The sequence below is a fragment of the Sphingobium salicis subsp. salicis genome (genome assembly GCF_049472635.1).
Classification (GTDB): Bacteria; Pseudomonadota; Alphaproteobacteria; order Sphingomonadales; family Sphingomonadaceae; genus Sphingobium; species Sphingobium yanoikuyae_A.
Map to the genome: position 1 here is coordinate 4,112,501 of NZ_JAYRCS010000001.1, position 112,004 is coordinate 4,224,504.

The following is a 112,004-nucleotide window of genomic DNA, read 5'->3' on the forward strand; positions in this document are numbered from 1 at the left end:
CTGGTCCTTCTGCAAGGCGGTGCGGCTGCTGATGCTGATCTCCTGCCCCATCTATCTGGGCATGGCCGTCACCGCAGAACCGCTGGTCGAGACCTTGTTCGGCCAGAAATGGCTGGAGATGGCGCCGTTCGTCTCGATTCTGGCGCTCGCCATGCCGTTCATGACGCTGCAGGTGATGTTCGCGCCGGTCAGCAATGCGCTGGGTCGCCCCGGCACCACCGCCCGAATCGCCGCGATCGGGGCGATATTGATGGCCACCGCTTTCCTGATCGGTATCCAGTGGGGGGCGATCGGCCTGGCCTGGGCATGGCTGGGCGCCTTCCCGATCCTGACCATCGTCACCGCACGGCTCGCAGGCGGGCCGATGGGGCTGCGTGCGATCGACCTGATTCGTGCCGCCGCGCCGGGGCTGGGCTGTGCCATCCTGATGGCTGGCGTGGTGCTGGTGATCGACCGCCTGCTGCCGCCGCTCGCCGCGCCGATCCGGCTGGCGATCCTGGTGCCGGCCGGCGGCATCGCCTTCCTGGCGGCGCTGATGCTGTGCGCGCGCGGCACGTTGATGGAACTGGTACGCCTGATCGTGCGCCGCGCACCGCCGGTGCAGGCGCCCGCCTGATCCGCAGCGCGAATCGGCGGACTGCCGCGGTTCGTCAGGCGGTCTGGATATAGTCGCGCAGGGCGGCGGCTTCCGATTCGATATTGTCGATGCGGAACTTCACCAGATCGCCGATCGAGACTAGGCCGATCAGGTCGCTGCCCTTCACCACCGGCAGATGGCGGATGCGCCGCTTGGTCATCAGCGACAGGGCGTGGATCACCGGCATCTGGTCGTCGATGGTGATCGCGGGCCGGGTCATCACATCGGCGACCGTGTGGTTCAGGGCCTCTGCCCCTTGCTGGGCCAGACGATAGACGACATCGCGTTCGGAAAAGATGCCGACCACCTGACCGCCATCGACCACCGGCACGCAGCCGATCCGCCGATCCGCCAGCAAGGTCACCACCGACAAGACGCTGTCGGTCGACTGGACCTGGACGACGTCGCGCCCCTTGCCCTGCAAGATTGCCGCGATGGTCATGGCCGCTCTCCTTTTGTGGACTTACTGTCTCTGCGCTTGATGATCCCACTTTCGCGGCGCAAAGAAAAGGGAGGAGAGCAAGAGAATGACAGAGAAAAAGGGCCTGGACGATCCCCGGATCGCCGCAATCGCCTGGTCGCGATTCCGCCGGATCATGCTCTGGATGGCGCTGATCGGCGCATTATGCGTCGGCGCGGCCCTGCTGTTCCTGCGGCTATGGACCGGGCCGATGCCGGTTCACATGATCATCGCCACCATATTGGGCGTCTGGTTGACCTTCATGCTGGGAACGGGCTTGATGGCGCTCGTCTTCCTCTCCGCCGGGACGGGGCATGACGACCAGGTAATGGACCGGCTGAAGGACGAGGTGCCGCTTGACGATTGATCCCCATCGCGAAGTGATATTGCGGGTCGTGCCGCGTCCGGCCGACATCAACAGCAATGGCCATATTTTCGGCGGCTGGGTGCTGAGCCAGATGGATATTGCCGGCGGCATCGTCGCGGGCCGAATCGCCCAGGGCGCGGTGGCCACGGTCGCGATCGAAAGCATGAAGTTCATCTCGCCGATCCTGATGGGCGACCTGGTGTCGGTCTATGCCAAGGAAGAGAAGCGCGGCCGCACATCGGTGGCGATCCGCATCGACGTGGTGGCGACTCGCGGCGGCGGCGCGGAAACGGTGGCGCTGACCAGCGGCGTCTTCACCTTCGTCGCGCTGGACGAGACCCACCGGCCCCGCCCCATTCCGGGCGACTGAGGGGGTCAGCGCAGTTTCTGGTCGTAGCTATAGCTGACCTGCCCATTGGCAGGGATGATGGCGCGCCACACCCAGCTATTGCCGCGGCGCTCCATCTGGGTCGGACGCGGCGCGATGTCGTGGGGAATGAGGATTTCCGCCGTCGCGTCGAACGGCCGCGCATTGGTGAGGGTCAGCGTCCAGCGTCGCGCCTTGGTCGACTGGCCGCCAATGACCGCCATGATGCGAACATCGGCGCTCTGGGCGATGTCATAATCGACCCGCTCGCCTTCCGCCTTGTCGCCAATGTCGGTTTCGCCCGCGAGCAGGCGCTGGCCATCGACGGTTTCGAACAGGGCGACGCGTCCCGAAGGCATGGCGAGCCCCAGGCCGTCGGCCTTGCGATTCTGGAGCCGCAGGCGGAGCGTCATCGGGCGTGAGCGGCCATTGCCGTCGCTATAGTCGAGGGTCGCGGCATAGAGGCGCTCGACCAGCACGTCGGGCTGGCGCAGCAGGGCGACCTGTTTCTGGCCTTTCGCCGCGACATCGACCGTCACCGGGACGCGATAGAGTTTGAGGTCGCCGACATCCTCCGGCGGTGGAGGAGGTGGAGGCGGCGGCGGGGGTGGCGGCGCGGCCATCATAGGCGCGGGAACGCGACGCGCGGTCAGCACGATTTCCTGCGCCGAATCCATCATCGCCTCGGCCTGTGGCATGTCGATCGGGAACAGTTCCCACTGCGGATGAGTGCTGGTGATGTCCATCGGCCAGCAGCGCAGCGACAGCGGGCCACCGGTCGAGCGCGGTTGCGCCTTGCGCCCCTGTTTGTTGGGCTGGCCGGCGATGACGCTGAGCCGGGCGTCGGCAAAGCCGGTGACGCCGCCATTGGCCACGGTCAGCCAGGCCATGAGATCGAGATGGCGGCCATCATCCTGCATGTCGGCGACATAATTGGCGGCCCAGTCGAAGCCCTCGGCCAGATAGGTGAGTTGCAGCGTGACGCGGGTCGGCCGGGCGCTGGTGGCGATCACCGATAGCGTCGGGCGCGGCGACAGGTCGGTCGGCACGCGCGGATAGAGCATGCGTTCGGGCAGGCCGCTGCACCCCAGCGCCTCATAGCCCTGCGCCGTCTGGACGATGACGCCGCCCATCGGCCCGGCGCTGATGATCGCGTCCTGCTCGCTGACCTTGCCGGTCTTGCGATCGGTGCGGCGCAGGATAACGCTGCGCTTGAGATAGGCGTCGACCAGACCGGCCGGCGAGAGCAGCCGGGCATCGCGATTCTTCTCCCGCACGCCCTGCGGCATGCCGGAGAGGATCGCGGTTTCGGGCATCAGCCCCTCTGCCACGCCCTCGAACCGCACCACCGAGTCGCCCCGCGGTAGATCGATGATGCGAGTCTCATTGATCAGCGCATAGCCGCCGGGCCATTTGGGATCGATCGCCCCCCTGACACGATCGGGCTGGCGATAGACGGTGACCGAGACCGAATCGGCCTTGGCCGAAACCACCGTCCCCGCCCGCGCTGGCGCGATGCCGAGGCAGAGCATAAGAAGGACAAGGACGCGCAGCAGCACGGCGCCGGCCCGGTCAGTAGCGCGAATCGAAGGTGACGCTGAGATCGACCGAGCCATTGGCCGGCACCGGCACGCTCCATTCCATCCGGTCGGCGGAGACGCGCTTGCCTTCGAGGCTTTGTGCGGTAACGCGGGTGTCACCCCACAGCCCCTGCTGGGCCAGGTCGACCGTCACCGCTTCGGGCCGGGCGTTGGTAAGCGTGTAGCGCATCCGCGTTTCCCAGCGCTGGCTGCCCTTTTTCGTGCGCTGCTCGACGGTCGGGCGCACCTTGACGTCGAATGCCTCGCCGGTACGCAGCGCCATCGAGGAACCCATCGGCGTATGGTCGATGCTGTTCTCGCCGATGAACTGCGGATCACCGCGCGCGTCGCGCATATAGACGCGGATCGTGCCGGCCGGCAGTTGATCGCCGAGGCCGCCCTGTTTCGAGGTCGAGAATTTGAGCACGCTCGACGCGCTCATCGGTTCGGTCGAACTGCCCATCCAGCTATTGAGATATTCATAGGTGGCCCGCGCCGGCGCGCCCTTCACGTCGAGGAAGCTGACCTGCTTCTGCTGGGCATTGGCGATGGTCGTGCGATCGGCCAGCGGATAGAGATAATAGTCGCCCAGCCGCTCGCGCGGGCCGCTTTCGGTGCCGGCCTGGTCGATCGCGCCGCTAGACGACTGCCACCAGTTATGCCTTCCGCCACCATTGGCCGGATTGCCGGCGATCAGGATGGTCTTCGCATTGGTGAAGCTTGTGCCGGTATTGTTGGTGAGCGTCACCCAGCCCTGCATGTCCATCGCGCCCTTGGCCGCGTCGAACAGCGCGACATAGTCGGCGGTCCAGCCCAGATTGGGGGTCAGATAGGATAGCCGGGCCGGCACGGTGCCGCCGCGCGCGGCCTCGATCGTCACCGACAGGGTCGGGCGGGCGCGCAGATTGGGCGGCACCCGGTCGAAGATCACCCGCACCGGCAGACCATCGTCGCGCAGCACCTCGATCCGCGAACCGATCTGCATGACGATGCCGCCATTGGCGGCCAGGATCTTCGCACGCTCGCGCGTCTCGGCGCCGGTCGCGGGGTTGGTGCGGACCAGGGTCACTTCCTGCCCCACCGCCTTGTCCATCAGCTTGTCGGGCGAGAGCAGGTCGAAATCGAAATTCTGCTCGACGATCGAGAAGCCGGGGCCGGACAGGTTCACCGTCTCGGGCCGGATGCGGGCGGACACGTCGGGAAATTCGATGCGGTTGCGGCCGGCATTGACGCTCAATTGCCGGTCATCCTGCACCAGCGACGGACCGCCATTATAGATGGTGACGGCGACATCGCCCTGGGCAGTGGCGCCGGTGGGATCGACAGCAGCGGTCTGGGCAAAGGCGGCGGCCGGCAGCATCAGCGCCAGACCGGTCAACAGGCGGACAGTCGTCATCAGGTCTGCACTCCCAAGACCTTGAAGAGAGCCTGATTCACGTCATCGGTGAAAGCGCAAAGCGCTTCCGCCTCAAACGATCAGGCTCTCATGCGACGATCTTCTGCCCCAAGCGGCTATATTTGCAAACAAAAAGGGCGGCGCCGGGATGGCACCGCCCTTTTTGTTCTAGGGGTTGCTCGAAAGCCGCGCTTATTCGGCGGCTTCGGTCGCCGGACGGGCGCGACGGGTGCGCTTGCGGGGGGCTTCCTCGGTCACGTCGGTGTCGCTGTCATTATCAGCGCGGGCGATCGAGGGCGGCAGGATGCTGACATCCAGGCCTTCATTCGCTTCGGTCGGCGCGGCATCGGCCTTGCGCGGGCGACCGCGACGCGGCTTGGGCGCTTCGGCAGCCGGTTCGGCTGCGAGTTCTGCGGGCTGTTCGGCTGCCACCGGCTGCTGCTCGACGCCTTCCTCGGCCACCGGACGATCACGACGATTGCGGTCACGACGATTGCGGTCGCCCCGGTCGCCCCGATCATTGCGGTCACCACGATCCTGGCGCTCGCCGCGCGGTTCGCGGCGGTCATAATCGCGCTCGGCGCGCTCGGGCTGTTCGGTGCGGCCCTCTTCGGCGCCGTCCTCATTGCCCTCGAACTCTTCGCCTTCGTCGTCGAAATTCTCGTCATTCCGGCGGAAGCGCTGCTGCTGCTCCTCCTGGCGCGAACGATTGTCGGCCAGCACGCGGAAATAATGATCGGCGAACTGCAGATAATATTCGGCGTTCACACGGTCGCCGGCCATCTGGGCATCGCGCGCCATATTCTTGTATTTCTCAAGAAGCTGGGCCGCATTGCCGCGGGCGCGGTTGTCGATACGGTTGCCGTTGTCGCCACCACCCCGGTTACCGCCATTGGGACGACCGTTGTTGTTATTATTCCGGCCGCGATTGCGGCGACCGGCCTGCCGGTTGTTGATCAAGACATGATCCTTGCGTTCGCTATGATAATATTCACTGAAAACACTGTTCAGCTGCTATCCCCAAGCACCGCCCCTTCCGTGGGGCCGGATGTGGCTCCGCCAGACATGATCCGGTGCGGATCACGCCCTCAGCCACCAGAGGCGCTTGCGCAGCAGCGCCATCTTGACTTTCAGGAGCAGGAAAATGCCTTATCCATCAATGGCCTGATAAGGCCATGTCGCCGGAATAGCGGTTTTCCTGATCCCGATGTAATGGCATTCACGCGATAAACCAAGCAATTTTCGCTGTGGTGGCGTGAAATCCCGCCTTCTTATTCACCCGGCGTGGCGACGAGGCAGCGATCATGCCCCGCAAGGTCGCGGCGCAGCGACACGCCCAGCCCCTGTGCCCGCAGCAGTGCCGACACGCTTTCCCCCTGATCATAGCCGATCTCGATCGCGGCCATGCCACCCGGCGCGATCAGCGCAGGCAGTTGCGGCACGATGCGGCGATAATCGTCCAGCCCGTCGGCGCCAGCAAACAGCGCGCTGGCCGGATCATGCAGCACATCGCCGGCGAGTGGCGCGTCGGTCGCGATATAGGGCGGGTTGATCAGCAGCAGGTCGAATGGCCCGGTCACGCCGGCCGCCCAATCGCCCAGCTGGAAGCACGCGCGCGTCCCCATGCCCAGCCGATCGGCATTGCCCTGCGCCACCGCCAGCGCGGCGGCCGAGGCGTCGATGCCCAGCCCTGTCGCATCGGGCCACTGGTCGAGCGCGGCGAGCAGCAGCGCGCCCGATCCGGTGCCCAGATCCAATATGGTCGTGGGCAACCGGTCACGGAAATGATCGACCGCCGCCTCGATCAGCGTCTCGCTGTCGGGGCGCGGGATCAATACGTCGGGCGTGACGGCCAGGCTGATCGTCCAGAAATCCCGGCTGCCCAGAATATGGGCGATCGGCGCGCCGGCCAGCCGCTGCTGCAAATGGACAGCGAAAGTGACAGGGACAGACAGGTCGCGCTGGCGCAGCAACAGGTCGTTGCGACCGATGCCCAGCGCATGGGCCATCAGCAGTTCGGCGTCGAGCCGGGGGGTGTCGCTGATCGTGCTTAAGCTGACAGTGGCGTCGCGCAGCGCATCGGCGACGCTCACGCCACCCCGTCCAGCTGGGCGAGGCGCGCGGCCTCATCCTCGGCCACCAGCGCGTCGATCACTTCGGCAAGGCCCGGCCCTTCGAGAATCTCGGGCAGGCGGTGCAGGGTCAGGTTGATGCGGTGGTCGGTCACGCGCCCCTGCGGGAAATTATAGGTGCGAATGCGCTCCGACCGGTCGCCCGATCCGACCATCGCCTTGCGCGCGCCGGCCTGTTCGCTCTGGGTGCGCTCCCGCTCCGCCTCATAGATGCGGGCGCGCAGCACCTGCATCGCCTTGGCCTTGTTCTTGTGCTGCGAACGCTCATCCTGCTGGGTCACGACGATGCCGGTCGGCAAATGGGTGATGCGCACGGCGGAATCGGTGGTGTTGACGTGCTGGCCGCCCGCGCCCGAGGCGCGGTAGATGTCGATCTTGAGGTCGCTATCGGCGATCTGGACGTCGACTTCTTCCGGCTCGGGCAGGATCGCAACGGTCGCGGCGCTGGTATGAATGCGACCGCCGCTTTCGGTGACCGGCACGCGCTGGACGCGATGGACGCCGCTCTCGAACTTCAGCTTGGCGAAGACGCCGGTGCCGTTGATGCTGGCGACCACTTCCTTGAAACCGCCCTGTTCCGAGGCGTTGGCGGAGAGCATCTCCATCTTCCAGCCCTGGGTATCGGCATAGCGCTGATACATGCGGAACAGGTCGCCGGCGAACAAAGCCGCCTCATCCCCGCCGGTGCCGGCGCGGATTTCCAGCATCGCCGGGCGGGCATCGGCCGAATCCTTGGGCAGCAGCTGCAGCGCCAGCGCGCGTTCGGCATCGGGCAACTGCCCCTTGAGCAGCTGCATTTCCTCCTGCGCCATTTCGCGCATCAGCGGATCGGCATCGCTGTCCTCGCCGCCGGCCATCTGTTCGAGCGCGCGCAGTTCCTGGCGCAGCCGGCGCACTTCATGCGCGGCCCGCGCCACCGGCTCGATCTCGGCATATTCCTTGGACAGTTTCACGAACGCATCGGGCGCGAGATCGGCGCGCGTCATCGACGCCTGCACCTCGTCCCGGCGCGCCTCGATCTGCGCGATGCGTTCGGCGGAAATGTGCATCAGAGTGCCGTCACCGTGCCAATCAGGGCATCAAGCGCAACCGCCTGCTGCTCGCCAGTGCCAAGGTTGCGGACCGCCGCCTCACCGCGCATCAGTTCGTCGTCGCCCAGGATGATCGCCCAGGCGGCACCCGACGCGTTGGCGCGCTGCATCCGCTTCTTCATATTGCCGCGATAGCCCATGTCGCAGGCGATGCCGCCGCGGCGCAGATCGGCGATGATGCCGGTCGCCTTCGCTTCGGCCGCCTCGCCCATCGGGATCAACACGACCTGCGGCTTGTCGATCGCCGGCTGGTCGATCAGCATCGCCAGCCGCTCGATCCCCGCCGCCCAGCCGACCGCCGGGGTCGACGGACCGCCCAGATTTTCGATCAGGCCGTCATAGCGGCCGCCGCCCAGCACCGTGCCCTGCGCGCCGAGCCGGTCGGTGATGAACTCGAACGCGGTGTGGCGATAATAATCGAGGCCGCGCACCAGCCGCGAATTGCGTTCCCAGGCGACACCGGCGGCGTCGAGGCCGCTGGTCACCTTGTCGAAGAAGCTGCGCGCCTCGTCCGTCAGATAGGCGTCGATGTCCGGTGCGCTGTCGGCGATCGGGCGGTCGCGCGGATCCTTGGAGTCGAGAATGCGCAGCGGATTCTTCGCCAGCCGGTCGATGCTTTCTTCCGACAGCTCGCCCCGATGCGCCTCGAAATGGGCGATCAGCGCGGCGCGCCAGGCTTCGCGGCTTTCCGCGTCGCCCAGCGTGTTGAGGTTCAGGGTCACGCCTTCCGACACGCCCAGTTCGCGCAGTAGCTGGTCGGCCAACACCAGCAGTTCGACATCGGCCGCCGGCTCGCCCGCGCCCAGGATTTCGGCGTCGAGCTGGTGGAACTGGCGGAAGCGGCCCTTTTGCGGGCGCTCATAGCGGAACAGCGGACCATGGGTCGCGACCTTGAGCGGCGCATATTGCTGCCAGCCCTCGGTAATATAGGCGCGCGAAATGCCGGCGGTGAATTCGGGGCGCAGGGTGATGCTGTCACCGCCGCGATCCTCGAACGTGTACATTTCCTTCGACACGACGTCGGTGCTTTCGCCCAGCGAACGGGCGAACACCGCGGTCGATTCAAAGACGGGCACTTCAACCCGCTGGAATCCATAGAGTTTGCGCACCCGGTCAAAGGTGGCGACGACATGGGCGAAGCGTTCCTGAAACGCCTCCGCCGTGCCGCCCAACATGTCCTGCGTTCCGCGCACCGGGCGCGGCGTTTCGATCTTCGCCATGGGGCAGCGCCTTTAACGATAATCGCGGCCCAAGGAAACGCGCTTTTTATGGCGGCATAAGGGGTGGACGCGGGCGATTCGCCCCGCCATGCTTGGGGCAGACGGGCCGTCCGGCCCCCGTTCCTTTTCTGGAGACCGTCATGATCCGCAGCCTTGCTGCCGCCCTTTGCCTTTCGACCGCGATTGCCAGCCCGTTGCTGGCGCAGGATGTCATCCGTTCCAAGCCGACCGCCATGCCCGTCGACAGCGCCAAGCCGATGCCCAAGGATGTCCCCTATCCGGGCGGCACGATCCGCCTTGACGTCGACGCCACCGACACGGTGCAGCGCATCTTCCGCGTGAAGGAAACCATTCCCGTCGCGGCGAGCGGCCCGATGACCCTGCTGATGCCCGAATGGCTGCCCGGCAACCATGCCCCGCGCGGCCCGATCGAAAAGCTGACCGGCCTGACCTTCACCGCAGACGGCAAGCCGATCAGCTGGAAGCGCAATCCGCTCAACGTCTACGCGTTCGAGATCGACGTGCCGGCCGGCACCAAGCAGGTCGTGGCGCAGTTCCAGTTTCTGTCGGCAACCGCGACCAACCAGGGCCGCGTCGTCGTGACGCCCAAGATGCAGAATATCCAGTGGGAAGATGTCTCGCTCTACCCGGCGGGCTATTATACCCGCCAGATCCCGGTGCAGGCCAATGTCACCTATCCCGCCGGCTGGCAGGCGGCGACCGCGCTGCGCGGCAAGCGCAGCGGCGACACCATCGCCTATGACGTGATCGACTATGAAGCGCTGCAGGACTCGCCGGTCTTTGCCGGCACCCATTTCAAGGCGGTGGACCTGGGCCACAACGTCACGCTGAACATCGTTGCCGACGATGCCGACGAACTGGTGTTCAACAATGACCAGATCGCCAGGCACAAGAAGCTGGTGGCCGAAGCCGGCGCCGCGTTCGGCACCTATCATTTCGACCATTATGATTTCCTGCTGTCGATCACCGACGAAATGGGCGGCATTGGCCTGGAGCATCATCGCTCGTCCGAGAATCAGGTCGAGCCGGGCTATTTCAAGAAATGGGATTCGGGCGAGGCACTGCTCGACCGCAACCTGCTGCCGCATGAATTCACCCATAGCTGGGACGGCAAGTTCCGTCGCCCCGACCTGCTGTGGACGCCCAATTTCGACGTGCCGATGCAGGACAGCCTGCTGTGGGTCTATGAAGGCCAGACCCAGTTCTGGGGCTATGTGCTGGGCGCCCGTTCGGGCATGTTCTCCAAGCAGGAGACGCTGGACGCCTATGCCCAGATCGCAGCGAAGCTGGACACCACGCGCGGCCGCGAATGGCGCCCGATGGTGGACACCACCAATGATCCGATCATCTCCGCCCGCCGTCCCAAGGGCTGGGCCAACTGGCAGCGGTCGGAGGATTATTATAATGAAGGCCTGATGATCTGGCTGGAGGTCGACGGCATCCTGCGCCAGCAGACCAAGGGCGCCAAGGGCATCGACGATTTCGCCAAGGCCTTTTTCGGCATCAAGCCGGGTGACTGGGGCCAGGTCGTCTATAATCGCCAGGACGTGATCGACACGCTGAACGGCGTCGCCCCCTATGACTGGGCCGGCCTGTTCCACAAATATGTCGACAGCCCCACCACGGAAACACCCAAGGGCGGCTTCACCCTGGGCGGCTACAAGCTGGTCTATACCGATACGCCCAATGCCATCACCAAGGCGGCCGAAGGCGCGCAGAAGACGGTCGACCAGAGCTTTGGCGTGGGCCTGACGGTCAAGAATGACGGCGATATCGCGGCGGTGATCTGGAACAGCGCAGCATTCAAGGCCGGCCTTGCGGTAGGATCGAAGATTATTGCGGTGAACGGCAATGAATATTCGAGCGACGCATTCAAGACGGCGCTGACCGAGGCTAAGGACGCGAAGAAGCCGATCCAGCTTATCCTAAAGCAGGACAAATATTATCGTACCCTGACCCTCGCTTATTCGGATGGCCTGCGCTATCCGCACCTCGAAAAGACCGGCACCGGCGAAGGCAGCCTCGACAAGCTGCTGCAGCCGCGCACCTGAAGATTTCCAAGCAACCGCATGTAAAAGGCGAAGATGCATGAATATTGACCTGATCCCCGTCGGCGAAGATCCGCCAAACAGCCTGAACGTCATCATCGAGGTGCCGGTTGGCGGCGAACCCGTGAAGTACGAGTTCGACAAGGCCTCGGGCGCGCTGTTCGTCGATCGCATCCTGCACACGCCGATGCGCTATCCGGCGAATTACGGCTTCGTGCCGCACACCCTGTCGCCCGATGGCGATCCGCTCGACGCGCTGGTCATCGCCCGCTCGCCGTTCGTGCCCGGCTCGGTCGTGCGCGCACGCCCGATCGCCGTGCTGAACCTGGAAGACGAAGCCGGCGGCGACGAGAAGCTGGTCTGCGTGCCGGACAACAAGACCTTCCCCTATTATAATAATGTCGGCGAGAAGGACGATCTGCCCACCATCGTGATGGAGCAGATCGAGCATTTCTTCACCCACTATAAGGATCTGGAAAAGACCAAGTGGGTGCGCATCGGCACCTGGGGTGGCGCGGAAGACGCCAAGCGGATCACGCTGGAAGCGATCGAACGCTATCAGGCCGAGAAGAAGAAGGGCTGAGCCCTTCTCGGTATAGCCGATTGAAAAGGGCCGTGCGGAACATCTCCGCGCGGCCCTTTTCTTATGGGTCAGATCAATCGGTCAGCCTCCAGGGCGAGGGCCAGCGGATCGCGGCCGCGCGGGGTGCGGGCGTGGAGCCGCGCATCCGCCTCCACCAGCCGGGCCACGCCCATGTCGAGCTGCGCTTGCGGCAGGGTGAAGGGCAGGCGAAGGAACCGTTCGAACGCGCCATTGACGCCGAAGCGCGGCCCAGCCGCGATGCGCACGCCATGATTGCCGGCCAATGCCGCCAGCGCGCTCGCTTCCGCGCGGGGCAGTTCGGCCCAGAGCGACAGGCCGCCAGCCGGCGATTCCACCCGCCAGTGCGGCAGATGTTGTTCCAGTTGCGCCAGCAGATGGTCGCGCCGGTCGCGCAGCATCGCCGCGCGCGGCCCCAGCCCCTCGTCCGCGTCCATCAGCTGGGCGACGGCAAGCTGCTCGACCACGGGACTGGCCATGTCCATCGTCGTGCGGATGCGGCCGAGCGCTGCCACGGTCTGCGGATCGGCGCGGATCCAGCCGACGCGCAGCCCGCCCCAGAAGATCTTGCTGGCCGACCCCAAGGTGATGACATGGCGGCCGGACGGATCATGGCAGGCGACCGGCGGCGGCGGCGATCCGTCGAGGCCCATCGCCACCATCGTCTCGTCGATCACCAACGGCGTGTGGGTGCGCATCGCCACCGCAACCAGCGCGCGGCGGGTCGCCGGGTCCATGCTGCGCCCGGTGGGATTGTGGAAATCGGCGATGATATAGGCGAAGCGCGGCGCGGTCTGGCGGAAGGCCGCGTCCATCGCGTCGATATCCCAGCCATGGACCGGCAGGCCAACCGGCACCGGCACGACATTGGCCCGCTGCAACGCCTGGATCGCATTATGATAGGTGGGATGGTCGATCACCGCCCGGTCGCCCGGCCCCGCCAGCCATTGCAGCAGCAGCGAGAAACCCTGCTGCGCGCCGTTGGTGATCATGATCTGGTCGGGATCGGTCGGGCAGCCACGCCGCTCATAATGGCCGGCGATCGCCCGGCGTAGCACCGGCAGGCCGAGCGGATCATAGCCCAGGTCGCCCAGATAGGCGGGCAGCGCCTCGACCGCATGGGCATAGGCCAGGCCCACGCCGGGCGCCGCCGGCAGCGCGGCATGGGTCCAGTTGAGCAGATTGTCGCCGGTCACCCCATCGATGTCTGGCGTCGGCGTCTCGACCCGGCCGGGCGGCAGGCGCGTGACGCTCCCCGATCCCTGCCGGCTTTCCAGATAGCCCTCGTCGCGCAGCCGGTCGAAGGCAGCGGCGATCGTCGTGCGGCTGAGCCCGAGCGCGGCGGCCAGTTCCCGCTCGCCCGGCAACCGGACATTGAGGCCGATCCGCCCGTCCAGCACCAGCATCCGCAGCGCCTGCGCCAATTGGCGATAGGCCGGCTCGGCGCTGTCCTGCGCGCGCCAGGCGCCCAGCAGCCGCAGCAGCGAGGGAGGCCGAAGGAAGGAAGTGGACATGACGATCAATCCAATCAGAGAGATTTGAAGGCCACTTACGCGCCATTGGTCCTTTTGTAAAAGGCCAATTTGGCTAGGTCTGATGCCCATGATGATGACCCGCCGCCTCTTCCAGCTCTTCTGGGGCCTTGTGCTCTACGGCTTTGCCATGGCGCTGATGCTGCGCGCCAATCTGGGGCTCGATCCCTGGGATGTGCTGCATCAGGGACTGGCGCCCAAGCTCGGCCTCAGCTTCGGCATGACGGTCAACCTGGTCGGTGCGGTCGTGCTGCTGCTCTGGTGGCCATTGCGGCAGCGACCGGGGATCGGCACGGTCTGCAACATAGTGGTGATCGGCACGGCGGTGGACATCAGCCTCCATTATCTGCCGACGCCGGATGGCTATGCGATGCGCGCCGCCTGGCTGGGCGCGGGGATCCTGCTGAATGGCATTGCTGGTGGCGCCTATATCGGCGCCGGGCTGGGGCCGGGTCCGCGCGACGGATTGATGACGGGCCTGTGCCGCCGCAATGGCTGGCCGGTCAAATGGGTGCGCACCGGCATCGAGATCGCGGTGCTGGCGACCGGCTGGATGCTGGGCGGCACGGTCGGCATCGGCACCATTGTCTATGCCGCGACGATCGGCTGGATCGTCCACCATGCCTTGCCCTTCTTCACGATCACGCCGCCCGAGCGCCCGGCGATCGCGGCATAAGTTGCCCCCTGACCGGCCGACAGAAACCCGTCGGCCGGTCCTTTTCCCGTTGGAAATGCGTCGCACCTTCCTTGACCGGACCGGCCTTGACCGGACCGGGCAGTCGGGCATGATCCCGCCTCCGCCATTCCCGACGATCAAGGAGTCCCCGCCGATGCGCGCCTTCCTCGCCGCTGCCCTTACCCTGCCCTTCGCCGTCGCGGCCTCCGCCGCGCCGCCGGAGCAGGCGCTCGCTCCCCTCGCCTTCGAACAGATCGCACCCGCCGGCACCAAGATGCCGCGCTTCAAGGTCGATGCCGCCTGGCCGGCCATGCCCGATGACCTGCTGCTGGGCCAGGTCAGCGGCGTTGCGGTTGGTCCGGACGATTCGGTCTGGGTCGTGCATCGCCCGCACAGCCTGACCGCCACTGACACGGGCCTCGCCGAATCGCCCGCCACCGCCGTCTGCTGCAAGCCGGCCCCGCCGGTGGTGCGCTTCGCCCAGGATGGCCGCTATCTGGGCGGCTGGGGCGGCGCAGCAAGCGCCCCCACGGTCGACGGCGTCAATCAATGGCCCGCAAGCCTGCACGGCATCTTCGTCGACAAGGCCGGCAGCGTCTGGTTCGGCGGCAATGGCAAGGGCGACCATGTCGTCATGAACTATACGCCGGAGGGCAAATATATCCGCAGCTTCGGCCGACGCGACAAGACCGGCGGCAATGACGCGACCGACCAGCTCGGCAACCCGTCCGACGTCAATCACAGCGACGGCATGGTGCTGATATCCGACGGCTATGTGAACCGACGGGTGATCGGCTTCGACGACCGGACCAATAGCTACAAGGGCCGCTGGGGCGCCTATGCCAAGCCGCCGAGCGGACCGGTGCTGCAGGGCACGTTCGACCAGAGCCATGCCGTCGATCCCAGCAGGGTCGCCGATCCCAAGTCCGCCATCTTCAACAGCATCGTCCATTGCGTGGTGCCGACGAAGGACGGCCACCTCTATGTCTGCGACCGCAACAATAACCGCGCGCAACTGTTCAAACGCGAGAAGGATGGCGGCCTGACTTTCGTGCGCGACCTGGCGATCGCGCCGGAAACCGGCGGCACCCACACGGTTACCGACATCGCCTTCTCGCCCGATCCCGACCAGACCTATCTCTATGTCGCCGACATGATGAACGGCCGCATCTGGGTTCTGGAGCGCAAGACTCACACGATCCTTGGCGCCTTCGGCCGGATCGGGCGACAGGCGGGGCAATTCACCTGGCTGCACAGCATTGATACCGACAGCGCCGGCAATATCTATGCGACCGAGGTGAATACCGGCCGCCGCGTGCAGAAGCTGGTCTTCACCGGCATCGAATGAAGGGAATCCTCGCAACGTGGCGACCGAACTTTACGACCTGACCGTCCCGGCCTTCCTGCGCGGCCTGCGCACTCTGTCCACCCTGCTGGACAAGGGCGCCGCCTTTGCCGCCGAACAGGGGATCGATCCCGCCACGCTGACCGGCGCCCGCCTGATAGAGGATATGCGCCCGTTGACCGCGCAGGTGCAGCTTGCCACCGACAGCGCCAAGGGCGCGGTCATCCGCATCGGCGAACTGGAGCCCTTCCCCCTGCCCGACACGGAAGAGACGTTCGCCGACCTGCAGGATCGCATCGCCCGCACCATCGCCTTCCTGGAATCGGTGCCGCGCGACCGGATCGACGGGCGCGAGGAGGCGACCGTTACCCTCAAGACTTCGCGCGGCGAATTTTCCTCCACCGGGCGCAGCCATGTGCTGACCTTCTCGCTGCCCAATTTCTATTTCCACCTGACGACCGCCTATGCCCTGCTGCGTCAGGCCGGCGTGCCGCTGGGCAAGCTGGATTATCTGGGCGGGCTGTAATCAGCCGGCCACCAGCCGGACATAGGCGCTGGAGACCCAGCCGCTGGTGCAGGGACCGGCATAAGCCTGCTTGCGGTCGACCGGTTCGCGCACGCCGCAATCGGTCGGTGCCGCGCCTTCGGGCGCTGGCGGCGGGATCACCACGCCCAGCCATTTCTGGTCGATGCTGCGGGTGCAGACATGCACCCGCGCGCCTTCGGCCAGCTGCGCCAGCGCCTTCGCCTCGGCAAAGGGCGCGGACCGGACGCTCAATCCCTGCGGCCCGACACGGGTCGCCTGTCCCATCGCGCCGCAGGCGTCGAGCCGGGGGCCATCCTCGCCGATCGTCACCGGCCGGGCCAGGGTCGCCTCGATCCGGGTTTCGGGCATCGCCTCGCGCGGGGCGCCGGCCAGCGAACTGTTGGGCAATTCGTCGGCCACTTCGCTGCTGCGCGAACAGGCGGAAAGCAGCATCAGGGCAAGGATCGGGACAACACGCATGAGCGCCTGATAAACCGCCCCAAAGCCGGGTGGAAGCCGCCATGTTTCGCTTTAGTTTCGAGGCGCCATTCCCTATATGCTGGGTATGAGCGACGAACAGCAGAACAGCCCCAACAGCAATGAATATGGCGCCGACAGCATCAAGGTGCTGAAAGGCCTCGACGCCGTGCGCAAGCGGCCCGGCATGTATATCGGCGACACCGACGACGGGTCGGGCCTGCACCATATGGTGTTCGAGGTCAGCGACAATGCGATCGACGAGGCGCTGGCCGGCCATTGCGACCGGATCGTCATCACGCTCAACCCCGACAACAGCGTCAGCGTCGAGGATAATGGCCGCGGCATCCCGACCGGCATCCACAAGGAAGAAGGCGTGTCGGCGGCCGAGGTCATCATGACCCAGCTGCACGCGGGCGGCAAGTTCGAGAACACGTCGGACGACAATGCCTATAAGGTATCGGGCGGCCTGCACGGCGTGGGCGTCTCGGTGGTGAACGCCCTGTCCGAATGGCTGGACCTCAACATCTGGCGCGACGGCAAGGAACATTGGATGCGCTTCGCCTATGGCGATGCCACCGCGCCGCTCAAGGTGATCGGCGATGCGCCTGAGGGCAAGAAGGGCACGCGCGTGACCTTCCTCGCCTCGACCGAGAAGGTGCCGGGCGATGGCGGCACGTTCAAGAACCAGACCGAATATGATTTCGACAAGCTGGAGCATCGCTATCGCGAGCTGGCGTTCCTCAACAGCGGCGTGCGCCTGTTCCTGGTCGATGCGCGCCATGAGGAGAAGAAGGAAGTCGAGCTTTATTATGAGGGCGGCATCGCGGCCTTCGTCAAATATCTCGACCGCAACAAGAATGCGCTGATGCCCGATCCGATCGCGATCGCCGGCACCCGCGACGACGTGACCATCGACGTCGCGCTGGAGTGGAACGATTCCTATTATGAGAACGTCCTCTGCTTCACCAACAACATCCCGCAGCGCGATGGTGGCACCCACCTCGCCGCGTTCCGCGCGGCGCTGACCCGGACCCTCAACAGCTATGCCGAAAAGACCGGCCTGCTGAAGAAGGAGAAGGTGAGCCTCACCGGTGAGGATATGCGCGAAGGCCTGACCGCGATCGTCTCGGTCAAGCTGCCCGATCCCAAATTCAGCTCGCAGACCAAGGACAAGCTGGTCAGTTCCGAAGTGCGCCAGCCGCTCGAAAGCCTGATGGCCGACAAGATGGCCGAATGGCTGGAAGAAAATCCCGGCCATGGCAAGATGATCGTCCAGAAGGTGATCGACGCCGCCGCTGCCCGTGAAGCGGCCAAGCGTGCGCGCGAACTGACCCGCCGCAAGGGCGCGATGGACATCGCCTCGCTGCCCGGCAAGCTGGCCGACTGTCAGGAACGCGATCCCGCCAAGTCCGAACTCTTCCTGGTCGAGGGTGACTCGGCCGGTGGTTCGGCCAAGCAGGGCCGCAACCGCCACAATCAGGCGATCCTGCCGCTGAAGGGCAAGATCCTGAACGTCGAGCGCGCGCGCTTCGACAAGATGCTCTCGTCCAAGGAAGTCGGCACGCTGATCCAGGCGATGGGCACCGGCATTCGCGACGATTTCAACCTGGACAAGCTGCGCTACCACAAGATCGTCATCATGACCGACGCCGACGTCGACGGCGCGCATATCCGCACGCTGCTGCTGACCTTCTTCTATCGCCAGATGCCCCAGATCATCGAGGCGGGCCATCTCTTCATCGCCCAGCCGCCGCTCTACAAGGCGAGCCGCGGCCGGTCCGAAGTCTATCTGAAGGACGAGGCGGCGCTGGAGCAATATCTGGTCGACAATGGCGTCGACACGATGGCGCTGGAAACCACCGGCGGCGCCCGCACCGGCGACGATCTGCGCAGCCTGATCGACCATGCCCGCCGCATGCGCGCGGTGATGCGCTATGTGCCGCGTCGCTACGACCCGGCGATCATCGAGGCGCTGGGCCTGACCGGCGCGCTTGATCCCGAACTGTCCGAGGCACAGCTGGCCGAACGGCTGGCAACCGCCGTCGCCTGGATCGCGTCGCATGATCCCGAGGGCAAGTGGACCGGCCGCATCGCCGAAGGCGGCGGCTTCCATTTCGAACGGCTGTGGCGCGGCGTGACCGACCATCATGTCATCGAACATGGCTTCCTGGGTTCGGCCGAAGCGCGCAAGCTGCACGGCACCGCCAGCGAAGAGGCGGAAAGCTATGCCAAGGGTAGCCGCCTGGTCTCGGCCAAGGCCGTCGCCGCGCAGGACGAACTGGGCGAGGACGAATTGCCCGCCGTGTCGGCCAAGGGCGTCAACATCTCGCGCCCCAGCGAATTGCTGGAAGCGATCCTGTCCGCCGGCCGCAAGGGCCTGTCGATCCAGCGCTACAAGGGTCTGGGCGAAATGAACGCGGAACAGCTGTGGGAAACCACGCTGGACCCGGACAATCGCTCGATGCTGCGCGTCGAGGTGGAACAGGCCGACGTCGCCGACGAAATCTTCACCAAGCTGATGGGCGACGTGGTCGAACCGCGCCGCGAATTCATCCAGGACAATGCGCTGAACGTCGCCAACCTGGACGTTTGATAGGATGACGATGCCCGCCCGCGCCCCCACCCGGCCACCCAATCAGGATAATCTCTTGGGCGGCCGGGTGGTGGCGCGGGCCGGTTCGGCGCTGTGCGCCGTCAGGCGCACCCAAAACCCATGACCGATCTGCCACGCTGCAGCTGGGTAGGGCCGGACCCGCTCTACCGGGATTATCATGACGCGGAATGGGGCGTGCCCCAGCATGATTCGCGCATGCTGTGGGAAATGCTGATGCTGGAGGGGTTCCAGGCCGGGCTCAGCTGGATCACCATATTGCGCAAGCGCGAGGGGTTTCGCGCCGCCTTTGCCGGCTTCGATCCGGACAAGGTCGCCGCCTTCGGCCCCCATGATGTCGAACGGCTGATGGCCGATCCCGGCATCGTCCGCGCCCGCGCCAAGATCGAGGCGACGATCAAGGGCGCGCAAATCTATCGCGCGATGCGCGACGCCGGCGAGGATTTCGCCGCCTATGTCTGGTCCTTCGCGCCCGACGGGCCGATCATCGGCGACGGCAAGAGCTTCCCGACCCAGACGCCGCTGTCGGAGGCGATCTCCAAGGATCTGAAGAAGCGCGGCTTCAAGTTCGTCGGCCCGACCATCGTCTATGCCTGGATGCAGGCGATCGGCATGGTCGACGATCATGCCGCCCATTGTTTCCGGCGGGCCGGCGCGTGAAAGTGACGGCGATGGTGACAGGGCTGCTGGCCCTCGCCGCCTGCTCGGGCGATCCGGTGCCGCCGAACAGGGTCGACAATCGCGCCGACAAGGCAATCGCCAACGCCGCCCCGGCGCTCAACCAGGCGATCGTTGCCAATGAGAGCGCCACGCCCGAACCGGCCGCTGCCCCGGCTGTGCAACCGGCGCCCGCCGCTGTTTCCCGTGAAACACCACCTCCCCCGCCACCGCAGGAGGATTATCGCGCGATCGGCACCGAGCCTTTCTGGGCGGTGACCGTTACCGGATCGGTCGCGACCTTGCAGCGGCCCGATCATCATCCATTGCGCTATCCCGTCATCCGCACCGATGATCCCCGCGCCATCCGCTTTCTGGGCGATGGCTTTGCCATGACCGTCACCGAAGGGCCGTGCAGCGACGGAATGAGCGACGCCATCTGGTCCGACCGGGTGCAGCTTTCCTTCGGCGAAGGCGTGCTGAAGGGCTGCGGCGGCATCAAGGACGGCGGCGAATAGGCGGGATCGCCGCCATCACTCGTCTAACCCGGCAAACAGGGAGCATGTGACGATGAGCGACCAGTCCAAAGCCGATGTTGCGCGGCGTAACTTTCTCCTGACCGCCGGAATCGCGCTCGCCGCGACCGGCACGACTGTCTCCGCGCAACTTTCCGTGCAGCCGCCCGTGCCGCCAAGTGGGCCGAAAAAGAAGCTGGGCATGGTGTTGTTCGACGGGTTCGAGCTGCTCGACGTGTTCGGGCCGCTGGAAATGTTCGGGATGCTGAAGGACCGGGTCGAGATCGTCATGATCGCCGACAAGGCCGGACCGGTGCGCAGCGGCGCCGGGCCGCAGACGATCGCCGATCATGGCTTTGCCGATGCGCCGAAACTCGACATCGTGATGATCCCCGGCGGCCTCGGCACCCGGCGGGAGGTGAACAACCCCGATTTCCTCGCCGCCGTGCGGACATTGGCACAGGATACGCCGCAGGTCGCCACGATCTGCACGGGCTCCGGCCTTCTGGCGAAGACCGGGCTGATCGACGGGGTCAAGGCGACCAGCAACAAGATGGCCTGGGCCTGGGCGACGGCGCAGGGGGCCAAGGTCGCCTGGATTCCCCATGCGCGCTGGGTGGAGGACGGCAAATATATCTCCTCCTCCGGCATTTCGGCGGGGACGGACATGGCACTGGGCCTGATCGCCAAACTCTATGGCAAGGAAATGGCCCGCTGGGTCGCCAACCGGACCGAATATCGCTGGCAGGAGGATGCCAGCGACGATCCCTTTGCCAGGTTGAACGGGTTGCCGGGGTAGGCCATCTTCCATTCCGTTCGGGCTGAGCGAAGTCGAAGCCCATCACTGAGCGGAGCGAAGTGCCCTCCCTTCGGTCGGGCGAGCCCTTCGACTTCGCTCAGGGCGAACGGTGTTGGGACGGTCGCCCCCCTCAATCCGCGCGCATGGCCTCCGCCACCAGCGCCTCGGCCTCGATCAGCAGCGCGTCCTCGGCATCGCGCTGCGCCACCTGTTCGCGGCCGATCAGGATCAGCAGCGGCACCGCGAGCGGGCTGACCCGGTCGAGCGGCACATGCAGCATGGTCGATGCCGCCCGGTCGATCAGGTCGCCCAGCCGCCCGACATCGGTCATCCGCGCCCGCGCATCGGCCCAGGCGGCCTTGAGCAGCAGATGGTCGGGCTGATATTTGCGCAGCACGTCATAGATGAGGTCGGTGGAGAAGGTGACCTGCCGCCCGGTCTTGCGCTTGCCGGGATGCTGGCGCTCGATCAGGCCGGAAATCACGGCGACATCGCGAAAGGCGCGCTTCAATAGGCTCGACTGCTCGACCCAGTCGACAAATTCATGGTCGAGGATATCGGCGGAAAACAGGCTCTGCGGATCGGTCACGGGCTTTAGCCCATAGACCGCCAGCGCATAATCGTTCGACACGAAGCCCAGCGGCATCAGCCCTTGGCTCTCCATCCGCCGGGTCAGCAACATGCCGAGCGACTGGTGCGCGTTCCAGCCCTCGAAACTGTAGCAGACCATATAATGGCGCCCCTCATGCGGGAAAGTTTCGACCAACAATTGCCCCGGTTGCGGCAGGGCGGAACGGGCGCGCTGCACCTCCAGCCATTCGCGCACATCGTCGGGGAAGCGGTGCCAGGCGTCGGGTTCGGCCAGGAAATGGCGCACCCGGTCGGCCAGCCGCGTCGACATCGCCATGCGGGTGCCGCCCCAGCTGGGGATGCGCGCCGTCTTGCTCGTGGCGCGGACCACCAGGTCGCTGCTGTCCATCCGCACCACCTCCAGCGCCATGCCGGAAAAGAAGAAGCTGTCGCCCGGCCGCAAGGTGGCGGCGAACCCCTCCTCCACCGTGCCGAGCTTGCGCCCATTGGCGAAGCGCACCGCCAGCGCGGGCTGATCGACAATGATGCCGGCATTCATCCGGTGCTGCTGGATGAATTTCGGATGCGACACCCGCCATGTGCCGTCACCCTCTCGCACCAGCCGCTTGAACCGGTCATAGGCGCGCAGCGCATAGCCGCCGCCTTCGATGAAATGCAGCACATGGGCAAAGCCCTCGTCGGTCAGCGCGCTATAGGGGGTGGCGGAGCGGACCTCGGCCAGCAATTCTTCCTCGCGGAACGGCCCGGCACAGGCGATCGCCATCACATGCTGGGCCAGCACGTCGAGCGCGCCGGGGCGGAAATCATCGGCGTCCCGCTCGCCCGCCTCGACCGCGTCCAATGCCGCGCGCGCCTCCAGATATTCGAAGCGATTGCCGGGGATCAATATCGCCTCCGACGCCATGTCGAGCCGGTGATTGGCGCGGCCGATGCGCTGGAGCAGGCGCGAGCTGCCCTTGGGCGCGCCCATCTGGATCACGCAGTCGACATTGCCCCAGTCGACGCCGAGGTCCAGCGAAGCGGTCGCCACCAGCGCGCGCAGCTTGCCCGCCGCCATCGCCGTCTCGACCTTGCGCCGCGCCTCGATCGACAGGCTGCCATGATGGATGGCGATCGGCAGGTTCGCGTCATTGACCGACCATAATTCCTGGAAGATGAGTTCGGCCAGGCCGCGCGTGTTGCAGAAGACGAGCGTGGTCTGCCGCGCGGCGATCTCCGCCATCACCTGGCTCGCGGCATATTTGCCCGAATGGCCCGACCAGGGCACCCGCCCCTCCGGGATCAGGATGGTGACGTCGGGCTCCGCCCCCGCCTCCCCCAGCACCGGCGTCACCGCATCGATATCGCCATCGGGCGCCAGCCAGGCGCGATAGGCATCGACATCGGCCACGGTCGCCGACAGCGCCACCCGGCGCAGGTCCGGGTTGATCGCCTGCAACCGCGCCATCGACAGGTTGAGCAGGTCGCCGCGCTTCTGCGTGGCAAAGGCATGGACCTCATCGACGATGACGGTGCGCAGATGCTCGAACAGCAGCGCCGCGTCGGGATAGCTCAGCAGCAGCGACAGGGATTCGGGCGTGGTCAGCAAAATTTGCGGCGGGCGCACCCGCTGCCGCGCCTTGCGGTCGGACGGCGTGTCGCCGGTGCGCGTCTCCACCCGGATCGGCAGCCCCATTTCCTCGATCGGCGTCAGCAGGTTGCGCCGCACATCGACCGCCAGCGCCTTCAAGGGCGAGACATAGAGGGTGTGCAGCCCATCGGCGGGGTTCGCGATCAGGTCGGCGAGCGTCGGCAGGAAGCCCGCCAGCGTCTTGCCCGCCCCGGTCGGCGCGACCAGCAACGCATGCTCTCCCCGCTGCGCCGCCATGAGCATGTCACTCTGATGCCGCCGCACCCGCCAGCCGCGCGATGCGAACCAGTCGGTGAGGATGGGAGGAAGCGCGGGTGGCATCGAGGGAGATGTAGGGGCTGTGGCGGATGGGGGGAAGTGGTGCATGCGTTCACCCCCCGCATCGGGCATCAAGCACCGGGCATCGGGGGAAACCCCAATAGCCAATATGGCCGCCCCGACTAGGCTTCGTTCCGTCACGTCCATCGCGAACGAGGATAGCAGCATGTCGACCCGCAAGAGCCCGCCCGAACTCAATCGCTATGTCCTGCCGATCCCGGAGCGCGTGCCGCCGCACGACACGCCGATGAACGCCAAGGAGGCGCAGAGCCCGCCGGCCAAGGAGTTTCTGCGCCCGCCGGCCGGCGCCCCCAACGTGCTGATCGTGCTGATCGACGATATGGGTTTTGGCGCCAGCAGCGCCTTTGGCGGCCCCTGCCTCATGCCGACGGCCGAACGAGTCGGGAAGGAGGGCATCCGCTTCACCCGTTTTCACACCACCGCGCTCTGCTCGCCCTCGCGCCAGGCGCTGCTGTGCGGGCGCAATCATCATACGGTGAACATGGGCGGCGTCACCGAAGTGGCGACCGCCATGCCCGGCAATACCGGCCTGCGCCCGGATACCTGCGCGACCGTCGCCCAGATCCTCAAATATAATGGCTACAGCACCGGCGCCTTTGGCAAGATGCACCAGACACCGACCTGGGAAACCAGCCCGTCCGGCCCGTTCGACCATTGGCCGATCGGCGACGGGTTCGAGAAATTCTATGGCTTCCTGGGCGGCGACACCAATCAATATGCCCCGCCACTGGTCGATGGCGTGACCCCGATCGAGCCGCCCAAGACCATCGAGGAAGGCTATCACCTGACCGAGGATCTGGTCGATCAGGTGCTCAACTGGACCGGCTCGCTACAGACCTTCACGCCCGACAAGCCCTGGTTCGCCTATCTCTCCTTCGGCGCCACCCATGCCCCGCACCATGTGCCCAAGGAATGGGTCGACAAGTACAAGGGCAAGTTCGACCATGGCTATAACAAGCAGCGGGAGATCACCTTCGCAAAGCAGAAGGAACTGGGCGTCATCCCCAAGGATGCGGAACTGACGGCGCCGACCGAATGGCTGCCCGAATGGGACGAACTGACCGACGATGATCGCAAGGTTTCCTGCCGCCTGGCCGAAACCTATGCCGCCTTCGCCACCCATACCGACCATCATGTCGGCCGCCTGCTCGACACGCTGGAGGCACGCGGCGTGCTGAAGGACACGCTGGTCATCTATATCATGGGCGACAATGGCGCGTCCGCGGAGGCGGGGCCTTACGGCACCTTCAACGAAATGGCGTACCAGAACAGCATCGGCATGACGACGGCGGACATCCTGCCGCGGCTCGACGAGATTGGCGGCCCCAATTCCTTCAACCATATGCCCTCGGGCTGGGCCCATGCGATGAACGCCCCCTATCAGTGGAGCAAGATCGTCGCGTCCCACTGGGGCGGCACCCGCGTCGGCATGGCGATGCGCTGGCCCGAGAAGATCAAGACCAAGGGCGAGCTGCGCCACCAGTTCCACCATCTGATCGACGTCGCGCCGACCATCCTGGAACTGGCCGGGGTGCCCGAACCCGATTTCGTCAACGGCATCCAGCAAAAGCCGCTGGAAGGCGTCAGCATGGCCTATCTGTTCGACGAGGCCGAGGCGGAGGACCGGCACACGACCCAATATTTCGAGATCGGCTGCAATCGCGGCATCTATCATGACGGCTGGACCGCCATGACGATGCACCGCCTGCCCTGGCCCGACAAGCGCGAGACAGTGGGCGAGATCGAGGATGACATATGGGAACTGTACGGCCCCGACGACTGGACCCAGGCGCATAATATCGCGGACAAGAACCCCGAGATGCTGCGCAAGCTGCAGGACCGCTTCCTGATCGAGGCGACCAAATATAATGTCCTGCCGCTCGACCCGCGCCAGCGCGAACGCTTCGACGCCCGCGTCGCCGGCCGGCCGGACCTGCTCAACGGCCGCACCTCCATGACCTTCCTGCCGGGGATGACCCGGATGAACGAGAATACGGTCCCGAACGTCAAGAACACCAATTTCACCGTCACCGCGAAGGTGGAGCTGGGCGCGGAGCCGGCCAATGGCGCGATCATCGCCCAGGGCGGCAAGTTTGGCGGCTGGAGCTTCTACATGAAGGACGGCGTGCTCGCCTATGCCCATAACTGGGTGGGGCTGGAAACCTTCATCGTGCGCGCGGACGAACCGCTGGGCAAGGGCAGCCACGACCTGCTGCTCGACTTCGCCTATGATGGCGGCGGCGCCGGCAAGGGCGGCACGGTGACCTTCACCGCGAACGGCAAGGCGATCGGCACGGGGCACATCGAAAAAACCGTGCCGGCCATCTTCTCCTTCGACGACTTCATGGACATCGGCCACGACAATGGCGAGCCGGTGGTGGAAGATTATGGCCCGACCGGCGGCACCTTCACCGGCGCGATCGAAATGGTCCGGATCGACCTCAATGGCGAATCCCACCATGACCATGATCTGTCGCTGAAGGCGAAATACGCCAAGCAATAAGGGACGATGCCGGCGCACGGGGACATGCTGCCCCGTGCGCCGATGCCTTTGTCGACCGAGATTCCGTCAATCTCGTTCGAAACAATCATACCCCGACAAGAAAGATTATATCACTCTCCACTGGCCCCCTGCCCCGATCCTGCGTTACACTCCCGCCATCCATGAGCGGCACAGCAGAGGCCGCCAGATGCAGGAGAATGACATGACCGGCGAAACCCCGCCCCCCGTCACCGAAGCCGACCTGACCGGCGTCGAGCCGCCCCATAATCGCCGCCGCCCCAAGGCGCCGATCCTGGAGATTGACGGCCGCAAGCTGAAGCCCGCAACCCTGATGATGGGCCATGGCTATGACCCGACCCTGTCGGAAGGGTCATTGAAACCCCCGATCTTCCTCACCTCCACCTTCGCCTTCGAGAGCGCGGCCGCGGGCAAGCGCCATTTCGAGGGGGTGACCGGCATCCGGCCCGGCGGCGCCGAGGGCCTTGTCTATTCGCGCTTCAACGGACCCAACCAGGAGATCGCCGAGGATCGGCTGTCGGTGTGGGAGGAAGCTGAGGATGCCCTGCTCTTTTCCAGCGGCATGTCGGCGATCGCCACCACCCTGCTCGCGCTGGTGCAGCCGGGCGACGTGATCGTCCATAGCGCGCCCCTTTATGCCGCGACCGAATCGCTGATCGGCCGCATCCTCGGCCGTTTCGGGGTGCAGTGGCTCGATTTCCCCGCCGGCGCGACCGAAGAGGAGATTGGCGCGGTGATCGAGAAGGCCAAGGGGCTGGGCCGCGTCGCCATGCTCTATCTGGAAAGCCCGGCCAATCCGACCAATGTGCTGGTCGATCTGGAGGCGGTGGTCGCGCGCCGCGACGCGCTGTTCGCCGGCGAAGATCATGTCCCGCCGATCGCGATCGACAATACCTTCCTGGGACCGTTGTGGCACCGGCCGATCAACCATGGTGCCGACCTCGTCATCTACAGCCTCACCAAATATGCCGGCGGGCATAGCGATCTGGTCGCGGGCGGCGTGCTCGGCTCCAATGCCCTCATCAACAGCATTCGCCTGATGCGCAACACGATCGGCACGATCCTGGACCCGCACAGCGCCTGGATGCTGTTGCGCAGCCTGGAGACGCTGGAATTGCGGATGAGCCGCGCGGGCGAGAATGCGCAGAAGGTCTGCACCTGGCTGAAGGACCAGCCGCAGGTGGAGAAGGTCGTCTATCTCGGCTTCCCCGAGACCGAGCGGCAGGCCGACATTTATCGCCGCCACTGCACCGGCGCCGGCTCCACCTTCTCGCTCTATCTGAAGGGTGGCGAGGCGGAGGCCTTCGCCTTCCTTGACGCGCTCAAGATCGCCAAGCTGGCGGTGAGTCTGGGTGGCACCGAGACGCTGGCCAGCCATCCCGCCGCGATGACCCATTTGTCGGTGCCGGCCGAGCGCAAGAAGGCGCTGGCGATCGGCGACAATATGGTGCGCATCTCGATCGGCTGCGAGGATGCCGACGATCTGATCGCCGACTTCGCCCAGGCGCTGAAGGCGATAGGATAATGGTCCATCTGCGCCCGGTCATCCTGATCGCCCAGCCCCATCTGGCGCCGCTGCTGCCGATCCTGGCGATGCAATATGACGTCATGGGGCTATGGGAGGAGGCCGGGCGCGCGCGCCTTGCCGAGGCGGAGATAATGGTGACGGCCGGCGAGTTCCGGCTCGATCCCGCCATGCTGGCGGCGATGGGCCGGCTGCGGCTGATCGCCTGCTTCACCGTCGGCTATGACGGGGTGGACCTCGACTGGGCGCGGGCGAACGGCATCGCCGTCAGCCATGCGGGCGACGCCAATGCGGAGGATGTCGCCGACCATGCGATCGGCCTGATCCTGGCCCATCGGCGCCAGATCGTCAGCGGCGACCGGGCCTTGCGCGCGGGCGAATGGCTGCCCGGCGGCAAGACCATCACCCGGTCGATCGCCGGCGCCCGGCTGGGCATCGTCGGCATGGGCAGCATCGGCATCGCCATCGCGGCGCGCGCCGATGTCCTGCGCATGACGACCCGCTGGTGGGGGCCGCGCGACAAGCCCAGCCTTGCCTGGCCGCGCAGCGAGAGTTTGGAGGCGTTAGCAGCGGAGAGCGACATATTGGTGGTCGCGGCGCGGGCGACCGACGACAATCGCGGCATGATCTCCGCCGCGATCATTGATGCGCTTGGCCCCAATGGCCTGCTGGTCAATGTCGCACGCGGGCAGCTGGTGGACGAGGACGCGCTGATCGATGCCCTGCGCGCCGGCCGGCTGGGCGGCGCCGCGCTCGACGTCTATGCGCAGGAACCAACCGATCCGGCGCGCTGGGCCGATGTGCCAAACTGCATCCTCACCCCCCACACCGGCGGCGCGACCGACGCGGCGGTGGCCCAGATGGCGCAGATGCTGCTCGCCAATATCCGCGCCTTCGTGGCGGAGGAACCGCTGCCCAATCGCGTGCTCTGAACCAAGCCGCAACGCCGCGCGTTGAGCGCCGACACGGCCGACCGGGCCGGACGGGAGAGCGACAGGGATGGCCAGCGGGGCGAGACGATGGGTGGTGCGTGGGCTGGTCGGCCTGATCCTGCTTTGCGCGATCCTGCTGCTGGCGCTCGCCGCCTTTCCCTGGGGCTGGATGAAGGGGCCGATCGAGCGCCGCCTGTCCGACCGTATCGGCAAGCCGGTGACGATCGGCGCGATGGCGCGGGAAGACAGCCTGTCCTTCCACCCCGTCGTCACCCTGCGCGACCTGCGCGTGCCGCAACCCGGATGGGTCAGGCCCGCTTTGCCCGACCTGGCCCAGATCGGCGAGATCCGCGCCGGCTTTTCGGTCTGGGGCCTGCTGACCGGCGGGCCGGTGCTGGAGCGGCTGGAAGCGCGGCGCGCCCGGCTCCATTTCTATCGCGATGCGCAGGGCCGCGAGAACTGGAGCGGCGAGCGCAGCAAGGGCAGCGACCGACGCGGCGGCCGTCCGGCGCTGCACAGCCTGATCGTCGCCGACAGCCGCATCGCCTATCGCGACGACAAGCGCGAGCGATCGGTCGATGCCGCGCTGACCGTCGATCCGCGCGGCCTGCGCCTGTCGGGCAGCGGCGATGTGCGTGGCCATGCCGTGATCGTCACCGCGACCGGCGGCCCGATCCTCGACAGCCGGCCGGGCCAGCGCTGGCCGTTCGACGCAGCGATCACCGGCGACGCCGTCGGCTTCACCCTGAAAGGCACGATGGATGGCCCGCTCGACATCGGCCATCTGCGCGGCGAAGCGACCGCCCATGGCACCGACCTCGCCCTGCTCGACGCCATCATCGAGGCCGGCCTGCCCGGCACCCAGCCGGTCCGCCTGACCGCGCGCGTGATACGCGACCGGCCGGACTGGACCGTCGAGGGGCTGAAAGGCACGATCGGCCGTTCCGACATCGCCGGCCACGCGACCATCCGCAAGCGTGACGGCCGCACCCGGATCGACGGCGCGCTCAGCGCCGACCGCTTCGATTTCGACGATCTGGCGAGCAATGCCGGCAAGGCGAAGGCGGCGGCCAAGCGCGCAAGGCTCGGCCCGCGGCTGATCCCCGATACGGCGATCGACCTCGCCACCGTCAATCACACCGACGGGAAGCTCGACCTCAAGGTCCGGCAATTGCTGTGGCCGGGCCCCAGCCCGTTCCGGTCGCTCCATGGCACGATCAGCCTGGAACGCAGCCGGCTGTCGGTCGAACCGCTGACGCTGGGCCTCACACGCGGCACGCTGTCGGGCCGGATCGGCGTCGATCAGCGGAATGGCGGGCCTCTTCTGGATATCGCCATGACAATGCGCAGCGCACGGCTGCTCGATTTCTTCCCCGACGCCCGGATCGACGGCGCCCTGGTCGGCCGGGTCGCGATCAAGGGACGCGGCAGAACCATCCGTCAGGCGCTGGGCACATCGACCGGCACGATCGCGCTGATCGCCCGCGACGGCCGCATCCCGGACCGCACCGCCGCGCTGATGGGGCAAGATGTCGGCCGGGGCCTGACCCTGTCGAAGCGGAAGGAAGCCGTCCTGCGCTGCATCATCACCCGGCTGGATGTGCGCGACGGGATCGCCCGGCCGGGTCCGGTGCTGATCGACACCTCCCGCGCCCAGACCCATGCCACGGGCACGATACGGCTGTCGGACGAGCGGCTGGCGCTGGCGCTGAGCGGCGTGCCCAAGCAGGACAGCCTGTTGCGGCTGAAGGGCAGCGTGCCGGTCGGCGGCACGATCAAGACGCCCGATATTCAGCTGCCCAGGGACGCCCGATCGGCCAAGGGCATAATCGGGATGATCGGCGACGCGATCGGCGGCGAGAAGCAGCCGACCGTGGGCGACGCCGATTGCGATAGCCTCGCCAGCACCGCGATGCGCTGATCCCTTAGCTCCAGTCCACCCGCGTCCAGCCGCGCTCGGCCGCCAGCCTGGCGAGCGGCGGGTGCGGATTGGACGCGAACGCCTCGTCGGCGAATTCCAGCATCGGCGCGTCCGACACATGGTCGGAATAGGCGCGGATATGCGCCTGGCTGCGGTCGATCGCCTCGCCCGCCATCCACGCCTTGATCATCCGCAGCTTGCCGGTGTCATAGCAATTCTCACCGGAAATCTTGGCGCGGACATAGGGCAGATCCTGCCCGACATGGTCGGTCGCGATCACCGTGTCGAAACCCAGCCGCCGCGCGATCGCCTCGACATAGAGGCGATAGGAAGCGGTGGCGAGCACCAGCCGATAGCCCGCCGCGCGGTCCTGCGCGATCTGCTCCAGCGCGCCGGCGCGGACATTCTTCGCCATCACCTTGTCGGCATAGCTTTCGATATGCGGCTGCAGCTTCGCCCGGTCGGCGCGGCCGCCGATCATCAGCCACTGGTTGGTTTCCTTCAGCGTCTGGCGGCTGATCAGCTTCACCACATAGGCCAGCATGACGAAGGGAATGAGCGGCAGGAAGATCAATCGCCAGGGCGCCATATGGGCGGCCACATGGATGAGAAAGCCGGTATAGGTGCCCGAAAAGGTCACCGTGCGGTCCATGTCGTAAATCGCCAGCCTGTATGTCATGCCGTGTCCGAAACTTTTGCCCTTGCCCGTCGTTCTGTCTGGCGGATGGGCCGTTTCGGCTTGCCGCGCAACCGATAATGGACCACTAATCCCTCCACATGAACAAAGCCGCTGATCTCGTTGAGGAAAGCCGCGACGACGGCGGCAAGGTCATACGCCTGTCCGGCACCTGGTCGATCGCCTGTCTGCACGACATGCCGAACCGGCTGGACGCCATTTCCGGCCCCATCGCCTGCATCGACGTCGCCGATATCGACCATATGGACACGATCGGCGCCTGGACCATCCATCGCACCGCCAAGCGGCTGGAGACGGAGGTCTGTGGCGGCAGCACCGACTGCAAGCGACTGATCGGCGCGGTCGGCAAGATCGACGAACCGGTCGATATCCGCCCGACCTATGTCTCCCCCTTCAACCGGGTATTGGGCCAGATCGGCGAGGCGGTGATCAATTCCGTCAACACGCTGGTCGGCCTGCTCGGCTTCTTCGGCGGCGTGCTGGTCACGGTCTGGGGCCTGATCCGTCACCCCAGCCGCTTCCGCATCAACGCCGTGGTCCAGCGGTTCGAGGTGGTCGGCGTCTCGGCGCTGGGCATCATCGGCCTGATGAGCTTCCTGATCGGCATCGTCATCGCCCAGCAGGGCGCGGTCCAGTTGCGCCAGTTTGGCATGGAAATGCTGACCATCAACCTGGTCGGTCGCCTCACCTTCCGCGAACTGGGCGTGCTGATGACCGCGATCATGGTGGCCGGCCGGTCCGGCTCGGCCTTCGCGGCCCAGCTCGGCACGATGAAGCTGACCGAGGAGGTCGACGCGATGCGCACCATCGGCGTGTCGCCGATGGAGGCGCTGGTGCTGCCCCGCACCCTGTCCGTGGTGGTGATGATGCCGCTGCTCGGCTTCTATTCCTCGATCATCGCGATCATCGGCGGCGGCTTCCTGTGCGCCGTGTCGCTCGACATTCCGCCGATCACCTTCGTCCAGCGCCTGCGCGAAGTGGTGCCGATCCACGATCTGTGGGTGGGCCTGATCAAGGCGCCCGTCTTCGGCCTCATCATCGGCATCAGCGGCTGTTTCCAGGGCATGCAGGTCAAGGCCAATGCCGAGGAAGTCGGCCTGCGCACCACGGCGGCCGTGGTCCAGGCGATCTTCCTGGTTATCGTGCTCGATGCTTTCTTCGCCGTCTTCTTCACCTGGGTGGGCTGGAACTGATGACCACCGATGAACGCCAGGCCAAGGAAGAGCGGATCGAACGCGCGGTCGCGTCCGACGACATCGCCATTTCGGTGCGCGGCCTGAAGAACAGCTTCGGCGACCAGACCGTCCATGAAAATCTCGACCTCGACGTGCGCAAGGGCGAGATATTGGGCGTGGTCGGCGGATCGGGCACCGGCAAGTCGGTGCTGATGCGGTCGATCATCGGCCTTCAGGTGCCCGACGAGGGCGAAGTCCATGTCTTTGGCGAGGATATGGTCGGCCGCCTGGACGATGACGAGGCGCTGGCGATCCGCAAGCGCTGGGGCGTGCTGTTCCAGGGCGGCGCGCTCTTCTCGACCCTGACCGTGGCCGAGAATGTCGAAGTGCCGATCCGCGAATATTATCCCAATATCGGCCCGGTGCTGCGCGACGAGATCGCCGCCTACAAGATCCGCATGACCGGCCTGCCGGCCGAGGCCGGCCCCAAATATCCGGCCGAACTGTCGGGCGGCATGAAGAAGCGCGCCGGCCTAGCCCGCGCCCTGGCGCTGGACCCGGACCTCTTATTTCTCGATGAGCCGACCGCCGGCCTCGACCCGATTGGCGCGGCTGCGTTCGACGACCAGACGCGCAAGTTGCAGGAGACGCTGGGCCTCACCGTCTTCCTCATCACCCATGATCTCGACACCCTCTATTCGATCTGCGACCGTGTCGCGGTGCTGGCCGACAAGAAGGTGATCGCGGTCGGGACGATCGACGAATTGCTGGCGCTCGATCACCCCTGGATCCAGGAATATTTCAACGGTCCGCGTGGCCGCGCCGCAACCGCGGCGGTTACGCGCGAACGCGGCAAGGCCGCTGCCGAAAAACAAGCGGACGGAAGGCAATAGGATATGGAAACCCGGTCCAATCATGTGCTGGTCGGCGCGGTCACGCTGCTGCTGCTGGCCGCCATCATGGCGGCGGCCTTCTGGTTCTCGCGCCTGTCACAGGGCGACAACAAGGAATATGACATCTTCTTCAAGCAGTCGGTGAACGGCCTCGCCAAGGGATCGGGCGTCAATTATTCCGGCGTCCCTTCCGGCCAGGTCGAGAAGATCGAACTGTGGAAGCGCGATCCCAGCTTCGTGAAGGTGCGCATTTCGGTGAAGGACGGCACCCCGGTGCTGCAGGGCACGACCGCCACCATCGCCGGCGTGGGCTTCACCGGCGTCAGCGAGATCGTGCTGGACGGCGCGGTCAAGGGCGCGCCGCCGATCCTCTGCCCGGCCGAGAATATCACTTCGGCCTGTCCCGACGGCGTGCCGGTGATCCCAACCAAGCCGGGGGCGCTGGGCGAGCTGCTCAACAATGCGCCGCAGCTGCTGGAACGCCTGTCGACCCTGACCGAGAAGCTCACCGAGCTGCTCAATGACAAGAATCAGCAGTCGATCGCCGGCATCCTCGCCAATCTCGACCGGGTGACCGGATCGCTGGCCGATCGCAGCCCGGAAATCGCCGCCACCCTCGCCGAAGCGCGCATCGCCGTGCAGCGCACCGGCGTTGCCGCGCAGCAGATTGGCGAGCTGGCCGCGACCACCAATGGCCTGATCAATGACGAAGGCCGTCCGCTGATGGCCGACCTGCGCAAGAGCGTGGCCTCCGCCAGCCGCAGCATCGACACGCTCGACAAGACCATCGCCGAAGCGCAGCCGGGCGTGCACGCTTTCAGCAACCAGACCATGCCGGAAGTGAACCGCCTGGTTCGCGACCTGCGTGAAATGTCGCGCGCCTTCCGCGGCGTCGCCGAAAAACTCGACCAGCAGGGCGCGGGCTCGATCGTCGGATCGCCCCAGCTGCCCGACTATAAGCCATGAAAGGGAGCCGGATGATGGTCCACAAGAAACTGGGTGGCGCATCGCTGGCGCTGGCCGCTGCAATCGCCCTGTCCGGCTGCGTCTCGATCGGCAGCAAGCCGCCGCAGCAGCTGCTGACGCTCGACGCCGCGCACAAGGTGCCGACCGGCGCGCAGAGCAATGCCGGCGGCGGCCGCAGCCTGATCATCGTCGATCCCGAAGCTGCGCGCGTCATCGACACGGTGCGCGTGCCGGTGCAGGTGACGCCGACCTCGGTCGCCTATGTCACCAAGGTGCAGTGGGCCGAAACGCCCCGCCATCTGTTCCGCCGCCTGCTGGCCGAAACCGTGTCGGCGACCACCGACCGGATCGTGCTCGATCCCGGCCAGTTTTCCGGAGACGGCGGCCAGCGCCTGAGTGGCGAGCTGATCAGCTTCACCATCGACCAGGCCAGCAACAACGCCGTCGTCACCTTCGACGCGGCGCTGATGACTCCGGCCGGCGTCGCGATCGCGCGCCAGCGCTTCACCGCCAGCGCGCCGGTCGGCGGCAAGATCGACGCCAGCAGCGTCGGCGCGCCGCTCAACAGCGCCGCCAACAAGGTGGCGACCGACGTCGCTGCCTGGGTCGCGGCGCAAAAGGACTGATGGCCCGGCCGGGGTTTGAACGCCCCGGCCGCCGCCTTTCCCTTATCCCTCCAGGCTCTTGCTCGCCTGCTCGGTCACGTCCTTGGACAGGCCGGGCTCGTTCAGGATGCGCTGCAGTTCCGCCCGCATCAGTGCGGCGCGGCCTTCATCGAAGCGCTTCCAGCGGCCGAGCGGCGGCACCAGCCGGGCGGCGGTCTGCGGATTGAGCTTGTCGAGCGCGATGATGCAGTCGGCGACCAGCCGATAACCCTTGCCCGACTTGTGGTGGAACGCCCACTGGTTGCCGGCAAAGGCGCCGTAGAGCGACCGCACCCGGTTCGGATTATTGAGCGTGAACGCCTTGTGCTGGCCCAGCTGCTCGACCAGTTCCACCGTATCGGGATGGAAGGCGAAGGCCTGGGTCTGGAACCATTTGTCCAGCGTCAGCGCATCGTCGCTGTAGCGATTATAGAAGATGTCGAGCGCCGCCTCCCGTTCCGGGCTGGTGCCGCTTGCGAGCGTCGCCAGCGCCGACTGGCGTTCGGTCATGTTGTCGGCGTCGCTATACTGGCCATAGGCGATCGCCGGGCCGTCCTCCGCGCCCGAGGCGACCAGATAGAGCAGCGCGACATTGCGCAGCTTGCGCGCGCCCTTGGCGGTCGGAGAGACCGCGAAGGCGTTCGCCTTGGTCCTGGCATGAATATCGCGCCACAGCGGCTCCAGATCGGCCCCCAGGCGCGTCTGGAGGGCATCGCGGGCGGCATGGATCGCATCCGGGTCCACCTGCTTCATCTGATCGCCCAGATAGGCTTCGCTCGGCAGGCGCACCGCCTCCGCGACGAAGGCGGGATCGAGTAGCGGATCGGTGATGGTGTTGCGCACCGCGTCGACCACTGCCGTCACATCGACGCTCTGGCCGGCCACCTGGCCGACCAGCACATTCACCATCAACTGCTGCATCGCCTCATAACGGGCGAAGGGATCGTCATCATGCGCCGACAGGAAGGCGAGATCGGCCTGGCTGCGATTGGTCTCGACGATCACCGGCGCGGAAAAGCCGCGGTTGATCGACAGGATCGGCATGCTGGCGAAATTGTCGAACGTGAAACGCTGCTGCGCCTCCGTCAGCATCAGCAGCTCATCACCATGATGACTGCCAGTCGCCGGATCATAGAGCGCGACGCGCAGCGGGATCGCCATCGGCCGCTTGTCGGGCTGGCCCGGCGTCGGCGGCACGCTCTGTTCCAGCATCAGTTCGGCGGTGCGGCTGACCGGATCATGGCTCAGCAGCGCGCGGACATGGGGCGTGCCCGCCTGTTCATACCAGCGGCGGAACTGGCCAAGGTCGATCTCGCCGCCCTCCTCCATCGCGCGGACGAAATCCTCGCAGGTCGCCGCCTCGCCATCATGCCTGTCGAAATAGAGGTCGGTGCCGGCGCGGAACCGCTCCGCCCCCAACATCAACGCCATCATGCGGATCAGCTCGGCGCCCTTGTTATAGATGGTCGCCGTGTAGAAGTTGCTGATTTCCATGTAGGATTCAGGCCGCACCGGATGCGCCAAGGGCCCCGAATCCTCCTGGAACTGGGCCGCGCGCAGGATCCGCACATCCTCGATCCGCTTGACCGCATGGCTGCCCATGTCGGCCGAGAAATTCTGGTCGCGAAAGACGGTGAAGCCTTCCTTCAGCGACAACTGGAACCAGTCGCGACAGGTGACGCGATTGCCCGACCAGTTGTGAAAATATTCATGCGCCACCACACCCTCGACGCCATCATAATCGATGTCGGTCGCGGTCTCGGGATCGGCCAATATGTAGCGCGAATTGAAGATGTTGAGGCCCTTATTCTCCATCGCGCCGAAATTGAAGTCGGCGACCGCGACGATGTTGAACACGTCCAGATCATATTCGCGGCCATAGACGCGCTCGTCCCAGGCCATGCTGTTCTTGAGCGCCTGCATCGCATGGTCGGTGCGCGGCAGGTCGGCCTCGCGCACCCAGATGCCCAGGGCCACTTCGCGCCCGCTCATCGTCACGAAGCGATCGGCATTGCAGGCGAGGTCGCCGGCCACCAGCGCGAAGAGATAGCAGGGCTTGGGGAAAGGATCATTCCACAGCGCCCAATGGCGGCCGCCCTCCAGATCGCCCTGCTCGACCGGATCGCCATTGGCGAGCAGGATCGGGTAGCGCGCCTTGTCGGCGGTCAGCTTCACGCTGTAGCGCGACAGGATATCCGGCCGGTCGGGGAAGAAGGTGATGCGACGGAAGCCCTCCGCCTCGCACTGGGTGCAGAGCAGCCCCCCACTGGCATAAAGGCCCATCAGCTTGCTGTTGCTCTCGGGCGCCAGTTCGACCAGCACCTCCACCTTGTGCGTCGCACCGCCGAGCGGGACGACCAGCGCGCCGGCCTCCAGCGTCCATTCCGTTTCGTTGAGGGTGCGGCCGTCGACCTTCACCGCCAGCGGCACCAGCCCATCGCCGTCGAGCCGCAGCGGCCGGTCATGGTCGCCATTGCGCGCAACCGACATGTCCGACCAGACCCGCGTCCGCGCGGCATCCAGGTCGAAGTCGAGGGCGATGTCGGGGATCAGCCAGTCGGGCACGCGATAATCGGCGCGGCGGATGATGGCGGGAGCGGCGGCTTGGGTGGATTGGATATCGGCCATGGCACCAGCCTAGTGCCTGATTCTGTGAGGGGGAAGCGCTTTGCACGTCCCCCTCATCCGGAACCGAACCGACGCGGCGTTTTTAGATCCGCTCGCCCGACAGGCGCTGACACAGCATGTCGAGCTGATCGAGCGTCGAATAGCGCAGCGACAATGTGCCCGGCCCGTCACCGCTATCGGCAATTTCGACCTTCAGGCCAAGAATATCGGCCAGATGCTGCTCCAGCGCGGCGATATCGGCATCCTTGCCGCGGGGAGTTGCGCCGCGCGACTTGGGCTCGGCATCCTCGCCCTTCTTGGTCTTGCGCACCAGCTGCTCGGTCTCGCGGACCGAAAGCCCCTTCTGCTCGACCATCAACGCCATCGATTCGCAGCCCGGTACGCCGATCAGCGCGCGGGCATGACCCATGCTGATCCGCCCGTGCGACACCGCCTGCTGCACCGGATCGGGCAGGTCGAGCAGGCGCATCAGATTGGCGATATGGCTGCGCGACTTGCCGACGATGCGGCCCAGCGCTTCCTGGCTATGATGGAATTCGCCGATCAGCTTGCGATAGGCCTCGGCCTCTTCGATCGGGTTGAGATCCTCGCGCTGGATATTCTCGACCAGCGCGATTTCCAGCGTTTCCTGCTCGTCAAAGTCGCGCACGATCGCCGGAATGCGATGGAGCTGCGCCTTCTGCGCGGCGCGCCAGCGGCGTTCACCCGCGACGATCTGGAAACCGCCGCCATGCGGACGGACGATGATCGGCTGGATCACGCCGCGCTTGGCGATGCTGTCGGCCAGCTCCTGCAGCGCGTCCTGATCGAAATGGCGGCGCGGCTGTTCGGGGTGCGGCTGGATCAGCGCGACCTCGATATTCTGCACCGCTTTGCTCGACGGCGCGGCGCTGTTGGCGCTCGCGGCCACCGGCTCTTCCCGGCTGACGTCGCCCAGCAGCGCCGACAGGCCACGGCCCAGACCATGCGGCCGCTTTACCGGCTTCTGCTTTTCCCCAATTTCGTCGCTCAAGCCGCTACCTCCTGTCGGGGAAGACGCGCGATCAATTCGCGCGCCAGACGCATATAGGCTTCCGACCCCGAACAGCGGAAATCATAGATGAGCGCCGGCACGCCATGGCTCGGCGCCTCGGACAGGCGCACATTGCGCGGAATGACGGTGGTGAAGACGAGGTCGCCCAGCACGGCGCGCACATCGTCGGCGACCTGATCGGTCAGCCGGTTGCGGCGATCATACATGGTCAGCGCCACGCCCAGGATCGACAGGCCGGTGTTGAACCGGCTGCGGATGCGCTCGACCGTCTGCAACAGCTGCGACAGCCCTTCCAGCGCGAAGAATTCGCACTGCAGCGGCACCAGCAGCGATTGCGCCGCCACCATCGCATTGACCGTCAGCAGGCCGAGCGAGGGCGGGCAGTCGATCAGGCAGATGTCCCAGCGCCCGGCGGGCGCCTCGGACAGCACCCGCTCCAGCCGGTGGGTGCGCTGCTCATAATCGATCAGCTCGATCTCCGCCCCGGACAGATCCTGGGTCGCCGGGATCAGGTCCAGCTTGGGCACGCGGGTGGTGACGACCGCCTCGTCCAGTTCGCAATTGCCGACCAGCAGGTCATAGCTCGACCGTTCGCGGTCGGCATGATTGACGCCCAGCCCGGTCGAGGCATTGCCCTGCGGATCAAGATCGACCAGCAGCACGCGCAGCCCCGTCGCGGCCAGGCCGGTCGCCAGATTGATAGCCGTGGTGGTCTTGCCGACTCCGCCCTTCTGATTGGCGATGGCGATACAAATCATCCTCGACCCTTCTTTTTGACAGGTTTGACGGATCGCGCGACGATGATGGCGCTGTCGGCGTCGGTCACGCTGCGTTCCACATGAAACGCACCTTGCCATGCCGGACGCGCGGTCTCCAGTTCATTCTGCGCATTTCGTCCCTTGGGCAGCACCCAAATCGTCTTTTCATCGGACAGATGCTGGGCCGACTGGAGCAATTTGGGCAGCGGCGCATAGGCGCGGGCGCTGATGACGGCCGACTTGGTCGGCGGCGCGACCTCGACCCGTCCGCCAAATACGGAGGCGTTGCTCAGCCCCAGCTCCGCGATCACATCATTGAGGAAGTCGATCCGCTTGCGGCGCGATTCGACCATGATCAGCGGCCGGTCGAACATGCTGGCGACGACAATGCCGGGCAAGCCGGCGCCCGATCCGAGGTCCATCCAAGGCCCCTCGCCCGCATCCTTCGCGTGCAGAAGCAGCTGGGCCGAGTCGACGATATGCCGCGCCCAGACATGGGGCCGGGTCGATTCGGCGATCAGATTCTGCTCGTCCATCGCGGACAGCAAAAGCGACACATAGCGCTCCAGCCGATCCCATGTTTCACGTGGAACATCAAAATGCGCGTCGAGCCAGGCCCGCGCTTCGTCTTCGGTCATGCTGCCTTCCGCCGCACATGGACAAGGATGGCGGCAAGCGCCGCCGGAGTGATGCCGCGGATACGGCCCGCAGCGGCCAACGTGTCGGGTCGTGCCCCGTCCAGCCGCTCGATCATTTCGGTCGACAGGCCGCCGACGCTGGCGAAGTCGAAGTCCGCCGGAATGGCCACGCGCTCGTCCCGACGCAGGGCGGCGATCTCCGCATCCTGTCGTTCGAGATAGGGCGCATAATGGGCGTCTTCCAAAATCTCGGCCCGCAGGTCCGCCGGCGCCTCTGCCAGGCTCGGCGCCAGCGTCACCAGCAGTTCTGCCTGCACCTCGGGGAAGCGCGCCCATTCGAACAGGCTGCGCCGCGCGCCATCCTGCCGCACCGTCGCCCCTGCTCGCGCCATCTCTGTCGCGGTATAGGGTCGCGCCAGTTCCGCTTCGATCGCGGCGCGCGCACTGGCCCGTGCGGCGAAGCGCGCCGCCCGATCCGGACCGATGATGCCATGGGTCAGGCCGATCTCGCCCAGCCGCGTCTCGGCATTGTCGGCGCGCAATCGCAGCCGATATTCCGCCCGCGCGGTCAGCATGCGATAGGGTTCGGTCACGCCCTGCAGCACCAGATCATCGATCATCACGCCGATATAGGAGCTGGCCCGGTCGAGGATCATCGGCGCTTCATCCCGCGCCCGCGCGGCGGCATTGGTGCCGGCGACCAGCCCCTGGGCCGCCGCCTCCTCATAGCCGGTCGTGCCATTGATCTGCCCCGCACAGAAGAGGCCGGGCAGCACCCGCACTTCCAGGCTGGCATCCAGAGCACGCGGATCGATATGGTCATATTCGACCGCATAGCCCGGCACGACGATCTCCGCCTGCTCCAGTCCGCGCATCGACCGTATCATCGCCAGCTGCACATCCGCCGGCAGCGAGGTGCTGATGCCATTGGGATAGACCAGCGCATCGTCCAGCCCTTCGGGCTCCAGGAAGATTTGATGGCCGTCGCGATCGCCGAAGCGGATCACCTTGTCCTCGATCGACGGGCAATAGCGCGGTCCCCGCCCCTCAATGGCGCCGCTGAACAAAGGCGACCGCCCCAGCCCTTCACGGATGATCGCATGGGTCCGTTCATTGGTCCGGGTGATGGCGCAGGCCAGTTGCGGCAGCGGCCGATGATCCGACAACGGCGACATGGTCCAGCCCTCGCCGTCCGACGCCTGCTCCTCCAGCACCGCCCAGTCGATGGTGCGGCCGTCAATGCGCGGCGGCGTCCCGGTCTTCAGGCGGCCGATCGGCAGGCCGATCTCGCGCAACTGCACGCCCAGCGCGGTTGCCGCCCGCTCGCCGGTGCGGCCACCGACATCCACATCCTCACCGCGGAACAGCTTGCCGCCGAGGAAGGTGCCGGTCGCCAGCACGACCGAAGGCGCCTCCAGCGTCCGGCTATCGCCCAGCGCCAGACCCGCCACAACGCCTTCGCGGACGATCAGGCCTACCGCCTCGCCCTCGACGATCTCCAGTCCCGCCTGGGCGTCGAGCATCCGATGGATTGCCGCCTTGTAGCGCTTGCGGTCGGCCTGCACGCGCGGCCCCTGCACGGCGGCGCCCTTGCTACTGTTGAGCATGCGATAATGGATCGCCCCGGCATCGGCGGCGCGACCGATCAAGCCGTCGAGCGCGTCGACTTCACGCACCAGATGGCCCTTGCCCAGACCGCCGATCGCCGGGTTGCAGGACATGGCGCCCACGGTCGCCCGTTCGAAAGTCAGCAGCGCCACCGCCGCCCCTTTGCGCGCTGCCGCAGCGGCCGCCTCGCAGCCGGCATGGCCGCCACCGACCACGATCACATCATAGCTTGTTCGCATGGCGGCCCCATATCAGATTCAGGGGCCTGCGGTCAAAAGCGTTCCACGTGGAACATCGCACTATCAGCCATCACTCGCGCTAATTTCGCTTACTTCCCGATACAGAATCCCGAGAAGAGACGGTCGAGCATATCCTCGGTCCCCGCCTGTCCGGTCAGCGCATCAATCGTCCGCCGTCCCAGACGCAGCTCCTCCGCCAGCACCAGCAGGTCACGGGCCGCGCCTGCGGCGAGCAGATGGTCGTGCAGTTGGCGTACGCCGTCCCGCTGCCGCGCATGCAGGGCATAGTCGCCCTCGCCCGGCAGCAGCGTCGCCGCCCGATCGAGCAGCATCGTCACAAGCGCGTCCACCCCCTCCCCCGTCCGCGCCGACAGACGCAGGCCGGGCCGGTCGGAACCGTACAGCGCGACATCGCTCTGCGCCGCAATCAGCAGCGCATCCTCGCGCGGTGCCTCGGCCGGGTCGCCCAGCCACAGGATGATGTCCGCCGCCTCCAGCGCGGCGCGTGCGCGATCGATGCCGATCGCCTCGATCGCATCGCCGGTCTCGTCGCGCAGCCCGGCCGTGTCGGTGAACAGGAAAGCGGTGCCGCCGATCGCGGCGGGCACCTCGATCCGGTCGCGGGTGGTGCCGGCAATGTCGGACACGATCGCCGCCTCGCGTCCCACCAGCCGGTTGAGCAAGGTCGACTTGCCGGCATTGGGCGGCCCGGCCAGCACCACCCGGATGCCATCGCGCAGCCGCTCGGCAGAAGGTGCGGATAACAGCGCGCCGACATCATCTGCCAGTGCCATCACCCCCTGCCCGATCCGCGCCTCGATATCGGCGTCGGGCACATCATCCTCGTCGGAGAAGTCGAGCGCCGCTTCGGCCATCGCCGACAGATCGAGCAGCCGCATCCGCCAGCCGTCAATCCGCTGCGAGAAATGGCCCTCCATCATCGCCAGTGCCGCGCGCCGCTGCTGCTGCGTCTCGGCCGCCAGCAGGTCCGCCAATCCCTCGACCTCGTTCAGGTCCATGCGGCCATGGGCAAAGGCGCGGCGGGTGAACTCGCCCGCAGTTGCGCGGCGCAACTCTGGCATCGCGCCCAGCGCCGCCTCGACCGCCGCGATCACCGCGCGGCCACCATGGCAATGAAGCTCGGCCATATCCTCGCCCGTCACCGTGCGCGGCCCCGGTAGCCACAACAGCAGCGCCCGGTCGAGCGGCGTGCCGTCGCGCGGATCGCTCAGCAGCGCCAGGCTCGCCATGCGGGGGGTGGGCAGTCGCCCGGCCAGCGCCTGCAACGCCGCGCCCGCCATCGGGCCGCTGACGCGCACCACGCCAATCCCCGCCGGCGGCGCGCCGCTCGACAGGGCGAAGATCGTCTCGCTCACTTAATCCTTCTTGTCGCCATTCTTGCCCGCCATCCCGGACAGGCCGATATCCATCATCTGCTTGAACAGCCGCACGCCGGCATCGCCCATCGGCGAGAAGCTCTTGAACAGCGTCTCCATCTGCTCGACGCTGCCAATGCCGTCCATGCTGTCGAGCATCGTCTTGATATATTTGTCGTGGATGGGGCTGACGTCCGGCAAGCCCAGAAAGGCGCGCGCCTCGGCCGGGGTGCAATCCACGTCGACGGTCACTTTCATCTGCTGCCCTTCCCTGTCGCGGTCATCCGCCTGTCGCTCCATCTCATGCCGCAAACAGGCCGGCGATGGCAAATTTTTTGGGCGCGACAGCGCGCTTGCACCCCTCGCCCAAGGCGCCAATATGCGCCTCGACCAACAGACTCCCCAAGGCGGAAGGATATCCCATGGCAGACTATATTCCGATCAAGACGCTGGAAGGCGACGGCCAGTTCGACGCCTATGTCGCCACGCCCGACAGCGCCCCTAAGGCGGCGATCATCGTCATCCAGGAAATTTTCGGCGTCAATGAGGGCATACGCCGCAAGTGCGACAGCTGGGCCCGCGCCGGTTATCTGGCGATCGCGCCCGACCTGTTCTGGCGCATCGATCCGCATATCGAGCTGGACGCTGACATCCCCGAACAGATGCAGCAGGCGCTCGACTATATCCCCCGCTTCAACCAGGATCAGGGCGTCCGCGATATCGAGGCGACCATCCGCGCCGCGCGCGCGATGCTGGAAGGCCCGGCCAAGGTCGGCGTCGTCGGCTATTGCCTGGGCGGCCGCGTCGCCTTCATGACCGCCTGCCGCACCGATGGCGATGCCTTTGTCGGCTATTATGGTGTGGGCATCGACGGGCTGCTGGGCGAACAACATGCCATCGGCAAGCCGACCATGCTGCATATTCCGACCAACGACGGCTTCGTCCCCGCCGACGTGCAGGCCAAGATGCATGACGGGCTGAAGGACAACCGCCACGTCACCCTGCATGATTATGAAGGGCTGGATCATGGTTTCGCTGCCGAGATGGGCGACCGCCGGGTCGAGGAAGCCGCCCAGCTGGCCGACCGTCGAACCGCCGACTTCTTCGCGCAGGCGCTCGCCTGATGTCGGACGAAGCATGGCGGATGATCGTCCGGGCCCATGGCGGCCCCGAGGCGATCGAACGCGAGCGTTTCGATCCGGGCACGCCCGGTGAAGGCGAGGTGTTGATCGCGCAGGATGCGGTCGGTCTCAACTTCATCGACACCTATTATCGCACCGGCCTCTACCCCGCCCCCCTGCCCCTCACGCTGGGATCGGAAGGTGCGGGCCATGTCGTTGCGGTGGGTGCGGGCGTCAGTGGCATTGCCGTGGGCGACAAGGTCGGCTGCGCCGCCGGCCTGGGCGCCTATGCCACCCACCGCATCGTCCCGGCCGATCGCGTGGTGCGCATCCCCGATGCGGTCAGCACGCGCGATGCCGCTGCGATGATGCTCAAGGGCATGACCGCCTGTTATCTGGCCGAGGACATGATCGACCTGCTGCCCGGCGATGTCGCCTTGGTCCATGCCGCCGCCGGCGGCGTGGGATCGGTGCTGGTGCCCTGGCTGCGCGACAAGGGCGTGGTCGTGATCGCCCATAGCGGATCGCCCGAAAAGGCGGCCAGGGTCGAAGCCGACCACAGCCTGTTCGGCCCGCTCGACGATCTGGCGGCGCAGGTGCGCGACCTGACCGACGGCAAGGGTGTCGCCGTTGCCTATGATGGCGTCGGCAAGGATAGCTGGGCCGCCTCGCTCGCCAGCCTGCGCCGCCGCGGCCTGCTGGTCAGCTATGGCAATGCGTCGGGCGCCGTCCCGCCGATCAGCCTGCTCGATCTCAGCCGCAACGGCTCGCTCTATGTCAGCCGCCCGACCCTGTTCGACTATGTCGCGACGGCGGAAGATCTGGCCAACACCGCCGAACGCCTGTTCGACCGGATGGCGCGCGGGATCGTGTCAGCGCAGATCGGCCAGAGCTTCGCTCTCGCCGACGCTGCGGACGCCCATCGCGCACTGGAAGGGCGCCAGACGACCGGCAGTACCATCCTGATCCCCTAAGCCTCTGGCTGACCTGCATAATCCTATCAGGGGCGGCATTTGCACATGCCGTCCCTTTTTTTGTGCAAGCGGTCTGCCCGCCCTTCCCTATTGATCGCCATTTGCAGTATCCGACAGGAGATGCAGCCGTCCCGGAAGAACAAGAACATGCCCCGATTGGCCAAGCTGATCCTGCTGCCATGGTGGACCGCGCAGCTGGCGACCGGCGCCAAATCCTTTCTCGACAATCCGCTGATCGGTTCGTCCCGGCTCAATGCGCTGGGCCTCCATGTCGGGCGCGTCAGGCTCGCCCAATGGATGACAGCCCGTCGTCGCTCGCGTCTCGCCGCAGATCTTTCCGCAGCCGATCGTCATGCCTTTGATCGCGACGGTTTCATCGAGATCCGCGACTTCCTGCCGCCGGAGCAGTTTGCTGCCCTGCGCGAGCAGATTGCCGCCTATCAGGCTGTTCCACGTGAAATGGTGCAGGGCCATACCATCACCCGTCGTTACGCGCTGGACGGGGCTGCACGGCGCGCCATGCCCGCTATGGCCCGCTTTCTCGATCATCCCCGCTGGCGTGCCTTGGCGCGCTATGCCACCGGCTTCAACGTCGAGCCGCTGATCTACATCCAGACCATTCTCACCCATCGACGGGACGGCGCGCCCGATCCGCAGACCCAACTGCACGCTGATACCTTCCATCCCGCGATGAAGGCCTGGCTGTTCCTGGAGGACGTCCCGGCCGAAGGCGGTCCCTTCACCTATGTGCCCGGATCGCATCGGCTGACCCCCGCGCGCGCAGCGTGGGAGAAACAGCGCAGCCTGACAGCGCGAGATGGCGATTGCCGCCTGTCGGCGCGCGGCTCGCTGCGGATCGACGAAGCGGAACTGGCCGGTCTTGGCCTCCCCCCGCCGCGCCAGTTTCCGGTCCCTGCCAACACATTGGTGATCGCCGACACATTCGGCTTCCATGCGCGGGGCGAAGCGGCACAGCGTTCCACCCGCGTCGAACTCTGGGCCTATGGCCGGCGCAACCCCTTCCGCCCGCTGGTGGGGCTCGACATTTGGAGCCTGCCCGGCATCACCGAACGGCGCATCAACCTGCGCTGGGGGCTGCGCGATGCCGTGGCGCGCTGGATCGGCCACCCCTGGCGGCCCGCAGGCATGAAAAGGCCCGCCGACGACTGAGCGTGGGCGGGCCGATTGGGATAGTGTCGATCAGATCGATCAGAAGAGCGTCAATATGCCTACCGACCGGTCCATGATGCCGTCATAGATCATCGAGCAGGCAACATAGACGATCACCGCCAGGCCCAGATAGGCCAGCCAGCGGAAGCGCTCGATATATTTGGCGATGATGTTCGCCGCGATGCCCATCATCGCCACCGACAGGATCAGGCCGATGATCAGGATACCGGGATGCTCCCGCGCGGCACCGGCCACGGCCAGCACATTGTCCAGGCTCATGCTAACGTCGGCGATCGCCACCGACCAGGCGGCGGCGGCAAAGCTCTTGGCCGGGCGCACGCCCGATACATCATCGTCGCTCGGATCGTCAGGCGTATGCGCGCCGGCATTGGGCCGCAATTCGCGCCACATCTTCCAGCTGACCCACAGCAGCAGCAGTCCGCCAGCCAGGATCAGGCCGACAATCTGCATCAGCTGGCTGACCACCAGCGCGAAGCCGATGCGCAGCACCAGCGCGGCGATGATGCCGATCAGGATGACCTGCTGGCGCTGCTTGGGCGGCAGGCCAGCGGCCAGGGCACCGACGACGATCGCATTGTCGCCCGCCAGCAGGATATCGATCATCAGCACCTGGCCAAAGGCTGCCAGGGCGCTGGGCGTCCCGATATTGCTGAAGTCGTTGACGATATGCTGCCAGATATCCGCCGGGGAACCGAGTCCCTGGGCGGCCGAAGCGGCGGTGGCGATAAGGTCGAGCATGACGGCCTAACGTCCCTGTATGTGAAAATGAAGAAAGCCGGACCATATACATGGCCCGGCTCTCACCGCAAAATATATGGCAGGGTGGCTGCACATCCGCGCAGCCGCCGCCGCGCTTACTGGTTCATGGTCGCGAAGAAATCCTCGTTGGTCTTGGAATCCTTCATCTTGTCGAGCAGGAATTCCATCGCGTCGACCGTGCCCATCTGCATGAGGATGCGGCGCAGCACCCACATCTTGCTGAGCGTCGGCTTCTCGACCAGCAGCTCTTCCTTGCGGGTGCCGGACTTGCCGACGTCCAGCGCCGGGAAGATGCGCTTGTCCGCAACCTTGCGGTCCAGCACGATTTCCGAGTTGCCGGTGCCCTTGAACTCTTCGAAGATGACTTCGTCCATGCGGCTGCCGGTGTCGATCAGCGCGGTCGCGATGATCGAGAGCGAGCCGCCCTCCTCGATGTTGCGCGCGGCGCCGAAGAAGCGCTTCGGGCGCTGCAGCGCGTTAGCGTCGACACCGCCGGTCAGCACCTTGCCCGACGAGGGCACGACGGTGTTGTAGGCGCGGCCGAGGCGGGTGATCGAGTCGAGCAGGATGACGACATCCTTCTTGTGCTCGACCAGGCGCTTGGCCTTTTCGATCACCATTTCGGCGACCTGGACGTGGCGGGTGGCGGGCTCGTCGAAGGTCGAGGAAACGACCTCGCCCTTCACGCTGCGCTGCATGTCGGTGACTTCTTCCGGACGCTCGTCGATCAGCAGGACGATCAGGAAGACTTCGGGATGATTGTCGGTGATGGCCTTGGCGATATTCTGCAGCATCACCGTCTTGCCGACGCGCGGCGGCGCGACGATCAGCGTGCGCTGGCCCTTGCCCTGCGGCGAGACGATGTCGATGACGCGGGCCGACTTGTCCTTGATGGTCGGGTCCAGCGTGTCGAGGCGCAGCTTCTGCTCGGGATAGAGCGGGGTCAGGTTGTCGAAATTGACGCGATGGCGGACGACGTCCGGATCATCGAAATTGACCGACAGCAGCTTGGTCAGCGCGAAATAGCGCTCGCCATCCTTGGGCGCGCGGATCTCGCCCTCGACCGTGTCGCCGGTGCGCAGGCCGAAGCGACGGACCTGGTTGGGCGAGACATAGATGTCGTCGGGACCGGCCAGGAAATTCGCCTCCGGGCTGCGCAGGAAGCCGAAGCCGTCCGGCAGCACCTCGATCGTGCCCTCACCCATGATCTGCGCGCCATTTTCGGCCTCGGCCTTCAGGATGGCGAACATCAGATCCTGCTTGCGCAGGGTCGATGCGCCCTCGACGCCCAGTTCTTCCGCCATGGTGACGAGGTCGGCGGGAACTGTCTTCTTGAGGTCCTTGAGATGCATTGCGAGTCGGTCCGATGGAGTGAGGGATAGAATAGCCGGGTAAGAAAGGAGATTTTGCCCGGTCAATGTCTCGGGAAAGCCTCGCGCCGGACGGGCGAGGGGAATAGTCGGCGTTTAGCGAGCGCCCGGCCCTCAAGTCAAGCGAGGACATTTCCCTATTCCGCCTGAAATCATGGGCGATCCGGGGATTTTCGACAGGTGGTGCCCCATCTGCGGCGATGGACGACATATCCTGCCCCATGATATGATGAGACATAAAATATCGGAAGGATGAGGAAATGCGTTATTTCCGTGCCCTGATGGCGATCGCCACGGGCGCGCTCACCGCGCTGCCACTCGCCGCGCAGGACAGCCCCCCGCTCGATCCCGACATACCACCCACCGTCGTCCGCACCGGCCCCTCGCTCGACGACCGCGTCACCATTCCCATCAATATCGACGGCAAGGGGCCGTGGAACTTCGTGATCGACACCGGCTCGCAGCGCACGGTCATCGCCCGCGACCTGGCCGACCGGCTCGCGCTGCCCAATCGGCGGATCGTCACCATCCTCAGCATGACCGGCAAGGCGGAAGTGCCAACCGTCGCCGTTCCCCGGCTCGGTTTCGGCGCGACCACGGTGGACGAGATAGAGGCGCCGGTGCTGAACGGCGAGCATCTGGGCGCCGCCGGCCTCCTCGGCCTCGACAGCCTGCATGCCAAGCGGGTGCTGCTCAATTTCCGCACCGGCCGGATGGAGATCAGCGAAAGCCGCCGCCTGGCCCCGCGCGATCCCGACGCGATCATCGTCGAGGCGCGCCGGCGCAAGGGGCAGCTGATCCTGCTCGATTCCGACGTCAACGGGATGAAGGTGAACATCATCCTGGATACCGGCGCCAATTTCAGCGTCGGCAATCTGGCGCTGCGCGACAAGCTGGTGCGCAAGAAGCGCGCCCCCGAACTGCTCCAGGCCAGCCTGATCAGCGTGACCGGCGACACGCTGACCGGCGATGTCGGGCGGCTGGATTTCGTACGCATGGGTCGGGTCAAGCTGACCGGCGTGCCGGTGCTGTTCGCCGAGGCCAGCCCCTTTGCCGAGCTGGGCCTGGCCGACAAGCCGGCGCTGATGCTGGGGATGAACGCGCTGCGGCTGTTCGACCGGGTGGCGATCGACTTCGGCCGGGGCAAGGTGGACTTCCTGCTGCCCGATACCGGCGCGCTCGATCCGGTCCGGCTGGCCGCCTCAGCGCCCCGTCAGGGACGCTGAGGCACGGGATCAGGGATTGTCGGGTCGCTGCTGGGCTGGCTGGCGCTGGCGCGGCGTGCGGCCCAGCACATTGTCGATCCATTGCTGGTCCAGGCGCGGCGGCGCCGGGCGATCGGCCGGATCGGGCTGAGCCATATCCTCGCCATCCTCCGCCTCGCTGCCGGCCGGCCGAGCACGGTCGATCGGCAGGCCATTTTCATCGACCATCATACCGCCTTCCATGCCGTTATCCGGCTGGCCGTAATAGGCCTCCTCGTCCGGCTCCAGCTGCCATTCGGGCAGGGTGACCTGGGTCTCGAACTGCTCCACCGGCCGCTTGGCGACGGCGATCTTCATATAATCGGCAAAGGCGTGGGCCGGCGCGCGACCGCCATAGAGCGAAGGCACCGCCTTGGCGTCATCGCGACCGACCCAGACACCGGTGGTGATGCCGCTGGAAAAGCCCAGGAACCAGCCATCCTTGCCGCTGTTGGTGGTGCCGGTCTTGCCCGCGACCGGGCGACCGATCTGCGCCGCCCTGCCGGTGCCGGTGCTGACCGCGGTCTGCATCAGGTCGGTCATGCCCGCCGCGACCCAGGGCGCCACCAGCACGCGGCTGGTATCGTCCTGATGCTGGTAGAGCATCCGCCCGTCGGCGGTCGTCACCTTGGTGATGCCATAGGGGGTCACCGCCACGCCCTTGCGCGCGATCGAGGCGAAGGCGCGGGTCATGTCGATCAGCCGCACGTCCGACGTGCCCAGCACCATCGAGGGGTGGGTGTTGATCGGCGTGGTGATGCCGAAGCGACGCGCCATGTCGGCGACAGTCGGGAAGCCGACCTCCACGCCCAGCTTCGCCGCGACCGTGTTGATCGAATAGGCAAAGGCGGTGCGGATATCGATCGCGCCGGCAAAGCGGCCATTGCTGTTGCGCGGGCTCCAGCCATTGATCGTCACCGGCTCGTCGGTAACGCCGGTATCGGGCGTATAGCCCGCCTCCAGCGCCGCCATGTAGACGAAGATCTTCCAGGCCGAGCCGGGCTGGCGCACGGCGGTCGTCGCGCGATTATAGTTGGACGTCACATAGTCGAGCCCGCCGACCATGGCGCGCACCGCGCCATCGCGGTCCAGGCTGACCAGCGCGCCCTGCATGCCGTTCGACACGTTTGCCTTCACTGCAGCGGTCGCTGCATTCTGCATGCCAAGATCGATGGTCGTATAGACTTCCAACGGCTCATTGGGCTCGTCGATCAGCGTATCGAGCTGCGGCAGCGCCCAGTCGGTGAAATAGCGCACACTGTTCTGCGGCGGCTCGGGCGCCATGCGCACGCCGTCCAGATTGGCATTGGCATGATCGGCGGCACTGATCTTGCCATTTTCCTGCATCAGGTCGAGCACCACCCCGGCGCGGCCGATCGCGGCCTCGGCATCGGCGGTGGGGGAATAGCTGGACGGCGCCTTCACCAGGCCGGCGATGATCGCCGCCTCGGGCAGGTCCAGGCTCTGTGCGGGATGGCCGAAGAATTTGCGGCTGGCGGCGTCGATGCCATAGGCCCCGCCGCCGAAATAGACCTTGTTGAGATAGAGTTCCAGGATCTGCTGCTTGGAGAATTTGCGCTCCAGCGCCATCGCCAGCACCATCTCGCGGACCTTGCGGCCCCAGCTATAGCTGTTGTTGAGGAAGATGTTGCGCGCGACCTGCTGGGTGATGGTCGACGCCCCCTGCCAGCGCCGGCCGCTGCCGCGCCGTTCCAGCGCGACCCAGGCCGCGCGTGCCATGCCGACCGGATCGACGCCGGGGTGCATGTAGAAACGGCGATCCTCGGTCGACACCATCGCATCGACCATGACCGAGGGGATCTGGTCATAGCTCAGCCAGCGGCCGAAGCTCGGCCCCAGGGAGACGATGACCGATCCGTCCGCCGCATGGACGCGGATCATCTGGCCATTGGGGGAGGATTTGAGGCTGTTATAATCGGGTAGCGACTGCATCGCGATGAACACGGCGACGCCGATCGCGACCAGACCGGCAAAGGCGCCGACCAGACCGATCTTTAGCCCGCGCACCAGCCATTTCTTCGCCTTGCCCGGCGCCTTCTTGCTCTTGTCAGATCGTGCCATTTGCCGCCCCGGATACGCGCTATTACCGGCCCGGACCAGCGCAAATCAGGGCGCTCGTCCGGAAAACTCCCCGGTCTGTAAGGATGATGCGGCTTTACCCGCGATGAATATTATCGGTGGAGGTCCGAACAAGCCGGGGCGGGCAACACATTGCGCCCCGGCCCCGCACCAGTCCGTCCCTATGACGCTCTTATTCCGCGTCGTCGCGCGATTTGAAATCCAGCGACGCGCTGTTCATGCAGTAACGCAGGCCGTTGACGCCGGGGCCATCAGGGAAGACGTGGCCCAGATGGCCCTCGCAGGTGGCGCAGCGCACCTCGGTGCGGATCATGCCATGGCTGGCGTCGCGAATTTCCTCGACCGCGTCGATATCGACCGGCGCGGTGAAGCTGGGCCAGCCCGACCCGCTGTCATATTTTTCCTCGGCATCGAACAGCTCCGCGCCGCAACCGGCGCAATAATAGACGCCGTCGGCCTTGTTGCTGTTATATTTGCCGGTGAAGGCCCGTTCGGTGCCCGCTTCGCGCAGCACATGATATTGTTCGGGGGAAAGGCGCGCACGCCATTCGGCTTCGCTCAGGTCCAGCTTTTCCATGGCCGCAATATGGCGTCCGCCGAAGCCCTTATCAAGTCCGCGATCAGGCCCGCTCGCGCGCCGCCTGTCGGGCGATCGCCAGCAGCTCGTGCCGCACCAGCAGGTCGCCCAGCCCCTTGCCGCCGCGGCTGGACCGTTCGGCCTGGGCCAGACGCTGGATGACGCGCGCGATGCCGGTCGCGTCCCACAGCCGCACCTGGCGGGTGACCAGCCCCTTCTCCTTCCAGAAGACCGCCTTGCCGGCCGATTCCACCGCCGCCTCCAGCCGCCCGCTGCTGTCAAAATCCGCGCGGATATTGGCAATCAGCATGGCGCGGGTCAGCAGCGGCCGGATTACCAACGCCATGGCCGCGCCGATCTCCGCCAGATTGTTGAGTTCCTTGTGCATCGCCCGGAGGTCGCCGCCCAGCACCGCATTGACCAGCGGCGCGGCGTCGGAATCGGGATTGTCGGCCGACAGCGCGTCCAGCGCCTCCGCCGTCGCCTCGCGCGGCTGTTCCGGCGCGGCGTCGAGATAGAGGACCAGCTTCTCGATCTCGATTCCCATCAGCGCCCGGTCGCCATTGGCCAGGTCGACGATGCGGCGCGCCAGTTCCTGCGGCAGGCGCAGGCCGTTCTCGCGCGCGGTCGCCATGGCGATCTGCTCCGCCTCGCGCGCATCGGGCTGATAGGAGATGAAGGCCATGCAGCCCTTGTGGTCGAGCGCCAGCTTGACCAGCTTCGACGTCGCCTTGAGCGCACCGGCAATCGCGATCACCGGATTGCCCGCCGCCTCCGCCTCCAGCAACGCCGTGACCGCTGGCAGCGATTCATCGCCCATGCCGTTGATCCGCACCCAGCGCTTGTCGCCGAACATCGAGAAGGACGCCGCCTCGTCGGCCAGCCGGGCCGGATCCTCGCGCAGCGTGGCCACGTCCAGGTCAACCCGCTCGGCCCCCGGCCCCATCGCCCGCTCCAGTCGCCTGGCGAGCGCCGTGCTGCCCGCCTCGTCAGGACCATAGAGCAGGAAGAAGCGGATATCCGACGGCGGCGCGTCGAGCGCCTTTTCTATCTGGCCGCGATTGGCTTTCACTGGCCGGTCGACGCCGCCGGCGATGGGGCCGACGATGGCGCCGCCTGGGCGCCCTCCTTGCGCGTCGCATACAGCGCCAGGCGGGTGACGATCTGGTCGGCCACGATCTCCGACAGCCGCTCCAGCGCCGTATCTTCGGCCGCGATCGTCGCATATTCGCTCGACGTCGCGTTGATGCCGGCGTCCGACCCGGCGCTATCGTCCAGCACCTGCGCGCCGGTCGCTTCATCGATCAGTTGATAGCGCGCCCGCAGCGTGCGCCGCTCACGGGTGATGGCCGCGTCGGACCGCAGACCGAAGCCGCTGATCTGATCGTCCAGCTTTACCACCAGCTTGTAGCTGGGGCCGGAACCATTGCTGATCGCGCCAAGCCGGTCGTTGAGGGCGTTGCGCATCAGCCAGCCGCCCTTGCCCGCAATATCCTGCACCTCGACATGGCCCAGCCCCTGCGCCACCGCGCCATGGCTGCCGCCGCCATAGACCGGGCGCAGCCCGCAGGCGGTAAGAAAGGTCAGGGCGACGAGGGGAAGGATGCGCTTCATGGGCATGATCCTTATCCCGTCACCCCGCCCTTGTCGAACCAAAGGTCGGGGTGACGGGCACAGGTCAGATGACCAGATTGACCAGACGGTCGGGCACCACGATCACCTTCTTGGGGGTGGCGCCGTCCAGCGTGCGAACGACGTTCGGCGCCGCCAGTGCCAGCTTTTCCAGCTCGTCCTTGGGCGTGCCCTTGGGCACGGTGATGGTGTCGCGCAGCTTGCCCATCACCTGGCAGGCGATGGTCACCTCGTCTTCGACCAGCAGTGCCGGATCGACCGCCGGCCAGGCGGCTTCGGCGATCAGGCCCGGCTGTGCCATCTCGGCCCAGCCCTCTTCGGCCAGATGCGGGGTCATCGGCGCCACCAGCAGCGCCAGCGCGCGGATCGCGGCGGTGCGGCTGGCCGACGGCTTGGCCTTCTCGATCGCGTTCACCAGCTCATAGATCTTGGCGACGGCCTTGTTGAAGCCCAGCGCCTCGATATCCTTGGCGACGCCGTCGATCGTCTGGTGCAGCTTGCGATCCAAGGCCTTGTCCTGGCCTTCCGCCGCCGCATCGGCTTCGCCGAACAGGCGCCAGACCCGGTTGACGAAGCGCCAGCTGCCCTCGATGCCGGCCTCGGTCCAGGGCAGGTCGCGCTCGGGCGGGCTGTCCGACAGCATGAACCAGCGGACGGCGTCGGCGCCGTACTGCTCGATGATGTCGTCGGGATCGACGACATTCCTCTTCGACTTGGACATCTTCTCGACGCGGCCAATGGTAACTTCCGTGTCAGTCCCGGCCAAGAAGACCTTGCCATCACGTCGTTCGATATCCGCCGGCGAGACCCACTGTTCGACGGCATACACCTCGGGATGAGAACCGTCGTAATCTGAAGGCGGATCAACTGGGATCGCAGCCTTGTAGGTCTCGTGCGTCACCATGCCCTGGGTGAACAGGCCGGTGAAGGGCTCGGCAAAGCCCAGCTGGCCCATATGCTGCAGCGCACGGGTCCAGAAACGGGCGTAGAGGAGATGCAGGATCGCATGTTCTACGCCGCCAATATATTGGCCGACCGGCAGCCACTGCTCGACGGTCGCACGATCGAACGGCTTGTCGTCGGGCTGGCTGGCGAAGCGGATGAAATACCAGCTCGAATCCGCGAAGGTGTCGAGCGTGTCGGTCTCGCGCCGCGCTGCCTTGCCGCAGGTGGGGCAATCGACATGCTTCCAGCTCGGGTGGCGGTCCAGCGGATTGCCGGGAATGTCGAAGGTCACATCCTCGGGCAGCTTCACCGGCAGCTGGTCCTTGGGCACGCCCACCACGCCACAATCATCGCAATGGATGACCGGGATCGGGGTGCCCCAGTAACGCTGGCGCGACACGCCCCAGTCGCGCAGGCGGAACACGGTCTTGCCCGCGCCCCAGCCTTCACCCTCGGCGCGGGCGATGACGGCGGCCTTGGCGGCTTCGACAGCCATGCCGTCCAGGAAGCGCGAGTTCACCAGATTGCCGGGGCCGGTATAGGCCTCGTCATGGATCGGCTTGTCGGCTTCGCCATCCAGCGCGACGACGCGCTCGACCGGCAGCATATATTTGCGCGCGAAGTCGAGGTCGCGCTGGTCATGCGCGGGCACGCCCATGACGGCGCCGGTGCCATAATCCATCAGCACGAAATTGGCGATGAAGACGGGCAGGTGCCATTCCGGATCGAACGGATGCGCGAGCGTCAGGCCGGTGTCGAAGCCCAGCTTCTCCGCCGTTTCCAGCTCGGCGGCGGTGGTGCCGCCTTCCTTGCACTTCTCGATGAAGGCGACCGCGTCCGGATTGTTCGCGGCAACGGCCTGCGCGACCGGATGGTCGGCGGCGATCGCAACGAAGCTGGCGCCGAAGATCGTGTCGGGACGGGTCGAATAGACTTCGATTTCGCTGTCGAACGGCGCGACCGGCTTGAAGCTGAACTGCAGGCCGACCGACTTGCCGATCCAGTTTTCCTGCATCAGCCGCACCTTGTCGGGCCACTGGTCGAGCGTCTGGAGGCCCTCCAGCAGATCGTCGGCAAACTGGGTGATCTTGAGGAACCACTGGTTGAGCTTGCGCTTTTCGACCAGCGCGCCCGAACGCCAGCCGCGCCCGTCGATCACCTGCTCGTTCGCCAGCACGGTCATGTCGACCGGATCCCAGTTGACCTGGCTTTCCTTGCGATAGACCAGGCCGGATTCCAGCATGTCCAGGAACAGCGCCTGTTCATGGCCATAATAGTCCGGCTCGCAGGTGGCGAGTTCGCGGCTCCAGTCGATCGCGAAACCCAGCTTCTTCAGCTGCGCGCGCATATTGGCGATGTTGGACCGGGTCCATTCGCCCGGATGCACCTTCTTTTCCATCGCTGCATTTTCGGCCGGCATGCCGAACGCATCCCAGCCCATCGGATGCAGCACTTCATGGCCGGTCATCCGGCGGAAGCGCGCCAGTACGTCGCCCATCGAATAGTTGCGGACATGACCGATATGGATGCGCCCCGACGGATAGGGGAACATCTCCAGCACGTAGCTGCGCGGCTTCGTCGAGGCATCATCCGCCTTGAAGCTCTGCTTCTCGTCCCAGACGGCCTGCCAGCGGGCGTCGGCCTCCAGCGGGTTGAAGCGCCTTTGCATGTCATGTCCTTACAAATGCAAGCGGGCTGGGCTCTGTAAAAGCCCAGCCCCGATGGTTTGAAAACAGGGCGTTACCGTATCAGTCGCGCCCGAAAGGGGTGGTTCAGCCGATTGCCATGCGGCGCAGGTCGCGCGCCTTGGTCAGGATGATCTCCTCCAGCTTCTGCACCGTCGCGGCCTGCACCGGGGCATCGACCCACTGGCCATTCTGGTTGACCTGGCGGCTGGCGGCCACGCGCAGCGCGTCGGCGCGCAGATCCTGATCCAGGATCGACACGGTGACCTTCATCCGTTCACTCGGCGTGTTGGGATTGGTATACCAGTCGGTGACGATGACGCCGCCGTTGGAATCGGTCTGCACCATCGGCATGAAGGACAGCGTGTCCAGGCTGGCGCGCCACAGATAGGCGTTGACGCCGATGGTGGTGACCTTCGACGCGGCCAGATCGGCCTTGGGCCGTTCCTTCGCGCCGCCCCCGCATGCGGCAAGCGGCAGGAGCGCAGCCAGCAGAAGACCGGAGGAAAGGGTAACGGGAAGGCGACGGACCATCAGGCATGTCCTAGCTTGAAAAGACGAAAAACGCCCCGCTTCTATAGTCGACGCGCGCCATTGGGCAAGGGGGCGCGCGGGTCCGACACGCCACGGATCGTCGCAACCCGTCCTCGGAGTCTGTGTACTCTGTGCAACAGCTCAGACAAAAAGCGGATGGCGCCTCTGGTCAATGGCGCTTTTTGGTGTCTAATGCGTCTTGAAAAATAACCGGTGGGGAAGAGATTCGAATCATGCGCGTGAAACGGGGACATTTGGCATTGGCAGGCTCGGCGATCGCCGTCGCTGGCTTCATGCTGTCGCCCGCTTTTGGCGCCGCAACCGATCTCGTCCGCATGCGTGAGGAAGCTCCTGTGTCGCTTGGCGCGCTGGGCAGCATTTCCTCCTTCACCCCCACGACCAAGGATTCGCGCCTGGCTGCGGCCTATGCGAAGATCGCCGCCTCGGCCGGTCGCCAGAATTTCCGTTTCACGCCGACCAGCGGTTCGCTCAGCGGCCAGCGCTCGATCACCGTCATGGTGCGCGCCAGCGACGTCGATCGCGTTGCCGCCAACCGCTCGGTGGTCCCGGTCAACATCGCGCCCGTCAGCTTCAGCCTGAATGGCGAGCATGGCTGGCGCAAGTTCGCCCTGCCGGAAAATACCGGCCGCAAGGCGCTGGACCCGGTTCCGGTCGAAACCATGGTCGATGCGAAGAATTTCTCGCTGGATGACGGCAAGAAGGATCGCTTCAGCACCAAGGTGCTGCTGGAAAGCCGCCGCGAGCCGACGGCGACCGTCCGCAACCCGAGTGCGGACAAGGATTATTCGCTGGATCTGGCCAGCTCCTACTCGCTGACCCGCAACCTCAACGTGACGGCGGGCATCCGCTACAACAACAGCGTTGCCGGCCGCCTGACCCCGATGACCGACGAGCGCCAGGACAACCAGGCCGTCTATCTGGGCACCATCTTCAAATTCTGATCGCCTGAAAAGGCTAGGATACGCATGATCGGCATCGCCTGATGCCGATCACTCCAACGCGTCAACAGTAACTGCCGCCACCCTTGGCGCAGAGCATGACCGGCTCCGTCTCGATCAGGCGCAATGACTGCACCATGTCGGCAGTGCCCTGCTTATATTTCAGGAAATGCGGTGTCTTGAGATGCGCCTGATAGGCCGCGTCACTGGCATAGACTTCCAGCAGGCGGATGCTGGCTGGCTTTCCGGCGATCGCCACCGCCGACAGCGACAGCACGCCCGGCTCCTGCGCCACCGATGCGGTCATCGCCGGCGGCCAGCCGGCATAGAAGGCCAGATGAGTGATGGTCGCGATGATCTCCGCGCGCGTCAGCCCATTGTCGAGCGCCCGCTGCAGGTGAAAGGGCAGCTCATTGCCGCAATAGAGCGAGATGAGGCTGGTGATGGTGATCAGGCTGCGGTCGCGCGGCGACAATGCCGGATCGGTCCAGACTTCGCCGAACAGGGTCTTGTCGGTCATTTCCGCCAGATGAGGCGCCAGATCGCCAAAGGATCGGCGCGCGTCGGTGGGTTCGGTCATGTCGGGTCTCCGCAAAAGGAACGGCATCCCCCAGCCTAGCCGACTTATCCACAGGCTATTAGGCCCGCATCCGCGCTAGGCCCCATGACCCGGATTCATATATGGTCGGTCAGTCCGTCGATCGCCGCCCAGCCCACCGCGCCGATTCCGCGTAGCATATGCCGGTGCTTTGCCCTGACCCCGCCCAGCGCGATCACCGGCGCCTTCGCCTGCCGCGCAAGCGCCGCAAAGCCGATCCGCCCCAGCGCCCCGGCACCAGGATGCGACCGGGTCAGGAACAGCGGCGAAAGGAAGACCAGGTCAGCCGACCGTGCCGCTGCGACCTCCCGCCGGTCATGCGCCGCCTGGCTGTGGATAAGTCTGTGGAAATTTTTCGCCCCATCCCGCCCATGCCAGCCATCCGCGCGCCAGGCCGCCGCCGTTCGCGCGTCCCCCGCCAGCATCAGCACCAGTCGCCGCCGCCGCGCAATCGCCCGCAATGCCTCGAACAGTGCGCGCCGTTTCACCGCCTTGGTGCGATAATGGCGAAAGACGATTCCCGCGCGCCCGCATGGCAAGCGCGCCGCCGCCGCCAGCAACGACGCATCCTCCACCCGCTCATCGGTCATCAGCCAGAGGCCGGGCAGCTTTTTGCGGTGGCGGGCGTGCATGGCCATCGCCTATAGCAGCCGCCATGACCACCGACATCCCCGAAGCTGCGGCCCGCCTCGCCACCCTGCGCGACCAGATCGACCGCGCCGCCCGCCTGACCCAGCGCAGTGCCGACGACATCAATCTGATCGCCGTGTCCAAGACCCAGCCGGCCGAAGCGATCCTTCCGCTGATCCACGCCGGCCAGCGCGTCTTCGGCGAAAACCGCGTCCAGGAAAGCCAGGACAAATGGCCCGCCCTGCGCGAGCAATTCTCGGATCTGACCCTGCATCTGGTCGGCCAGTTGCAGTCGAACAAGGCGGCCGATGCTGTCGCCCTGTTCGATGTCATCCATTCGCTCGATCGCCTTTCGCTGCTGAGCGCGCTCGCCAAGGCGATGGACGCCGCGGGCAAGCGCCTGCCCTGCTTCATTCAGGTGAATATCGGCGCCGAGGAACAGAAGGGCGGCTGCCCGATCGCCGATGTGCCGGCGCTGATCGCCGCCGCGCGCGACGCCGACATCCCCTTGCTCGGCCTGATGTGCTTGCCCCCGGCCGATGTCGAGCCCGCCCCCTATTTTGCCCTGCTCGCGAAAATGGCGCGGGAAGAGGGCCTCCCGCGCCTGTCGATGGGCATGTCGGGCGATTTCGAAACCGCCCTGATGCTGGGCGCCACCGACATTCGCGTCGGCACCGCCCTGTTCGGCGAACGCGCCCCCGTCAGCCGCCCCGTCCCCCGGAGCGGCCTGGGGATGATCAGAAACGCCCCCGCAAGGTAATGCCATAGGTGCGGGGTTCGGCCAGATAGGCGGAGATGAGCTGGTTCGCCATCGGCGCGCCCTGCACGAACTGCCCGGTGGTCGATGTCGCCGGGCTGCTCGACTGGAGCGGGCTGCTGAAGGCGACCTGGGTATAATCCTGGTTGAAGATATTTTGGCCCCAGAATTCGACCGCCCAGCGCTGATCCTTGCCCCGCAGGCCGACGCGCGCATTGAACACCGCAAAGCCGTCCTGCGCCTTTTCCGGGAACAGGTCGGACCCGGTATTATAGTCGCTCATCATGCGGCCATCGATGTAGAAGAGCGCGGACAGGCCGTTCGACCCGATATCGGGCGTCCAGGCCATGCTCGCAGTCGTCACCAGTTGCGGCGCATTGCTGTTGATCGATCCGGGCAGCAGGAACAGTGCCGGATCGAGCGGCACGCTGCCATCGCCGCTGCCGACCAGCCGCTTGGCGAATTTCGCCCGTGCGTAGGTCAGGCCGCCGGTCAGGCGGAAATGGCGCACCGGTGAAGCGGTCAGTTCCAGTTCCACGCCCTGGCTGATCAGGCCCGGCCCGACATCGCCCGAATCGCAGGTCCGCGACGCCGACAGGGCGCTGTCACAGCCATTGATATTCTGCACAACGAAGCTGGTGCCGTTGAAGGTGTTCAGCTGGAAATTCTTGAACTCCTGACGGAAGGCCGCGATGTTCGCGCTCCATTTCGGCTGGGTATATTTAAGGCCGATTTCAAAGGCATCGACCTTCTCTGCGGCGAAGCGCAGGCTCGTCACATCGGCATTGGTGCGCGGCGCATAGACCGCCGGCACCGTGTTCAGGCCGGTCGATCCCAGCTGGAAGCGGTCGAGGTTGAAGCCGCCCGCCTTATAGCCCTTGGAATAGCTGCCATAGACCAGCATCTCGTCGATCGGCTTCCACGACAGCACCGCCGTGCCGCTGAACTCGCCGTCGCTGATCTTGTCGTTGAGGTCGAGCGCATTGAGCGTGGTCGAGCCATTGCCAAGGCAGCCGAGCGTCAGGATGCCGCCCGCCAGCGCCGCCGCACTGCCCAGCGACGCATTGGTCGCCAGCGTCGGCAGCGAAGATGCCTGCAGCGCCGCGCAGGTCGCGTTGTTGTTATTGAAATCCGAAGAGAACTTCTTCGATTCATGAGTGTAGCGCAGGCCCAGGGTCAGATCGAGCCGCTTGGTGATGTGGATGATATTATGGGTAAAGAGCGCCCAATTCTCGCTCTTCTGGCGATAGATGGAGGCGACGTCGCCGGTGCCTTCCGGGATCGCCGCCAGCGCGCGCAGGCCATTGCCAAGACCGGTGGAGATCGCCCCCGCCTGTGCCGCCGCAACGCCGGCCGGCAATCCGGCATTGATCAGCGCGGCGGTAAGCCCGGCGTTGAGATTGGCCTGCGTGCCGCCGATCAGCGCCGACGTGGCAAGACCGCTGCCGCAGGCCGCCAGTTGCGCCGCAGTGAAGTTGCTGTTGACGCCCGCGCCCGCCATCAGGCGGCAGGCGGCAAAGCGGCCATAGTCGGCGCCGAAGCGGATATTATCTTCCAGCGTCAGCTTCTCATTGGCGTAATATCCGCCCACCAGCCAGTCGAGCGCCTCGTTGAAGGCTGAACCCTGCGCCCGCAATTCCTGGGTGAAGGTCTTGAACTGGCGATAGGTGTTGGGATCGCGATAGAGAAGGTCGGCGCCCGAATAGTCATAATCGCCATAGTCGCGAGATTTATAGTCGCGATAGGCGGTGATGCTGGTCAGTTTCGCGCCGCCCAGATCATAGTTGATCTCGCCCGACACGCCCCAATCCTTGAGCTTGCTGACATAGTCGCGCCCTTCGGTGATGGTCAGCTCGCGATCATAGGGATCGGCGGGGAAGACGCTGCCCTGCCCGGCCAGGATCGCGCCGATGCGGTTGAACGGCGCCGTGCTATAGCCGCCGCCGGTCGCCGGCCGCCGTTCGCGCGTCTCTACATAGGCCGCGCCACAGCAGCTTTCGTCGCGATTGGTATAATCGCCGATCAGTCGGATCGACAGGGCATCATTGGGTTCGATCAGCGCCTGACCACGCAGGAAATAGCGGTCGCGATCATTGGTATCGCCAACCTTGTTGCCGCTGGCATCGACCAGATCATAGAAACCGTCGCGCTTGGACCAGACGCCGTCCAGGCTCAGCGCGATCCCCTTGGCGATCGGGCCCGTGATGCGCCCGGCCAGGCGCCAATAATCATAATTGCCATAGGTCGCCTCGGCCATGCCACCCAGGGTGAATTCCGGCGCCTTGCTGACGATGTTGATCAGGCCGGCCGACGCGTTGCGGCCGAACAACGTGCCCTGCGGCCCGCGCAGCACCTCGACCCGCTCGATCTCGCCCAGATCATTGAGGCCCGCACCGGTGCGCGACCGATAGACGCCGTCGATGAACACCGCGACCGAGCTTTCCAGGCCAGGATTGTCGCCGACCGTGCCGATGCCGCGAATACGGGCCGAACCATTGGCCTCGGTCCCGGTAGAAGAAACCAGCAGGGACGGCGCCAGCTGGTTGAGCGCGCGAATATCATTGGCGCCGCTGTTCTGCATCGCCTGCTGGCCGACCGCCGATACCGCAATCGGTACGTCGGACAACGGGCTGGCGCGGCGGGTCGCAGTGACGATGATGTCGACGCTTTCGGTGTCCACCGCCGCCTGCGGCGCGGCATCCTGGGCATGGGCAAGCGGTATGGCGCCCACCAGTGCGACGGCACCGGCGGACAGCAGCCAAAGGCTCTTGTGCATCATGATGTGCATCCTCTCCTGGCCCGCCTGGCTTTTTGCCGGGTCGGGACTATGCGCGATTATGCTGCCACAGTCGGAATAACGCAATATATCGCGTGATTCCGGGCTTTTTCCGCAGTTGCGTGATGATGGCCGCATAGTCCTGTTGCCTAGCAGCAACAATTTAACGCCCGGTTTCCGTAGCGTTTGCTTACGTCAGCGGAAAGCGCAGCAATCGGTCGGAAACGGGTATCAACGCCATTGCACCCGGCCCGACGGCCTTTTGTATCTCGCCATGGCCCGCATCCAGCCCGCCCGTCAGCGCGCCGAGCGCCGGCAGGATCAACTTGGTCGGCGATCCGACGAAGCAGCGGCGCGACACATGCCGGCCGCGCAGCGACAGGCGCAGCTTGGGGTGGAAATGGCCCGATATCTCCGGCCGGGGGTCGGCCGGGTCGGCCTCATGCCGCAGCCAGACGCCGTCTACCTCCGCCTCGACCGCACGGCGTCCGCCCGGCATCTGCGCCACGCCGACGTCATGATTGCCGGTTATCCACAGCCAGTCGAGCCGTTCGGTCAGCGCCTGCAATCGCGCCCGCGCCCGCGGGTCCAGCCGCGCCGCGCCATCGGCATCATGAAAACTGTCGCCCAGCGACCAGATCGCCCGCGCGCCGGTGCGCGCCACCAGCGCCTCGATCATGTCCAGCGTCGCCGCGCTGTCGTGCGGCGGCAGGAACTGGCCGAAGCGCGCATACCAGCTCGCCTTCTCGAAATGCAGGTCGGCCACCAGCAGCGCGCCCTGGGCCGGCCAGAACAAAGCCGCCTCCGGCAAAGCCAGGAAATCATGACCTGCGAACGAAAGGGGAACCATCGCCCGGCTATGCGCCCTCTTCGCCCGGCTTTCAAGTATGCGCGCCAGCGCCTATAGGGCTCCCCATGTTCACCGTCGCAGCCCTCTACCGTTTCGCCACCTTCGCCGACCCGCAGGCAACCGCCGCCGATCTGCGCGCGCTCTGCGCCGATCTTGGCACCTGCGGCACGCTGATCCTGGCGTGTGAAGGCATCAACGGCACCGTCGCGGGCACGGCTGACGCGATCGAGCGGCTGGTCGCCCATATCCGTGCCCTGCCCGGCTGCGCTGACGTCGATGTGAAATATGCGACCGCCGACAGCGCCCCCTTCGGCAAGATGAAGGTCAAGGTGAAGGCGGAGATCGTGACGCTGGGCGCGGGCGACCTGGACCCCGCCCATCAGGCCGGCGTCCATCTCGATCCCGCGGACTGGAATGCGCTGATCGCCGATCCCGACACCGTCATCATCGACACGCGCAACGCCTATGAGGTGGCGGTCGGCACGTTCGAGAATGCGATCGACCCGGCCACCCGCTCCTTCCGCGAATTTCCGGCCTGGTTCGACGATTTCGCCGCCAAGCTGCGTGACGAGGGCCGCAGCCCGAAGATCGCGATGTTCTGCACCGGCGGCATTCGCTGCGAAAAATCGACCGCGCTGGTCAAGGCGCGCGGCTTTGACGAGGTCTATCACCTCAAGGGCGGGATCCTGCGCTATCTGGAGGAAATGCCGGAGGCCCAGAGCCGGTGGCAGGGCGACTGCTATGTCTTCGACGAGCGGGTCGCGGTCGGCCATGGGCTGAAACAGGGCCATTATGCCACCTGCAGCGCCTGTGGCCTGCCCTATCCGCGCGATACCGACCATGACTGCCCCGGCGGCGACGCCGACGGCGCCTGGCCGCATCGGGGCTAATCCGCGCTTTCCACCAGTTCGACCATCTCGAACTGATAGGATGTCCAGCCCCGCATCCGCGCGCCGTCGGGCGCGGCGGCGCGCTTCTTCTTCGCCTCGGCCAGCGAGCGGGTGTGGCCCCAGAACACTTCGGTCTTGCCATTTTCCAGCACGGCCACGATCCGCCAATAATGGGTGAAGGGGTCGGCGGTCGGCCCGATCTTCTTCACATAGCCATCCGGCATGGTGGCGGTCAGATAGCGTTTCCGGCGCGCCATCGGTTCAGGCCTGATAGCGGTGCAGGCCCGCCCCATGGGCCTTCAGCCAGGCGCGCGCCGGGCGCGGATCCTCGCCATAGATGCGGGCATGGGCGGCGTGGAAGGCCGGGCTATGGTCCATGTGCAGCAGATGCGCCAGTTCATGCGCCACGGTCGATCGCCGCACCCAGGCCGGCGCCAGGATCAGCCGCCAGCTATAGCGGATCGCCCCGCTCGACGTGCAACTGCCCCAGCGGCTGCGCGTGTCGCCAGTGCCGACCGAGGCGACGATCAGGCCATGGTCCTGCGCCATCGCCAGCGTCTCCGCCTCCAGCACGGCCTTGGCCCGTGTCCGCAGCCAGCGCAGCACCCGCGCGCCGACCGATTCCGCCGCCCCGCCCAGGATCAGCCGGTCGTCCTCCAGCCGGATCGTGCGGGTCGCCCCCGCGATCCAGCAGATGCGCACCTCGCGCCCCTCCAGCGGGAAGGTCGCGCCATCGCCCAGCAGCGTCACCGCCGGCGTCACCGCCATTTGCGCCCGGACCCAATCCTCATGCCCCTGCGCCCAACCCAGCGCACGCTTGAGGTTCGCCCGCGCCGGCAGCGACAGCCGCAATTCGCCGCGCAGCCCGTCGATCGTCAGCTTGTAGGCGCGCGCTCGCGCGGACCGGCGCACCCGCACCGGCATGGCGACGCCATCGATCAGGATTTCTGCCTCAGAGCTCTCGGTCGACAAGATGATGTTCCCAATCGCCCGCATCGGCCTCCGCCACGGTCCAGCCGCGCACGGATTCCTTGGCCCGATGCACCGCCTCGCGATCGCCGCAGACCAGATAATGCCATTCGGGCAGCGGCAGGCCCGCCTCGCGCAGCCGATAGGCACAGGTGCGCGGCAGCCAGCTGATCTGCTTCACCTTGGCCGGGGTCAGCCGCACGCAATCGGGCACGAACCGCCGCCGGTCGGGATAGTTGGTGCATTGGCCGCTATGCCGGTCGAGCAGGCGACAGGCGACATTGGTCGGATAGATGCGGCCCGTGTCCTCATCTTCCGCCTTGTGCAGGCAGCATTTGCCGCAACCGTCGCACAGCGCCTCCCATTCGGCGCGGTTCAGCTTGTCGAGGGGCTTGTCCCAGAAGTCCAAATGTCACTTGACCCATTTTTCGAGAAAGGCGCGCACGATATCCGGCGCGCCCTCGTCCACGTCCGGCGTGCCCGGATCATCCACCGGCACCAGCGCGATCGGCTTGCCGTCCGGCCCGAATAGATAGGGCGTGCGGCTGTGGCTGACCAGATAGTCGCTCGCCCCCTCCGGCTTTTCCGCATTGTAGAGGACGACGAAGTCCTTGGCCACCTTCGCGATCTGCTCCGGCGTGCCGGTCAGGCCGACAAGGCGCGGGTGGAAGGCCGCGACATAGGGCTTCAACACCGCGGGCGTGTCCCGCTTGGGATCGACGCTGATGAAGATCGGCTGCACCTTCGCGGCGCGGGCGGGCGCTGCCTTCTCGAAGGCACTGAACGCCTGCATGATCCGCTGCAGATCGACCGGGCAGACATCCGGGCAATAGGTGTAGCCGAAATAGACGATCCGATACTGGCCCTTATAATCGTCCCAATGAACGGTCTTGCCGTCCTGGTCGATCAGGGTGAAGGGCGCGCCGATGCGCGCGCCGACCAGATTGCCCTGTTCGCTCTCGCCGCTTGATGCGTTGCCGCCAGCCCCCATATTGCATGCCGTCAGCAAGGCCAGAAGCGGCAGGGCGAGCGAGATCAGCGCTTTGTTCATGGTGTCGCCTGCCATGCCTTGCTATGGGCCGATTTGCAAATCGAACGGGGCGCGCGACGATGAAGATTGGGATGAAGAGCGGACTTTCCACCTGGCTGTTTCTGGCGCGGCCTGCCGCCATCACCCTGGCACTGATGGCCCCGGTTGCGGCCCAGGCCCAGTTTTCCAACAATTACAACTTCCTCAAGGCGGTGAAGGACGCTGACGGCGACAAGGCGACCGAACTGCTGCAGAAGCCGGGTTCGACCGTCATCAACAGCCGTGACGTCACCACCGGCGAAACCGCGCTGCACATCGTCATCGGCCGCCGCGACACGACATGGCTCAACTTCATGCTGTCGAAGGGCGCCAATCCGAACCTGGCCGACAATAATGGCACCACGCCGCTGCTGCTCGCCGTGCAGAACCGGTACGAGGAAGGCGTGCGCCTGCTGCTCGCCCGCGGCGCCCAGGTCGACAAGACCAATGGCAGCGGCGAGACCGCATTGATCCGCGCGGTGCAGCTGCGCGACATCGGCCTGGTCCGCCTGCTCGTGGCGCAGGGCGCCAATGCGGACAAGCGCGACACCATCGCCGGCATGTCCGCCCGCGACTATGCCGAGCGCGACAGCCGCACGCCGGGTCTGGTCGAAGCGCTCGATTCCGCCAAGACCAACGCCGCCGCGCCCAAGGGCCCGGTCCAGGGTCCGGTCTTCTGATATGAAAAAGGGCGGCCTGGCCGCCCTTTTCTTTAACCCTTACCAGCCCAATTCCGCCGCATAATCCGGGTCCGCCAGCGCCGACAGGCGGCGGGCGGCGCGGCGGGCGAAGCGCAGCGTCTCCGCCTTGCGCCGGGCGGCGGCCAGCGGCTCGAACGGCGCGGCCCGCACCAGTTCGGCATCATATTGGTCCGCGACGATCAGGCCGGTGCGGGCCGGCCACAGCGCCTCGCTGTCGAACAGGCTGATGTCGAAGCCCGATGGCACAGCCCAGAAATAGCGGTCGCAATAGTCGAAATAATCCGGCCATTTCATGTCGCCCAGCAGGTCCGCCCGGCTGCACTTGATCTCGACGATGGTCAGGCGCCCGGCGCTGTCGATCGCCATGATGTCGGCTCGCCGGCCATTGGGCAGCGGCACTTCCAATATGCCGTTCATGTCATGACGGTGAAACAGGCGCAGCGTGCCGCGCGCAACCGCCAGCGCGGTCCCATCGGTCAGCGGTGAACAGCGATCGGCGTCTTGGGCGGCGTCTTGGATGGTCATGGCACCAGACTAGGTTTCGTGGACAAAGGTTGACAGCAGGATCGGGCGTTGATTCAAGGCTGCCTTTTGGAGGTGGCGTTGGGCGAGCGTATTGGGCTGACGGAGGACGAGTGGGGGATCATCGGCACATTACTGCCATCTGAGCGTGGTCGTGGCTGTCGTCCAGCACAGGACAACCGGCTGTATTTCGAAGGCATGATGTGGATCGCCCGCACAGGTTCGCAATGGCGCCACTTGCCGGATGAATATGGCAAGTGGAACAGCGTTTTCCGCCGCTACCGGCGCTGGGTTACGACCGGGGTGTTCGAGGCGATGCTCGAGACACTGGGCGAAATGGTGGCTCGTGATGCCACTGCGGACATGATCGACAGCACCGTGGTCCGAGCACATCATTGTGCCGTCGGCATAAAAAAGGGACTCAGGAAACCGAGGCGCTTGGCCGATCGCGAGGCGGATTTCAGCACAAAGCTCCACGCCCGCTGCGATGCCAAAGGCCGACCGCTCGGCTTTGTCCTGACGCCGGGCCAGAGCCACGATATCCAAGGCTTTGGCCCGCTGTTCCGTTTGATTGCTCATAAGATCGAGGCATTGTTGGCGGACAAGGGCTACGATGCAGATGCCATCCGCGAGGAATTGGCCAATGCTGACGTTGAGGCTGTCATTCCCGCCAAAAGCAATCGGCGCGATCCAATCCCACACGATCGCGAAAAATACCGTTGGCGCAATCTTGTCGAACGCCTCTTCAACAAACTCAAGAACTGGCGGCGTATCGCAACTCGATACGACAAAACCAAAGAGTCCTACCTCGGCTTCGTCAATCTCGTCTCAGCCCTGCAATGGATACCCTTTGTCCACGAAACCTAGAACAGGAAGGGAACAAAAGAAAAGACCGATTCGGACATGGGGTCCGAACCGGCCTTCAAAAGGGCGTCACTGTCGCGCGGTGAGCGCGGATCAGCGATAGAAGACGTGATTGTCGATCGACGCCAGCTTGGTCTTGCCCCAGCCCGGCGACACGCGGCGGGCATGGAAGAACAGCGCGCCTTCGGCCTGGCTGTCCCAGCTGTCGTCCAGGGCGATCTGCGCGATCGCAACCGCCTCGCGCCAGGAATCGCTGGCGATGTTGATCGGCGGCATGCCGTGACCACGCACGAAGCTGAACTGGCTTGGCTGATAGATGACGCCGCACAGGCTGCTGGCGAAGCGGCCCGACTTGGCGCGGTTGATGATGACGCGCGCAACGGCCAGCTGGCCCTCCAGCGTTTCACCCTTGGATTCGAAATAGACCGCACCGGCCAGGCACTTCATGTCGCCTTCGACATCCTCGGGAGCGCCTTGCGCATCAACCAGGGCTGCCAGGGTCTCGGCCTTGGGCTCGATATCGGTCGAAAAATTGCTGCCAGCCTTGGAGCCGGAATCCAGCGACTGCGCGACTTCCTGCGGCGCAGCGAAAACGACGGCGGGCTTGGTGCCGGCCGTGGGTGCGCTAGTCAGCGCGGCGGTTTCCGGCAGGGAAACCGTGGACAGGGAGGCCTCGCTGGCGCTCGACATGTCCGACGCCGTAACAGCCGCAGCGGCCGACAGCGTAAATGCCGCGATGATCGCGGCCTTCAGACGAAAACTCATTATTGCTCAAAATCGTGCGGTTATTGGCCAGAAACGTCGATTGTAACCGATATTCTGTGACGTTCGGCCGCCCCCCGTCTGCGTGTTTACCGGCCCGCCCCCCATGGACGAATGCAGGCAACCTGCGCGTTCAGCGTCGGCCGCCATTGCCCGCGCGCGTGCAAGGAGTCAACGATCAGCAGATCGTTTCAGCGGCGAACCGTTCCGCATCCGCGATATCAAGCTCGACCAGCCACAGGTCGGGGTCCGATCTGCGTCGGCGTTCGGCATAGGCGGCGAACGCCTCCGGCCCCTCTTCCGCAGGGGGTCCACAGCGCATCAATGCATGGCCGCCGCGAAAGTTCGATACCCGTTCGAAAATTGCGGATTCCCGCCCCTTGTCCATCACCTGGACCAGGATTACGCCGCTCATTGCATCGCCCTTGGCCAATATCATGGCAAAGCCACCGGCGGCATTCACCCGCTTCACCAGTGCGCCGACCAGCATCGCGCTGGTCAGCCGCGCGGCCGGACTATCCTCAGCCATGATATCCCGGCAGCGATGACAGCGGAATCTGCGACCGCATGAAGGTGCCGGTGCCCCGGCCCACCTCTTCCCCGTCCGAATCGAGAATGCTTGCCTCGGCGACATAGACGCGGCGCTTGCCGCTGATCCAGCGCCCTTCGGCGCGCAGCTTTCCGGGGCCGATCGGCCGGGTGAAGAGCAGGTTGAAGGCGGTGGTCAGCAGGAAGCGGTCGCTGACCAGGCTGTTGGCGGCATAGAAGGCCGCATCGTCCAGCATCTTGAAATAGACGGTGCCATGCACCGCACCGGCAGCATGGAAATGCCGCTCGTCGACCTCGAAATCGATCACCGATCGGCCGGGTTCCGGCACGCGCAGGGTCGACAGGAACAGGTCGTTGATCGGCGCGCTGTTGTAGAGATGCTCCAGCGCGCGAAAATGCGCCGCCTCGCCACTGGCGAGCGCGGCGGCCTCAGGCGGCGTCACGCGCCTCACCACCGGCCAGCAGCGCATGCAGCGCCTCGGCCGACTTGGCACCGCGCAGGCGCGTCACCTGCGCCTCGTCGCGCAGATAGCGGGATACGCGCGCCAGCGTCTTCAAATGCTCGGCGCCGCTGTCCTGCGGCGACAGCAGCGCGAACACGACATCGACCGGCGCATCATCGACCGCGTCGAAAGGCGCTGGCGGATCGAGCAGAACGACCACGCCGCACATGCGGTCGAGGCCCGGCAGCTTGGCATGGGGAATGGCAACGCCGCCACCGAAGCCGGTGGAGCCCAGACGCTCGCGCTCCAGCAGCGCGTCGGCGGCCGCTTCGGCATCGACGCCATAGGATTGCGCCGCCAGAGCCGCGATCTTCTGGAACAGCATCTTCTTGCCGTTCACAGTCACCTCGGTGGCCAGCGCGTCCGGCGAGACAATATCGTTGAAATGCACCATTTTACTTCCGGGGGCAGCCGAGGCGCGCCCAGCCTGTCGAAAAAAATGCGCGTTGCTCGGAGAAACTAAAGCCCGGCCCCATAGGCCGCCTGCACCCGGAGGTCAACAGGCGGCCCGGCTTGGCAGGGGGTCAGCCGCGCGGCTCGACCCAGCCGATCGTGCCGTCCTGACGGCGATAGACCATATTATAGGCCGACGTGCCGGCATTGAGGAACAGCAGTGCATTGGTGTTGCGCAGGTCCAGCATCATCACCGCGTCGGACACGCTGGCCTCGGGAATGTCGACCCGCGTTTCGGCAACGATCAGGGGCGCATCGGCCGCTTCGGCCTCCTCGTCGGCGGCACCGGCGAAGATGGTATAGCCCGCGCCATCGATATCATCGACGCTATAGCCATTGGCGCGCTGCGCCTCGGCCGCGGCGGCCTGGATGCTGCGGTCCTTCAGGCGGCGCATATAGCGGCGCAGCTGCTTCTCGATCCGGTCCGATGCCTGGTCGAAGGCGGGATGCGCCTCCTGCGCCTCGCCGGCGCCCTTCAGGATCAGGCCGGTCATCACATGGCAGACGATATCACAATGAAAGGCGCCATGCGGGGCCGGTCGGAAGGTCACCTGGGCGGAAATCGTGCGGGAGAAATATTTCTCGGCTATCGCTTCCAGCCGGTCGCTGACGTGCTGCTTGAGCGCCTCGCCCGTCTCGACCTGATGCCCGGAAACACGGATATCCATATGCCTTCTCCTTATTCTTGCCGGGACGCCGGATCAGCGGCCCGGTTGGCACGTGGCAAACGCCGGCAGGTTCAGGCCGGCGGCGCCTCCTCGAGCCAGAGCGGCTTATCCAGCTTCGCGACGAAAGCGGCATGCCTCTCCAACTCCTCCGCGCTCGCCGCGAAGACGCGCGCGGGACGAACAGGGCGAACAACGGCGGTTTCCGTCAGTTCCACCCTGACGATCTCTTTCTCTTCCTCCTGTGCAAGACCCAGGCCGATCTGACGGCCGCCGGTCAATTCGACATAGAGCTGCGCCAGCAGTTCGGCGTCGAGCAGCGCGCCATGCTTGACGCGATGGCTGCGGTCGATGCCGTAACGGGTGCAGAGCGCGTCCAGGCTGTGCTTGGCGCCGGGATGCAGGGTGCGGGCGATCGCGACCGTGTCGATCATCCGGTCCATCGACACGGCATCGCGCGCGCACAGCTTCAATTCGTGATTGAGGAATCCGAAGTCGAAGCGCGCATTGTGCGCGACCAGCGGGCTGTCCTCCAGGAAATCCATCAGTTCGGCCACGCCCTCGCGGAACAGCGGCTTGTCCGACAGGAACTGGCTCGACAGGCCATGCACCGCCTCGGCGGCGGAGGGCATGTCGCGCTGTGGATTATAATAGGCGTGGAAGGTGCGGCCGGTCGGCACGCGATTGATAAGCTCTATGCACCCGATTTCGACCAGCCGATCGCCGGATGCCGGATCAAATCCCGTCGTTTCGGTGTCGAAAATGATCTCGCGCATCGCCCTTTTGAACCGACTCTCTATGACTCTACTTATCTGCCTGTCCGGGCGCCAAGGCAAGCGACCAGACGCCTGACCTGTGCTCGGGTTGCGGCAAATGTCGTACCCGTGTTGATGATATAGTCTGCCCTTAGCCGCTTTTCAGCATCGGGCAGCTGCAAGTGCAGGATTCTACGAAATTTTGCCACCGTCATGCCCGGCCGGGCCAGCACCCGCCGCCGCTGTTTCCAGGCGGGCGCACTGACGACGATGATGCCCGCCATGCGCCGGTAGCCACCCGTCTCGAACAGCAAGGGCACGTCCAGAATCACGATTTGGCGCGATCGGTAGCGTTTGAGGAATCGCCGGCGCGACTCGCCCACGGCCGGATGGACGATCGCCTCCAGTGCCTTCAATTCGGCGGGATGGCCGAACACCGCCGCGCCCAGCTTCGTCCGGTCAACGCCCTGCGGCCCGGTGGTGCCGGGAAAGCGCGCCTCGATCGCCGGGATCAGCCGGCCGCCCGGCCCCTGCAGCCGATGCACCTCGGCATCGGCATCGAACACCGGCACGCCTTCACGACGAAACATCGCCGCAACCGCCGACTTGCCCATGCCGATCGAGCCGGTGAGGCCGTAGATCTTCACCCCGTCGCCGTTCAGTCCGCCGCCGTGAGCAGCGCGCGCAGTTCCGCGTCCAGTTCGCGCGGTGCCTCCGCATCGAAGAAGATGTCGAACGCCAGCGCCGCCTGGCCGATCAGCATTTCCAGCCCGTCGAGAGTCTTGAGGCCCCGGCCGCGCGCCGCCTTCAGCAAGCCCGTCTCCAGCGGCGCATAGACGATGTCATAGACGGTCGCGCTCGCCGGCAACGGCGAAAGGTCCAGATCCAGCGCCGGCTGGCCGACCATGCCCAGCGACGTGCTGTTGAGCAGCAGGTCGGCGGTCGGCAGCGCATCGGTCATGCCGATCACCTTGCCCTTCACCCCGGCCCGGTCGAGCAGCGCCTGTCCCTTGGCCCGATCGCGCGCCATGATCGTGATCTCCGGCACGCCCAGGCTGGTGAGCGCGAACAGGATCGCCCGCGCCGCGCCGCCCGCGCCGATCAGCACCGCATGGCGGCCCTTCCACTTGTCGCGCAGCAGCGGCTGCAGGAACCCGCCGGCATCGGTGTTGGTTCCGATCAGCGGCCCGCCGGTCTCGCTGGCGATGGTGTTCATCGCGCCGATCCGGTCGCGCGCCCCACCCGGATCGTCGGTATAGTCCATCACCGCGATCTTGTGGGGAATGGTGACATTGCAGCCCAGCCAGTCGGGATCGGCACGACGCTGCAGGAAATAGGCGGACAGCCCCTCGGGCGTCACATGAGTCTTCTTATACTCCGCCTCGATATCCAGCGCCTGCAGCCAGAAATTGTGGATAAGGGGCGATTTGCTGTGGTCGATCGGATCGCCGATCACCTCGGCATAGGGGAGCTTGTCGGTCATGACGCCAGAACGCCCCTTATGCGCAGGAAGTCAAGCAGCGGCAGCAGCGGCAGGCCCTGGATGCCGAACTGGCTGCCTTCCACCCTGGCGAACAATTGCGCGCCCGGCCCCTCGATCCGGTAGCAGCCGACGCACCATTGGCATTCGTCCCAGTCGCCCTCCAGATAGGAGTCGATGAATCCGTCGGACAGGGTCCGCACCGTCATCCTTACCCGTTCGACATGGCGCCAGATCGGTTCATTGTTGAGCACGATCACCGCCGCGCTGTGGAGATGATGGACCCGGCCCGACAGCAGGCGCAGGATGCGCGCGGCATCCGCCCTGTCCACCGCCTTGTCGATCATCGTCCCGTCGTCGAGAGTCAGGGTCTGGTCGCAGCCCAGCACCAGCGCGCCCGGCACCCGGCGCGACACCTTGAGCGCCTTCAGTTCCGCCAGCGCATCGGCCAGCGCGCGGCCATCATGGCCATCGGCGCGCAATGCTTCCTTGGCGGCCTCTTCATCCACACCGGGCGACAGCGCCTCGAACGGCACGCCGGCCGCGCTCAGCATGGCGCGCCGGCTGGCGCTCTGCGAGGCTAGGACGATCATGCTTCATTTCCTTCCGCCAGTTCGCGGTCGTTGAACAGGTTGATGATGGCGGCGGCCGCTTCCTCGATCGACCGGCGGGTCATGTCGATCACCGGCCAGCCATTGTCGGCGAACATGCGCCGCGCAAAGGCCAGTTCCTCCTGCACCTTGTCGCTATCCACATAGGCGGTCTCGGGCGCCTGGTTGAGCGACAGCAACCGGTTGCGCCGTATCTGGATCAGCCGCTCGGGACTGATGGTCAGGCCCACCACCATCGGATGCTTCAGGCCATAGAGGCTGCGCGGCGGCGGCGATTCCGGCACCAGCGGGATGTTGGCGGTCTTGTAGCCGCGATTGGCGAGGTAGATGGAGGTCGGCGTCTTCGACGCGCGCGACACGCCCGCCAGGACGATATCGGCCTCCTCCCAATTCTCATGCCCCACGCCATCATCATGGGCGATGGTGAACTGGATCGCCTCGATCCGCGCGAAATAGGCTTCGTCGAGGATATGCTTGCGGCCCGGCCGGGTCCGGGTTTCCTGCCCCAATATGTTGGACAGGGCATCGGCCACGCTGTCGAGCGCCGCGACATGGGGCAGGCCAAGTGCGCGGCAGCGCGTTTCCAGCCGCCGCCGCAGCACATGGTTGGTAAGTGTGAACAGCACCAGGCCGGGATGGGCGGATATCTCCTCCATGATCCGGTCGAGATGCACTTCGGATCGGACCATCGGCCAGAAATGGCGGATCGCCTCGACATTTTCGAACAGGCCGATCGCCGCCTTGGCGATATTCTCCAGCGTCTCGCCGGTGGAGTCCGAAAGCAGGTGAAGATGGATACGTGACACAGGCATATCTCTGTGAGTCCCCTGTGGATAAAGCAAGGGATAGAGTTGTGGATAACTTTGCAGCCCCATTTCGTCCCCAGAAAGCGGAATCTTATCCACAGCCTCTCAACAGGGCCGGAATCTTATCCACAGCCTGTGGGTAATGGGGATGATTCAGATGACTCGCCGCGGAATCGCGTGACTCCAGGAGTCAAGCTGTTGGCAAAAGCGGGGACAGCGCATAAACCCCCGAACCAACAGCCCAACAACCTCAACATTCTTTTTTAAATATCTTTATAAAGTAGAGAGTTCATGACGGGTCCCGACGCTCACGCCGGCGCAGTCAGCGCCAAGCCGCTCCTTTCCGTATTGCGCGGCGCGGTGCCGCCCGTCCCGCCGATGTGGCTCATGCGCCAGGCCGGCCGCTATCTGCCGGAATATCGCGCACTCCGGGCCGACAAGGGCGGCTTCCTCGAACTGGTCTATGACAGCGCCGCCGCGGCAGAGGTAACGCTCCAGCCGCTGCGCCGCTTTGGCTTCGACGGCGCCATCCTCTTTTCCGACATATTGATCGTCCCCTATGCGATGGGACAGGATCTCTGGTTCGAGGCCGGTGAAGGCCCGCGCCTCGCCCCGATCCTGGCGGAGACCGACCTGTCGGCGCTGACACCCGATTTCAGCCGCTATGAGGCTGTGTATGAAACGGTCCGGCAGGTGAAGGCTGCGCTGGACCCGTCGGTGACTTTCCTGGGCTTTGCAGGCAGTCCCTGGACGATCGCCACCTATATGGTCGCGGGACAGGGCAGCAAGGACCAGGGCGCTGCGCGTCGCATGGCGTATCAACAGCCCGATCGCTTCGCCGCGCTGATCGACGCGATCGTCGATGCCACCGTCATCTATCTTTCCGGCCAGATCGAAGCCGGCGTGGAAGCGGTGCAATTGTTCGACAGCTGGGCCGGCAGCCTCGCCCCGCTCCAGTTCGAACGCTGGGTGATAGAGCCCAATGCCGCGATCGTGCGCAAATTGAAGGCGCTCCATCCCGACATTCCGGTGATCGGCTTTCCCAAGGGCGCCGGCGCGAAACTGCCGGCCTATGCGATCGGCACCGGCGTCGATGCAGTGGGTGTGGATGAAACGGTCGACCCGCATTGGGCGAACCAGGCGCTGCCCGCCGGGCTTCCGGTGCAGGGCAATCTCGATCCGCTGGCGCTGATTGCTGGCGGTCAGGCGGTGGAACAGGCTGTGGATAACTTGCGCGCCGCCTTTGCCGGCCGGCCGCATATCTTCAACCTGGGCCATGGCATATTGCCCGACACGCCGATCGCCCATGTCGAGGCGCTGATCGCCTATGTGCGCGGAACGGAGACACGCTGATGCCCTATCTCGGCGCTGCCTATCTGTGGGTGAAGGCCGCCCATGTCATCTTCGTCATCTTCCTGATGGCGGGACTGTTCATGATGCCGCGCTTCTTCGTCTATCATCAGGAAACCGTGCCGGGCTCGGCGGAGGACCAGCGCTGGATCGAGCGTGAGACGCGCCTGCTCAAGATCATCCTCAACCCGTCGCTGATCCTAACCTGGGTCTTCGGCCTGATGCTGATGGTGGAAATCGGCGCCTGGCATTTCGGCTGGTTCCACCTGAAGCTGCTCTTCGTCCTGGCACTGTCGGGCTATCATGGCTGGATCGCCAGCTATGCGAAGAAATTTGCGCGCGGTCAGCGCAGCCTTGCCGACAAGCAGTTGCGCATGCTGAACGAAGTGCCCGGCATCGCCGCGGCGGTGATCGTCATCATGGTGATCGTCCGTCCTTTCTGATGGTCGTAGCGTAAAGCGTCCGAAAAGATCGGGCACTTTACTTGGCCTCTGGCGCAAGTCTTCGGACTATGCTTTGCCTCCGCCGGTCCGCATCCTGCGGACTTTCTGTGGGGGTATCATGATTCGTCTGTTTTTCTGCGCGGCCGCGTTGGCCGCGCCGATGGCGGCTGCGCAGCAGCCTGCCGTCACCATCGCGCCTGCCGTCGATGGCAATGTCCTGCGTGCCGGTGCCAAGGTGCCCGTTCGCACGCTGGTCGAACTCACCACCAAGAAGAAGGCCGTGAAGGTCGGCGATCGCGTCAATATCGAGACCGCCGAAGCCGTGATGGTCGGCAATAATGTGGTGATCCCCGCCGGCACGCCCGGCATCGCGGAAATCACCAGCGTGCGGAACAAGGGCATGTGGGGCAAGTCCGGCTTCATCGAGGGCCGCGTGCTCTATGTCCGGCTGGGGGGCCGGCAGGTGCGCTTGACCGGCACATTCAATGACAAGGGCGTGACCGGCACCGCCGGCGTCGTCGGTGCGATCGCGCTGATCCCGGTCGCCGGCTTCTTCACCACCGGCACCAGCGCCAACATCCCGTCGGGCTCGATCATCCCCGCTTTCCTCGATGAGGATCTGGCCTTCTCGGTCGACAGCGCGGCGGCGACGCCCGCGCCGATCGCCGCGACCCCTGCCGCAACGCCGGCAGAAGGAACCGCCGCTCCGGCCGCTGGCGCGCTCTGATCGACAGGGGGATCGGGGCCTTCGCCCCGGTCCCTCGGGCTGCTGTCCTACGCCGCCATGACCATGCTATAGCGGGAGTGTCGCCGATCGGGTGACAGGCGAATAGGATCGCCCCCGCGCAACATAATGTCAAAATGTGCGGGAAATGTGCGAAGTTAAGCGGAGACGCACATGAATGACCCGCGCATCTGGTTCGGCCCCAAGCGTATCGGCTGGGGCTATGGTCCCCGCACCTGGGAGGGCTGGGCGGTGGTCGGCCTGCTCGTCCTTGCCGCTGTCCTGCTCAAGCGCGGACTTTCGGCTTAGGCCGGATCGACCGCGATATTGTCGATCAGCCGGGTCTTGCCCAGTTTCGCCGCGCCCAGCAGCCGTGCCGGACGGTCGAGCGTCGCGATCGGCTCCAGGCGGTCTGCGTCGCACAGGGTCACATAGTCGATCGGGTCGAAACCATGGGTCGCCAGCGTGGCGATTGCCTTCGCCAGTGCTGCCTCGACCGGCTCGCCCTTCTCGATCTGGCGCTTCGCCTCACCCAGCGCGCGCGGCAGCGCCAGCGCATCCTTGCGCTCCTGCTCGCTGAGATACGCGTTGCGCGACGACAGCGCCAGGCCATCCTCCGCCCGCTGGGTCGGCATGCCGATGATCTCGATGTCCAGATTGGTGTCGGCGACCATGCGGCGGATCACGGCGAGCTGCTGATAATCCTTCTCGCCAAAGATCGCGACATCGGGCGCGACCTGGTTGAACAGCTTGGTGACGACCGTGGCGACACCATCGAAATGGCCCGGTCGCGCCGCGCCATCCAGCCCTTCGCTCACCCCCGACACCCGAATATTGGTGGCATAGCCGGCCGGATACATGACTTCCACGCTTGGCGCCCACAATATGTCCACGCCGGCGGCCTGCAACAGCTGCGCATCCTTCGCCTCGCGCCGGGGATAGGCGTCCAGATCCTCGTTCGGGCCGAACTGGCGCGGATTGACGAAGATCGACACCACGACATGGCGGCCATGGCGGCGCGCTTCCTCGACCAGTGCCATATGCCCGTCATGCAGCGCCCCCATGGTGGGGACCAGCGCCAGTTTCTTTCCGTCGGACTTCAGCGCGGCGACGGCAGCGCGCAGGGCGGGAAGGTCACGGAGAATTTGCACGGGACGAGGGGCTCCGATAAGGGCAGGGACACAGGGGCGTCCTGCTAGGCTTCGCGCCACGGGACCGTCAAGAATCTAGAGCGACAAACACGGGGTTATCAAGGTCCGATGGCGAACGCGCAAACGCACCTCATCGTCTTCGCCAATGAAAAGGGCGGAACCGGCAAGTCGACGACCGCCGTCCACACGGCGATCGCGCTGACCGCGCTCGGCCATAGCGTCGGCCTGATCGATCTCGACCCGCGCCAGCGCACCGTCACCCGCTATATGGAAAATCGCGCGGAAACTGCGCGCCGCCGCGGCATCGATCTGTCGGCACCCGACTTTGCGGTGTTCCAGGGCGACAATGTCGCCGCGCTCGACGAACAGGCGGCGGCGGTTGCCGAGGGCAAGGATTTCCTGATCGTCGACACGCCCGGCCGCGACGATGATTTCGCCCGGCACATGGCGGCCCGCGCCAACACGCTGGTCACGCCGATGAATGACAGTTTCGTCGACTTCGACCTGATCGGCCAGGTCGATGCCGAAACCTTCCGGGTTCGCCGCCTGTCCTTCTATTCCGAACTCATCTTCGAAGCGCGCAAATCCCGCGCCAAGGCCGATGGCGTGTCGATCGACTGGGTGGTGCTGCGCAACCGCGTCCAGCATCATGATGCCCGCAACAAGAAGCGCGTCGGCGATGCGCTGATGGAATTGTCGCGCCGGGTCGGCTTCCGCGTCATTCCCGGATTGTCGGAACGCGTCATCTTCCGCGAACTCTTCCCCTCGGGCCTGACCCTGCTCGACAAGGGGCATCTGGGCGACCTGGGCATCAGCCACATCGCCGCGCGCCAGGAACTGCGCGAGATGGTGGCCGGATTGGCCTTGCCGACCGGCGATCATGCCGCGTCCGTGGACATGCTCGGCGCCGCCTGATGGGGCTGATCGCGCTGGTGCTGATCGGCCTGGCGGGCTGGCTCATCTGGACCGGGAGATTGCAGCGCATGTCGACCAAGGATGGCATGGCATTGGGGGCGGCGCTGGTCGGCGCGGTGCTGGCGGCCAAGGGCAAGCCGGCGCTCGGCGCGCCGATCCTGCTGGGCGCGGCCCTTTTCTTCGCGTCGCAGGGCAAGGCGAAGAAGGGCGCTAACCGCGCCAGGCGCAAGGCTGCGCCGCCGGTGCAGACTGACAGGGCCGACGTGGAGGGCGCCCGCGCCCTGCTCGGCCTGTCGGCGGATGCCCGCGCAACCGACATCCGCGCCGCACATCGCCGCCTGATCGCCTCGGTCCATCCCGACAAGGGTGGAACCGAAGCGCTGGCTGCCCAGATCAATGCTGCTCGCGACCTGTTGCTGGCTGACCTTGCCGAGCGGGATCGTCCGTCCGCCGGCTGATTGCCCCAGAAAGGACTATATGGCCCATCGCTTCCATCCGACCCTGCTGCGCGAATATGACATGCGCGGCGTTGTCGGCCCGATGCTCGGGGAAGCGGACGGCTATGCGCTGGGGCGCAGCTTCGCGACCTGGGTCCGGCGCGCCGGCGGATCAGCGGTCGCGGTCGGCTATGACGGGCGGCTGAGTTCGTCCATGCTGGAGGGGGCGCTGGTGCGCGGCCTCACCGACAGTGGTGTCGATGTGCTGCGCGTTGGCCTCGGTCCCACGCCCATGCTCTATTATGCGGAGGCCGAACTGGACGTGGCGGGCGCTATCCAGGTGACCGGCAGCCATAATCCCGCAGATCAGAATGGTTTCAAGCTGGTCCTGGATCATGCGCCCTTTCATGGCGAGGCGATCCAGCAGCTCGGCGCCATGGCGGCGGCCGGCGACTGGCTGGCGGGCGAAGGCCGGGTGCGCGATGTCGATATCATGCCGACCTATGTCGAACGGCTGGTGCGCGATTTCGACGGCGCCGCCTGGCGGATCGGCTGGGACGCGGGAAATGGCGCCGCAGGACCAGTCGTGGAGAAGCTGGTGCAACTCCTGCCGGGTGAGCATCATCTGCTCTTCACCAATGTAGACGGCAATTTTCCCAACCATCATCCTGATCCCACCGAAGAAGCGAATCTGGCCGATCTTCGTTCCCTTGTCCTCTCCAGGAAGCTCGATTTCGGCGTGGCTTTCGATGGCGATGGCGACCGGATCGGCGTGGTCGACGGCCTCGGTCGGATCATCTGGGGCGACCAGCTGCTCGGCCTGTTCGCGCAGGTGGTGCTGAAGGATCGGCCCGGCGCCCCGATCGTCGCGGATGTGAAGGCCAGCCAGGCCCTGTTCGACGAGGTTGCGCGGCTGGGCGGTGAGCCGGTGCTGTGGAAGACCGGGCACAGCCATATCAAGTCCAAAATGAAGCAGATTGGCAGTCCGCTGGGCGGCGAGATGACCGGCCACATCATGTTCGCCGACGATTTTTACGGTTTTGATGATGGACTCTATGCCGCCGTTCGCCTGATCCGCGCGGCTGCCCGGTTGCGCCGCACCGTCACCGACCTGCGTGGCGACATGGCCGAAATGGTCAACACGCCGGAAATCCGCATCGCCGTGCCGGAAGACCGCAAGTTCGCGATCATCGAAGACCTGCGCGACCGCCTGATTGCATCCGGCGCAATCGTGCAATCGATCGATGGCGCACGCGTCCGCACTGTCGATGGCTGGTGGCTGCTGCGCGCGTCCAACACCCAGAATGCGCTGACCGCGCGGGCGGAGGCGTCGGATGCCGCGGGATTGGCGCGTCTGCTGGCCGAAATCGAATCCCATTTGCGTGATTCGGGCGTCGATCAGCGATTGCAAGCGGCGAAATAGCCTGTCGCAGCGCGCAAAATTGATATCGCTATCATTATTTCATGTGGAATTTCCCTTAGGGAAACTTGGATTTATGACACCGGTTGCATGAAACGCAATCGCGCCATCATGTTTCGCATTTGCGACGAACGCCGCCTGGCCGCAAAAGGAACTCGCCTTTCAGGCATCCTCTCCTAAAACTTCATAGCCGTCCCTCGGGGCGGCTTTTTTTTTGACCTGTGACGTTGGCGCAACAGGGCGGCACTTGCCGTAGCGTCCAGCCGGCCGAAATCCGGGCAATTGAGCGAAAAATCGCGGAAATCCGTCATTGGCGCCTGTAGAAATCGTCGGGATAGCTGTTATGCGCATGGTTCCATAAGTCGCATGAGGCGTTTAAGCGCCCGCACCAAATGGCCAAATGAGTTTTTAGCAGAGGAAACGCCATGTCCCTTCGCCGTCGCATTCTTCCCACCATCCTGCTGACCGGCGCGATTGTCGCACCGATGCCGGCGCTGGCCGGTGGCTTCTATCTTCAGGAACAGTCGCCGGTGGAAACCGGCCGCGCCATGGCTGGCGGCGCCGCTGCAGGTGACGATCCCTCGACCATCTATTTCAACCCTGCCGCCATGACCCAGCTGTCGGGCGTCCAGGTTTCGGCCGGCGTCAACGCCCTGATGGCTTCCGCCCACCAGACCAACCGTGGCAGCTATCGCTCGGTCCCCGGTTCGACCGCCCGCGTGCCGGTGACCGGCAATGACGGCGGTCAGCCGTTCGAAAGCGTCATCCCGGTCCCCAATTTCTACGCCTCGGCGCAGGTCACCGACCGGCTGTGGCTGGGCCTCGGCGTCAACGCGCCCTTCGGCCTGAAGCTGGAATATGATGACGGTTTCTTCGGTCGCTATGACTCGATCTACACCGACCTCAAGACCTACAACATCCAGCCGTCGGCCGCGTTCAAGCTGAACGACAATTTCTCGATCGGCGGCGGCGTCGACGTGCAATATGTGAAGGCTAACCTGACCAACGCGCTGCCGCAGGTGTCGCCGCTGGTCACCACCGACGGCTTCACCAAGCTGAAGGGCGATGACTGGACCGTCGGTTGGAATGCTGGCCTGTTCTACACCAACGGCACCACCAATGTCGGCGTCCACTATCGGTCGGGCATCAACCACAAGCTCAAGGGCACCCAGACCATTTCCGGCCTGGTGACGCCGCTCAGCGCCGCCAATGGCGAGTTCGATGCCTCGGCACCGCTGGACCTGCCCGATATCGTCACCGTGTCCTTCATGCACAAGCTGACGCCGAACCTGCGCGCGATGATCACCGGCAAATGGTATGGCTGGTCCAGCTTCAAGGGGATCGCGGTCACCTCGGCCACCGGCACCACCAACAAGGAACTGGATTACAAGGACAGCTACAGCGTCAGCCTGGGCGGCGAATATGATTTCAGCCCCGCCTTCACGCTGCGCGCCGGCACCATGTTCGACCGTTCGCCGACCAATCCGCAGCATCTGACCACCCGCGTGCCCGATGGCGACCGCGTGTGGCTGACGGGCGGCGCGACCTGGAATATCTCGCCGGCCTTCGCGCTGAACGTTGCCTACGCCCATACCTGGGTGGAAAAGGCGAACATCATCCGCCCGGACAGCTATTTCCCGTCGCCGGCCACCGTCACCGCCACGACCCTGGCACAGACCAGCGGCAATGCGGACCAGGTTGCCGCATCGCTGACCGCGCGCTTCTAAAAGGCCGCGTTAATGCTTATAGGGGGCTCCAGAGATCTGGAGCCCCTTTTCATGTCCGAACATAATCCCGGCCTGCGCCCCTGGCGCGACATCGCCCGACGGCAGTCGCGGCAGATCATGGTCGGCAACGTCCCCGTGGGCGGCGGCGCGCCGGTCACGGTGCAGACCATGACCAACACGCTGACCCATGACGTCAAGGCGACGATCGACCAGATTCGTCGCTGCGAGGATGCCGGCGTCGACATCATCCGCGTGTCCTGCCCTGACGAGGAATCGACCGCGGCGCTGAAACAGATCGTCCGCGCCGCGCGCGTGCCGATCGTCGCCGACATCCATTTCCACTATAAGCGCGCGCTGGAAGCGGCCGATGCCGGTGCTGCCTGCCTGCGCATCAATCCCGGCAATATCGGTTCGGCCGCGCGGGTGAAGGAAGTGGTGGACGCCGCCAAGGCCAATAATTGCTCGATCCGCATCGGCGTCAACGCCGGCAGCCTGGAACGCGACCTGCTCGAAAAATATGGTGAGCCTTGCCCGGAAGCGCTGGTCGAAAGCGCGCTCGACCATATCAAGCTGCTGCAGGACCAGGATTTCCACGAATATAAGGTCGCGGTGAAGGCGAGCGACGTGTTCCTGGCGGTCGCGGCCTATATGCAACTGGCCGATGCGGTCGATTGCCCGCTGCATCTGGGCATCACCGAAGCCGGCGGCCTGATCGGCGGCACGGTCAAGAGCGCGATCGGCATCGGTAACCTGCTCTGGGCTGGCATTGGCGACACGATCCGCGTTTCGCTTTCGGCCGAACCGGAAGAGGAAGTGCGGGTCGGCTATGAGATGCTCAAGACGCTCGGCATCCGCACCCGCGGCGTCAAGGTCATCTCCTGCCCCAGCTGCGCGCGGCAGGGCTTCGACGTGATCCGTACCGTCCAGGCGCTGGAGGAACGGCTGCAGCATATCAACACGCCGCTCTCGCTTTCGGTGCTGGGCTGCGTCGTCAACGGTCCGGGCGAAGCGCGCGAGACCGATATCGGCCTCACTGGCGGCGGCAATGGCAAGCATATGGTCTATCTGTCGGGCGTCACCGATCACACGATCCAGGATGCCGACATGGTCGACCATATCGTCAGGCTGGTCGAGGCCAAGGCGGCCGAGATCGAAGCGGCGGCAACCGACGCGGGACAGGTCCAGGCGGCGGAATGACGGACAGCGCCGACCGGTCCGCCATCGCCCATGGCGCAAGCGCCACGGGTGCGCAGGCGGTCGGCGCGTCCGCTATTGGGACATTGGCCCTGGGCGCGATTGCATTGGGGGCAATAGCGGTTGGCGCCTTGGCCATCGGTCGCCTGCGCATCGGCAAGGCACGGATCACCCGGCTTCATATCGACGAATTGCATATCGGCAGGATCGTCGGCCCCGGTCGCGACTGATCCCGTCACCCGTCGATGGATCGTCCGCTTTCCTCTCCCCGCAGCCCGTCCGTGCTGCTGCCCTTCCTCATCTGTTGCCTTGGCGTCGCGCTCTTTTCGGTGATGGACGCGGCGATGAAGGGGCTCAGCCTCTCGATCGGCCTTTATAACGCGCTGCTCTGGCGCGCGATCACCGGCAGCCTGCTCGGGCTGGTCCTGATGCTCGCCACCCGTCAGCGCTGGCCAAACCTTTCCGTGCTGCGCCTGCATCTGCTGCGTGGCGTTGTCGTGGCGCTGATGGCCAGCTTCTTTTTCTGGGCGATCATGCGCCTGCCACTGGCCGAAGCCATCGCCCTCTCCTTCATCGCGCCGCTGATCGCGCTCTATCTGGCAGCACTGCTGCTCAAGGAACGGATCGGGCGGCAGGCGATCGGTGCCTCGCTGCTTGGTCTGGTCGGGGTGGGCGTGATCCTGTCGGGGCGGATGCGCGGCGACTATGATGGCGATGCGCTGATGGGGGCGGGCGCGGTGCTGCTCTCGGCGATGCTGTTCGCCTGGAACCTGATCCTCCAGCGCCAGCAGGCCCAGCTCGCCTCGCCGATCGAGGTCGCCTTCTTCCAGCATCTGGTCATGCTGGGCGTGTTTGCGATCGGCGCGCCGGTCTGGGCGACCGTGCCGATCGGAGCGGCGGTGCCGCTGGTGCTGCTGGCCGCCATCCTGGCCTTCACCTCTCTCGCCGCGCTCGCCTGGGCCTATGCGCGTGCGGAGGCCCAGCGGCTGATCCCGGTCGAATATACCGCCTTCGTCTGGGCCGCGATCTTCGGCTGGCTGGCCTTTGGCGAGCAACTGACGCTCACCACCCTTGCCGGTGCCTTGTTGATCGTCGCCGGCTGCCTTATCGCCGCGCGCACGAAACGGGCGGATATCGCCCATGTGGAAGCGGGAGCGGCATGAGCAAGGTCATCATCAGGGACGCGCAATCAACGGATATCGATACCATCGCGAATTTCATCCTGGCGCTCGCGGACTATGAGAAGCTGGCCCATGAAGTGAAGGCCGACCGCGAGACGCTGGCCCGCTATCTGTTCGGACCCCGGCCGATGGCGGAGGTGCTGATCGCCGAACATGATGGCGCGCCGATCGGCTTTGCCCTCTTCTTCCACAATTTCTCGACCTTCGAGGGGCGTCCGGGCCTCTATCTGGAGGATCTGTTCGTCCTGCCCGAAGTGCGGGGATTAGGCGCCGGCAAGGCGCTGCTCGCCCGTCTCGCCCAATTGGCGATCGCGCGCGATTGCGCCCGGCTCGAATGGTCGGTGCTCGACTGGAACGCGCCGGCGATCGCCTTCTACCGGGCGCTCGGCGCCCGGCCGATGGACGAATGGACCGTGCAGCGTGTCGATGGCGATGCGCTCAGCGCCCTCGCATCGCATCCTGCAGGCTGACGCCCAGCAGCACGATCGCAAAGCTGCTCAGGGCAATCACGACAAAGGCGGGATAGAAAGAGGCGAACATGGCGACATCTCCTTTCGCCGCCTATTTTGCGCCAGCGCCCCAGGCGCGTGACATACGCAATGTTGCGGATGGGGTGGGACGAGCCGAGGGGCCGCAGGCTTGACGAGGACTCCTGGCTCGGCGCATTGTGCCGGAACGGAACATTTGGGGGACATTTGACCATGGCTGTCAGCCGCGGAGCCAAGCGCGCGCCGGAATGGCGCGAAATGCTCAAGCGCAGCATCGTGCGCAGCGGCGCGCTGATCGGGGCGATCTCGCTGTTTCTGGCGACCCTGTTCCTGGCGCTGGCGCTGCTGAGCTATCAGCCCAGCGACCCGTCGATGAACACGGTGGCGGGCGATCATGTCGCCAATATCATGCGCGCGCCCGGCGCCATGGTGGCCGACATGCTGCTGCTGCTGTTCGGCGTGCCGATCGCGCTGCTGCTGCCGCTGATGGGGATTACCGCCCGTCGCCTGTGGGGCGATCATGAGATGATTGGGTGGAAGGCGCAGTTCGGCAAATGCCTGGTCGGCATCATCCTGATCGGCATCGCGCTCGCCCTGTTCCAGCCCGATCCGCTGGTCGGCCTGCCCTCCGGCTGGGGCGGCATGATCGGCCTTGTCACCGCCAAGGGGGTGATGAGCCTGACCGCCCAGGCGCCGGCCGCGCAGGGCTGGATCATCGGCATATTGGTGGTCGTGGCCATGCTGGCAGGCCTCTTCGTCTGGTATCGCAGCCTGGCGCTGGAAAAGCCGATCTTCACCATCCGCCGCCCGACCCTGCCCCGGCTCAGCCTGCCGCGCCCCTCGCTCGCCTTTGCAGGACAGGGAGGAGCGGTCGATCTGGACGAGGATGATGACGGCCCGGTCGAACGGGTGATCGCGCCGCGCAAGCAGGTGTCGAACGAGCCCAAGCCGCCGATCACCATCCAGGCGCCCAAGCCCGCCCCGGTGCAGCGCTCGACCGCGCCGGTGTCGCAGGATGATCTGTTCGGCCACAGCTCGCTGCCGTCGGCCGACCTGCTCAATCCGATTCCCGCCAATCAGGGCCAGAAGATTGACAAGGCGGCGCTGGAACGCAACGCCCGCCTGCTGGAGAGCGTGCTCGACGACTTCCATGTGAAGGGCAATATCGTCGAGGTCCGTCCCGGTCCCGTCGTCACCATGTATGAGCTGGAGCCGGCACCGGGCATCAAGGCGAGCCGCGTGATCGCGCTGGCCGACGATATCGCGCGCAACATGTCGGCGCTGTCGGCGCGCGTCGCGACCATTCCCGGCCGCACCGTCATCGGCATCGAACTGCCCAACACCAATCGTGAGGGCGTGTCCTTCCGCGAACTCATCACCAGCGAGCAGTTCGGTGCGGAAGCGACCCTGCCGATCATCCTGGGCAAGAATATCTCGGGCGAGCCGATCATCGCCGATCTGGCGCCGATGCCGCATCTGCTGATCGCAGGCACCACCGGTTCGGGTAAGTCGGTCGGGCTCAACGCCATGATCCTGTCGCTGCTCTACCGCATGACGCCGGACCAGCTGCGCCTGATCATGATCGATCCCAAGATGCTGGAACTGTCGACCTATGACGACATCCCGCATCTGCTCGCCCCCGTCGTGACCGAACCGAGCAAGGCGATCCGCGCGCTCAAATGGGCGGTCGAGCAGATGGAGGATCGCTATCGCATGATGGCGTCGATCTCGGTCCGCAACCTCGCCAATTACAACGAGAAGGTTCGCGCCGCCAAGGCCAAGGGCAAGCCGCTCGGCCGCCGTGTCCAGACCGGCTATGACCCGGAAAGCGGCAAGCCGATCTATGAGGAAGAGCAGCTGGATTTCCAGCCGCTGCCGCAGATCGTGGTGGTGGTCGACGAGCTGGCCGACCTCATGATGACGGCGGGCAAGGAAGTCGAATTCCTGATCCAGCGTCTGGCGCAGAAGGCGCGTGCTGCCGGCATCCACCTGATTCTCGCGACCCAGCGGCCTTCGGTCGACGTCATCACCGGCGTCATCAAGGCGAACCTGCCGACCCGCATCAGCTTCTTCGTGACCAGCAAGATCGACAGCCGCACCATCCTGGGCGAACAGGGGGCCGAGCAGCTGCTGGGCAAGGGCGACATGCTCTACATGCATGGTGGCAAGGGCCTGATGCGCGTTCATGGTCCCTTCGTTTCGGACGATGAAGTGCGCGTGGTTGCCGACCATTGGCGCGCGCAGGGGGCACCCGATTATATCCAGGCGGTCACGGAAGAGCCGGAAGAAGGCAGCTTCGCGCTCGACGGCGTGGACCTGGGCGATGACAGCCCGGACGCGCAGCTGTTCCGCAAGGCCTGCCAGCTGGTGTTCGAGAATCAGAAGGCCTCGACCAGCTGGCTGCAGCGCCAGCTGCGAGTCGGCTACAACAGTGCCGCACGCCTGATCGAACGGATGGAGGAAGAAGGGCTGGTCGGCCCGCCCAACCATGTCGGTCGCCGCGAAGTGCTGCGTGACGAGAATGGCAATCCGCTCTGACGCTACGAAATGCCTGTTTTCCTTGAGCGATTGCGTTCCGTGCAACCATGCTTGCTGCCTTCGCATTTGTCGTGACAGGGGCTTTGGGACATTAGGAACAGGCCTTTCAGGCATCCTCTCCTAAAAACTTTTCAGGCTGATCTTCGGATCAGCCTTTTTTTTGTCCGCGAATCGGTCTAGGCAGGCGTCGCTGCTGCCGCGCCGATAAACATAATTGGAGCGGTGCCGCCGGTAAGACCGGCATGGCGAGGCGGGAGCACGGGGGATCGAGCCAGCCATTTCACGGCCGCTCTCCCCCGTCTGGTCTTTCCGATCGATCCTTTCCCTTCGATGGAACAGCAAGGTTCACAGCGGGTTCAAGCCCCACCTCCTATGCCCCCTTTTCCGAACAACCCGGAGATGATTGCATGAAGCGCATCCTCGCGCCTGTCGCCCTGTCCCTCGCCACCGCGCTGGTTGCTGTGCCGGCGGGCTATGCCCTTGCCCAGCAGGCGGCACCGTCCGACCTCAATCAGGTCAATGCCTATATCCGCGCCGTCACCACCCTGACCGCCGATTTCAGCCAGACCGACCGCAATGGCCAGGTGCTGACCGGCAAGCTGACCCTGAAGCAGCCGGGCAAGATCCGCTTCCAATATGAAAAGGGCGTGCCGCTGCTGATCGTGGGTGATGGCAAGGCGCTGACCCTGATCGACTATGAGGTGCGCCAGGTGCAGCGCTGGCCGATCGGCAATTCGCCGCTGGCCGCGCTGATCGACCCGACCAAGGATCTGTCGAAATTCGGCACCGTCGTGCCCACCGGCGACCCGACCGTGCTGAGCGTGCAGGCGAAAGACCCCAAGCGGCCCGAATTCGGCACCATCACCATGATCTTCAAGCGCAAGCCTGCGTCGCCGGCCGGGCTGGAGCTGTATGGCTGGGTCGCGCTCGACGCGCAGAATAATCGCACGGCGGTGCGTCTGTCGAACCAGCAATATGGCGTGCCGGTTGCTGATTCCGCCTTCCGCTGGACCGATCCGCGTCCGCGCGGCCGTCCGAACGGCTAGGGCGGGCCGCAGGAACGATGGGCTGAAAACTTTCTGCCATCGTTCATCTGCCGCTCATATCGGATCGCCTAGATAGAGATCACGGCGAGAGACGCAGACCGGGATTTCCCCCCTGTTACCCGGCACACCGCTCCCGTCGCAAAGCGCTTCAAGGGCGCGATCGAGACCCCCGTTCCACGCCCCCGGAGCGGGGGTCTTACTTTGTCCGGCGCTTGCGCGCGGGCGCGCGGCACCCTAGGTGCTTTTCATGGCCGATACCCTTTCGATTGCATCCTGGAACATCAACAGCGTCCGCGCCCGGATCGACATCGTCGAACGCTTCCTGACCGAAGAAGCGCCCGACATTCTCTGCCTGCAGGAAACCAAGGTGGTGAACGAGATTTTCCCCACCGACATGTTCAAGCGCCTGGGCTATGTCCATCAGGTGCTGAACGGTCAGCGCATGCATCATGGTGTTGCGATCATGAGCAAGGTGCCGATCCATGAGGATGACCGGTTTGACTGGCAGGCCAATGGCGAAGCCCGCCATGTCGGCATCCGCCTCGACAATGGTGTGCGGATCGAGAATGTCTATGTTCCCGCCGGCGGCGATGTCGCCGACCGCACGGTCAATCCCAAATTCGGCCAGAAGCTCGACTTTATCGAGCGGATGATCGAATGGTCCGGCGCGCTCGACAACAAGCCGACCATCCTGACCGGCGACTTCAACATCGCGCCGCTGGAATGCGACGTCTGGAGCCACAAGCAGCTGCTCGACGTGGTCAGCCATACGCCTCAAGAATGCGAACTGCTGGGCCGGTTGCAGGCGTCGAACGACTGGGTCGATATCGGCCGCCATTTCCACCCTGCCCCGGCGCGTCTCTACACCTGGTGGAGCTATCGCGCGAAGGATTGGGCGGCGTCGGATCGCGGCCGTCGCCTCGACCATATGTGGATGACCAAGGATATCGCCAACAAGGCGGTCGCTCACCGTGTCGTCGAACCCGCGCGCAGCTGGGAAAAGCCGTCCGATCATATCCCGATCATCACCGAGTTCGCCTTCTGATGAACGGGCGGGACGCTGCCCGCGCCATCGATGCGCTGCGTCGCGGCTGGGCGATCCGCCTGACCGCGCCCGATGGCGCGATCCGGCTGATGGCGATCGAGGGTGCGGATGCGGTGACGCTGGCCGATTTCGATCCGCAGGGGCAGGCCGATATCCTGATTTCTGCCGCCCGCGCCGAGACGCTGAAGCTCGCCAACCAGCTGGCGGCGGCCGATCCCGACCTGCCGGTACTGATCGAACGAGCGCCGTGGATCGACGCGGATGTCGCGACCTCGATTTCCGATCCGGTGCTGGACCTCGCCTCGCCGCTCAAGGGGCCGTTCCGTGCGCGGGCCTTGCCGGCGCCCCAGGCGGCCAAGGCCGCCCTGCGCCTGGCCCGGCTGGCCGGTATCCTGCCCGCCTATTTCCTGCTCGAAGGCGACGGCCCGGTCGAGGCGGACGTCAGCGCCGATGATGTCGGCGATTATGACGATGCCATCCACCTCGCCATCGCGACCCGTGCCCGCCTGCCGGTATCGGCAAGCGAGAGCGCGGAGATCATCGCCTTCCGCAGCCCCGACGAGCCGCGCGAACATGTCGCGCTGGTGGTCGGCAAGCGCGATGCATCGCCCCCGGTCATCCGCATCCACAGCGAATGCCTGACCGGTGACGTGTTCGGCAGCCTGAAATGCGATTGCGGCCCGCAATTGCATCAGGCGCTGCATCAGATCGCCGATGCGCAATGGGGCGTGCTGCTCTACCTGCGTCAGGAGGGCCGGGGTATCGGCCTCGTCAACAAGCTGCGCGCCTATGCGCTGCAGGATCAGGGCTTCGACACGGTCGACGCCAATGTGCGGCTGGGCTTCGCGATCGACGCGCGCGACTTCTCGGTCGCGGCGCGGATGCTCGACCTGCTCGGCATTGGCGGGGTGCGGCTGCTCACCAACAATCCGCAGAAGGTGGCCGGGTTGCAGGCGGCAGGGATCGAGGTGGTCGAACGATTGCCGATCATCCTGCCGGCCAACCCGCACAATGAACGCTATCTCGCCACCAAGCGCGACCGGACCGGCCACCAGCTATGAGCGTCATCCATGTCGATGTCGCCACCGGGCGACTGCGCTTCGGCGATCTCGACATGGCCTGCACCATCGGCCGCAGCGGCGCCTGCGCGGCCGCCGAAAAGCGCGAAGGCGATGGCTGCACCCCCTTGGGCAATTGGCCGATCCGTGCGGTGCTGCTGCGCCCCGGCAAGGTCTCCACCACCGGCATCGCCCTGCCCTGGCGCTGGATCCATGCGGGGGATGGTTGGTCGGACGATCCGGCCGATCCCGCCTATAACCGTCCCGTGCGCCTGCCCCGGCCCTTCTCGACCGAAAGCCTGCAGCGCAGCGACGATGCCTATGACGTGATCGTCATCCTGGGCCATAATGATGCGCCGCCGGTGCCGGGCATGGGCAGCGCTATCTTCTTCCATCTGTCCGAAGGACGTCCGACCGCCGGCTGCGTCGCGGTCGACCGCGACGACATGCTGCGCCTGTTGCCATTGCTGTCACCCGGCGACGTCATGACCATTGCCTGAGTAGCAATCAGGCGCGCTCCAGTGCCTCGCCCACTTCGCCGCCGGCCGCCTCCAGCAGCCGCCGTTCCAGCGTCTGCAACCGCGCCTTGCTCTCGATCTTCCCGCCCAGCAGGTCGGTGACATAGAAGGTGTCGACCGCGCGCTCGCCATAGGTGGCGACATGGGCGCTGTGGACCGTCACCTTCGACTGGAACAGCGCATTGGCCAGGCTGAACAGCAGCGCCGGCCGATCGCGGGCATTCACCTCGATCACGGTGAAGCGGTTCGACGCCTTGTTGTCGATCAACACATTGGGCTCGATGCGGAAGGCTTCGGCGCGGGTGCGGGGCAGCGGGCGCGCTTCCAGCTTGGTGATCATGCGGTGGCGGTTCGACAGGGAGTCCTCGATCGCCGCCTTGATCCGCGCCAGCTGCTCGGGACTGTGGAAGGCGCCGCCCAGCGGATCCTGCACCAGGAAATTGTCGATCGCGACGCCATCGCGCGTCGTATGGATGCGCGCGTCGATGATGTTGCCGCCAGCCAGGTGAATCGCGCCGGCAATGCGGTAGAACAGGCCCGGATGGTCGGTCGCATAGACAGTGACCAGCGTGGCACCACGTTGTGGATAATATTGCGCGGCAATCGACAGCGAGGAGTCGCCCGCTTCCAATATATGCCGCGCATTATGGACCAGGATATCGTCCGGTTCGGCGATCCAGTAGCTTTCGGGCATGCGGCCGCTAAAGGCGGCGAAGGTCGCCTCATCCATGCCCAGCGCCTGGCGCAGCGCCTCCTGCTTGGCGGCAACGCGCTCGCTGCGGCCCTTCTGCTTGTGGCCCAGGCGCAGCACTTCCTCGGCCGCATCATAGAGGTCGCCCAGCAACTGCCGCTTCCAGCTGTTCCAGACGCCCGGCCCCACCGCGCGGATATCGACCACGGTCAGGCATAGCAGCAGGCGCAGCCGCTCGGGGCTCTGCACGACTTCGACGAAATCGAGGATCGTCTTGTAGTCGGCCAGGTCGCGCTTGAAGGCGGTGGCCGACATCAGCAGGTGGTAACGCACCAGCCAGGCGACGGTCTCGGTCTCGGCGGCGGTCAGGCCCAGGCGCGGGCAGAGATGTTCTGCCACTTCCGCGCCCAATATGCTGTGGTCGCCGCCGCGCCCCTTGGCGATGTCATGCAGCAGCACCGCGACATAGAGCACCCGGCGCGACAATATCTTGCCCATCAGCTCGGTCGCCAGCGGATGGTCGGTGGCCAGTTCGCCCTTCTCGATTCGGGCCAGCAGCCCGACCGCGCGGATGGTATGCTCGTCCACCGTATAATGATGGTACATGTCGAACTGCATCTGCGCCACGACGCGACGGAAATCGGGGATGAACCGACCGAACACGGTGGACTCGTTCATCCAGCGCAGCACCGTTTCCGGGTCGCGCGGGCTGGTCAGCACATCCATGAAGGCGGCGTTGGCGCGTGCGTCCTTGCGCACCTTGGCGGTGATCAGGCCGGCGTCGCGGCTGGCCGCGCGCATCGCGCTCGGATGAATCTGCAGCCCATGCCTGTCGGCCACCGCGAATATCTCGACCAGGCGAACTGGATCGGCCTGGAAGAAATCGTCGCTCGGCAGCGCCAGCCGCCCGCGATCCAGCACGAAACCATCCAGTTTCTTGGGCCGGCGAAAGATGGACGGAATATAGCGGCGTCCGCGTTCGGCCAGCTGGTCGTCCAGATGTGCCAGGAACACCGCGGTCAGGTCGCCGACCGCCTTCGCGTTGAGGAAATAATAGCGCATGAAGCGCTCGACCCCGGATCGTCCGGCGCGCGCGGTGAAGTGCATCCGCGTCGCGGTTTCCAGCTGCAGGTCGAAGGTGAGCCGATCCTCGGCCCGGCCAGTGATGGTGTGCAGGTGGCACCGCACCGCCCACAGGAAATCCTCGGCCTTCTGAAACTGGCGCAGCTCGGTTTCGGTCAGCAGTCCGACATCGACCAGTTCGGCGACCGATTTCACCCGGTTCACATATTTGCCGATCCAGAAGAGTGTGTGCAGGTCGCGCAGGCCGCCCTTGCCCTCCTTGACATTGGGCTCGACAACATAGCGGCTGTCGCCCATTCGGCGGTGGCGCTCGTCGCGTTCCTCCAGCTTCTCGGTGACGAAGGTGCGGGCGGTGCCCTGCATGATCTCGCTGTCGAAGCGGGCGGCCACTTCCTCGTAAAGCGCTCGATCGCCCCACACATAGCGCGCTTCCAGCAGGGCGGTGCGCACGGTGAGGTCGGCCTTGGCCATTCGCATCGTCTCGTCGATCGAACGGCTGCTATGGCCGACCTTCAGCCCCAGATCCCACAGCGAATAGAGCATGGATTCGATGATCTGTTCGGTCCAGCCGGTCGGCTTCCATGGGGTGATGAAGCCGATGTCGACATCGCTGTGCGGCGCCATCTCGCCCCGGCCATAGCCGCCGACGGCGATCAGCACGATCCGTTCGCCAGTGCTGCGATTGCTGGCCGGATAGAGATGGTGGGTGGTGGCGTCGTAGAGCAGCCGCAATATCTGGTCGATCAGGAAAGCGAAGGCCGTGACTGCCTCGCGCCCGCGAGTCGGCTTGGCCTCCAACCGGCGCGCGACATCCGCGCGGCCATGCTCCAAAGCCGCCTTCAGTTCCTTGACGATCAGCCCGCGCAGCTTGATCGGATCGCCCCGGTGCTCCTGCGCCAGGGCGTTGATGCTGTCGGAAATCGCGCGCCGGTCAATGATCGCGCGGCGCGACCCCAGGCTGGGGAACTGCATGACCATGGCTCTCGTCTACTCGTGGTGACTGGCGGCGGCCAGTTGTTTCAACCGATATATGTGATCGAGTGCCTCACGCGGGGACAGAGCGTCGGCATCGATGTCATCCAGTGCGTTGCGCAGCGGATCGACCACCTCTTCGGCTTGGGTCGCGACGCTGGCGAACAGCGGCAGGTCGTCCAGCCCCGCGGCAATGCCGCCGGTCTTCGCCTTGCCTGCCTCCAGCCGGCCCAGCACATCCTTGGCGCGCTTGAGCACCAGGGGCGGCAAGCCGGCAAGCCGCGCCACCGCCAGGCCATAGCTGCGATCGGCCGGCCCTTCGGCCAGTTCGTGCAGAAGCACCAGATCGCCCTTCCATTCGCGCGCCCGCACATGATGCAGCGACAGCGCATCGAGCGTTTCAGACAGGCGCGTCAGTTCATGATAATGGGTGGCGAACAGGCAGCGGCAGCGATTGACCTCATGCACCGCCTCGACCACCGCCCAGGCGAGCGCGAGGCCATCATAGGTGGATGTACCGCGCCCGACCTCGTCCAGGATGACGAAACTATGTTCGGTCGCCTGCGCCAGGATCGCCGCGGTCTCGACCATCTCGACCATGAAGGTCGACCGGCCGCGCGCCAGATTGTCGGAGGCGCCGACGCGGCTGAACAGGCGGTCGACCAGGGTCAGCGTCGCCGATTCCGCCGGTACGAAGGCACCGGCCTGGGCCAGGATGACGACCAGTGCGTTCTGCCGCAGGAAGGTCGATTTACCGCCCATGTTCGGGCCGGTAACCAGCCACAACCGGTCGGTCGCGACCAGCCGGCAATCATTGGCGACGAAGGGCTGGCCCTGCGCGCGCAGCGCATCCTCGACCACAGGGTGGCGGCCGCCGACAATGTCGAGGCAGGGGCCAACCCCGTCCTCGATCACGAAATGGGGGCGTTGCCAGCCGCCTTCGGCCGCCCGCTCGGCCAGCGCGGCGGCAACATCCAGCCGCGCCAGCGCATCGGCAGCGCGGGCGATGTCGGCCTTGCGGTCCAGCACCGCCTCGATCAGCGTTTCGAGATGGGCAGCTTCCGCCACCAGCGCATGGGCGCCGGCCTGCGCCACGCGTCCGGCCTGTTCGTGCAGGTCGATCGAGTTGAAGCGCACGACCCCGGCCAGCGTCTGGCGATGGGTGAAGCCGCTTTCGGGCTGCATCAGCTGGTCGGCGGCGCGGGCCGGCACCTCGACATGATAGCCCAGCACGCCATTATGACGGATCTTGAGCGCGCTGATCCCGGTCTGCTCGCGATATTGCGCCTCCAGCGCGGCGATCGCGCGGCGGCCGTCGCCAGCCAGGCGGCGCAGCTCATCCAACGCGGGATCGAAGCCGTCGGCGATATAGCCGCCATTATTGGTCTCGGTCGGCGGACTGGGCACCAATGCGCGCGCCAGCGCATCGACCAGCGCGCCATGACCGTCGAGCGCCGGCAGCAATTGCGTCAGCAACAGCGGCTGATCGGCCAGGCGCCCCAACCGCTCGCGCAGCAATCGCGCTTCGCCCAGGCCGTCGCGCAATTGGCCGAGGTCGCGCGGGCTGCCCCGCCCCACGGCGACACGGCCGAGCGCACGGCCGATGTCGGGCAACGCGCGCAGTGCTGCCCGCAACTGACTGCGCAGCGTCGCGTCATCATGGAACAACTGCACCAGGCCCAGCCGCGCGTCGATCAGCGGCGCATCCATCAGCGGCGCCGACAGATCCTGTGCCAGCAGCCGGGCGCCGGCCCCGGTGACGGTCCGGTCGACCGCGCCCAACAGGCTGCCCGCCCGCGTGCCGCCAGTGGTCGCGACGATTTCCAGGCTCTCGCGCGTCGCCGCGTCGATGGCGACATGGGCGCCGCTGGTCTTGCGGAGCGGGGGCGCCAGGAAGGGCAGCGTGCCCTTCCCCGCATGATCGAGATAGGCAATCAGACCGCCCATCGCTGCCAGTTCGGCGCGGCTGAACTGGCCGAAACCATCCAGCGTCGCGACCGCGAACAGGCGCTTGAGCGCTTCTTCCGCGCGGGTGCTGGAAAAGGCCGCCTTGTCGAACGGATGGCTGTTGGCGACCTCCAATGTCGACCCTTCGGCAATCACCACTTCACTCGGCCGCAAGCGGGCGAGTTCGGCGGGCAGGTCGTCGGCGCGCACCGTCATCGTCTCGAACCGGCCGGTTGAGATGTCGGCGGCGGCCAGGCCCAGATCACCTTCCCCGCCTGTCTGCGCGAGCGCCACCAGCATATTGTCGCGCCGGCTGTCGAGCAGGGTTTCCTCGGTCAGCGTGCCGGCGGTGACGTAGCGGACGATCGCGCGTGCCACGAGCGCCTTGCCGCCCCGTGCCTTGGCTTCGGCCGGCGTCTCGGTCTGCTCGGCAATGGCGACGCGATGGCCGCCCTTGATCAGTCGGGCCAGGTAGGATTCGGCGCTATGCACCGGCACGCCGCACATCGGGATCGGCTGCCCGGCATGTTCGCCACGGCTGGTGAGCGCAATGTCGAGCGTCGCGGCCGCCATCTTGGCGTCATCGAAGAAGAGTTCGAAGAAATCGCCCATGCGGTAGAAGAGCAGGCAATCCTGCGCCTCTGCCTTGAGGGTGAAATATTGTGCCATCATGGGGGTAGGCTGGGTGGTGGTGGAGGTCGAATTGGCCATGGGGCAAGCGGATAGCCTGATCGCTCGGCTGAAACCAGAGCTTCGCCAAAGGGCAGGAAAATTGCGCTTCTCGCACTTGCCCACAAGATAATCTTACCGCTAGGGCGGCGCTATTGTTCCATTATGTGGGTGTCGCGATGACCGAAAAGTCAAATGTGGAATTTTCCGAGCGCGAGGCGCTGTTCTTCCACGCGACCGGCCGCCCCGGCAAGATCGAGATCATCGCGTCGAAGCCGATGGCGACGCAGCGCGATCTCTCGCTCGCTTATTCGCCCGGCGTCGCGGTGCCGGTGCGCGCGATCGCTGAAGATCCGGCGACCGCCTATGATTATACCGCCAAGGGCAATCTGGTCGCGGTCATCTCCAACGGCACGGCGATCCTGGGCTTGGGAAATCTCGGCGCGCTTGCGTCCAAGCCGGTGATGGAGGGCAAGGCCGTCCTCTTCAAGCGCTTCGCCGATGTCGATTCCATCGACATCGAGCTGAAGACCGAGGATGTCGATCGCTTCATCGACGCGGTCGAACTGATGGAGCCGAGCTTCGGCGGCATCAACTTGGAAGACATCAAGGCGCCCGAATGCTTCGTCATCGAAACGACGCTCAAGGAGCGGATGAACATTCCGGTCTTCCATGACGACCAGCATGGCACCGCGATCATCGCGGCAGCCGGCGTCATCAATGCCGCGCTGCTGACCGGTCGCGACATGAAGGACATGAAGGTGGTGGTGAATGGCGCGGGTGCCGCCTCCATTTCCTGCACCGAGTTGATCAAGGCGCTGGGCGTCCCGAACGAAAACGTCATCATGTGCGACAGCAAGGGCGTCATCTATCAGGGCCGCGCCGAGGGCATGAACCAGTGGAAGTCGGCCCATGCGGTGAAGACCGACGCGCGGACCCTCACTGAAGCGGTCAAGGGCGCCGACGTGTTCCTGGGCCTTTCGGTCGCCGGCGCCATGTCGCAGGATATGGTCAAGTCGATGGCGGCCAATCCGATCATCTTCGCCATGGCCAATCCCGATCCGGAAATCCTGCCGCCTGACGCCCATGCGGTTCGCCCCGACGCGATCGTCGCCACCGGCCGGTCGGACTTCCCCAACCAGGTCAACAATGTCCTGGCCTTCCCCTTCATCTTCCGCGGTGCGCTCGACGTGCGGGCGACCGGCATCAACGAGGCGATGAAGCTGGCCGCCGCCAAGGCGATTGCCGATCTGGCGCGTGAACAGGTGCCAGAGGAAGTGGCCAAGGCCTATGGCCGTTCGCACAGCTTCGGCCCGGACTATATCATCCCTGCGCCGTTCGATCCGCGCCTGATGGAAGTGGTTCCGGCCGCCGTCGCCCAGGCGGCGATGGATACCGGCGTCGCACAGAAGCCGATCGCCGACATGGCCGCCTATCGCGACTCGCTCAAGGCGCGGCTCAACCCGACCACCTCGGTTCTCACCAGCGCCTATGAACTCGCCAAGGCCAATCCCAAGCGGGTCGTCTTTGCCGAGGCGGAAGAGGAAGTGGTGCTGCGCGCCGCGATCCAGTTCCGCGAACTGGGCTATGGTATTCCCGTGCTGGTCGGCCGCGACCATGTGCGCGACAAGCTCAAGGAACTGGGCGTCCGGGATCCCGACAGCTTCGAACTGCACAACAGCGTCAATTCGCCGCTGGTGCCCGAAATGGTCGATCTTCTCTATGCCCGGTTGCAGCGGCGCGGCTATCTGCGTCGCGACTGCGAGCGGATGGTCAACCGCGATCGCAACATCTTCGGATCGCTGCTGGTGAAGATGGGCGTGGCCGATGCGATGATCAGCGGCGTCACCCGGCCCTATGGCCAGACCCTGCGCGAGGTGAAGCGGGTGATGGATCCGGCTGCGGGCTGCACGCCCTTCGGCATCCATGTCATGGTGACCAAGGACAAGACCGTCTTCCTGGCCGATACCACCGTCCATGAACGGCCTTCGGCGTCCGAACTGGCCGACATTGCCGAGGGGACGGTCGCGGTTGCGCGCCGCATGGGCCATGACCCGCGCGTCGCTTTCCTCTCCTATTCCAATTTCGGCAATCCACCCGGGGCCTTCCTCGACAATGTGCGCGACGCGGTGAAGCTGCTCGACCAGCGCGACGTCGATTTCGAATATGAAGGCGAAATGACGCCGGATGCGGCGCTCAATCCGACCGTGATGAAGAATTATCCGTTCAGCCGTCTGTCCGGCCCGGCCAATGTGCTGGTCATGCCGGGGCTGCAGTCGGCCAACATCTCGGCCAAGCTGCTGCGCGAACTGGGCGGCACGTCGATGATCGGGCCAGTGCTGGTCGGCATGGAAAAGTCGGTGCAGATCGCGACCATGTCGTCCAATGCGTCCGAACTGCTGACGCTGGCCGTGCTGGCCGCCGGCGGCATCGCGCTCTGATGATCGTGGCGGGGCACCAGCCCCGCCCCTATCCGCTACGACCGGTTGGTTTCTGACCGGTTTCGCTTGCCTTGCGCCATCGTCTGCTGGAAGACCATGGCATGAACAGCGCAACCATGATCGACAGTGCCACCTTCCGCCGCGTCCTGGGCCATTATCCGACCGGCGTGTGCGTCGTTACCGGGTCGGGCGAGGATGGCGCCCCGGTCGGCATGGTGGTCGGCTCCTTCACCTCGGTGTCGCTCGATCCGCCGCTGGTCGCCTTCTTCCCCGCCAAAAGCTCGGGCAGCTGGCCGCGCATCCAGCAGATTGGCCGCTTCTGCGTCAATGTCCTCGCCAGCGATCAGCAGCCGCTCTGCCGCCAGCTGGCCGCACCAGGTCCCGACAAGTTCGCCGGCGTGTCGCACCGCGTATCCGACAATGGATCGCCCATCATCGACAATGTCGTCGCCTGGATCGATTGCAGCCTGCATGCCGTGCATGAGGCCGGCGATCATTATATCGTGCTGGGCGAAGTGGTCGCGCTGGAAGTGGAACGGCCCGACCGGCCGCTGCTGTTCTTCCAGGGCAATTATGGCGAATTTTCCCTGCTCGCATGAGGAACAGGCGGCGCGACGCCGTCTGATCGGGCAAGAGGGCAAGAAAAAAGGGGTAAAGCTCGTTAAAAGGCCGTAATGATCCATATATGGGTCAGAAACATCACGGCTCCTTAACGTCTGCCGTCTATCATCGTCCCCATTCCGCATCGGACTGATCATGACTGCGCTGCTCATCACCATCGACACCGAATTGTCGGCAGCGTTGCACCAGCGCGGCGTCGGTCTTGAGCAGAATCTGCGCCAGTCGATCTGGGGCGAGACGGCGGTCGGTGCTTTCGGCATCGGCTGGCAGATGGACCTGATGGACCGCCATGGCCTCAAGGGCGTCTTCTTCCTCGATCCCCTGCCCGCATTGATCCACGGTCCCGCCTTTCTCCAGCCCATCGTCGCGGCCATTGTCGGGCGCGGGCATGAAGTGCAACTCCATCTGCACAGCGAATGGCTGGCCTGGGTCAAAGATTCGCCGATCGAAGGGCGGCAGGGCCGCAATATCGGCGATTTCAGCCTGGCTGACCAGATCACCCTCCTCGACCTTGGCCGCGACCTGCTGGAACAGGCGGGCGCCCCGCGGATCAGCGCGTTCCGGGCCGGCAATTTCGGCGCCAATGATGACACGTTGCGGGCGCTGGCGGCGATCGGCATCGGCTGGGACAGCAGCGTCAATCCGGCCTATCTCGGCCAGGGATGCGGCATCAGCATGGACGCCGGCCAGATCGGCGCGGTTCGCGCCCAGGGGCTGGTCGAACTGCCCGTGTCGGGGATCGCTGACCGCCCCGGCCATTTCCGCCCGGCACAGATCTGCGCCATGTCGGCCGCCGAAATGCGCGCCGGCATGCGTCACGCCGCGCAGGAATGTCATGATGCCTTCGTCATCGTCACCCATAGTTTCGAAATGCTCTCGCGCGACCGGATGCGCCCGAACCGCACGGTGATGCGCCGGTTCGAGCAATTGTGCCGGACTGCCGCCGCGACGCCGGATATACACCCTGCCGGCTTTCACGATCTTTCCTCGACCCTGGCCGATGCCCCGGCGCGCGCCCTGACCCGCGTGCCGCCCAGCCGGCTGCGCACCGGCCTGCGTATCGCGCAACAGGCCTGGGCGACCTGGCGCTACGAACATCGGCTGGTGCCTGCGTGAGCCGCCTGCCCTGCGCGATCGTCATCGGCCTGGAAAATGCGATCAGCCTGACCATCGTCCGGGAACTCGGCCGCCATGGCGTGCCGGTCCATGGCGTCGGGCCGGCAAGCGGGATCGCGGCGGCATCGCGCTATTGCACGGACAGCACCGATCGGCCGTCAGGCGCAGCGGCCGATTGGCTGCCCGACCTGATCGCCCGGACCGGGGCCCGCGCCGTCTTCGCCATTTCGGAGACCGATCTGCTCGATCTGGCGCTGCTGCCGCCGATGATCGGCGATTGCCATATATTGGTTCCGCGCGCCGAAGCGCTCAACCAGGTGATCGACAAGCGCCGCACCCTGGCGGCCGCGGCGGCGCAGGGCCTGTTGATACCGCAAACCTGGCAGCCGATGGCGGGTGACGATTTCCAGGCCCATGCCGCATCCATGCCCTATCCGCTGGTCGCCAAATGGGCCAATCCGCCGGCGGTCATGCCGTTGCTCGAACGGGCCGGGCTGGAATGGATCAAGGCGGAATATGTGCGGACGCCGGATGCGTTGCAGGCATTGCTCGCCCGCTATCGTCCGGTCGGCATCTGGCCGATGATTCAGCAATATTGCAGCGGTGTTGGCCTCGGGCAGATGCTGTTCATGGCCGATGGTGATGCGACCCTGCATTTCCAGCATCGCCGCCTGCACGAATGGCCGCCCGAAGGGGGCGTATCGACCCTGTGCCGTGCCGAACCGCGCGATCGCCATGGGCAACAGATGGCATTGTCCGAACAATTGCTGCGCGCGCTTGGCTGGCAGGGGCCGGCCATGGTCGAATATCGCTATGATGCAGGCAGCGGTCATTATTGGCTGATGGAGGTGAACGGCCGTTTCTGGGGTAGCCTGCCGCTGGCCGGCCATTGCCATGCCCATTTCGCCTGGGAAGCCTATCGCCGGGCGGTGCTGGGTGAAACGGATGCGGCGCCCCTGCCCCGCGATACGCTGCGCGCCCGCTACATGGTGCCGGAGACGAAGCGCCTGCTGCGATTGCTGATGGGCGGCAAGATCGCCGATCCCTTCTTTCGGGCCAGCCCATGGCGAGACCTCGCGACCTACCTGCTCGGATTCCTCGACCCGCGCATGCGCTATTATGTCTTCAGCTTCAGCGATCCCCGGCCGTTGCTGCGCGATCTGGGGCAGATCGTCAGGAAGGCGTTGCGCCGGGATAAGTCCTGACCAGCGCCGTCACCGCCTGCTCGATCCGCTGCAGGCAATGCGCCATGTAGCGATCGTCCAGGCCATAGGGATCGTGCAGATGCGGCATCATCGGTTGTGTCCATGTGCCGAGCAACTGGCGCGGCAGGTGCGACAGGCGCGAATCGGCAGCCAGCCGATGCAGTTGGCGCACTTCCATCGCCAGCAGCAGGTCGCCCGGCTGTGGCTGATAATCCGTCCTGTCGAGCGCCTTGTGGGCGGACAGGTCGTGGCCCAGGGCCTGCGCCGCCGCGATTGCCGGATCATGCGCGGGTCGTCCGGTGGTGGTCGACAGGCCGAAGGAGGCCGTGCGGGCGCCGGCCTTGCGGGCCACCACATCGGCAAAGGCGCTGCGACAGATATTGCCCTGGCAGACGAAGACCAGCCGACGCACTTCGGCCGGGTCGGGGCGCCGCGTGGCCGATCGCCCCAGCGCGAGCTGCGGATAGGACAGGACCAGACGCACCAGACCTCGAAATGTGCCGAAACGTGCGTTGATCATGCGACGGTGCCGATGGGGAGAAGGGAATCCATTGGAAGGGCGTTAGCCCAAACAGGTTGCGATTTCCCTCCCCCTGTGGCTAGCCGCAAAGATGCGATCAACAAAGGACAGCCCGCAGGGAAGCGATTCCACCATTGCCGATGTCGCCGCTGCGGTGGGCGTCTCGATCCGAACGGTATCACGGGTTCTCAATCAGTCGTCCAAGGTCAATGCGGAAACTCGCGAGCGCGTCCAGCAGGCGATTGCGGCGCTCAATTTCCGTCCTTCCATGCGCGCCCGCGCCTTCGCCATGGGCCGCTCCTTCCTGATCGGCATGGTCCATAATGATCGCAACGCGCTGGTGCTCGACGCCGTGCAGCGCGGCATCGTCGGCGAAGCGGGCCGGCGCGGCTATGAACTGGTGGTCCATCCCACGCCGATGGATGCCGCTGCCTCGGTCGAGGATGTGCTGCAATTCGTCCGTCGCTCGCGCACCGACGGTCTGGTGGTGCTGCCGCCGGTATCGGGCATTGCCGGCCTGCCCGAAGCGCTGGCACGCGAGCATATTCCCGCCGTTGCCCTGTCGGCCCTGCCGATCAGCGGCTATGCCGATGTGATCCTGTCGCCCGAGCGCGAGGCGGCCGCACAGGTGGCGCGCTATCTCCTCGATCTTGGCCATCGCCGCATCGCGATGGTCGGCGGCCCGGCCAACGCCATTTCCGCGCAGGAGCGCCGGGCGGGCTTTGTCGAGGCGCTCGCCGCCGCCGGTGTCACTTTGCTGGACGAGGCGGAGGGCGATTATGGCTTCCAGTCGGGCCTTGCCGCCGCCGAGCGCTTCCTGTCGCTGCCAACTGTGCCCACGGCGATCTTCGCCGCCAATGACGTCATGGCTGCCGGCGTCCTCAAATGCGCGGGAATCAAGGGCGTTGCCGTTCCGCAGTCGCTGTCCGTCGTCGGCTTCGACGGCAGCCTGTTGTCGCATGTCGTGTCGCCGGCGCTCACCACCATCTGGCGCCCCTTTGGCGATATGGCGCGGATCGCGACCCAGCAGCTGATCGACCGGATCGAGGGGCAGGCCGTGACCGCCGAACTGCCCCCGCCGCTGCGCCTGGTGGAGGCGGAATCGAGCGGTCCCGCCCCAGCCTGACCGATCAGACCCGATAGGCGCGGCGCACCAGCCCGACGGTCAGTTCCTGCACCAGCTCGGCCGCTTCCCAGTCGGCCAGCCGATGTTCGGCGACCAGTCGCGCCAGGAAGGCGCAATCGATGCGGCGGGCGACATCATGCCGCGCCGGGATCGACAGGAAGGCACGGGTGTCGTCGTTGAACCCAACCGTATTGTAGAATCCGGCGGTCTCCGTCGTCATCTCGCGGAAGCGGCGCATCCCTTCCGGGCTGTCATGGAACCACCAGGCCGGGCCCAGCCGCAGGCAGGGATAATGGCCCGCCAGCGGCGCCAGTTCGCGGGCATAGGTGGTCTCGTCCAGGGTGAAGAGGATGATGGTCAGGTTGGCGTCATTGCCGACCACGTCCAGCATCGGCTTGAGGGCACCGACATAGTCGGTGCGCATCGGGATGTCGGCGCCCTTGTCGCGACCATGGCTGTGGAACAGCGCGGCATTATGGTTGCGGCAGGAACCGGGATGGATCTGCATCACCATGCCGTCCGCCTGGCTCATCTTGGCCATTTCGGTCAGCATCTGGGCGCGGAACAGCTCGGCATCGTCGGCATCGGCCGTGCCGCCGACGATCTTCGCGAACAGCGTCTCGCATTCCACGGTCGACAGATTGGCGGTGCGCGGCGTCGCAAAGCCATGGTCGGTCGCGGTCGCCCCCATGGCGCGGAAATCGGCGCGCCGCTTGGCATGGGCCGCCAGATAACCCTTCCAGCTTTCGACATCCTCGCCGGTCATGTTGCCGAAGCGGACCAGCGCGTCGCGAAATTCCTCATGCTCGGGATCGATCACCGAATCCGGGCGATAGGTGGTGACCACCCGACCCTGCCAGCCGGATTCCCGGATCGCCTGATGATGGCGCAGATCGTCGTCCGCGCCTTCGGTCGTCGCCAGCAATTCGATATTGAATCGTTCGAACAGCGCGCGCGGACGGAAGGCGTCGGTGGCCAGTGCCGCATTGATCGCATCATAGACCTGGTCGGCGCTTTGTGCGTCCAGCGCCATGTCCAGCCCGAACACTTCGGCAAAGACATGGTCCAGCCACATGCTCGACGGGGTGCCCCGGAACAGATGATAATGGCTGGCGAACAGGCGCCATGCCGCGCGCGGATCGGTATCGGGCAGGCCGCCACGATGCGGCACGCCCAGATCGTCCAGCGCGATGCCCTGCGAATAGAGCATGCGGAACAGATAATGGTCGGGCGCCAGCAGCAGTTCGGTCGGGTTGGACCAGGGGGCATTGGTGGCGAACCAGGCCGGGTCGGTATGGCCATGCGGGCTGATGATCGGCAGGTTGGCGATCTCGGCATAGAGCGCGCGGGCGATCGAACGGGTCGTGGGATCGGCGGGGAACAGGCGGTCGGGCGACAGGGTAAGCGGATGCATGGCGATCTCCTTGTCCGCCGGTTACCGCCTTGTGCCAACGCTGGCAATGGCCTATTCCAAACCCATGTCGATCCTTGCCGAAACCGCCCCGCTGCTGGCCCTTCAGGTCGCGCCCGAAGATGATGTCGCCGTCGCGCTACACCCGGTGGAGGCAGGGCAGACCGTGCGGGTCGGCATGGTCGATGTGCCGTTGCGCGATGCGGTCCCGGCCGGGCACAAGTTCGCGCTTCATGAGATTCCGGCCGGCGCGCCGGTCCGCCGCTATCGCGCGCCGATCGGCCTGGCGACGCGGGCGATCCTGGCCGGCGAGCATGTCCACAGCCATAATCTCCACACCGCGCTTTCGGGCGAGCTGGCCTATCGCTTCACCGGCGCGCAGCCGCAGCCGCTATCCCCGACGGACCGACCCGTCCCGCATTTCCGCGGCTATGTCCGTCCCGACGGCAGTGTCGGCACGCGCAACGAGATCTGGATTCTCCCGACCGTGGGCTGTGTCGGCCGGCTGGGTGAGCGGCTGGCGATGAAGGGGGCGGCGCTGGCGGAGGGGCGCATCGATGGCGTCCATGCCTTCAATCACCCCTTTGGTTGCTCGCAACTCGGCGCCGATCTGGATGGCACGGCCGCGATCCTCGCCTCTCTGGCGCTCAATCCCAATGCCGGCGGGGTGTTGCTGCTCGGGCTGGGCTGCGAATCCAACCAGCTTGATGCGCTGCTGTCGCGCATTCCACCCGATCGCCGTGATCGGCTGCGCACCGTCCGCGCACAGAGCGAAAGTGATGAGTTCGAGGCTGGCATGACGGCGCTCGCCGAACTGATCGATCTCGCCAGCGCGGATCAGCGACAGGATGTGCCGCTTTCGGCGTTGCGCCTGGGGGTGAAATGCGGTGGCTCCGATGCGATGAGCGGCCTCACCGCCAATCCGCTGATCGGTCGCATGGCCGATGCCGTGGCCCAGGCGCAAGGCTGCGCGATCCTGACCGAAATCCCGGAGATTTTTGGTGCCGAGACACTGTTGATGCAGCGTGCCGAGAATGAGGCGGTGTTCGATCGGCTGACGCAGGTGGTCAATCGCTTCAAGCGCTATTTCCTCGACCATGGCGAGCCGGTGTCGGAAAATCCCAGTCCCGGCAATATTGCCGGCGGCATCACCACGCTGGAGGAAAAATCGCTGGGCGCGGTGCAGAAGGGCGGGATCGCCATCGTCACGGACGTGATCGACTATGGCGACCGGATCAGCCGCACCGGCCTCACCATATTGGAAGGCCCTGGCAATGATGCCGTGTCGACGACAGCGCTGGCGGCGGCTGGCGCAACCCTGACCTTGTTCTCGACCGGTCGGGGCACGCCGCTTGGCAGTCCGGTGCCGACGGTCAAGATCGCGTCGAACAGCGCGCTGGCCGATCGCAAGCCGGGCTGGATCGATTTCGACGCCGGACGCGTCCTGCAGGAAGGGATGGATGCCGCGGCCGATGCGCTGCTGGCGCATATCGTCGCGATTGCCAGCGGTGCGCCGGCCCGGAACGAGGTGAATGACGAACGCGCCATCGGTATCTGGAAGCGCGGCGTAACCCTTTAGTTTTTCGCCCAAGGATAATGGGGGTTGGGGCGATCCATCCGTGCGGGACCGGAGGATGCCGGCAGAATAAGCCCGGCGCCGCGCCATCAGGCGGGCACCGGGCCAGTTCCTCAGCCGTTCAGCTTGTCCTTGACCGCCTTGGCGGGGGTGAAGGTCAGCTTCTTGGCGGCAGCGATCTGGATGGTCGCACCGGTCGAAGGGTTGCGGCCTTCGCGGGCGGGCGTGTCCTTGACCTTGAACTTGCCGAAGCCGTTGAGCGAAACTTCTTCGCCCTTCGCGGCAGCATCGGCGATCGCGGCGAACACGCCATCGACCAGCTTGCGAGCATCGGCCTTGGTGATGTTGTTGGCCGAAGCCAGGCTGTCGGCGAGGTCGCTGTTGTTCATGGAATAGACTTTCCTTTGTTGTTGGCGCGCATTGCATAGCTCGCACGAAAGCCAAGGTCCATCGCCCCCAAGCGTCCGATTGCGCTTAAAAGTGCGGTTAATGGGGCGTTTTCGACGCTTTGTGCATGCGACGATGCCAACCGGCCGTTCGAAGGCCGATGTTGCGGCCTGAGCGGCCGGATCATCATCAAGGGAAAGGTGGCGGAGACGGAGGGATTCGAACCCTCGGTAGCCCCTTAAGGCTACGACGGTTTAGCAAACCGCTGGTTTCAGCCACTCACCCACGTCTCCGCACGAATTTGCCTACCGGAAACCGGGAGGCAGTGGCTAGGCGACGGGCTATAGCGACGGCTTTGATCCATGGCAACGGTCCAAATGCGCGATTTTTCATGCCGATTTGCACAATCGGATTCAATCTGGCTTAGAATCGACTCCGGTGGGCGTTCGTTCATTGTCGTTTCAGCTTGGCGACGGATAATCTGTCCAATGTTTTCAAGCGCGGGCTTCGGGGAGTATCGGGTAATGATCGGCAGCATGGGGCGCACGGGCGCCCGCTTCGCACGGGTGGGTGCCCTGATGGCGGCACTCGGCGGGCTCCTGCTGGCGCCGGTCGCCAGCGCGCAGATTCGCACGGTCGATCCCAACACGGCGATCGATTCCGATCTTGCGCCGCCGCCAGTCCAGAACAGCACGCCGACCGATCCCGGCGTCGACTCCAGCCTGCCGCCGCCAGCCACCTCGACCGATTCCGGCACTTATAATGCCGCCCCCGCTGTCGGCGGTGCCACCGCCACCGGCGCGCCCGTAACGTCCAATTCGCCGCCGGCCGCGATGGCCCCGGGCGAATCCTATCAGGAAGATGATCTGATCGGCGCCGCCGAAGGCGTGTTCGGCAAGGGGGCCGAGGGCCTGGCCGGCATCATCGAGAAGATCCTCAAGGACCAGGGCCAGCCCAATGCCTATATTTCCGGGCGCGAGGCGTCGGGCGCCTTCGTGGTCGGCCTGCGCTATGGTTCGGGCACGCTCAATCACAAGATCGAGGGCAAGCGCGAAGTCTATTGGACCGGCCCGTCGATCGGCTTCGACGTCGGCGGCAATGCCGCCAACACCTTCGTCCTGGTCTATAATCTTTATGACAGCCAGGATCTCTACCATCGCTTTCCGGCGGCCGAAGGCACCGCCTATCTGGTCGGTGGTTTCACCGCCAGCTATCTGCGCTGGGGCAGCGTGGTGCTGATCCCGATCCGCCTGGGCGTCGGTTACCGCCTCGGTGTCAATGCCGGCTATATGAAGTTCAGCGAAAAGCGGACCTGGCTGCCCTTCTGACGGTCATAGCAGGGAGAGCTGGGCGCCCTCGCCGTCGCTCTCCCCCGCTTCCCCCTCGCCTTCCAGATTATGGACGCCCAGGCCCAGCAGCCGGGCCCCCATGCGCAGCGGCAATTGCGCCTTCAGCAGCGCACGGCCAGCGTCCACCAATTGTTCGACCGACCGGACCGGCGCGGCAAAGCTGCGCGACCGGGTGATGATGCGGAAATCGGCGAACTTCACCTTCAGCACAACGGTCCGGCCATAGGCCTGCGCCTTCTCGATCCGGGCCCACAGGCTTTGCGCGATCCGCTCGATCTCGTGCAGCAGCGCCTCCTCGGCGAGAAGATCCTCGAAGAAGGTATCCTCGACGCTGACCGACTTGCGCTCCTGTCGCTCATACACCGGCCGGTCGTCCTCACCCCGCGCGGCGCGATAATAGAAGAGCGCGCTGCTGCCGAAATGGGTCTGGAGGAAGGGCAAGTCGCGATCGCGCAGGTCGGCGCCGGTCTCGATCCCCAATTTGTGCATCCGTTCGGCGGTAACCGGGCCGATGCCGTGAATCCGCCGCACCGGCATGCGCGCCATGAAGTCGGCGCCTTCCGCCGGCCGCACCACGCACAGCCCGTCGGGCTTGTTCTGGTCCGACGCCAGCTTGGCGATCAGCTTGTTATAGGACACGCCCGCCGATGCGGTGAGGCCCGTTTCCTCCTGGATCAGCCGCCGGATTTCCTGCGCCACCTGCGTCGCCGACGCGATGCCCGGCTTGTTCTGCGTCACGTCCAGATAGGCCTCATCGAGCGAGAGCGGTTGGATCATGTCGGTGAAGCGCGCGAAGATCGCGCGGATCTGGGCAGATACGCTGCGATAGACCTCGAACCGCGGCTTCACGAACAGCAGCTCGGGGCATAATCGCCGCGCTCTTGCACCCGGCATCGCCGATCGCACGCCGAACTTGCGCGCTTCATAGCTGCAGGTGGCGACCACGCCGCGCGGACCGCCACCACCCACGGCGATCGCCTTGCCGCGCAGGCCGGGATCGTCACGCTGTTCGACCGACGCATAAAAGGCGTCCATGTCGATATGGATGATCTTGCGCAGCGCGGGCGGCGGGGCGTCCATGGCCGGCCTTATGCCACCATGGGAACGAAAGGGAAACAGTCGGGCGTGTCAGCCCTTTTTCTTGCCCTTTTCATCCTTGGCCATGGCCAGCAGCGCGGCAAAGGGGCTGGCCTGATCCTCGGTCAGCACCCCGGCCTCGCGCAGATAGCTGTCGGCCTCCGGCGCGCGCGGATAGGGCTCCATCGCCAGCGCCACCGTCTCGGCCACCGCCTCGCCCATGTCGATGACATTGCCGTCATAGCCGATCGTGTCGCAATCCTCCGCGTCCAGCTCCAGCTCCTCGCCCTCGGGCAGGTCGCCACTCTCGGGCACGAAGCGCAGCAGGAAATCGGTGTCGATCGTCTCGGGCACCGGCAGGCCGGTAGCGACGCAGGGCTGGGCCAGGGCGGCGCGGACCCGGCCGCGTGCCAGGATCGTGCTGCCCTCCGCGCTCAGCCGATAATCCGCCTCCAGCCGGTCGAGCGCCAGCAGCGCAAAACGGCGCATCAGCGCGGCGCGCTCGCCCTCATCGGCGCTGATGGTCACCAGGCTGTCACCCAGCTTGCCCAGCTGGTCGGCGCGCACGGGGCGCGAAAATTCGATCATGTCGCTCATCCAAGGTCTCCAGCCAGCAAGGCGTCGCGGGTCAGGCAGGCCAGCCTTGTCCAGCGCGCGCGCAGCGCGCCCTCGACATGGGCCAGGGCATCTGCGGACGGGGCATCACCGCGATACAGGTTTCGGCGCAGCGCATCCTCCAGATCACCCTCCGCCGTCAAGGCCGCACGATAGGCCGCCAGTCGCCCGCCCAGCGCGCTCATCATCCGGCCGATATGCTTGCCCACGACGACATCGCCAATCCCTTCCTGGCGCAGCTGGCCGTCCATATCGTCGACGAACAGCTCGGTCAGCCACACGCTGTCCTGCTTCGCGCCCAGCGCTTCCAGCCGGATCAGCACCTGCGCCAATATCGCGACGATCATGTCGAAACGGCCGTCCAGCGTATCGGGCACACCGCCTTGCAGATACCAGTGCGGCTGCCGCCCTTCGGCCACCACCGCATGATAAAGCGGCATCAGGCCCGCCTTCGGATCATTGCGGCCCAGCAGGCGCTGGAGGAAGG

Annotated in this window: 107 protein-coding genes and 1 tRNA gene (2 of these 108 running past the window's edge); 53 read left to right on the forward strand and 55 right to left on the reverse strand. The window is 65.5% G+C overall.

The annotated features are described in order from the left end of the window. Nucleotides 1–616, forward strand: partial view of a lipopolysaccharide biosynthesis protein gene (locus VHN57_RS19875; protein WP_278987861.1) — the final stretch only. It extends 872 nt beyond the left edge of the window; 616 of the gene's 1,488 nt are visible here — the last part of the coding sequence; the start codon falls outside the window, past its left edge; its stop codon occupies nt 614–616. 34 nt (nt 617–650) lie between these two features. Here the strand turns inward: VHN57_RS19875 and VHN57_RS19880 are convergent, their stop codons facing one another. Continuing rightward, a complete protein-coding gene (locus VHN57_RS19880; RefSeq protein WP_004209125.1) occupies nt 651–1,079 on the reverse strand; it encodes a CBS domain-containing protein in 429 nt (142 codons plus the stop codon). Nucleotides 1,080–1,164: 85 nt separating this feature from the next. On the opposite strand from VHN57_RS19880, the gene VHN57_RS19885 reads away from it, so the two are divergent. Together VHN57_RS19885 and VHN57_RS19890 are read left to right on the forward strand one after the other, a co-directional pair. Next, nucleotides 1,165–1,464: a hypothetical protein gene (locus VHN57_RS19885; protein WP_004209126.1), complete on the forward strand. Its 300-nt coding sequence runs from the start codon at nt 1,165–1,167 to the stop codon at nt 1,462–1,464. Then, the gene (locus tag VHN57_RS19890) at nt 1,454–1,834 is read left to right on the forward strand and encodes an acyl-CoA thioesterase (RefSeq protein ID WP_278394469.1); all 381 of its coding nucleotides are present in this window, start codon (nt 1,454–1,456) and stop codon (nt 1,832–1,834) included. Before VHN57_RS19885 ends, VHN57_RS19890 begins: the two co-directional genes overlap by 11 nt. A gap of 5 nt (nt 1,835–1,839) precedes the next feature. Here the strand turns inward: VHN57_RS19890 and VHN57_RS19895 are convergent, their stop codons facing one another. The 6 genes from VHN57_RS19895 to hisS all read right to left on the reverse strand — a co-directional run bounded on the left by VHN57_RS19895 (nt 1,840) and on the right by hisS (nt 9,250). Next, entirely contained in the window at nt 1,840–3,390 is a 1,551-nt protein-coding gene (locus tag VHN57_RS19895) for a DUF4139 domain-containing protein (RefSeq protein ID WP_423285007.1), read from the reverse strand. A 13-nt stretch (nt 3,391–3,403) separates the two neighbouring features. Continuing rightward, nucleotides 3,404–4,807: a DUF4139 domain-containing protein gene (locus tag VHN57_RS19900; protein ID WP_423285009.1), complete on the reverse strand. Its 1,404-nt coding sequence runs from the start codon at nt 4,805–4,807 to the stop codon at nt 3,404–3,406. A 192-nt stretch (nt 4,808–4,999) separates the two neighbouring features. Further along, entirely contained in the window at nt 5,000–5,767 is a 768-nt protein-coding gene (locus VHN57_RS19905) for a DUF4167 domain-containing protein (protein WP_278987637.1), read from the reverse strand. Nucleotides 5,768–6,078: 311 nt separating this feature from the next. After that, nucleotides 6,079–6,900: a peptide chain release factor N(5)-glutamine methyltransferase gene (gene prmC / locus VHN57_RS19910; protein WP_278987636.1), complete on the reverse strand. Its 822-nt coding sequence runs from the start codon at nt 6,898–6,900 to the stop codon at nt 6,079–6,081. Next, on the reverse strand, nt 6,897–7,988 hold the full coding sequence (gene prfA, locus VHN57_RS19915) for a peptide chain release factor 1 (RefSeq protein WP_010335732.1): 1,092 nt from the start codon (nt 7,986–7,988) through the stop codon (nt 6,897–6,899). The genes prmC and prfA overlap by 4 nt, the downstream gene beginning before the upstream one ends. Further along, complete coding sequence (gene hisS / locus VHN57_RS19920) at nt 7,988–9,250, reverse strand: histidine--tRNA ligase (protein WP_278987634.1); 1,263 nt, start codon at nt 9,248–9,250, stop codon at nt 7,988–7,990. Before hisS ends, prfA begins: the two co-directional genes overlap by 1 nt. A 140-nt stretch (nt 9,251–9,390) precedes the next feature. Between hisS and VHN57_RS19925 the strand changes: the two genes are divergently transcribed. Further along, nucleotides 9,391–11,322 (forward strand): M61 family metallopeptidase, encoded by a 1,932-nt coding sequence (locus VHN57_RS19925; protein ID WP_278987633.1) that lies wholly within the window; start codon nt 9,391–9,393, stop codon nt 11,320–11,322. A gap of 37 nt (nt 11,323–11,359) precedes the next feature. Next, nucleotides 11,360–11,902: an inorganic diphosphatase gene (gene ppa / locus VHN57_RS19930; RefSeq protein WP_004209136.1), complete on the forward strand. Its 543-nt coding sequence runs from the start codon at nt 11,360–11,362 to the stop codon at nt 11,900–11,902. 68 nt (nt 11,903–11,970) lie between these two features. On the opposite strand, the gene yczR is transcribed toward ppa, so the two are convergent. Continuing rightward, nucleotides 11,971–13,434, reverse strand: coding sequence for a MocR-like transcription factor YczR (gene yczR / locus VHN57_RS19935; protein WP_423285013.1), 1,464 nt, complete (start codon nt 13,432–13,434; stop codon nt 11,971–11,973). Nucleotides 13,435–13,522: 88 nt separating this feature from the next. Between yczR and yczE the strand changes: the two genes are divergently transcribed. The 3 genes from yczE to VHN57_RS19950 all read left to right on the forward strand — a co-directional run bounded on the left by yczE (nt 13,523) and on the right by VHN57_RS19950 (nt 15,999). Next, entirely contained in the window at nt 13,523–14,128 is a 606-nt protein-coding gene (gene yczE / locus VHN57_RS19940) for a membrane protein YczE (protein ID WP_278985133.1), read from the forward strand. A 154-nt stretch (nt 14,129–14,282) separates the two neighbouring features. Continuing rightward, a complete protein-coding gene (locus tag VHN57_RS19945; protein ID WP_341462713.1) occupies nt 14,283–15,476 on the forward strand; it encodes an NHL repeat-containing protein in 1,194 nt (397 codons plus the stop codon). 16 nt (nt 15,477–15,492) lie between these two features. Beyond that, a complete protein-coding gene (locus VHN57_RS19950; protein ID WP_278985137.1) occupies nt 15,493–15,999 on the forward strand; it encodes a DUF1993 domain-containing protein in 507 nt (168 codons plus the stop codon). Here VHN57_RS19950 and VHN57_RS19955 read toward each other — a convergent pair whose 3' ends face one another. After that, a complete protein-coding gene (locus VHN57_RS19955; RefSeq protein WP_099233899.1) occupies nt 16,000–16,479 on the reverse strand; it encodes a hypothetical protein in 480 nt (159 codons plus the stop codon). 85 nt (nt 16,480–16,564) lie between these two features. On the opposite strand from VHN57_RS19955, the gene gyrB reads away from it, so the two are divergent. From gyrB to VHN57_RS19975, 4 genes are all read left to right on the forward strand, one after another. Further along, nucleotides 16,565–19,072: a DNA topoisomerase (ATP-hydrolyzing) subunit B gene (gyrB, locus tag VHN57_RS19960; protein WP_278985141.1), complete on the forward strand. Its 2,508-nt coding sequence runs from the start codon at nt 16,565–16,567 to the stop codon at nt 19,070–19,072. 120 nt (nt 19,073–19,192) lie between these two features. Beyond that, nucleotides 19,193–19,750 (forward strand): DNA-3-methyladenine glycosylase I, encoded by a 558-nt coding sequence (locus VHN57_RS19965; RefSeq protein WP_136185895.1) that lies wholly within the window; start codon nt 19,193–19,195, stop codon nt 19,748–19,750. Beyond that, nucleotides 19,726–20,265 (forward strand): COG3650 family protein, encoded by a 540-nt coding sequence (locus tag VHN57_RS19970; protein WP_423285016.1) that lies wholly within the window; start codon nt 19,726–19,728, stop codon nt 20,263–20,265. The genes VHN57_RS19965 and VHN57_RS19970 overlap by 25 nt, the downstream gene beginning before the upstream one ends. Nucleotides 20,266–20,317: 52 nt before the next feature. Beyond that, on the forward strand, nt 20,318–21,061 hold the full coding sequence (locus VHN57_RS19975; RefSeq protein ID WP_278985145.1) for a DJ-1/PfpI family protein: 744 nt from the start codon (nt 20,318–20,320) through the stop codon (nt 21,059–21,061). Nucleotides 21,062–21,191: 130 nt separating this feature from the next. Here VHN57_RS19975 and VHN57_RS19980 read toward each other — a convergent pair whose 3' ends face one another. Next, nucleotides 21,192–23,603, reverse strand: coding sequence for a ligase-associated DNA damage response DEXH box helicase (locus VHN57_RS19980; RefSeq protein WP_278985147.1), 2,412 nt, complete (start codon nt 23,601–23,603; stop codon nt 21,192–21,194). Between the two features lie 163 nt (nt 23,604–23,766). Between VHN57_RS19980 and VHN57_RS19985 the strand changes: the two genes are divergently transcribed. The 4 genes from VHN57_RS19985 (at nt 23,767) to VHN57_RS20000 (ending at nt 30,520) form a co-directional block, all read left to right on the forward strand. Continuing rightward, entirely contained in the window at nt 23,767–26,124 is a 2,358-nt protein-coding gene (locus tag VHN57_RS19985; protein WP_278985150.1) for an arylsulfatase, read from the forward strand. A 202-nt stretch (nt 26,125–26,326) separates the two neighbouring features. Further along, nucleotides 26,327–27,667, forward strand: a complete 1,341-nt coding sequence (locus VHN57_RS19990) for a cystathionine gamma-synthase family protein (RefSeq protein WP_278985153.1) — start codon at nt 26,327–26,329, stop codon at nt 27,665–27,667. Continuing rightward, on the forward strand, nt 27,667–28,599 hold the full coding sequence (locus VHN57_RS19995; RefSeq protein WP_278985156.1) for a 2-hydroxyacid dehydrogenase: 933 nt from the start codon (nt 27,667–27,669) through the stop codon (nt 28,597–28,599). Before VHN57_RS19990 ends, VHN57_RS19995 begins: the two co-directional genes overlap by 1 nt. A gap of 67 nt (nt 28,600–28,666) precedes the next feature. After that, entirely contained in the window at nt 28,667–30,520 is a 1,854-nt protein-coding gene (locus VHN57_RS20000) for an AsmA family protein (RefSeq protein WP_278985158.1), read from the forward strand. Between the two features lie 4 nt (nt 30,521–30,524). Here VHN57_RS20000 and VHN57_RS20005 read toward each other — a convergent pair whose 3' ends face one another. Next, nucleotides 30,525–31,199 (reverse strand): HAD family hydrolase, encoded by a 675-nt coding sequence (locus VHN57_RS20005; RefSeq protein ID WP_201450231.1) that lies wholly within the window; start codon nt 31,197–31,199, stop codon nt 30,525–30,527. Between the two features lie 98 nt (nt 31,200–31,297). On the opposite strand from VHN57_RS20005, the gene VHN57_RS20010 reads away from it, so the two are divergent. From VHN57_RS20010 to VHN57_RS20025, 4 genes are read left to right on the forward strand one after another with little or no spacing between them, the layout of a single operon-like run. Next, nucleotides 31,298–32,410, forward strand: coding sequence for an MlaE family ABC transporter permease (locus VHN57_RS20010; RefSeq protein WP_278985165.1), 1,113 nt, complete (start codon nt 31,298–31,300; stop codon nt 32,408–32,410). Beyond that, nucleotides 32,410–33,285, forward strand: a complete 876-nt coding sequence (locus VHN57_RS20015; protein WP_004209157.1) for an ABC transporter ATP-binding protein — start codon at nt 32,410–32,412, stop codon at nt 33,283–33,285. The genes VHN57_RS20010 and VHN57_RS20015 overlap by 1 nt, the downstream gene beginning before the upstream one ends. Before the next feature lie 3 nt (nt 33,286–33,288). Then, on the forward strand, nt 33,289–34,251 hold the full coding sequence (locus VHN57_RS20020; protein WP_004209158.1) for an MlaD family protein: 963 nt from the start codon (nt 33,289–33,291) through the stop codon (nt 34,249–34,251). An 11-nt stretch (nt 34,252–34,262) separates the two neighbouring features. Next, nucleotides 34,263–34,877: an ABC-type transport auxiliary lipoprotein family protein gene (locus tag VHN57_RS20025; protein WP_169862197.1), complete on the forward strand. Its 615-nt coding sequence runs from the start codon at nt 34,263–34,265 to the stop codon at nt 34,875–34,877. Nucleotides 34,878–34,919: 42 nt separating this feature from the next. On the opposite strand, the gene pepN is transcribed toward VHN57_RS20025, so the two are convergent. The 7 genes from pepN to VHN57_RS20060 form a co-directional block, all read right to left on the reverse strand. Beyond that, nucleotides 34,920–37,523, reverse strand: coding sequence for an aminopeptidase N (gene pepN, locus VHN57_RS20030; protein ID WP_278985168.1), 2,604 nt, complete (start codon nt 37,521–37,523; stop codon nt 34,920–34,922). Between the two features lie 82 nt (nt 37,524–37,605). Further along, complete coding sequence (locus VHN57_RS20035; protein ID WP_278985169.1) at nt 37,606–38,535, reverse strand: ParB/RepB/Spo0J family partition protein; 930 nt, start codon at nt 38,533–38,535, stop codon at nt 37,606–37,608. After that, a complete protein-coding gene (locus VHN57_RS20040; protein ID WP_037508856.1) occupies nt 38,532–39,314 on the reverse strand; it encodes a ParA family protein in 783 nt (260 codons plus the stop codon). Before VHN57_RS20040 ends, VHN57_RS20035 begins: the two co-directional genes overlap by 4 nt. Then, entirely contained in the window at nt 39,311–39,952 is a 642-nt protein-coding gene (gene rsmG, locus VHN57_RS20045) for a 16S rRNA (guanine(527)-N(7))-methyltransferase RsmG (protein WP_017499467.1), read from the reverse strand. The genes VHN57_RS20040 and rsmG overlap by 4 nt, the downstream gene beginning before the upstream one ends. Beyond that, on the reverse strand, nt 39,949–41,799 hold the full coding sequence (mnmG, locus tag VHN57_RS20050) for a tRNA uridine-5-carboxymethylaminomethyl(34) synthesis enzyme MnmG (protein WP_423285025.1): 1,851 nt from the start codon (nt 41,797–41,799) through the stop codon (nt 39,949–39,951). The genes rsmG and mnmG overlap by 4 nt, the downstream gene beginning before the upstream one ends. A gap of 89 nt (nt 41,800–41,888) precedes the next feature. After that, entirely contained in the window at nt 41,889–43,175 is a 1,287-nt protein-coding gene (mnmE, locus tag VHN57_RS20055; RefSeq protein WP_423285027.1) for a tRNA uridine-5-carboxymethylaminomethyl(34) synthesis GTPase MnmE, read from the reverse strand. Further along, nucleotides 43,176–43,433, reverse strand: coding sequence for a DUF6489 family protein (locus tag VHN57_RS20060; protein WP_004209166.1), 258 nt, complete (start codon nt 43,431–43,433; stop codon nt 43,176–43,178). A 164-nt stretch (nt 43,434–43,597) separates the two neighbouring features. Here VHN57_RS20060 and VHN57_RS20065 point away from each other — a divergent pair, with 164 nt between their 5' ends. From VHN57_RS20065 to VHN57_RS20075, 3 genes are all read left to right on the forward strand, one after another. Further along, entirely contained in the window at nt 43,598–44,299 is a 702-nt protein-coding gene (locus VHN57_RS20065; RefSeq protein WP_333702359.1) for a dienelactone hydrolase family protein, read from the forward strand. After that, nucleotides 44,299–45,270, forward strand: a complete 972-nt coding sequence (locus tag VHN57_RS20070; protein WP_278983875.1) for a quinone oxidoreductase family protein — start codon at nt 44,299–44,301, stop codon at nt 45,268–45,270. The genes VHN57_RS20065 and VHN57_RS20070 overlap by 1 nt, the downstream gene beginning before the upstream one ends. Before the next feature lie 147 nt (nt 45,271–45,417). After that, entirely contained in the window at nt 45,418–46,440 is a 1,023-nt protein-coding gene (locus VHN57_RS20075) for a phytanoyl-CoA dioxygenase family protein (RefSeq protein WP_423285030.1), read from the forward strand. Nucleotides 46,441–46,479: 39 nt separating this feature from the next. On the opposite strand, the gene VHN57_RS20080 is transcribed toward VHN57_RS20075, so the two are convergent. Beyond that, nucleotides 46,480–47,199 carry a YjbE family putative metal transport protein gene (locus VHN57_RS20080; protein WP_004209170.1) on the reverse strand — a complete coding sequence of 240 codons (720 nt, stop codon included), beginning with the start codon at nt 47,197–47,199 and terminating at the stop codon, nt 46,480–46,482. A 116-nt stretch (nt 47,200–47,315) separates the two neighbouring features. Beyond that, entirely contained in the window at nt 47,316–48,572 is a 1,257-nt protein-coding gene (rho, locus tag VHN57_RS20085; protein WP_004209171.1) for a transcription termination factor Rho, read from the reverse strand. Between the two features lie 278 nt (nt 48,573–48,850). On the opposite strand from rho, the gene VHN57_RS20090 reads away from it, so the two are divergent. After that, a complete protein-coding gene (locus tag VHN57_RS20090) occupies nt 48,851–49,816 on the forward strand; it encodes a retroviral-like aspartic protease family protein (protein ID WP_159367658.1) in 966 nt (321 codons plus the stop codon). A gap of 9 nt (nt 49,817–49,825) precedes the next feature. Here VHN57_RS20090 and VHN57_RS20095 read toward each other — a convergent pair whose 3' ends face one another. The 6 genes from VHN57_RS20095 to VHN57_RS20120 form a co-directional block, all read right to left on the reverse strand. Further along, nucleotides 49,826–51,916, reverse strand: a complete 2,091-nt coding sequence (locus VHN57_RS20095; RefSeq protein ID WP_423285033.1) for a transglycosylase domain-containing protein — start codon at nt 51,914–51,916, stop codon at nt 49,826–49,828. A 190-nt stretch (nt 51,917–52,106) separates the two neighbouring features. Further along, nucleotides 52,107–52,511, reverse strand: a complete 405-nt coding sequence (msrB, locus tag VHN57_RS20100) for a peptide-methionine (R)-S-oxide reductase MsrB (protein ID WP_004209174.1) — start codon at nt 52,509–52,511, stop codon at nt 52,107–52,109. Nucleotides 52,512–52,554: 43 nt separating this feature from the next. After that, nucleotides 52,555–53,583: a DNA polymerase III subunit delta gene (holA, locus tag VHN57_RS20105; protein ID WP_423285035.1), complete on the reverse strand. Its 1,029-nt coding sequence runs from the start codon at nt 53,581–53,583 to the stop codon at nt 52,555–52,557. After that, nucleotides 53,580–54,125, reverse strand: coding sequence for an LPS assembly lipoprotein LptE (lptE, locus tag VHN57_RS20110; RefSeq protein WP_313393487.1), 546 nt, complete (start codon nt 54,123–54,125; stop codon nt 53,580–53,582). Before lptE ends, holA begins: the two co-directional genes overlap by 4 nt. A 64-nt stretch (nt 54,126–54,189) precedes the next feature. Further along, nucleotides 54,190–56,757, reverse strand: coding sequence for a leucine--tRNA ligase (gene leuS, locus VHN57_RS20115; RefSeq protein ID WP_423285038.1), 2,568 nt, complete (start codon nt 56,755–56,757; stop codon nt 54,190–54,192). A 103-nt stretch (nt 56,758–56,860) separates the two neighbouring features. Continuing rightward, nucleotides 56,861–57,307 (reverse strand): DUF3576 domain-containing protein, encoded by a 447-nt coding sequence (locus VHN57_RS20120; protein WP_004209178.1) that lies wholly within the window; start codon nt 57,305–57,307, stop codon nt 56,861–56,863. Between the two features lie 233 nt (nt 57,308–57,540). On the opposite strand from VHN57_RS20120, the gene VHN57_RS20125 reads away from it, so the two are divergent. Next, on the forward strand, nt 57,541–58,269 hold the full coding sequence (locus VHN57_RS20125) for a hypothetical protein (protein WP_004209179.1): 729 nt from the start codon (nt 57,541–57,543) through the stop codon (nt 58,267–58,269). Between the two features lie 61 nt (nt 58,270–58,330). Here the strand turns inward: VHN57_RS20125 and VHN57_RS20130 are convergent, their stop codons facing one another. Both VHN57_RS20130 and VHN57_RS20135 read right to left on the reverse strand, forming a co-directional pair. Further along, complete coding sequence (locus tag VHN57_RS20130; RefSeq protein WP_423285040.1) at nt 58,331–58,846, reverse strand: carboxymuconolactone decarboxylase family protein; 516 nt, start codon at nt 58,844–58,846, stop codon at nt 58,331–58,333. Between the two features lie 95 nt (nt 58,847–58,941). Beyond that, nucleotides 58,942–59,496 (reverse strand): thiamine phosphate synthase, encoded by a 555-nt coding sequence (locus VHN57_RS20135; RefSeq protein WP_423285042.1) that lies wholly within the window; start codon nt 59,494–59,496, stop codon nt 58,942–58,944. Nucleotides 59,497–59,519: 23 nt separating this feature from the next. On the opposite strand from VHN57_RS20135, the gene VHN57_RS20140 reads away from it, so the two are divergent. Beyond that, on the forward strand, nt 59,520–60,254 hold the full coding sequence (locus tag VHN57_RS20140) for a YggS family pyridoxal phosphate-dependent enzyme (RefSeq protein ID WP_423285044.1): 735 nt from the start codon (nt 59,520–59,522) through the stop codon (nt 60,252–60,254). On the opposite strand, the gene VHN57_RS20145 is transcribed toward VHN57_RS20140, so the two are convergent. Both VHN57_RS20145 and pdeM read right to left on the reverse strand, forming a co-directional pair. Next, nucleotides 60,232–63,027 carry a TonB-dependent receptor gene (locus VHN57_RS20145; protein ID WP_423286069.1) on the reverse strand — a complete coding sequence of 932 codons (2,796 nt, stop codon included), beginning with the start codon at nt 63,025–63,027 and terminating at the stop codon, nt 60,232–60,234. The two genes, VHN57_RS20140 and VHN57_RS20145, sit on opposite strands and share 23 nt — an antisense overlap. Before the next feature lie 190 nt (nt 63,028–63,217). Beyond that, nucleotides 63,218–63,877, reverse strand: coding sequence for a ligase-associated DNA damage response endonuclease PdeM (gene pdeM, locus VHN57_RS20150; protein ID WP_214865045.1), 660 nt, complete (start codon nt 63,875–63,877; stop codon nt 63,218–63,220). A 65-nt stretch (nt 63,878–63,942) separates the two neighbouring features. Between pdeM and trhO the strand changes: the two genes are divergently transcribed. Beyond that, nucleotides 63,943–64,767, forward strand: coding sequence for an oxygen-dependent tRNA uridine(34) hydroxylase TrhO (gene trhO, locus VHN57_RS20155; protein ID WP_423285047.1), 825 nt, complete (start codon nt 63,943–63,945; stop codon nt 64,765–64,767). On the opposite strand, the gene VHN57_RS20160 is transcribed toward trhO, so the two are convergent. Genes VHN57_RS20160 through VHN57_RS20175 form a run of 4 tightly spaced genes read right to left on the reverse strand, consistent with a single transcriptional unit; the run spans nt 64,764 to nt 66,802 of the window. Beyond that, a complete protein-coding gene (locus VHN57_RS20160) occupies nt 64,764–65,024 on the reverse strand; it encodes a hypothetical protein (RefSeq protein WP_007704048.1) in 261 nt (86 codons plus the stop codon). The two genes, trhO and VHN57_RS20160, sit on opposite strands and share 4 nt — an antisense overlap. 4 nt (nt 65,025–65,028) lie before the next feature. Beyond that, complete coding sequence (locus tag VHN57_RS20165; protein WP_420878213.1) at nt 65,029–65,763, reverse strand: M48 family metallopeptidase; 735 nt, start codon at nt 65,761–65,763, stop codon at nt 65,029–65,031. Then, nucleotides 65,720–66,145, reverse strand: a complete 426-nt coding sequence (locus tag VHN57_RS20170) for a YcgN family cysteine cluster protein (protein ID WP_010335778.1) — start codon at nt 66,143–66,145, stop codon at nt 65,720–65,722. The genes VHN57_RS20165 and VHN57_RS20170 overlap by 44 nt, the downstream gene beginning before the upstream one ends. Nucleotides 66,146–66,148: 3 nt before the next feature. Continuing rightward, a complete protein-coding gene (locus tag VHN57_RS20175; RefSeq protein WP_423285050.1) occupies nt 66,149–66,802 on the reverse strand; it encodes an SCO family protein in 654 nt (217 codons plus the stop codon). 44 nt (nt 66,803–66,846) lie between these two features. On the opposite strand from VHN57_RS20175, the gene VHN57_RS20180 reads away from it, so the two are divergent. Beyond that, a complete protein-coding gene (locus tag VHN57_RS20180) occupies nt 66,847–67,485 on the forward strand; it encodes an ankyrin repeat domain-containing protein (protein ID WP_037524601.1) in 639 nt (212 codons plus the stop codon). 39 nt (nt 67,486–67,524) lie between these two features. On the opposite strand, the gene VHN57_RS20185 is transcribed toward VHN57_RS20180, so the two are convergent. After that, entirely contained in the window at nt 67,525–68,031 is a 507-nt protein-coding gene (locus tag VHN57_RS20185) for an MmcB family DNA repair protein (RefSeq protein WP_270091772.1), read from the reverse strand. Between the two features lie 78 nt (nt 68,032–68,109). Between VHN57_RS20185 and VHN57_RS20190 the strand changes: the two genes are divergently transcribed. Next, entirely contained in the window at nt 68,110–68,895 is a 786-nt protein-coding gene (locus VHN57_RS20190) for an IS5 family transposase (protein WP_423285053.1), read from the forward strand. A gap of 90 nt (nt 68,896–68,985) precedes the next feature. Here the strand turns inward: VHN57_RS20190 and VHN57_RS20195 are convergent, their stop codons facing one another. From VHN57_RS20195 to VHN57_RS20240, 10 genes are all read right to left on the reverse strand, one after another. Next, nucleotides 68,986–69,657, reverse strand: a complete 672-nt coding sequence (locus VHN57_RS20195; protein ID WP_004209194.1) for a cell wall hydrolase — start codon at nt 69,655–69,657, stop codon at nt 68,986–68,988. Between the two features lie 175 nt (nt 69,658–69,832). After that, nucleotides 69,833–70,183, reverse strand: coding sequence for a DUF1491 family protein (locus VHN57_RS20200; protein WP_004209195.1), 351 nt, complete (start codon nt 70,181–70,183; stop codon nt 69,833–69,835). Continuing rightward, nucleotides 70,176–70,673, reverse strand: a complete 498-nt coding sequence (locus VHN57_RS20205; RefSeq protein ID WP_004209196.1) for a PaaI family thioesterase — start codon at nt 70,671–70,673, stop codon at nt 70,176–70,178. Before VHN57_RS20205 ends, VHN57_RS20200 begins: the two co-directional genes overlap by 8 nt. Then, complete coding sequence (locus tag VHN57_RS20210; RefSeq protein ID WP_010335784.1) at nt 70,633–71,100, reverse strand: PTS sugar transporter subunit IIA; 468 nt, start codon at nt 71,098–71,100, stop codon at nt 70,633–70,635. Before VHN57_RS20210 ends, VHN57_RS20205 begins: the two co-directional genes overlap by 41 nt. 130 nt (nt 71,101–71,230) lie before the next feature. Further along, nucleotides 71,231–71,827: a ribosome hibernation-promoting factor, HPF/YfiA family gene (hpf, locus tag VHN57_RS20215; RefSeq protein WP_010335785.1), complete on the reverse strand. Its 597-nt coding sequence runs from the start codon at nt 71,825–71,827 to the stop codon at nt 71,231–71,233. Between the two features lie 71 nt (nt 71,828–71,898). Next, nucleotides 71,899–72,600, reverse strand: coding sequence for a DNA polymerase III subunit epsilon (dnaQ, locus tag VHN57_RS20220; protein WP_423285056.1), 702 nt, complete (start codon nt 72,598–72,600; stop codon nt 71,899–71,901). A gap of 32 nt (nt 72,601–72,632) precedes the next feature. Next, on the reverse strand, nt 72,633–73,226 hold the full coding sequence (gene coaE, locus VHN57_RS20225) for a dephospho-CoA kinase (RefSeq protein WP_423285058.1): 594 nt from the start codon (nt 73,224–73,226) through the stop codon (nt 72,633–72,635). A gap of 11 nt (nt 73,227–73,237) precedes the next feature. Then, a complete protein-coding gene (aroE, locus tag VHN57_RS20230; protein WP_423285060.1) occupies nt 73,238–74,062 on the reverse strand; it encodes a shikimate dehydrogenase in 825 nt (274 codons plus the stop codon). Then, nucleotides 74,059–74,652, reverse strand: a complete 594-nt coding sequence (locus VHN57_RS20235; protein WP_017499436.1) for a Maf family protein — start codon at nt 74,650–74,652, stop codon at nt 74,059–74,061. The genes aroE and VHN57_RS20235 overlap by 4 nt, the downstream gene beginning before the upstream one ends. Continuing rightward, entirely contained in the window at nt 74,649–75,476 is an 828-nt protein-coding gene (locus tag VHN57_RS20240; protein WP_026108809.1) for a pyruvate, water dikinase regulatory protein, read from the reverse strand. Before VHN57_RS20240 ends, VHN57_RS20235 begins: the two co-directional genes overlap by 4 nt. 291 nt (nt 75,477–75,767) lie before the next feature. On the opposite strand from VHN57_RS20240, the gene hemE reads away from it, so the two are divergent. The 4 genes from hemE to VHN57_RS20260 all read left to right on the forward strand — a co-directional run bounded on the left by hemE (nt 75,768) and on the right by VHN57_RS20260 (nt 78,302). Further along, nucleotides 75,768–76,829 (forward strand): uroporphyrinogen decarboxylase, encoded by a 1,062-nt coding sequence (gene hemE / locus VHN57_RS20245; protein WP_125998881.1) that lies wholly within the window; start codon nt 75,768–75,770, stop codon nt 76,827–76,829. Then, on the forward strand, nt 76,829–77,269 hold the full coding sequence (locus VHN57_RS20250) for a CopD family protein (RefSeq protein ID WP_423285063.1): 441 nt from the start codon (nt 76,829–76,831) through the stop codon (nt 77,267–77,269). Before hemE ends, VHN57_RS20250 begins: the two co-directional genes overlap by 1 nt. A 118-nt stretch (nt 77,270–77,387) precedes the next feature. After that, a complete protein-coding gene (locus VHN57_RS20255; protein WP_004209206.1) occupies nt 77,388–77,996 on the forward strand; it encodes a hypothetical protein in 609 nt (202 codons plus the stop codon). A gap of 171 nt (nt 77,997–78,167) precedes the next feature. Beyond that, a complete protein-coding gene (locus VHN57_RS20260) occupies nt 78,168–78,302 on the forward strand; it encodes a hypothetical protein (protein ID WP_017499432.1) in 135 nt (44 codons plus the stop codon). Here the strand turns inward: VHN57_RS20260 and panC are convergent. Next, on the reverse strand, nt 78,299–79,144 hold the full coding sequence (gene panC / locus VHN57_RS20265; RefSeq protein ID WP_423285066.1) for a pantoate--beta-alanine ligase: 846 nt from the start codon (nt 79,142–79,144) through the stop codon (nt 78,299–78,301). The genes VHN57_RS20260 and panC overlap by 4 nt on opposite strands. Nucleotides 79,145–79,252: 108 nt before the next feature. Here panC and VHN57_RS20270 point away from each other — a divergent pair, with 108 nt between their 5' ends. The 13 genes from VHN57_RS20270 (at nt 79,253) to VHN57_RS20330 (ending at nt 92,693) form a co-directional block, all read left to right on the forward strand. Then, nucleotides 79,253–80,059 (forward strand): division plane positioning ATPase MipZ, encoded by an 807-nt coding sequence (locus VHN57_RS20270; protein ID WP_004209209.1) that lies wholly within the window; start codon nt 79,253–79,255, stop codon nt 80,057–80,059. Continuing rightward, the gene (locus tag VHN57_RS20275) at nt 80,059–80,517 is read left to right on the forward strand and encodes a J domain-containing protein (RefSeq protein ID WP_004209210.1); all 459 of its coding nucleotides are present in this window, start codon (nt 80,059–80,061) and stop codon (nt 80,515–80,517) included. The genes VHN57_RS20270 and VHN57_RS20275 overlap by 1 nt, the downstream gene beginning before the upstream one ends. 19 nt (nt 80,518–80,536) lie before the next feature. Further along, nucleotides 80,537–81,919 carry a phosphoglucomutase/phosphomannomutase PgmG gene (pgmG, locus tag VHN57_RS20280; RefSeq protein WP_423285068.1) on the forward strand — a complete coding sequence of 461 codons (1,383 nt, stop codon included), beginning with the start codon at nt 80,537–80,539 and terminating at the stop codon, nt 81,917–81,919. Between the two features lie 422 nt (nt 81,920–82,341). After that, on the forward strand, nt 82,342–83,643 hold the full coding sequence (locus VHN57_RS20285) for an OmpP1/FadL family transporter (RefSeq protein WP_423285070.1): 1,302 nt from the start codon (nt 82,342–82,344) through the stop codon (nt 83,641–83,643). A gap of 51 nt (nt 83,644–83,694) precedes the next feature. After that, nucleotides 83,695–84,840 (forward strand): flavodoxin-dependent (E)-4-hydroxy-3-methylbut-2-enyl-diphosphate synthase, encoded by a 1,146-nt coding sequence (gene ispG / locus VHN57_RS20290; protein ID WP_063975989.1) that lies wholly within the window; start codon nt 83,695–83,697, stop codon nt 84,838–84,840. Further along, nucleotides 84,837–85,067, forward strand: a complete 231-nt coding sequence (locus VHN57_RS20295) for a hypothetical protein (RefSeq protein WP_004209215.1) — start codon at nt 84,837–84,839, stop codon at nt 85,065–85,067. Before ispG ends, VHN57_RS20295 begins: the two co-directional genes overlap by 4 nt. A 15-nt stretch (nt 85,068–85,082) precedes the next feature. After that, nucleotides 85,083–86,000 carry a DMT family transporter gene (locus VHN57_RS20300; RefSeq protein WP_423285073.1) on the forward strand — a complete coding sequence of 306 codons (918 nt, stop codon included), beginning with the start codon at nt 85,083–85,085 and terminating at the stop codon, nt 85,998–86,000. Continuing rightward, complete coding sequence (locus VHN57_RS20305) at nt 85,997–86,488, forward strand: GNAT family N-acetyltransferase (RefSeq protein ID WP_423285075.1); 492 nt, start codon at nt 85,997–85,999, stop codon at nt 86,486–86,488. Before VHN57_RS20300 ends, VHN57_RS20305 begins: the two co-directional genes overlap by 4 nt. Nucleotides 86,489–86,719: 231 nt before the next feature. Next, nucleotides 86,720–89,044, forward strand: coding sequence for an FtsK/SpoIIIE family DNA translocase (locus VHN57_RS20310; protein ID WP_017499423.1), 2,325 nt, complete (start codon nt 86,720–86,722; stop codon nt 89,042–89,044). Nucleotides 89,045–89,451: 407 nt separating this feature from the next. Next, complete coding sequence (locus VHN57_RS20315; protein WP_004209221.1) at nt 89,452–90,090, forward strand: LolA family protein; 639 nt, start codon at nt 89,452–89,454, stop codon at nt 90,088–90,090. A gap of 247 nt (nt 90,091–90,337) precedes the next feature. Further along, complete coding sequence (xth, locus tag VHN57_RS20320; RefSeq protein ID WP_284112826.1) at nt 90,338–91,135, forward strand: exodeoxyribonuclease III; 798 nt, start codon at nt 90,338–90,340, stop codon at nt 91,133–91,135. Further along, a complete protein-coding gene (gene ribA / locus VHN57_RS20325; protein WP_284112825.1) occupies nt 91,135–92,196 on the forward strand; it encodes a GTP cyclohydrolase II in 1,062 nt (353 codons plus the stop codon). The genes xth and ribA overlap by 1 nt, the downstream gene beginning before the upstream one ends. Further along, nucleotides 92,193–92,693, forward strand: a complete 501-nt coding sequence (locus tag VHN57_RS20330; protein ID WP_284112824.1) for a L,D-transpeptidase family protein — start codon at nt 92,193–92,195, stop codon at nt 92,691–92,693. The genes ribA and VHN57_RS20330 overlap by 4 nt, the downstream gene beginning before the upstream one ends. 7 nt (nt 92,694–92,700) lie before the next feature. Here the strand turns inward: VHN57_RS20330 and VHN57_RS20335 are convergent, their stop codons facing one another. Both VHN57_RS20335 and mutS read right to left on the reverse strand, forming a co-directional pair. After that, nucleotides 92,701–95,463, reverse strand: a complete 2,763-nt coding sequence (locus VHN57_RS20335) for a [protein-PII] uridylyltransferase (RefSeq protein ID WP_423285079.1) — start codon at nt 95,461–95,463, stop codon at nt 92,701–92,703. A 9-nt stretch (nt 95,464–95,472) separates the two neighbouring features. Beyond that, a complete protein-coding gene (gene mutS, locus VHN57_RS20340; protein WP_284112822.1) occupies nt 95,473–98,115 on the reverse strand; it encodes a DNA mismatch repair protein MutS in 2,643 nt (880 codons plus the stop codon). Between the two features lie 137 nt (nt 98,116–98,252). On the opposite strand from mutS, the gene VHN57_RS20345 reads away from it, so the two are divergent. From VHN57_RS20345 to VHN57_RS20360, 4 genes are all read left to right on the forward strand, one after another. Beyond that, nucleotides 98,253–100,514, forward strand: coding sequence for an NADP-dependent malic enzyme (locus VHN57_RS20345; protein WP_423285081.1), 2,262 nt, complete (start codon nt 98,253–98,255; stop codon nt 100,512–100,514). A 101-nt stretch (nt 100,515–100,615) separates the two neighbouring features. Beyond that, complete coding sequence (locus tag VHN57_RS20350; protein WP_423285083.1) at nt 100,616–101,113, forward strand: flavin reductase family protein; 498 nt, start codon at nt 100,616–100,618, stop codon at nt 101,111–101,113. Between the two features lie 157 nt (nt 101,114–101,270). Beyond that, on the forward strand, nt 101,271–102,251 hold the full coding sequence (locus VHN57_RS20355; RefSeq protein ID WP_423285085.1) for a polysaccharide deacetylase family protein: 981 nt from the start codon (nt 101,271–101,273) through the stop codon (nt 102,249–102,251). Beyond that, entirely contained in the window at nt 102,248–103,456 is a 1,209-nt protein-coding gene (locus tag VHN57_RS20360; protein ID WP_423285087.1) for a carboxylate--amine ligase, read from the forward strand. Before VHN57_RS20355 ends, VHN57_RS20360 begins: the two co-directional genes overlap by 4 nt. Here VHN57_RS20360 and VHN57_RS20365 read toward each other — a convergent pair. Beyond that, on the reverse strand, nt 103,425–103,976 hold the full coding sequence (locus tag VHN57_RS20365) for an arsenate reductase/protein-tyrosine-phosphatase family protein (protein ID WP_284112818.1): 552 nt from the start codon (nt 103,974–103,976) through the stop codon (nt 103,425–103,427). The two genes, VHN57_RS20360 and VHN57_RS20365, sit on opposite strands and share 32 nt — an antisense overlap. A 91-nt stretch (nt 103,977–104,067) precedes the next feature. On the opposite strand from VHN57_RS20365, the gene VHN57_RS20370 reads away from it, so the two are divergent. Next, the gene (locus VHN57_RS20370; RefSeq protein WP_423285089.1) at nt 104,068–105,102 is read left to right on the forward strand and encodes a LacI family DNA-binding transcriptional regulator; all 1,035 of its coding nucleotides are present in this window, start codon (nt 104,068–104,070) and stop codon (nt 105,100–105,102) included. A 4-nt stretch (nt 105,103–105,106) separates the two neighbouring features. Here the strand turns inward: VHN57_RS20370 and uxaC are convergent, their stop codons facing one another. After that, a complete protein-coding gene (gene uxaC / locus VHN57_RS20375) occupies nt 105,107–106,516 on the reverse strand; it encodes a glucuronate isomerase (RefSeq protein WP_284112816.1) in 1,410 nt (469 codons plus the stop codon). A 46-nt stretch (nt 106,517–106,562) separates the two neighbouring features. Here uxaC and VHN57_RS20380 point away from each other — a divergent pair, with 46 nt between their 5' ends. Then, nucleotides 106,563–108,092 (forward strand): UxaA family hydrolase, encoded by a 1,530-nt coding sequence (locus tag VHN57_RS20380; RefSeq protein WP_423286071.1) that lies wholly within the window; start codon nt 106,563–106,565, stop codon nt 108,090–108,092. A 110-nt stretch (nt 108,093–108,202) separates the two neighbouring features. Here VHN57_RS20380 and VHN57_RS20385 read toward each other — a convergent pair whose 3' ends face one another. Together VHN57_RS20385 and VHN57_RS20390 are read right to left on the reverse strand one after the other, a co-directional pair. After that, nucleotides 108,203–108,478, reverse strand: coding sequence for an HU family DNA-binding protein (locus tag VHN57_RS20385; RefSeq protein ID WP_017499409.1), 276 nt, complete (start codon nt 108,476–108,478; stop codon nt 108,203–108,205). A gap of 199 nt (nt 108,479–108,677) precedes the next feature. After that, nucleotides 108,678–108,769, reverse strand: a tRNA-Ser gene (locus VHN57_RS20390). Nucleotides 108,770–109,000: 231 nt separating this feature from the next. On the opposite strand from VHN57_RS20390, the gene VHN57_RS20395 reads away from it, so the two are divergent. Then, a complete protein-coding gene (locus VHN57_RS20395; RefSeq protein WP_004209269.1) occupies nt 109,001–109,804 on the forward strand; it encodes a DUF1134 domain-containing protein in 804 nt (267 codons plus the stop codon). 3 nt (nt 109,805–109,807) lie between these two features. Here VHN57_RS20395 and dinB read toward each other — a convergent pair whose 3' ends face one another. The 3 genes in view from dinB to VHN57_RS20410 are tightly spaced (at most 48 nt apart) and all read right to left on the reverse strand, a layout consistent with a single transcriptional unit that may run on beyond the window. Then, entirely contained in the window at nt 109,808–110,905 is a 1,098-nt protein-coding gene (gene dinB / locus VHN57_RS20400) for a DNA polymerase IV (RefSeq protein WP_284112814.1), read from the reverse strand. A gap of 48 nt (nt 110,906–110,953) precedes the next feature. Beyond that, nucleotides 110,954–111,499 (reverse strand): YceD family protein, encoded by a 546-nt coding sequence (locus VHN57_RS20405; protein WP_004209271.1) that lies wholly within the window; start codon nt 111,497–111,499, stop codon nt 110,954–110,956. After that, a protein-coding gene (locus VHN57_RS20410; protein WP_423285093.1) for a ubiquinol-cytochrome C chaperone family protein crosses the window boundary here: on the reverse strand, nt 111,496–112,004 show its 3' portion. 19 nt of this gene lie beyond the right edge of the window; 509 of the gene's 528 nt are visible here — the last part of the coding sequence; its start codon lies off the right edge, out of view; its stop codon occupies nt 111,496–111,498. The genes VHN57_RS20405 and VHN57_RS20410 overlap by 4 nt, the downstream gene beginning before the upstream one ends.

Excerpts from the sequence above, each read along its gene's own strand:
- VHN57_RS19880 (WP_004209125.1), bottom strand. The coding sequence starts at position 1,079 with ATGACCATCGCGGCAATCTTGCAGGGCAAGGGGCGCGACGTCGTCCAG.
- VHN57_RS19885 (WP_004209126.1), top strand. The coding sequence starts at position 1,165 with ATGACAGAGAAAAAGGGCCTGGACGATCCCCGGATCGCCGCAATCGCC.
- VHN57_RS19900 (WP_423285009.1), bottom strand. The coding sequence starts at position 4,807 with ATGACGACTGTCCGCCTGTTGACCGGTCTGGCGCTGATGCTGCCGGCC.
- prfA (WP_010335732.1), bottom strand. The coding sequence starts at position 7,988 with ATGCACATTTCCGCCGAACGCATCGCGCAGATCGAGGCGCGCCGGGAC.
- hisS (WP_278987634.1), bottom strand. The coding sequence starts at position 9,250 with ATGGCGAAGATCGAAACGCCGCGCCCGGTGCGCGGAACGCAGGACATG.
- VHN57_RS19925 (WP_278987633.1), top strand. The coding sequence starts at position 9,391 with ATGATCCGCAGCCTTGCTGCCGCCCTTTGCCTTTCGACCGCGATTGCC.
- ppa (WP_004209136.1), top strand. The coding sequence starts at position 11,360 with ATGAATATTGACCTGATCCCCGTCGGCGAAGATCCGCCAAACAGCCTG.
- yczR (WP_423285013.1), bottom strand. The coding sequence starts at position 13,434 with ATGTCCACTTCCTTCCTTCGGCCTCCCTCGCTGCTGCGGCTGCTGGGC.
- yczE (WP_278985133.1), top strand. The coding sequence starts at position 13,523 with ATGATGATGACCCGCCGCCTCTTCCAGCTCTTCTGGGGCCTTGTGCTC.
- VHN57_RS19945 (WP_341462713.1), top strand. The coding sequence starts at position 14,283 with ATGCGCGCCTTCCTCGCCGCTGCCCTTACCCTGCCCTTCGCCGTCGCG.
- VHN57_RS19955 (WP_099233899.1), bottom strand. The coding sequence starts at position 16,479 with ATGCGTGTTGTCCCGATCCTTGCCCTGATGCTGCTTTCCGCCTGTTCG.
- gyrB (WP_278985141.1), top strand. The coding sequence starts at position 16,565 with ATGAGCGACGAACAGCAGAACAGCCCCAACAGCAATGAATATGGCGCC.
- VHN57_RS19965 (WP_136185895.1), top strand. The coding sequence starts at position 19,193 with ATGACCGATCTGCCACGCTGCAGCTGGGTAGGGCCGGACCCGCTCTAC.
- VHN57_RS19975 (WP_278985145.1), top strand. The coding sequence starts at position 20,318 with ATGAGCGACCAGTCCAAAGCCGATGTTGCGCGGCGTAACTTTCTCCTG.
- VHN57_RS19980 (WP_278985147.1), bottom strand. The coding sequence starts at position 23,603 with ATGCCACCCGCGCTTCCTCCCATCCTCACCGACTGGTTCGCATCGCGC.
- VHN57_RS19985 (WP_278985150.1), top strand. The coding sequence starts at position 23,767 with ATGTCGACCCGCAAGAGCCCGCCCGAACTCAATCGCTATGTCCTGCCG.
- VHN57_RS19990 (WP_278985153.1), top strand. The coding sequence starts at position 26,327 with ATGACCGGCGAAACCCCGCCCCCCGTCACCGAAGCCGACCTGACCGGC.
- VHN57_RS19995 (WP_278985156.1), top strand. The coding sequence starts at position 27,667 with ATGGTCCATCTGCGCCCGGTCATCCTGATCGCCCAGCCCCATCTGGCG.
- VHN57_RS20000 (WP_278985158.1), top strand. The coding sequence starts at position 28,667 with ATGGCCAGCGGGGCGAGACGATGGGTGGTGCGTGGGCTGGTCGGCCTG.
- VHN57_RS20005 (WP_201450231.1), bottom strand. The coding sequence starts at position 31,199 with ATGACATACAGGCTGGCGATTTACGACATGGACCGCACGGTGACCTTT.
- VHN57_RS20010 (WP_278985165.1), top strand. The coding sequence starts at position 31,298 with ATGAACAAAGCCGCTGATCTCGTTGAGGAAAGCCGCGACGACGGCGGC.
- VHN57_RS20015 (WP_004209157.1), top strand. The coding sequence starts at position 32,410 with ATGACCACCGATGAACGCCAGGCCAAGGAAGAGCGGATCGAACGCGCG.
- VHN57_RS20020 (WP_004209158.1), top strand. The coding sequence starts at position 33,289 with ATGGAAACCCGGTCCAATCATGTGCTGGTCGGCGCGGTCACGCTGCTG.
- VHN57_RS20025 (WP_169862197.1), top strand. The coding sequence starts at position 34,263 with ATGATGGTCCACAAGAAACTGGGTGGCGCATCGCTGGCGCTGGCCGCT.
- pepN (WP_278985168.1), bottom strand. The coding sequence starts at position 37,523 with ATGGCCGATATCCAATCCACCCAAGCCGCCGCTCCCGCCATCATCCGC.
- VHN57_RS20040 (WP_037508856.1), bottom strand. The coding sequence starts at position 39,314 with ATGATTTGTATCGCCATCGCCAATCAGAAGGGCGGAGTCGGCAAGACC.
- rsmG (WP_017499467.1), bottom strand. The coding sequence starts at position 39,952 with ATGACCGAAGACGAAGCGCGGGCCTGGCTCGACGCGCATTTTGATGTT.
- mnmG (WP_423285025.1), bottom strand. The coding sequence starts at position 41,799 with ATGCGAACAAGCTATGATGTGATCGTGGTCGGTGGCGGCCATGCCGGC.
- VHN57_RS20060 (WP_004209166.1), bottom strand. The coding sequence starts at position 43,433 with ATGAAAGTGACCGTCGACGTGGATTGCACCCCGGCCGAGGCGCGCGCC.
- VHN57_RS20065 (WP_333702359.1), top strand. The coding sequence starts at position 43,598 with ATGGCAGACTATATTCCGATCAAGACGCTGGAAGGCGACGGCCAGTTC.
- VHN57_RS20070 (WP_278983875.1), top strand. The coding sequence starts at position 44,299 with ATGTCGGACGAAGCATGGCGGATGATCGTCCGGGCCCATGGCGGCCCC.
- VHN57_RS20075 (WP_423285030.1), top strand. The coding sequence starts at position 45,418 with ATGCCCCGATTGGCCAAGCTGATCCTGCTGCCATGGTGGACCGCGCAG.
- VHN57_RS20080 (WP_004209170.1), bottom strand. The coding sequence starts at position 47,199 with ATGCTCGACCTTATCGCCACCGCCGCTTCGGCCGCCCAGGGACTCGGT.
- rho (WP_004209171.1), bottom strand. The coding sequence starts at position 48,572 with ATGCATCTCAAGGACCTCAAGAAGACAGTTCCCGCCGACCTCGTCACC.
- VHN57_RS20090 (WP_159367658.1), top strand. The coding sequence starts at position 48,851 with ATGCGTTATTTCCGTGCCCTGATGGCGATCGCCACGGGCGCGCTCACC.
- VHN57_RS20095 (WP_423285033.1), bottom strand. The coding sequence starts at position 51,916 with ATGGCACGATCTGACAAGAGCAAGAAGGCGCCGGGCAAGGCGAAGAAA.
- msrB (WP_004209174.1), bottom strand. The coding sequence starts at position 52,511 with ATGGAAAAGCTGGACCTGAGCGAAGCCGAATGGCGTGCGCGCCTTTCC.
- lptE (WP_313393487.1), bottom strand. The coding sequence starts at position 54,125 with ATGAAGCGCATCCTTCCCCTCGTCGCCCTGACCTTTCTTACCGCCTGC.
- leuS (WP_423285038.1), bottom strand. The coding sequence starts at position 56,757 with ATGCAAAGGCGCTTCAACCCGCTGGAGGCCGACGCCCGCTGGCAGGCC.
- VHN57_RS20120 (WP_004209178.1), bottom strand. The coding sequence starts at position 57,307 with ATGGTCCGTCGCCTTCCCGTTACCCTTTCCTCCGGTCTTCTGCTGGCT.
- VHN57_RS20125 (WP_004209179.1), top strand. The coding sequence starts at position 57,541 with ATGCGCGTGAAACGGGGACATTTGGCATTGGCAGGCTCGGCGATCGCC.
- VHN57_RS20130 (WP_423285040.1), bottom strand. The coding sequence starts at position 58,846 with ATGACCGAACCCACCGACGCGCGCCGATCCTTTGGCGATCTGGCGCCT.
- VHN57_RS20135 (WP_423285042.1), bottom strand. The coding sequence starts at position 59,496 with ATGCACGCCCGCCACCGCAAAAAGCTGCCCGGCCTCTGGCTGATGACC.
- VHN57_RS20140 (WP_423285044.1), top strand. The coding sequence starts at position 59,520 with ATGACCACCGACATCCCCGAAGCTGCGGCCCGCCTCGCCACCCTGCGC.
- VHN57_RS20145 (WP_423286069.1), bottom strand. The coding sequence starts at position 63,027 with ATGCACAAGAGCCTTTGGCTGCTGTCCGCCGGTGCCGTCGCACTGGTG.
- pdeM (WP_214865045.1), bottom strand. The coding sequence starts at position 63,877 with ATGGTTCCCCTTTCGTTCGCAGGTCATGATTTCCTGGCTTTGCCGGAG.
- trhO (WP_423285047.1), top strand. The coding sequence starts at position 63,943 with ATGTTCACCGTCGCAGCCCTCTACCGTTTCGCCACCTTCGCCGACCCG.
- VHN57_RS20160 (WP_007704048.1), bottom strand. The coding sequence starts at position 65,024 with ATGGCGCGCCGGAAACGCTATCTGACCGCCACCATGCCGGATGGCTAT.
- VHN57_RS20165 (WP_420878213.1), bottom strand. The coding sequence starts at position 65,763 with ATGCGGGCGATTGGGAACATCATCTTGTCGACCGAGAGCTCTGAGGCA.
- VHN57_RS20175 (WP_423285050.1), bottom strand. The coding sequence starts at position 66,802 with ATGGCAGGCGACACCATGAACAAAGCGCTGATCTCGCTCGCCCTGCCG.
- VHN57_RS20180 (WP_037524601.1), top strand. The coding sequence starts at position 66,847 with ATGAAGATTGGGATGAAGAGCGGACTTTCCACCTGGCTGTTTCTGGCG.
- VHN57_RS20185 (WP_270091772.1), bottom strand. The coding sequence starts at position 68,031 with ATGACCATCCAAGACGCCGCCCAAGACGCCGATCGCTGTTCACCGCTG.
- VHN57_RS20195 (WP_004209194.1), bottom strand. The coding sequence starts at position 69,657 with ATGAGTTTTCGTCTGAAGGCCGCGATCATCGCGGCATTTACGCTGTCG.
- VHN57_RS20200 (WP_004209195.1), bottom strand. The coding sequence starts at position 70,183 with ATGGCTGAGGATAGTCCGGCCGCGCGGCTGACCAGCGCGATGCTGGTC.
- VHN57_RS20205 (WP_004209196.1), bottom strand. The coding sequence starts at position 70,673 with ATGCGCTGCTGGCCGGTGGTGAGGCGCGTGACGCCGCCTGAGGCCGCC.
- VHN57_RS20210 (WP_010335784.1), bottom strand. The coding sequence starts at position 71,100 with ATGGTGCATTTCAACGATATTGTCTCGCCGGACGCGCTGGCCACCGAG.
- hpf (WP_010335785.1), bottom strand. The coding sequence starts at position 71,827 with ATGGATATCCGTGTTTCCGGGCATCAGGTCGAGACGGGCGAGGCGCTC.
- dnaQ (WP_423285056.1), bottom strand. The coding sequence starts at position 72,600 with ATGCGCGAGATCATTTTCGACACCGAAACGACGGGATTTGATCCGGCA.
- aroE (WP_423285060.1), bottom strand. The coding sequence starts at position 74,062 with ATGACCGACAAGCTCCCCTATGCCGAGGTGATCGGCGATCCGATCGAC.
- VHN57_RS20235 (WP_017499436.1), bottom strand. The coding sequence starts at position 74,652 with ATGATCGTCCTAGCCTCGCAGAGCGCCAGCCGGCGCGCCATGCTGAGC.
- hemE (WP_125998881.1), top strand. The coding sequence starts at position 75,768 with ATGACGGGTCCCGACGCTCACGCCGGCGCAGTCAGCGCCAAGCCGCTC.
- VHN57_RS20250 (WP_423285063.1), top strand. The coding sequence starts at position 76,829 with ATGCCCTATCTCGGCGCTGCCTATCTGTGGGTGAAGGCCGCCCATGTC.
- VHN57_RS20255 (WP_004209206.1), top strand. The coding sequence starts at position 77,388 with ATGATTCGTCTGTTTTTCTGCGCGGCCGCGTTGGCCGCGCCGATGGCG.
- VHN57_RS20260 (WP_017499432.1), top strand. The coding sequence starts at position 78,168 with ATGAATGACCCGCGCATCTGGTTCGGCCCCAAGCGTATCGGCTGGGGC.
- VHN57_RS20270 (WP_004209209.1), top strand. The coding sequence starts at position 79,253 with ATGGCGAACGCGCAAACGCACCTCATCGTCTTCGCCAATGAAAAGGGC.
- VHN57_RS20275 (WP_004209210.1), top strand. The coding sequence starts at position 80,059 with ATGGGGCTGATCGCGCTGGTGCTGATCGGCCTGGCGGGCTGGCTCATC.
- pgmG (WP_423285068.1), top strand. The coding sequence starts at position 80,537 with ATGGCCCATCGCTTCCATCCGACCCTGCTGCGCGAATATGACATGCGC.
- VHN57_RS20285 (WP_423285070.1), top strand. The coding sequence starts at position 82,342 with ATGTCCCTTCGCCGTCGCATTCTTCCCACCATCCTGCTGACCGGCGCG.
- ispG (WP_063975989.1), top strand. The coding sequence starts at position 83,695 with ATGTCCGAACATAATCCCGGCCTGCGCCCCTGGCGCGACATCGCCCGA.
- VHN57_RS20295 (WP_004209215.1), top strand. The coding sequence starts at position 84,837 with ATGACGGACAGCGCCGACCGGTCCGCCATCGCCCATGGCGCAAGCGCC.
- VHN57_RS20300 (WP_423285073.1), top strand. The coding sequence starts at position 85,083 with ATGGATCGTCCGCTTTCCTCTCCCCGCAGCCCGTCCGTGCTGCTGCCC.
- VHN57_RS20305 (WP_423285075.1), top strand. The coding sequence starts at position 85,997 with ATGAGCAAGGTCATCATCAGGGACGCGCAATCAACGGATATCGATACC.
- VHN57_RS20310 (WP_017499423.1), top strand. The coding sequence starts at position 86,720 with ATGGCTGTCAGCCGCGGAGCCAAGCGCGCGCCGGAATGGCGCGAAATG.
- VHN57_RS20315 (WP_004209221.1), top strand. The coding sequence starts at position 89,452 with ATGAAGCGCATCCTCGCGCCTGTCGCCCTGTCCCTCGCCACCGCGCTG.
- xth (WP_284112826.1), top strand. The coding sequence starts at position 90,338 with ATGGCCGATACCCTTTCGATTGCATCCTGGAACATCAACAGCGTCCGC.
- ribA (WP_284112825.1), top strand. The coding sequence starts at position 91,135 with ATGAACGGGCGGGACGCTGCCCGCGCCATCGATGCGCTGCGTCGCGGC.
- VHN57_RS20330 (WP_284112824.1), top strand. The coding sequence starts at position 92,193 with ATGAGCGTCATCCATGTCGATGTCGCCACCGGGCGACTGCGCTTCGGC.
- VHN57_RS20335 (WP_423285079.1), bottom strand. The coding sequence starts at position 95,463 with ATGGTCATGCAGTTCCCCAGCCTGGGGTCGCGCCGCGCGATCATTGAC.
- mutS (WP_284112822.1), bottom strand. The coding sequence starts at position 98,115 with ATGGCCAATTCGACCTCCACCACCACCCAGCCTACCCCCATGATGGCA.
- VHN57_RS20345 (WP_423285081.1), top strand. The coding sequence starts at position 98,253 with ATGACCGAAAAGTCAAATGTGGAATTTTCCGAGCGCGAGGCGCTGTTC.
- VHN57_RS20350 (WP_423285083.1), top strand. The coding sequence starts at position 100,616 with ATGAACAGCGCAACCATGATCGACAGTGCCACCTTCCGCCGCGTCCTG.
- VHN57_RS20355 (WP_423285085.1), top strand. The coding sequence starts at position 101,271 with ATGACTGCGCTGCTCATCACCATCGACACCGAATTGTCGGCAGCGTTG.
- VHN57_RS20365 (WP_284112818.1), bottom strand. The coding sequence starts at position 103,976 with ATGATCAACGCACGTTTCGGCACATTTCGAGGTCTGGTGCGTCTGGTC.
- VHN57_RS20370 (WP_423285089.1), top strand. The coding sequence starts at position 104,068 with ATGCGATCAACAAAGGACAGCCCGCAGGGAAGCGATTCCACCATTGCC.
- uxaC (WP_284112816.1), bottom strand. The coding sequence starts at position 106,516 with ATGCATCCGCTTACCCTGTCGCCCGACCGCCTGTTCCCCGCCGATCCC.
- VHN57_RS20380 (WP_423286071.1), top strand. The coding sequence starts at position 106,563 with ATGGCCTATTCCAAACCCATGTCGATCCTTGCCGAAACCGCCCCGCTG.
- VHN57_RS20385 (WP_017499409.1), bottom strand. The coding sequence starts at position 108,478 with ATGAACAACAGCGACCTCGCCGACAGCCTGGCTTCGGCCAACAACATC.
- VHN57_RS20395 (WP_004209269.1), top strand. The coding sequence starts at position 109,001 with ATGATCGGCAGCATGGGGCGCACGGGCGCCCGCTTCGCACGGGTGGGT.
- dinB (WP_284112814.1), bottom strand. The coding sequence starts at position 110,905 with ATGGACGCCCCGCCGCCCGCGCTGCGCAAGATCATCCATATCGACATG.
- VHN57_RS20405 (WP_004209271.1), bottom strand. The coding sequence starts at position 111,499 with ATGAGCGACATGATCGAATTTTCGCGCCCCGTGCGCGCCGACCAGCTG.